The sequence below is a fragment of the Streptomyces sp. NPDC003035 genome (genome assembly GCF_042888285.1).
In the GTDB taxonomy this organism is placed as follows: domain Bacteria; phylum Actinomycetota; class Actinomycetes; order Streptomycetales; family Streptomycetaceae; genus Streptomyces.
In genome coordinates this window covers 1-110,226 of record NZ_JBIAPJ010000010.1, presented here as the reverse complement: position 1 = coordinate 110,226, position 110,226 = coordinate 1, and the positions used below count along the sequence as shown (strand labels likewise).

The following is a 110,226-nucleotide window of genomic DNA, read 5'->3' as shown; positions in this document are numbered from 1 at the left end:
TCCAGGGCGGCCGTCCGCGCGTCCTCCTCCAGCAGGTCGACGAGCCCCAGCTCGCGCGCCTCCGCGGCCTCCACCCGGCGCGCCGTGAAGACCAGCTCGGCCGCGCGGGCCGCCCCGACCCGACGCGGGAGCAGCTGCGTACCGCCACCACCGGGGATCACGCCCACCGACACCTCGGGCAGCCCGACGACGGCCGTGGCGTCGGCCACGATCACGTCGCAGGCGAGCGCCAGCTCGAAGCCGCCGCCGAGCGCGAAGCCGTGCACCGCGGCGACGGTCGGCATCGGGAGCTCCAGAACGCCGGTGTAGGCGCCCCGGGCGGTGGGCCGCTGGCGGACCAGCTCGGCGTCCGTGAAGGAGTTGCGCTCCTTGAGGTCGGCGCCGACGCAGAAGGCGCGGTCGTTGGAGGAGGTCAGCACCGTCACCCGTACCGACGCGTCCTCGGCGAGCGCGGCGCAGGCCGCGCCGATGGAGCGGGCCATCTCGGAGGAGACCGCGTTCATCGCCTTGGGCCGGTCGAGGACGAGCTCGGCGACGTACCCGTCCTTCCGAACCACGACGAACTCACCAAAACGCTGCTCCGACTGGTCCGACATGACCGCACACCCTCCCGGTTAACGACTGTTCACGGGGGATCTTAGGGGGTGCCGGGTGGATCAGGCCGGATCAGGGAGCGGACTCTGGTGCGTGCGATCGCAAGGCGGAGGAGGGAGTCCCCGCGGAGCGTCGACGACTGACGACAACGCGGCGTGGGGGCACCTCCCGTGCCCGAAGGGCTACGGGGGAGTGCGTGCCAGAGCCCGCGAGCCCGGCCTGATCCACCCGGCACCCCCTAAGTCGGGCGGCGGCTCAGCTGCCAGGGTTCCACGACGCCGAGGCCGCGCACCGGGCGCTGCCACATCGGCTGGAGCGCGAAGCGGTACGTCGGCGGCTGCTCGCCCTCCTTCTCGGCGCGGGCCGCCTCCTCGGCCGCCTGCGTCTCCGAGACCGGCGCGTCGCCGGTGCGGGTCAGCTCCTCGGCGAGCGCCCCGTCGACCAGGACGGTGTCCTTGGGCGCTATCGAGGTGAGCCGGCTCGCCAGGTTCACCGTCGTGCCGAAGACGTCGCCCATGCGGGTCGTCACCGTGCCGAAGGCGATGCCGACGCGCAGGGCCGGCATGGTCTCGTCGTGGCTGAGCGTCTCGATCAGCCGCAGGGCGATCTCGGCGGCCGTACCGGCGTCGTCGGCGGCGTACAGGACCTCGTCGCCGAGCGTCTTGATGAGCCGGCCGCCGTGCGCGGCGACCAGGTCGGCGCAGGTGGTCTCGAAGGCCTCGACCAGTTCGCCGAGCTCCTCCTCCTCCAGGCGGCGGGTCAGGCGGGTGAAGCCGACCAGGTCGGCGAAGCCGACGGCCAGCCGACGGTCGACCATCTCCTCGTCGTCGGCCGCCTGCACGACCCGTCCGGTGGCGGCGGCGAGCTGGCGGCGCCAGACGTAGATCAGGAACTCCTCCAGCTCGGGCAGGAGCAGCTCGACGAGGGGGTACGTGACCTCGGTACGGGTCATGCCGGGCTCGGGCGGCTCGGTCAGCCCCTCCAGGAACGAGTCGATCTGCCACTCGGCCAGCCGGGCGGTCGTCTGCCCCGTGGACCGGGCGACCTGCACGGCCATCGGCTCGCTGAGCAGCCCGGCCTCCACGAGACCGGCGAGCCGGCGCAGGGCGAGCACGTCGGCCTCGGTGAGCGCCTTGGCCTGACCGATGTCGGCGAAGCCCATGGCGCGCCAGAAACGGGAGGCCAGCTCCATGGAGACGCCCGCGGTGCGGGCGGCCTGGAAGGGGGTGTAGCGGCGGTCGGCGCCGAGGATGAGCTGTTCGAGGCGGATGGCGAGCGGGTCGTCGGTCGGCTCGGCCGTGTGGTCGACCACATGGTGGGGGGTGGGGTACGCCGGTGGCTCGGCCTCGCCGCCGTTGTGCGCGTCGTCGACGGTCACCGGCCGCCTCCTGCCCGTTCCCTGCCCACTGCCCTGCCGATCTGTCGCCTGGATCGCGCTCCACGATACGACAGGTGTGTGCCAGCTCACGCCCGAACCGTGCCCGGGGAGGGGCATCTGTTCCGCCGGGGCGGCGTGGATGCCCCTCACGCGCTCTACGCCGGCGCGCGCATGTGGACGATGTCCCCCGCCGAGACGGCCTCCGTGCCGCCGCCCTCGGTCGCCACCACCAGGCGGCCGTCGCCGTCCACCGCCACCGCCTCGCCCTCCAGCATCCGCTCGCCCGGGAGGTCCGCCCGGACATGGCGGCCCAGGGTCGCGCAGCCCGCGGCGTACGCCTCCTGGAGGCCGGAGGCCGCGGGGTCGCCGTCGGCCCGCACCCACTCCCCGTACCAGTGCTCCAGGGACCGCAGGACCGACCGCAGCAGGGTGTCCCGGTCGGTCGAGACCGCGTTCGCGAGGAGCAGCGAGCCCGCCGCCGGGACGGGCAGCTCCTCCTCGCGCAGGGTGACGTTGATGCCGAGCCCGACGACGATCGCGTCCTCGCCCGCCCGCTCGGCGAGGATGCCGCCGGTCTTCCGTTCCTCGCCCCCGACCGAAACCAGCAGGTCGTTCGGCCACTTGAGGGAGAGGTCGGCCCCGGCGGACTTCGCGAGCCCGGTCGCCGCCGCGACGCCGGTGAGCAGCGGCAGCCACCCCCACCGGTGCACCGGCACCGCGGGCTTGAACAGGACGGAGACGAAGAGCCCGGACCGGGCGGGCGCGACCCAGCTGCGGTCGAGGCGGCCGCGGCCCGAGGTCTGCTCCTCGGCGACGAGCACCGCGCCCTCGGGCAGTTCGTCGGCGCGGGCGGCCAGGTCGGAGTTGGTGGAACCGGTGGTGCCGACCACGTCGACCGAGGTCCACAGACCGTCGGGGAGCACGAGAGCGCGGCGCAGTGCGGTGGCGTTGAGCGGGGGCCGGTCCAGGTCGGACCAGGGGCCTCCTGAGCCATGAGAGGACGTCATGCAAGCCAGACTAGGTGTGGCAAAGACCGCAGTGCCGAACCGTATCGGCGTCGATACCCTACGGATCAGTAGCCCAGCAGTAGCCCATTCGTAGCCAACGAACCCCCGTGACCAGGCAGGGAGCCGCATCCCGATGTCCGAGTCGGTACAGCCACACGAAATCGACATTCACACGACCGCGGGCAAGATCGCGGATCTGCAGCGCCGTATTGACGAGGCCACCCACGCCGGTTCCGAGCGTGCCGTGGAGAAGCAGCACGCCAAGGGCAAGCTGACCGCGCGCGAGCGGATCGAGCTGCTGCTCGACGAGGGCTCCTTCGTGGAGCTCGACGAGCTGGCCCGGCACCGGTCGACCAACTTCGGGCTGGAGAAGAACCGGCCGTACGGAGACGGTGTCGTCACCGGCTACGGCACGGTCGACGGCCGCCCGGTCGCGGTCTTCTCGCAGGATTTCACGGTGTTCGGCGGCGCGCTGGGCGAGACCTTCGGTCAGAAGATCATCAAGGTGATGGACTTCGCCCTGAAGACGGGCTGCCCGGTGATCGGCATCAACGACTCCGGCGGCGCCCGCATCCAGGAGGGTGTCAACGCGCTGGGCATGTACGGCGAGATCTTCCGCCGCAACACCCACGCCTCGGGTGTCATCCCGCAGATCTCCCTGGTCGTCGGCCCGTGCGCGGGCGGCGCCGTGTACTCCCCCGCGATCACCGACTTCACGGTGATGGTGGACCAGACCTCGCACATGTTCATCACCGGCCCGGACGTCATCAAGACGGTCACCGGTGAGGACGTCGGCTTCGAGGAGCTGGGTGGCGCCCGGACGCACAACACCACCTCCGGTGTCGCGCACCACATGGCGGGCGACGAGAAGGACGCGATCGAGTACGTCAAGTCCCTGCTGTCGTACCTGCCGTCGAACAACCTCTCCGAGCCGCCGGCCTTCCCCGAGGTCGCCGAGACCGAGGTGAACGACGAGGACCGTGAGCTGGACGTCCTGATCCCGGACTCCGCGAACCAGCCGTACGACATGCACCGGGTCATCGAGCACGTGCTGGACGACGGCGAGTTCCTGGAGACGCAGGCGCTGTTCGCGCCGAACATCGTGACCGGCTTCGGCAGGGTCGAGGGCTTCCCGGTCGGTATCGTCGCCAACCAGCCGATGCAGTTCGCCGGCTGTCTGGACATCAACGCGAGCGAGAAGGCGGCGCGCTTCGTCCGCACCTGCGACGCCTTCAACATCCCGGTGATCACCTTCGTCGACGTGCCGGGCTTCCTGCCGGGCGTGGACCAGGAGTACGGCGGCATCATCCGCCGGGGCGCGAAGCTGATCTACGCGTACGCCGAGGCGACCGTCCCGCTGATCACGGTCATCACCCGCAAGGCGTTCGGCGGCGCGTACGACGTCATGGGCTCCAAGCACCTGGGCGCGGACCTGAACCTGGCCTGGCCGACGGCGCAGATCGCGGTCATGGGCGCGCAGGGCGCGGTGAACATCCTGCACCGCCGCACCATCGCGGCGGCGGAGGACCAGGAGGCGGAGCGGGCGCGGCTGATCCAGGAGTACGAGGACACGCTGCTCAACCCGTACACGGCGGCCGAGCGCGGCTACATCGACGGCGTGATCATGCCGTCGGACACGCGCCCGCAGATCGTGAAGGGCCTGCGCCAGCTGCGGACGAAGCGGGAATCCCTGCCTCCGAAGAAGCACGGCAACATCCCCCTCTAGACCTGACAAGGAGTCGCTGTGATCAAGGTCGTACGAGGAAACCCGACCCCGGAGGAGCTGGCCGCCGCACTGGCGGTGGTCCAGGCCCGGGCCGCTGCGACGGCGGCGGCGTCCGCGGCCGGCGGTGGCCCGGCGGTTCCCGAGAGCTGGTCGGACCCGTCACGGATCGCCCGCGAGGTACGGCACCGCCCGGGGCCGCGCTCCTGGGCGCGCTCCTACTGGCCGGCGTAGGCGTTCACCGGCAGTGCACCAGGTGCACCACGGCGAAGGCCGGACCTCTTGTGCGGGAGGTCCGGCCTTCGTGCGTCCGGGTGTACGGGCATCCCGGGCTCACGTCCTGCGGAGGAAGAGGCCCGAGAGGACCGCGCCCGCCAGGACGATCGCGGCGTTGACGAGGACCGCGAGGCCGATGCCGTCGAGGACCGTGGTGGAGGTGACCACGACGGCGCTCATGATCGGCGTACCCATGGTGATGCCGATCTGCTGGGTCATGGTGGCGAGCCCGGTGGCCATCCCCTGCTCGGAGTCGGGCAGTCCGGAGGTCGCGGTGACCATGAAGCCGACGATGGCGAGCATGTTGCCGACGCCGCCGGCGAAGGTGCCGGCGAGCAGCAGCCAGAGCCAGCTCCGGTCGTCGCCGAGGGCGTAGAGGGAGAGTGTGGCGGCCGCCTGGAGGAGCCCGCCGGCGACGAGGGCGGTGCGGGCGCCGTAGCGGCCGATGAACCGGGACGCGTACACCCCGCCGAGGACCGTGCCCGCGCCCAGGACGCCGAAGGACAGCCCGGCGGCGAGCGGCGAGAAGCCGAGGACGTCCTGGAGGTAGAGCGTCATCAGGAAGACCAGCGAGGTCTCGGTGACGAAGGCGACGAGCCCGGCGAGGTTGCCCAGGACGACGGTGCGGCGCGTGAGGATCCGTACGGGTACGAGGGGTGAGGCGGCCCGCCGCTCGACGAACCAGAAGGCGACGAGCAGGGCGGCGCCGAGGGGGAGCGCCAGGGGTTCGGTGGTGAGGCCGTAGACGAGGGCGAGGAGCCCGCCGGTGACGGTGATCGCGCCGGGGACGTCGAGGCGGGGGCGGACGGCGGGGCGGCTCTCCTTCAGGACGACGGGCGCGACGAGGAGCACGGCGAGGGCGACCGGCACGTTGACGAAGAAGGCCCAGCGCCAGGAGAGCACGTCGGTCAGGACGCCGCCGAGGACGGCTCCGGTGGTGAAGCCGGCCGACATGAGGGCGCCGTTGAGGCCGAGCGCCTTGGCGCGCAGGGGTCCTTCCGGGAAGGAGGAGGTGAGGAGGGAGAGCCCGGCGGGGGTGACGGCGGCGGTGGCGAGGCCCTGGGCGACGCGGGCGGCCATCAGCATTTCCGGACTGGTGGCGAGTCCGCCGACGAGGGAGGAGATCCCGAGGAGCGCCATGCCGGCCAGGAAGAGGCGGCGGCGTCCGACGATGTCGGCGACGCGCCCGAGGAGGAGGGTGAATCCGGCGGCGGCGAGCGCGAAGGCGGTGGCGATCCACTGGAGGTTGCCCAGGGTGAAGCCGAGTCCTTCGCCGATGACGGGGAGTGCGACGTTCAGGATCGAGAAGTCGACGGCCAGCATGAACTGGGCGACGAGGAGGACGAGGAGGACGAGCCGCATCCGCCCGTCCATGCGGGCGGGCGAGTCGTCTGTACGGGTGGACAGCTCGGTGGCGACCATGAGTGGACCCCTTAATGGGCTTCTGGTTCCATTAGGATGTCCAGGACCGTAGCAGAGTCGGAGCCGTTAATGGAACAGGAGACCCGTTTGAATGAGAGTCAGCCGGCCGCCGCCGGCACCGTGCGCCCCGGGGGCCGTACCGCGAAGGTGCGCCGGGCCGTCCTCGAAGCGACCGAGGACGCCCTGGCCACAGCGGGCTTCCACGCGCTGAACATGGACCATGTCGCCGCGAACGCCGGCGTCGGCAAGACGACCGTCTACCGCCGCTGGGGCTCCCCGGTCGGCCTCGTCGCCGACCTCCTGCGGGACATGGCGGAGCAGTCCCTCCCGGCCTCCGACACCGGCAGCCTGGCGGGCGACCTGCGGGCCAACGCCGCGCTCGTCGTCAAGACCCTCACCGACCGGCGGATGGGCGCCGTCTTCCGCGCGGTCATCGCCGCCGCGGCCTGCGACGAGGAGTGCGCCGAGGCGCTGAACGGCTTCTACCGGGCCCGACTGGAGGAGTGGGCCCCGGTGGTGAAGCGGGGCACCGCCCGCGGCGAGATCCCACCGGACACGGACGGCCTCGAACTGCTGCGCGCCGTCTCGGCGCCGCTCTACTACCGCTTCATGATCACGCGCGAGCCGCTGGGGCCCGAGGACGCGGAGCGAGCGGTCCGGGCGGCACTGACGGCGGCGGGCGGTGGAGTGTTCACCCTCCCGTCATGAGGCCGTTGAACCGCGGCGCCTGAGTACGGGTACTCAGGCGCCGCGGCCTTCGTGGCCGGAGGATCGGGACATGCTCTGGTCCGACCCGAAGAACGAGCCGCCGAAGGAGATGCGCGACATGCAGGCCATGCTGCGCCGCGCGTCGATCCTGCTGGCCCTGGCGATGGTGGTGGCGATGTTCGTGGTCGGCGTCCACTGAGAGCGCCCGAGAGCGCCTGAGAGCTCTGAGAGCACCTGAGGGCTCGCGAAGGCTCCCGAGGGCGCCCGCACTGGCTACGCTTTCCCCATGACTGCTGATCGCCGCCGTGTCGTGCTCGCCTCCGCCTCACCCGCCCGTCTCGGACTGCTGCGGCAGGCCGGACTCGCCCCCGAGGTCATCGTCAGCGGCGTCGACGAGGACAAGATGCACGCCCCCACCCCGGCCGAACTCGCCCTCGCGCTCGCCGAGGCCAAGGCCGCGCACGTGGCCGCCCGCCCCGAGGCGTTCGGTGCACTGGTGATCGGCTGCGACTCGGTCCTGGAGCTGGACAAGCAGGCGCTCGGCAAGCCCGCCGACGCCGAGGAGGCCACCGCGCGCTGGAAGGCGATGCGCGGGCGGGTGGGCATCCTCCAGACGGGTCACTGCGTGTACGACACGGCGGCCAAGCGGTACGAGTCGGCGACCGCCTCGACCGTCGTCCGCTTCGGCGAGCCGACGGACGCCGAGATCGCCGCGTACGTGGCGAGCGGCGAACCGCTGCACGTGGCGGGCGCGTTCACGCTCGACGGCCGCTCGGCGCCGTTCATCGACGGCATCGACGGGGACCCGGGCAATGTGATCGGCCTGTCGCTGCCCCTGCTGCGCACCCTGCTCGGCAAGCTGGGGGTCTCGATCACCGATCTGTGGGAGTGAACCTCATCCGGTGCTCCGGGCCTACGCGGGCGCCGGCGCCTCTTCCAGGGCGTCGGTGCCCTTTCCGTACGCCACCAGGGTCAGCACGATCAGACCCAGCACCACGGTCATGAACGCGAAGGCCCCCCAGCCGATCAGACCGACCGTCACCGCGCCGAGCACCCCGTGCACGACGGCGCAGCCGACGAGCAGGGCCCGCCCGGCGCGCCCGGGGCGCCGGTCCTGGACGCCGGCGAGGAGAGCGACGGTGGCGCACAGCGCGAGCAGCAGGCCGGAGACGATGCCGAGCACCCATGTGCCGGTCACCATGTGGTCCGGGTCGAGGCCGTCGAGGGACATCGACTGGACCTCGACGAACCGGGCCATGACGGCGTTGAGCGCGACGATGCCCGGCGCCTCCAGGAACAGCACCGCCGCCGTCACGAGAGCTATCGGTCTGCGGGCCACCTGGGCCACCCCCTGTGTATGGCTGTTACCTGCAGTACGGATGACAGCGCGAAGGCTACTGCCGGGTAAACCTCCGGACAAGGGTCCGCACGTACGGATGACAAGGCAAAGAATCATTGCGCCATTCGTAGGGACTCCACAAAGAAACCTCGTCGGCGACTGGTCCCCCGAACAGAGACCTGTGCCACACCTCGGAGCTACTGTGCCGTAGAGGAACCCTGCGTACCGTGGTACGACAAGGGATTTCACGACCCGAGCAAGCCTCGTATCACGCTCCGTGTGGGCAAGCTCACCACTGGGGACGGGTCGAAGTGCCGTGTCGGCAGTCCCTAAACTCAGCTTGTTTCAAGGAGGGAGCCATCGTGCGCAAGGTGCTCATCGCCAACCGTGGCGAAATCGCTGTCCGTGTCGCCCGTGCTTGCCGGGATGCCGGGATCGCCAGCGTAGCCGTCTACGCCGATCCGGACCGGGACGCTCTGCACGTCCGCGCGGCCGACGAGGCGTTCGCTCTGGGCGGTGACACCCCGGCCGCCAGCTATCTGGACATGGCCAAGGTGCTGCAGGCGGCGAAGGACTCGGGCGCGGACGCGATCCACCCCGGCTACGGGTTCCTTTCCGAGAACGCCGAGTTCGCCCAGGCCGTGCTCGACGCCGGTCTGACCTGGATCGGCCCGCCGCCGCAGGCCATCCGTGACCTCGGCGACAAGGTGGCGGCCCGTCACATCGCCCAGCGCGCGGGCGCCCCGCTCGTCGCCGGCACGCCCGACCCGGTCTCCGGCGCCGACGAGGTCGTCGCCTTCGCCGAGGAGCACGGGCTGCCGATCGCGATCAAGGCCGCCTTCGGTGGTGGCGGTCGCGGTCTGAAGGTCGCCCGCACCCTCGAAGAGGTGCCGGAGCTCTACGACTCCGCCGTCCGCGAGGCCGTCGCCGCCTTCGGCCGCGGCGAGTGCTTCGTCGAGCGCTACCTGGACAAGCCGCGGCACGTCGAGACCCAGTGCCTCGCCGACTCCCACGGCAACGTGGTCGTCGTCTCCACCCGTGACTGCTCGCTCCAGCGCCGCCACCAGAAGCTCGTCGAGGAGGCCCCCGCGCCGTTCCTCTCCGAGGAGCAGAACGCCCAGCTGTACGCCGCCTCGAAGGCGATCCTGAAGGAGGCCGGCTACGTCGGCGCCGGCACGGTCGAGTTCCTGGTCGGCGTGGACGGCACGATCTCCTTCCTGGAGGTCAACACCCGCCTCCAGGTGGAACACCCGGTCACCGAAGAGGTCACCGGCATCGACCTGGTCCGCGAGATGTTCCGGATCGCCGACGGCGAGGAGCTGGGTTACGGCGACCCGGCCGTGCGGGGTCACTCCTTCGAGTTCCGTATCAACGGCGAGGACCCGGGCCGCAACTTCCTGCCCGCGCCCGGCACCGTCACCACCTTCGCCGCGCCGTCCGGCCCCGGTGTCCGCCTGGACGCGGGCGTCGAGTCCGGCTCGGTCATCGGCCCGGCCTGGGACTCGCTCCTGGCCAAGCTGATCGTCACCGGCGCCACCCGCGAGCAGGCGCTCCAGCGCGCCGCCCGCGCCCTGGCCGAGTTCAAGGTGGAGGGCATGGCCACGGCCATCCCGTTCCACCAGGCCGTGGTCGTCGACCCCGCCTTCACGGCGGACCCGTTCCGCGTCCACACCCGGTGGATCGAGACCGAGTTCGTCAACGAGATCAAGCCGTTCGCCCCGGCGGGCTCCGAGGCCGAGGAGGACGAGTCCGGCCGCGAGACGATCGTCGTCGAGGTCGGCGGCAAGCGCCTGGAGGTCTCGCTCCCGTCCTCGCTCGGCATGTCCCTGGCCCGTACGGGTCTGGCCGCCGGCGCCAAGCCGAAGCGCCGTGCCGCGAAGAAGTCCGGCCCGACGGCCTCCGGCGACACCCTCGCCTCCCCGATGCAGGGCACCATCGTGAAGGTGGCCGTCGAGGAGGGCCAGGAGGTCAAGGAGGGCGACCTGATCGTCGTCCTGGAGGCCATGAAGATGGAGCAGCCGCTCAACGCGCACCGCTCCGGCACCGTCAAGGGCCTGGCGGCCGAGATCGGCGCGTCGATCACCTCCGGCGCCGCGATCTGCGAGATCAAGGACTGACGACCGACGGCATCCGCCGTTTGTACGCTGGGAAGGGCCCGCAGGCACACCGCCTGCGGGCCCTTCGCCGAACCGAGGAGCCCCCATGCGCGCCGACGCGCGCCGCAATCACGAGCGGCTGCTGACCGAGGCCCGGGCCGCCTTCGCCGAGCACGGTACGGACGCCTCGCTGGAGGATGTAGCCCGCCGGGCGGGAGTCGGCATCGGCACGCTGTACCGGCACTTCCCCACCCGCGACGCGCTGGTGAGCGCCGTCTTCCAGGAGGCCCTGGCCGCGCTGCTCCAACGGGGCCGTGAGCTCGCGGCGGCCGAGGAGCCGTGCCCGGCGCTCGTGGAGTGGCTGCGCGCCCTGATCACCCACGCGGGTGAGTACCGGGGCTTCGCGCGGGCACTCATGTCGGCCTCGCGGGACGCGAGTTCGGCGCTCGCGCAGTGCGACGTGCCGCTGCGTGCGACCGGCGAGATCCTGCTGTCCCGCGCCCGGGAGGCGGGCACGGTGCGCGCCGACGTGTCCATCGGCGATCTGATGCAGCTCACCCACGCCATCGTGCTCGCCGCCGAACAGAGCCCGCAGGACGCGGGGTTGCCGGACCGGCTGCTCGAACTGACCCTACGGGGCCTCAGGGCCTGACGCTCCGCAGGAGACGGGGATGACGTCGAGCGCATGACGTCGAGCCCGTGACGTCGAGCCCGTGACGTCGCCCTGACGTTCAGCGCCTGAGCTCGGCGCCTGTCGCTCGTCGCCTGACGCTCGGTGCGCGCCGGTCGCTCAGCGGCGGCGCATGTCCGCGACCCGTGCCGTGCGCTCCGGCGCCATCGCCTCGGCGGTCAGGGCGGAGGTCGGACCACCACGGAACTGGCCGGCCGGGTGGCGCCCACGCTGGCCGGGAAGCGGCAGGTCGCGGCGCTGGCGGCTGCCCGGGGGCGCCGGGTCACCCGTCGGCCCCGCGCTCGCACCCGTCCCCGCCACGGCGATCTGGACACCCTGGTCGGCCAGCGCCTGGAGTTCCGTGGCGGCCCGGTCGTCGTGCGCCGGCGGCTCGTCGGTGACGAGCCGGGTGATCACGTCGGTCGGCACCGTCTGGAACATGGTGTCGGTGCCGAGCTTGGTGTGATCGGCAAGCACCACGACCTCCGCCGCCGCCTGCACCAGCGCCCGGTCCACGCTCGCGGAGAGCATGTTGGACGTCGACAGACCCCGCTCGGCGGTCAGACCGCTGCCGGAGAGGAAGGCGCGGGAGACCCGCAGCCCCTGGAGGGACTGCTCGGCCCCGCTGCCCACCAGCGCGTAGTTCGAGCCCCGCAGCGTGCCGCCGGTCATCACGACCTCGACCCGGTTGGCGTGGGCGAGCGCCTGGGCGACGAGCAGGGAGTTGGTGACCACGGTCAGGCCGGGCACGCGGGCGAGCCGGCGGGCCAGCTCCTGCGTGGTCGTCCCGGCGCCGACGACGATGGCCTCGCCCTCTTCGACGAGGCTCGCGGCGACATCGGCGATGGCCGTCTTCTCGGCGGTCGCGAGATGGGATTTCTGCGGGAAGCCGGATTCTCGCGTGAAGCCGCCCGGCAGTACCGCACCGCCGTGCCGGCGGTCGAGGAGTCCTTCTGCCTCCAGTGCCCGCACGTCTCGCCGTACGGTCACTTCTGAGGTCTGGACGACGCGGGCGAGCTCACGGAGCGACACGGCTCCGTTGGCGCGCACCATTTCGAGGATCAACTGACGACGTTCTGCAGCGAACACGAAACTGACAGTAACCTGCGCGGCCGGAACTTTTCAGCAGTATGCGCCGAATTGCAGAAGATACGCACAGACGGGGCCTCCAAGTGGTATGGGAGGCCCCGTGGTTGATCGTTCTATGCCCCGCCTTGCCGGGGGTTGTCCAGATCTTCCCAGGCGGGAGGGCGGGTCAGCCCTCGCCCGCCGTCTTTCGGGTGTGCAACTGCCGTGCCACTTCGGCGATCGAGCCCGACAGGGAGGGGTACACGGTGAAAGCGTTTGCGATCTGTTCGACCGTCAGATTGTTGTCGACCGCGATCGAGATCGGGTGGATCAGCTCGCTCGCCTTCGGGGCGACGACGCAGCCGCCGACCACGATCCCGGTGCCGGGACGGCAGAAGATCTTGACGAAACCGTCCCGGATGCCCTGCATCTTGGCGCGCGGATTGCGCAGCAGCGGCAGCTTGACGACCCGGGCCTCGATCTTGCCCGCGTCGACGTCCGCCTGGGTGAAGCCGACGGTCGCGATCTCGGGGTCGGTGAAGACGTTCGAGGAGACGGTCTTCAGGTTCAGCGGGGCCACCGCGTCGCCGAGGAAGTGGTACATCGCGATCCGGCCCTGCATCGCCGCCACCGAGGCCAGCGCGAACACGCCGGTGACGTCACCGGCGGCGTACACGCCCGGCGCGGAGGTGCGGGAGACCCGGTCGGTCCAGATGTGGCCCGAGTCCTTGAGCCGGACCCCGGCCTCCTCCAGACCCATTCCGGCCGAGTTCGGAACGGCGCCGACCGCCATGAGGCAGTGGGTGCCGGAGATGACCCGGCCGTCGGCGAGGGTGACCTCGACGCGGTCGCCGACCCGCTTGGCGGACTCGGCGCGCGAGCGGGCCATGACGTTCATGCCGCGGCGGCGGAAGACGTCCTCGAGGACGGCGGCGGCGTCCGGGTCCTCGCCCGGCAGCACGCGGTCGCGGCTCGACACCAGGGTCACCCGCGAGCCGAGCGCCTGGTAGGCGCCGGCGAACTCGGCACCCGTCACACCCGAGCCGACCACGATGAGCTCCTCGGGGAGCTCCTTGAGGTCGTAGACCTGGGTCCAGTTCAGGATGCGCTCGCCGTCGGGCTGCGCGTCGGGCAGCTCGCGCGGGTGGCCACCGGTCGCGATCAGCACGGCGTCCGCGGTCAGCGACTCCTCCGAGCCGTCGGCGGAGGTCACGATCACCTGGCGGGAGCCGTCCACGGCCTGGCGGCCCGAGAGCCGGCCGCGACCGCGCAGGACGCGGGCGCCGGCCCGGGTGACCGAGGCGGTGATGTCGTGGGACTGGGCGAGCGCGAGGCGCTTCACCCGGCGGTTGACCTTGCCGAGGTCGACACCGACGACGCGGGCGGCCTGCTCCACGTGCGGGGTGTCGTCCGCGACGATGATGCCCAGCTCCTCGTACGAGGAGTCGAAGGTCGTCATCACCTCGGCCGTCGCGATGAGGGTCTTCGAGGGGACGCAGTCGGTCAGGACGGATGCGCCGCCGAGGCCGTCGCAGTCGACGACGGTCACCTCCGCGCCGAGTTGGGCGCCCACCAGGGCCGCCTCGTATCCGCCGGGTCCGCCGCCGATGATCACGATCCGGGTCACTGGGATCTACGCCTCGCGCTCTCGTTCTGCCGGGGGGTCCCCCCGCCGGGGCTGCAGTGCGTACGCCATTGTCCCGCACGCTTCAAGTGCGTACCCCATTGTCCCGTACGCCGGGGCCCGCCTCTCGCCGGGGCCTCCATACGGCCCCCACCATGGACTTCCGCGTGCACCCTCTCCCCTCCCGTACCCTCGATCCCATGTCGCTCTACGCCGCGTACGCCGGCAACCTCGACGCGCGGCTCATGACCCGCCGCGCCCCGCACTCCCCGCTGCGCGGCACCGGCTGGCTCAACGGCTGGCGGCTGACCTTCGGCGGGGAGCAGATGGGCTGGGAGGGAGCGCTGGCCACGATCGTGGAGGCCCCGCGCTCCCAGGTCTTCGTCGCGCTGTACGACATCGCACCGATGGACGAGGACTCGATGGACCGGTGGGAGGGCGTCGGCCTCGACATCTACCGCCGGATGCGGGTCCGGGTGCACACCCTGGACGGCGAGGAGCCGACCTGGCTGTACGTCCTGAACGCCTACGAGGGCGGCCTGCCCTCCGCGCGCTACCTCGGCGAGATCGCGGACGCGGCCGAGTCGGCGGGCGCCCCGCACGACTACGTGATGGAGCTGCGCAAGCGCCCCTGCTAGCCGGTCGCGCCGCCCCTCGCGGGCAGCCGGTCGCGCAAGGGCCCCGGCAGCCGGTTGCGCCCCCCGCGGGCGACCGGCCCCGGTTCGCGGCGGTATCGGCCTGGTGGAACCTGGGGCGCCGTCCGCTACGCCATTCGTCGGAAACGACAAGACAACGATCGCATGTCCGTCAGCATCGTCATCTACGCGCGTAGGAATTCTCGGGCTACGCTTCTGCGCGTAGGAAATCCGTCCGGGGCTCCCCCCTCGGACCCCCCTCCCCGAGGCGAGAGAGTCAGTGAACGCAACTGCCACCCCGTACGAGGCCGCCGAGGCCGCTGCCGCGCGTCTTCGCGAGCTGACCGGAGTCGAGACCCACGACGTCGCCCTCGTCATGGGCTCCGGCTGGGCACCGGCCGTCGACGCGCTCGGCGCTCCGGAGGCCGAGTTCCCCGTGACCGAGCTTCCCGGCTTCCCGCCGCCGGCCGTCGAGGGACACGGCGGCAAGGTCCGCTCGTACAAGATCGGCGCGAAGCACGTGCTGGTCTTCCTGGGCCGTACGCACTTCTACGAGGGCCGGGGCGTCGCCTCCGTCGCCCACGGAGTGCGCACCGCCGTCGCCGCCGGCTGCGAGACCGTCGTGCTGACCAACGGCTGCGGTGGCCTGCGCGAGGGCATGCGCCCCGGCCAGCCGGTCCTGATCAGCGACCACATCAACCTGACGGCCGCCTCCCCGATCGTCGGCGCGAACTTCGTGGACCTCACCGACCTCTACTCGCCGCGCCTGCGCGCGCTGTGCAAGGAGGTCGACGAGACCCTCGAAGAGGGCGTCTACGTGCAGTTCCCCGGGCCGCACTACGAGACCCCGGCCGAGATCAACATGGTCCGCGTCATGGGCGGCGACCTGGTCGGCATGTCCACCGTCCTGGAGGCCATCGCGGCCCGCGAGGCGGGCGCCGAGGTCCTGGGCATCTCCCTGGTCACCAACCTGGCGGCGGGCCTGTCGGGCGAGCCGCTGAACCACGAGGAGGTCCTCCAGGCCGGCCGCGACTCGGCGGCGCGGATGGGCGAGCTCCTGACGCGGGTCCTCGACCGCATCTGACAAGCATCTGACACGTGCGGCGCTCCGCCCCCACCCCCGAACACGGCCGGAGCCGTACGGGGGTCCGGGGGCGTGCCCTCCGTTTCGGGAAGGGGCGGGGTGGGGGAAGGCTTCGCGCAGCGGCACCGACCCCCGCCCCAGGGAGTGTCCGGAAAGTATCGCCGTCCGCCCGGAGGGCGGGGTCTGCGGCGTCCGGTGCGTGCGATCGCAAGGCGGAGGAGGTCGACAATGGCGGAGCCATGGCGGCCGACGACAACGCGGCGAGCGTGCGTGCAGGGCGCCGCAGACCAGGCGAGACTTTCCGGACACGAACTAGCCCTCCCCTTCCCCCCCGTACCTCCGAAAGGCACCCACCGTGACGCAGGACGACCTCCTCGCCCGGGCCAAGGCCTGGCTCGCCGAGGACCCCGACCGTGAGACCCGCGAGGAGCTCGCCAAGCTCATCGAGACCGGTGAGACCGACGAGCTCGCCGCCCGGTTCGCCGGCACGCTGCAGTTCGGTACGGCCGGGCTGCGCGGCGAGCTGGGCGCGGGACCCATGCGGATGAACCGCTCGGTCGTCATCCGGGCCGCCGCCGGCCTCGCCGCGTACCTGAAGGCGAAGGGTCGGACCGACGGTCTGGTCGTGATCGGCTACGACGCCCGCTACAAGTCGGCCGACTTCGCCCGTGACACCGCCGCCGTGATGATCGGCGCCGGACTGCGGGCGGCCCTGCTCCCCCGCCCGCTGCCGACGCCCGTCCTGGCGTACGCCATAAGGCACCTGGGCGCCGTCGCCGGTGTCGAGGTCACCGCGAGCCACAACCCGCCGCGCGACAACGGCTACAAGGTCTACCTCGGCGACGGCTCGCAGATCGTGCCGCCCGCGGACGCGGAGATCGCCGCCGAGATCGACGCGGTGCGCTCGCTGAACGACGTCCCCCGGCCGTCGGAAGGCTGGGAGACCCTCGGCGACGAGGTCCTGGACGCCTACCTGGCGCGTACGGACGCCGTCCTGACCCCCGGCACCCCCCGTACCGCCCGGACCGTCTACACGGCCATGCACGGCGTCGGCAAGGACGTCCTGACGGCCGCCTTCGCGCGCGCCGGCTTCCCGCCGCCCGCGCTCGTCGCCGAGCAGGCCGAGCCCGACCCGGCGTTCCCGACCGTCGCCTTCCCGAACCCGGAGGAGCCGGGCGCGATGGACCTCGCCTTCGAGGCGGCCCGCGCCGTGGCCCCCGACATCGTGATCGCCAACGACCCGGACGCCGACCGCTGCGCGGTGGCCGTGCCGGACCCGACGGTCGAGGGCGGCTGGCGGATGCTGCGCGGTGACGAGGTGGGCTCGCTGCTCGCCGCGCACCTGGTGCACAAGGGCGCGCGGGGCGTGTTCGCCGAGTCGATCGTGTCGTCCTCGCTGCTCGGCCGGATCGCCGAGGCGGCGGGCGTCGGATACGAGGAGACGCTGACCGGCTTCAAGTGGATCGCCCGCGTGGACGGCCTGCGGTACGGCTACGAGGAGGCGCTGGGCTACTGCGTCGACCCGGAGGGCGTCCGCGACAAGGACGGCATCACGGCCGCGCTGCTCGTCGCCGAGCTGGCCTCGGAGCTCAAGGAGCAGGACCGTACGCTCACCGACCTCCTCGACGACCTGGCGGTGGCCCACGGGCTGCACGCCACGGACCAGCTGTCGGTGCGGGTCGAGGACCTGAGCATCATCGCGAACGCGATGAGCGCGCTGCGCGAGCGGCCTCCGGTCCGGCTCGCGGGCCTGACGGTGACGACGGCGGAGGACCTGACGAAGGGCACGGAGTCGCTGCCCCCGACGGACGGTCTGCGCTACTACCTGGAGGGCGACTACAAGGCCCGGGTCATCGTCCGCCCGTCCGGCACGGAGCCCAAGCTGAAGTGCTACCTGGAGGTCGTGGTCCCGGTCGCTGACGCGAGCGAGCTCGCGGCGGCCCGGGCGAAGGGTGCCGAGGTGCTGTCCGCGATCAAGCGGGACCTGTCGGAGGCGGCCGGTCTGTAGCAGTCGCGTCAGGGCGGTGCGGCCCGTGAGGCCCGTGCGGAATCGGTTCCGTACGGGCCTCACGCCGTTCCCGTACGGGTGAATTCGGTACGGCAGTCGCCCTAACGCGCGTCCCGCCGCCAGGTGGGCCGGGCCAGGGTGACCCGGTGTCCCGCCGAGCCTCCCTGGAGCCGCCGCAGTGCCCCCGGTCCTGACCGCCCGCCCGACCGTTCCCGCCTCCCGGCGGCCTCCGTCCCCCCGCGGCGAGCGTCTTCCGGAGCGGGTGCGCGGCACACTGCGCCACGCCGCGCCCGCGTTGGCCGCCTATCTGGCCGTACGACTCCTGGGCCTGCTGGTGCTCGCCCGCTGGGCGCATCTCAAGGGCCACGGCGTCTGGCCGACGCTGGCCGCGTCATGGGACTCCGAGTGGTACGTGGGGATCGCCGACCACGGGTACGAGCGGGAGCTCGGCACACGGGTGTACGAGAACAACCTGGCGTTCTTCCCGCTCTTCCCGGCCCTGATCAAGGCGTTCGCGGCCGTGACCCCGGGCTCGCGCGCCTCCGTCGGCCTGGTGATCGCGGGGGTGTGCTCGCTGATCGCCGCCTGGGGCGTCTTCGCCGTCGGCGACCGGCTGTACGGCCGGCGGGCCGGCACGGTCCTCGCGGTGCTGTGGGGCGCGACGCCGGTCGCCGCCGTGCAGTGGATGGGCTACACCGAATCGCTGTTCACCGCGCTCGCCGCCTGGGCGCTGTACGCCGTCCTCGACGGGCGCTGGGCGTGGGCCGCCGGTCTCGCGGTGGCCGCGGGGCTCACCCGGCCGACCGGGATCGCGGTCGCGGCGGCGGTGACGGCGGCGGGCCTGCTGGCCGCCCGGCGCGGCAGCCGGACGGCCCTGGCGGCCGCCCTCGTGGCGCCGCTGGGCTGGCTCGGCTTCGTGGGCTGGGTGGGCCTGCGGCTGGGCCGCTGGGACGGCTACTTCGCCGTCCAGCGGCTGTGGACCAACGAGTGGGACGGCGGGGCCGTGACCGCGCGGACCCTGCGCGAGCTGTTCGTCTACGACCGGACCCCGCAGCTCTTCCTGGTCGTGGTGTCGCTGGTCCTGATCGGCTCCGCGCTCCTGTTCCTGCTCTGCCTGGCCGACCGCCAGCCGCTCCCGCTGCTCGTCTTCACGGGGGTGCTGCTGCTCGTGGTCCTGGGCAGCGGAGGCGTGTACTTCCCCCGCGCCCGGTTCCTGCTGCCCGCCTTCCCCCTGCTGCTGCCGCTCGCGCTGGCGGTGTGCCGGGCCCGCCGCCATGTGGCCGCTCTGGTGCTCGCGGCGGCTGTGCTGTCCTCGACCTGGCTGGGCGGCTACATGCTCCTGGTGTGGTCGGGCGCGCCCTGAGCGGGCCATAGGGCCGCCGGTCCGAGGCCGCCGGGGCCGGGACCGCCGGGCTCGGACCGCGGGCTTGGGCCGCCGCCTCGGACTGCGGGCTCGGACCGCGGGCTTGGGCTACGGGCTTGGGCCACGGTCTCGGGCCCGATTCCCGGGCCCTTCCCCGGCGCCCAGCTGCCGGCCGCCGGCCCCCGGCTCAGCCGATGGCGAGGAGGACGATCAGCAGCACGAGGCCCGCCGCCGTCGGCGCGAGGATCTCGTACGCCCAGCGCACCTGCGGGTCCCCTTGCGCACCCGGGCGCGTGGCGCAGCGCTCGGCGAGATCGCGCAGGTCGGCGACCGTCTGGTCGGCCGGTGCGAGGCGGTCCTGGTCGTCCACGCGCGCGTGGACGGAGGTGCGGCCGTGCGGGTCGTCCTGGGCGGCGCGCGCCTGGCGGCGGGCCACCCGCTTGCGCTGCCGCAGCGAGACCGGCACGGCCCAGAGCTGGTACTTCGCCCCGGCCCGGGTCAGCACCTCGCTGGAGTACCCGGCGCGGACGTCCGCGACCGCGGCCCAGGGCAGGAGGACGGAGCGGAACGGGTTGCGGATCCGGAGCCTGTCGTCGTTCGCGAACACCGCGGGCCGGATCGTGAACGCGACGACGAGCGGCACGACGAACAGCAGTCCCGCCAGGGCGACCCACGGGGTGCGCCCCTCCCCGCGGATCATCGCGTCACCGCAGAACCACCCGGCCAGTCCGAGCAGCAGGACACCGCCCGCGATGCCCATGGTCGACCGGAAGACCCGGTCGGCGTAGGTCGGCTCGGCGGGCTGCTGCGGCGGCGGGGGCGGGGTCGGGGTCGACATGGTCTCGATTCTGCCTCACGGGGTGCGGGCGGGCTCGGGCGGAGGTCTCGCCCACCCCGGGCGGAGCCCGTCGGAAACCCCGGGGCTGTACAGGTCGCTACGCGCGTAGATATGCTCGACTGGTGACCATGCCCACCACTGCATCCGCAGCACCTGCATTCGCCGACGTGACCGCGTCCGAGAATGCGCTGCGCCGCTTCCTCCACGGGCTGCCCGGCGTCGACGCCGTGGGCCTGGAAGCACGCGCCGCGTCCCTCGGCACCCGCTCGATCAAGACGACGGCCAAGGCCTACGCCATCGACCTGGCCATCTCCATGATCGACCTGACGACGCTGGAAGGCGCGGACACCCCGGGCAAGGTCCGGGCGCTCGCCGCCAAGGCCGTCAACCCCGATCCCACCGACCGTACGACCCCGACGACCGCCGCCGTCTGCGTCTACCCCGACATGGTGGCCACGGCGAAGGAGGTCCTGAGGGGCTCCGCCGTCAAGGTCGCCTCCGTCGCCACCGCCTTCCCGGCCGGCCGCGCCGCGCTCCCCGTGAAGCTCGCGGACACCCGGGACGCCGTCGCCGCCGGGGCCGACGAGATCGACATGGTGATCGACCGCGGGGCCTTCCTCGCGGGGAACTACATGAAGGTCTACGAGGAGATCCGGGCCGTGAAGGAGGCCTCCGGCGAGGCCCGCCTCAAGGTCATCTTCGAGACCGGCGAGCTGTCCACGTACGACAACATCCGGCGCGCCTCGTGGCTCGGCATGATGGCGGGCGCGGACTTCATCAAGACCTCGACCGGCAAGGTCGCGGTCAACGCCACCCCCGCCAACACGCTCCTGATGCTGGAGGCGGTGCGCGACTTCCGCGCGCAGACCGGTGTCCAGATCGGCGTGAAGCCGGCGGGCGGTATCCGGACCACCAAGGACGCCGTCAAGTTCCTGGTCCTGGTCAACGAGACCGTCGGCGAGGACTGGCTGGACAACCACTGGTTCCGCTTCGGCGCCTCCAGCCTGCTCAACGACCTGCTCATGCAGCGTCAGAAGCTGGCGACCGGCCGCTACTCCGGCCCCGATTACGTGACGGTGGACTGATCAACATGGCATCTGCATTCGAGTACGCACCCGCGCCCGAGTCGCGGTCCGTCGTCGACATCGCCCCCTCGTACGGCCTGTTCATCGACGGCGAGTTCGTCGAGGCGGCCGACGGCAAGGTCTTCAAGACGGTCTCCCCCTCCACGGAGGAGGTCCTCTCCGAGGTCGCCCAGGCGGGCGCGGAGGACGTCGACCGCGCGGTGAAGGCGGCACGCAAGGCGTTCGAGAAGTGGTCGGCGCTGCCCGGCTCCGAGCGCGCCAAGTACCTCTTCCGTATCGCCCGGATCATCCAGGAGCGCAGCCGCGAGCTGGCCGTCCTGGAGACCCTGGACAACGGCAAGCCGATCAAGGAGACCCGCGACGCGGACCTCCCGCTGGTCGCCGCGCACTTCTTCTACTACGCGGGCTGGGCCGACAAGCTCGACCACGCCGGCTACGGCGCGAACCCGCGTCCGCTGGGCGTCGCCGGCCAGGTCATCCCGTGGAACTTCCCGCTGCTGATGCTGGCCTGGAAGATCGCCCCGGCGCTCGCGACCGGCAACACGGTCGTCCTGAAGCCCGCCGAGACGACCCCGCTCTCCGCGCTGTTCTTCGCGGACATCTGCCGCCAGGCGGGGCTCCCGAAGGGTGTCGTCAACATCCTTCCCGGTTACGGGGAGACGGGCGCCGCGCTGGTCGGGCACCCGGACGTGAACAAGGTCGCCTTCACCGGCTCGACCGCGGTCGGCAAGTCCATCGCGCGCTCGGTGGCCGGCACGGACAAGAAGCTCACCCTCGAACTGGGCGGCAAGGGCGCGAACATCGTCTTCGACGACGCCCCCATCGACCAGGCCGTCGAGGGCATCGTCACCGGCATCTTCTTCAACCAGGGCCAGGTCTGCTGCGCGGGCTCGCGCCTGCTGGTCCAGGAGTCGATCCAGGACGAGCTGCTCGACAGCCTGAAGCGGCGGCTCTCCACCCTCCGGCTCGGTGACCCGCTGGACAAGAACACGGACATCGGCGCCATCAACTCGGCCGAGCAGCTGTCCCGTATCAACGCGCTGGTGGAGAAGGGCGAGGCGGAGGGCGCCGAGCGCTGGTCCCCGGCCTGCGAGATCCCGTCCGCCGGTTACTGGTTCGCGCCGACGCTCTTCACGAACGTCACGCAGGCGCACACGGTCGCCCGCGACGAGATCTTCGGCCCGGTGCTGTCCGTGCTGACGTTCCGTACGCCGGACGAGGCGGTGGCCAAGGCCAACAACAGCCAGTACGGCCTGTCGGCCGGCATCTGGACGGAGAAGGGCTCGCGGATCCTCGCCGTGGCCGGCAAGCTCCGGGCCGGTGTCGTCTGGGCCAACACGTTCAACAAGTTCGACCCGACCTCGCCCTTCGGCGGCTACAAGGAGTCGGGCTTCGGCCGCGAGGGCGGTCGCCACGGTCTGGAGGCCTACCTCGATGTCTGATGTGCGACTCAGTGTCCTCAAGACCTACAAGCTGTACGTCGGGGGCAAGTTCCCCCGCTCCGAAAGCGGCCGGGTGTACGACGTGACCGACCCCAAGGGCAAGTGGCTGGCGAACGCGCCGCTCTCCTCCCGCAAGGACGCCCGTGACGCGGTCGTCGCCGCGCGCAAGGCGTTCGGCGGCTGGTCGGGCGCCACGGCGTACAACCGCGGCCAGATCCTCTACCGCGTCGCCGAGATGCTGGAGGGCCGCAAGAGCCAGTTCGTGCACGAGGTGGCGCACGCGGAGGGCCTGTCGAAGTCCAAGGCGGCCGAGGTCGTCGAGGCGGCCGTCGACCGCTGGGTCTGGTACGCGGGCTGGACGGACAAGATCGGCCAGATCGTGGGCGGTGCGAACCCGGTCGCGGGCCCGTTCTTCAACCTGTCGACGCCCGAGCCGACGGGCGTGGTGGCGGTCGTCGCCCCGCAGGAGTCCTCCTTCCTCGGCCTGGTGTCGGTGATCGCCCCGGTGATCGCGACGGGCAACACGGTCGTGGTGATCGCCTCGGAGAAGGCACCGCTGCCGGCCCTGTCCCTGGGCGAGGTGCTGGCCACCTCCGACCTGCCGGGCGGCGTCGTCAACATCCTCTCCGGCAGGGCCGCGGAGATGGGCCCGCACCTGGCGGCCCACCAGGACGTCAACGCGATCGACCTGACGGGAGCGGACGCGGACCTGGCGCGCGAGCTGGAGATCGCGGCGGCGGACAACCTCAAGCGCGTCCTGCGCCCCCGCGCCGTGGACTTCACCGAGTCCCCGGGCACGGACCGGATGACGGCCTTCCTGGAGACGAAGACGGTCTGGCACCCGACGGGTTCGCTCGGCGCGTCCGGCTCGGCGTACTAGCAGAGCCTGACGAACGGCCCCCGGTATGCGCCCGGGGGCCGTTCGCCGTGCGCTCGACGGCGTCGGCGGCACCGGCGGCGCGGTGCCGCTACTTCGGAAGCGCCCCGGTCGCCTCGCCCACCAGCGGGTCGAGCTGGAGGCTGGTCAGCGGGCCCACGGCGTGCGTGGTGGCGCCGAGCATCGAGGCCGCGTCGCTGCCGACGAGCGTGGTCACCGGGGCGGGCAGCGGCGCCGGTTCCGCCTGGGCCGCGGTGCCCAGGCCGAGTACCGCCGCTCCGCCCGCCGCCATGATCAGCCCTGCCTTCAGCAGGGCGCCGCCGCGGGATTTCCTGGAGCCTGTGCGACTGTGACGCGCCATGAGTGGTCCTTCGACGTGGGGTGACCGCATGGGCACCGAGCGTAGTCGCAGTGTGACGCTCGATACCAACCCCCTCCCTCGGGGGTCCCCTTCCCGAGGGAATGGTTCACACTGGTGTCCCGTGAGTTCCCTACCGATCCCGACCCGTGTCGTCCTGCTCGCGGGCCCCTCAGGCTCCGGCAAGTCGTCCCTCGCCGCCGCCACCGGCCTTCCGGTGCTGCGCCTCGACGACTTCTACAAGGAGGCCGACGACCCGACGCTCCCGCTGGTCGCGGGCAGCGCCGACATCGACTGGGACTCCCCGCGTTCCTGGGACGCGGACGCCGCCGTCGCGGCGATCGTCGAGCTGTGCCGTACGGGACGCACGGACGTCCCCGTGTACGACCTGGCCACCAGCGCACGCGTGGGCCATGACGCCCTGGACATCGGACGCACACCGCTGTTCGTGGCGGAGGGGATCTTCGCGGCGGAGATCGTGGAGCGCTGCCAGGAGCTCGACGTGCTCGCCGACGCGCTGTGTCTGCGGGGCCGCCCCTCGACGACGTTCCGCCGCCGGCTCCTGCGTGACCTCAAGGAGGGCCGCAAGTCGGTGCCGTTCCTGCTCCGTCGCGGCTGGCGCCTGATGCGCACCGAGCGCTCCATCGTGGCCCGCCAGACGGAGCTGGGCGCGCACCCCTGCGCCCGGCAGGAGGCGCTGGGCCGCCTCGCGGCGGCCGCCGCGGGCCGCCACCGGGCGCCGGTGGGCCGCTGACCCAACGGGAAACGCGACGCGGGCCGTACAAGCCCCCCCGGCTTGTCCGACCCGCGCCTTTTCCCCCGTACCCCCGTACGGTCCCCCGTGTTTCCCCCGTTGCCCCCCGACCTTCAGGCCACCAGCTCGCCGAAGGACTCCTCCTCGTCACGGCCGAAGCTCAGGACCTCGTCCTCGCGCAGCCGGCGCAGGGAGCGCCAGATGCTCGACTTCACCGTGCCGACACTGATGTCCAGGATCTCCGCGATCTCGGGATCCGTACGGCCCTCGTAGTAGCGCAGCACCAGCATCGTGCGCTGGAGCTCGGGCAGACGGGCCAGCGCCTGCCAGAGGACCGCTCGCAGCTCGGTCCCGCGCATCGCGTCCGTGTCGCCGGCCGTCTCCGGCAGCTCCTCGGTGGGGTACTCGTTGAGCTTGCGCCGGCGCCAGGCGCTGATGTGCAGGTTCGTCATGGTGCGGCGCAGGTAGCCACCCACCGCCGCCTTGTCGCTGATCCGGTCCCAGGCGCGGTACGTCGAGAACAGCGCGCTCTGGAGCAGGTCCTCCGCCTCGAAGCGGTCACCGGTCAGGTGGTAGGCGGTGGCGTACAGGGAGGCACGGCGCTCCGTCACGTAGGCGGTGAACTCCGCTTCCGAGACCGACGGCTGCCGCTCCCCCTTGACCTCCCCGTACGCCGCTCCCCCGTCAGCCACGGCGACCATGTACGGCGCCTTGTGCTGACGCCCGACGCTGCGAACGCACCCCCGCCCGTTCACCGCGCCGGACTTCTCCGGGCTCCGCACGACGACATCGTGGAGACGCGTGACAACTGCGCTCGAGGTGGTGCTGTGCAGTGCGTTCATCTCGCGCCCCCCGTCGGTTGGAGTGGGTTTCTGTCCGTGTGCCAAGAAGCTTGCCCGGCCCACTTCATCGCGGTGTCCGCCGACTGTCACAGCCGTGTCACAGGGGCCGGTCCCCCCGCACAGTCGAACTCCGATGACTCATGGGACAGAATGGCGTCCGTGCCTTTCCTGTTGCTGATCGAGGACGACGACGCCATCCGCACGGCCCTCGAGCTCTCCCTGTCTCGCCAGGGCCACCGAGTGGCCACCGCGGCGACGGGCGAGGACGGCCTGAAACTGCTCCGTGAGCAGCGTCCGGACCTGGTCGTCCTGGACGTCATGCTGCCCGGGATCGACGGTTTCGAGGTGTGCCGGCGCATCCGGCGCACCGACCAGCTGCCGATCATCCTGCTGACCGCGCGCAGCGACGACATCGATGTGGTCGTCGGCCTGGAGTCGGGAGCCGACGACTACGTCGTGAAGCCGGTCCAGGGGCGGGTGCTGGACGCCCGGATCCGGGCCGTACTGCGGCGCGGGGAGCGGGAGTCCACCGACTCGGCGACCTTCGGCTCGCTGGTCATCGACCGTTCGGCGATGACGGTGACGAAGAACGGGGAGGATCTGCAGCTCACGCCGACCGAGCTGCGGCTGCTCCTGGAGCTGAGCCGGCGGCCCGGCCAGGCCCTGTCCCGGCAGCAGTTGCTGCGGCTGGTGTGGGAGCACGACTACCTGGGCGACTCGCGGCTGGTCGACGCCTGCGTCCAGCGGCTGCGCGCCAAGGTGGAGGACGTGCCGTCCTCGCCGACCCTGATCCGTACCGTCCGCGGCGTCGGCTACCGGCTGGACGTCCCTGCGTGAGACGAGGGATGTTCTCGGGGCTGCGCTTCACCAGCCTGCGGCTGCGGCTGGTCGTCGTCTTCGCCCTGGTCGCGCTCACGGCCGCCGTGTCCGCCTCGGGGATCGCGTACTGGCTGAACCGTGAGGCGGTCCTGACCCGTACCCAGGACGGTGCGCTGAACGACTTCCGGCAGGAGATGCAGAACCGGGCCGCGACGCTGCCGCTGCACCCCACCGAGGAGGAGCTGCGGCGTACGGCCGAGCAGATGGCGGGCGGCAGCTCCGGCTACAGCGTGCTGCTGCTCGGGGAACGGGCCGCGGGCAAGCCGATCATCGGGGCCTCCGACCCGGACACCTTCACGCTGGCGGACGTACCGGCCGCGCTGCGGGTGGCCGTGGACACCGAGCGGCCGGTCACGGAGGGCAACGACCATCCGTACCACCTGTTCTGGCAGCGCACGGAGCGCGGTCGCACGCCGTTCCTGGTCGGCGGGACGAAGATCGACGGCGGCGGGCCCACCGGCTACATGTTCAAGTCGCTGGACGCCGAGCGGGCGGATCTGAACTCGCTCGCCTGGTCGCTGGGGATCGCGACCGCGCTGGCGCTGGTGGGCTCCGCGCTGCTCGCGCAGGCCGCCGCCACGACCGTCCTGCGGCCGGTGCACCGGCTCGGTGAGGCGGCCCGGCAGCTGGGCGAGGGAAAACTCGACACCCGGCTGCGGGTCTCCGGCACGGACGAACTGGCCGATCTCTCCCGGACGTTCAACAGCGCGGCGGAGTCCTTGCAGAAGAAGGTCGACGACATGAGCGCGCGGGAGGAGTCCAGCCGGCGCTTCGTCGCGGACATGTCCCACGAGCTGCGCACTCCGCTGACCGCGCTGACGGCCGTCACGGAGGTCCTGGAGGACGAGCAGGACTCCCTCGACCCGATGATCGCGCCGGCCGTGGCGCTCGTGGTGAGCGAGACGCGGCGGCTGAACGACCTGGTGGAGAACCTGATGGAGGTGACCCGCTTCGACGCGGGCACCGCGCGGCTCGTCCTCGACGACGTGGACGTGGCCGACCAGGTCACCGCCTGCATCGACGCCCGGGCCTGGCTGGACGCCGTTGAGCTGGACGCGGAGCGCGGGATCGTGGCGCGGCTCGATCCGCGCCGGCTCGACGTGATCCTGGCGAACCTCATCGGCAACGCGCTCAAGCACGGCGGGTCGCCGGTGCGGGTGGCGATCCGTACGGAGGGCAAGGAGCTGGTGATCGAGGTACGGGACCACGGTCCGGGCATCCCGGAGGAGGTCCTGCCGCACGTCTTCGACCGGTTCTACAAGGCGAGCGCGTCCCGGCCCCGCTCGGAGGGCAGTGGTCTGGGGCTGTCGATCGCGATGGAGAACGCGCTGATCCACGGCGGTTCGATCACCGCCGCGAACTCGCCGGACGGCGACGGCGCGGTGTTCGTCCTGCGTCTTCCGCAGGACCCCGATGCTGTCGATGCCGATCCCGATGCCGGTCCCGACGCGACGGACGGCGGCGAGCAGGGCGAGGTGGAGGAGCGTTGAGAGGGCTTCGCCGTACGGGAACGCGTACGGGAGTACGTACGGGGGTGCTGGCGGCGGCCGTCGTGGTGGCCGCGCTCGCCTCCGGATGCGGGATCAGGACGACGTCCGTCCCCGTGGACGCGGGCCCGGCGCCTTCACGGGTGCCGTGCAGCGTGTCGGGCGACGAGGTCGCCACGCAGACCACGGGCATGCCGGTCCAGGTGTTCCTGGTGTGCGGTTCGCAGCTGGAGGCGGTGGACCGCAGGTCGCCGCTGCCCGAGGAGAAGGTCGGCGGGGACCCGGTGCGGACCGCGTCGGTCCTGCTCGCGCAGTTGCAGAGCGAGCCGTCGGACAGCGAGCGGGAGGCCGGGTTCTCCACGGCCGTGAAGGGGCCGCTGGTCGTCACCCGCGGCCACAAGGGCGATCCCTCGGACACGCTCCGGCTGAGCAGGCAGCCGGAGGATCTGACGCCGACCGCCCTCGCGCAGATCGTCTGCACCTTCGCGCGGAGCGCGGCCGGTGCGGGCGGCGACACGGTGGTGCTCGGCGGTCCCGGCGCCTACCCGCCGCACCGCTACCGGTGCACGGACGAGTTGCGGGAGCGGCCCGAATCGGTGGCCCCGACCGTGGCTCCGACCGTGTCCGGGCCGGAACCGTCCGCCTCCTGAGCCGAGCCGTCGCGGGAGCGGCGGAACCGATTCCGGCACGGGGCGCGTCTTGGGGGGCGTGCAGCGTCAAGGTTCGGGCGGCAGTGCCGCCGTGGTCGTACGCGTGGCGGGGTTCGTCCTCCTCCTCGCGCATCTGCTCCTCGTCGCCTGGGTGACGCTCCGCCCACGCGACGTGGCCTGGGTGACGGCGCCGAACCTGACCCCACTGGCCGGGATCAAGGCGGATCTCGTGCTCGGCCCGGCCGAGGCGGTCCGGCGGATCGGCGAGGGGCTGCTGCTCCTGGCCCCGCTCGGGGTCCTGCTCCCGATGGCCGACGGCCGGCTCCATGTGTCGCCGTGGGCGTCCCTGGCCCGTACCGCTGCCGCCGGGGCGCTGGTGTCCCTCGCCGTCGAACTGCTGCAGACCGCCGTGCCCGGGCAGGTGGTGGACGTGGACTCACTGCTCCTGAACACCGCCGGGGTCACCCTGGCTCATCTCCTCGTCGTGCCCGCGGGCCGGGCGCGGCTGCGGCGCGGGAGGGACCCGCGACCGGGCCGGTCCTCCTCGGGGACCAGTCGGGGCCGGGGCTCGACCCTGCTGCGGGACGAGGGTTCTCAGGGGGCTACCCCGACGATTCCCAGGGTCGGGATCGCCCCGTAGACCGACGCTTTGTCCCACCGCCCGGGGCGAGTATGGAGTCGGAGAGCCCGACGAGCGGCTCTCGGACAACGCTTCGAAGGAGCCCACCATGGCCGCACTTGTCCGCCCCCGTGACGGCCGCATGATCGGCGGAGTGTGCGCAGCGCTGGCACGGCGCTTCGGCACCTCGGCCACCACCATGCGGGTCATCTTCCTCGTCTCCTGCCTGCTGCCCGGCCCGCAGTTCGTGCTGTACCTGGCGCTGTGGATGCTGCTGCCCTCGGAGAAGGCGGCCGGCCCGGCCTGGTAGGGACACAGGGCGTACGAATGCCGAATGGGGCGCGCACCCGGATCCGGGTGCGCGCCCCATCGGCGTGTGCGGCGTGATCAGCCGATCGGCAGACCGTCGAGCGGGAGGCCGCCGAGCAGGTTGCCGACCTGGGTGTTGCCGAGGACGTCGGTGGCGCCGTCGAGCGGGGCGTGCTCCACGGCCTGGCCGGCCGTGGCGGGCAGGGTCTTGACGCCCTGGTCGACGGCGGTCTCGCCGCCCACGAGGGACTCGGCGGTGCCGTCGGGGAGCTCGGTGAGCCCGTCGCCCAGCGGCACGGTCTGGGTGACCAGGCCGAGCGCGGCGGGGGTGGGGGCGGCCGGGGCGGCGGCGGCCGTGCCGGCGGCGGCAGCGGCGAAAGCGGCACCGAGAGCGGCGACACCGAGCGTCTTGGCGGCAGACTGCTTCATCAGAAAATCATCCTTGAGGATCTTGGGGATCATGGAGCTTCGGGGAAAGCAGGAATTCGGGGATGCAAAGCAGCTCTGCAAGCTAGCCACCCACGGACGCTCCCGCAAACACCGAAAGGCGGCCGGAATCGTGTCTCCCGACCGCCTCACCCCTCGTCCCGGCTCCTGTCCTCAGTCCGTCCGGCGGGAAGACTCGCTGGTCGCGGCCGTCTGCTGGAACAGCCATGCGGACTTCAGCTCGGCATATCCGGGCTTGATGACGTCATTGATCATGGCGAGGCGTTCATCGAAAGGAATGAACGCTGATTTCATCGCATTGACGGTGAACCACGCCATGTCGTCGAGCGTGTAGTCGAAGGCCTCGACCAGCAGCTCGAATTCCCGGCTCATGCTCGTCCCGCTCATGAGGCGGTTGTCGGTGTTGACCGTGGTCCGGAAGTGCAGCTTGCGGAGCAGCCCGATGGGGTGCTCGGCGATGGAGGCCGCCGCGCCGGTCTGGAGGTTGGAGGTCGGGCACATCTCCAGCGGGATGCGCTTGTCCCGGACGTACGCGGCGAGCCGGCCCAGCACCACCGAGCCGTCCTCGGCGACCTCGATGTCGTCGATGATGCGGACGCCGTGCCCGAGCCGGTCGGCGCCGCACCACTGCAGGGCCTGCCAGATGGACGGCAGGCCGAAGGCCTCGCCGGCGTGGATGGTGAAGTGGTTGTTCTCCCGCTTGAGGTACTCGAAGGCGTCGAGGTGGCGGGTGGGCGGGTAACCGGCCTCGGCGCCCGCGATGTCGAAGCCGACGACACCGGAGTCGCGGTAGCGGTTGGCGAGTTCGGCGATCTCCAGGGCGCGGGCGGCATGCCGCATGGCGGTCAGCAGCGCGCCGACCCGGATGCGGAGACCCTTGGCCATGGCCTGCCGCTCGCCCTCGCGGAAGCCCTCGTTGACGGCCTCCACGACCTCCTCCAGGGTCAGCCCGGCCTCCAGATGCTGCTCGGGGGCGTACCGCACCTCCGCGTAGACCACGCCGTCCTCGGCGAGGTCGACCGCGCACTCGGCGGCGACCCGGACCAGGGCCTCGCGGGTCTGCATGACGGCGCAGGTGTGCGCGAAGGTCTCCAGATAGCGCTCCAGCGAGCCGGAGTCGGCGGCCTCGCGGAACCAGATGCCGAGCTTGTCGGGCTCGGTCTCGGGAAGGTTGTCGTAGCCCTGGGCGCGGGCGAGGTCGATGATCGTGCCGGGGCGCAGTCCGCCGTCGAGGTGGTCGTGGAGGAGCACCTTCGGGGCGCGGCGGATCTGTTCCGCGGTGGGGACGTTGGGGATCTGGCTCGTCATCTCGGCACTCTAACGCCTACGCGCGTAGAGCGTCCCTCCTCAACGCGCTTGTCGATACGTAACAGTGACCGCGCGTACGGATGGCGTACACCTCGGCTTCTGAGACTGTTCTGCCATGGCGCACTCCGCACTCGTAGGGACCGCAGGCGGCCGGACACCCCGGCTCGGACGGTCCGTCGGCGCATCGCACCCCGGTACGGCGGTGGGCGGTGTGGTCCTGCTCCTCCCGAACGGGGAGGCGACCTCCGCGCGGGGCGCCTCCGTCCGGGCCCACGCGGCGCTGCTGCCGCTGGGGCGGCGGCTGGCCGCGGCCGGGCGGGGCGAGGGCCTCGTGGTGCACGCGGTGCGCTACCGGGGGCGCGGCTGGAACGGCGCGGACGCCCAGCTGGCCGCGGACGCGTCCTGGGCGGCGGCGGAGGCGGTACGGCGCTACGGCGACGTCCCGGTCTGTCTGGTCGGCCACGGGATGGGCGGACGGGCCGCGCTGCGGGCCGCCGGGCACACGGCGGTCGACGCGGTGCTCGCGCTGGCACCCTGGCTGCCGGAGGACGACGTGGCGGCGGAACCGGAGCCGGTGCGCCAGCTGGTGGGGCGCCGGGTCCTGATCTTGCACGGCACCAACGACGCCCGGACGGATCCGGAGCTGTCGTACCGGCTCGCGGAGCGGGCGAAGAAGTCGAACCGCGACACGTGCCGCTTCGAGGTCCACTCCGACGGCCACGCGCTGCGCCAGTACCGGGAGGAAGTCCAGGCCCTGGCGGCGGACTTCGTCCTCGGCTCGCTCTTCACCCACCCCTACGCCCGCCCGGTCGCCGACGCCCTCGCGGCCCCGCCGCCCCTGGGCCTGCGGATGCCCCTGGCGGCGGGCTTCGGCCGCCCACCCCGGCGCCGGTAGCGCGTCAACACCGCGACCTCCTGCCACGACTTCGTGTGTATGCGCGGATCCGCCTCGGAGGCCTCCGGGAGGTCCGCTCATAGCGTGACGCCATCCAGCCGTCGCGCCGAGCAATCGAGGACGCCCCATGTCCCACTCCCCCAGGACTCTCGTTTCCCTGGAGCCGGGAACCCGGTTCGACATGCCGCGGATCCCCACGCGGCTGCCGCTGCTCGCACATCCGGAACATGCGCGCATCGAGAAGGAATGCTCCCGCTGGGCCCGCCCGTATCTGGTCGAGTACTTCGACGGTGCGGAGCTCGCCGACCGGTATCTCCGGCAGCGCATGACGTACTGGGCCTGCCTGTGCTACCCGCACATGCTGGACGACCGGCGCTTCACCCTGCCGAACATCATGATCCCGGCCGGCATCTGTGACGACTCCTTCTCCCGCCCCGGCGTCCAGGAGAGCCTCGAGCAGGCCGAGGCTCTGCGACAGCTCTGGCTCGCGATGTTCGACGGCGGACCGGTCGCCCCCGAGTTCCCCGCCGGCCGGATGCTGAGGGACGCCCTGGCCCCCGCCTGGCCTCAGATGTTCCCGGATCTCGCCGGGCGTTACCGGGACGCCTACCGGGACATCGTCGCCTCGGCCGTGACGGAGGCCGACGCCCGCCTCGACGACGACCTGCTCCCTTTCGACGACTACATGGAGCTGCGTCTGACCAACCTCTTCGGCTACTGGTCCACCTGCCAGACCGAGTACGCCCTGGGCTGCGACCTCACGGGCGAGCTGGCGACCGACCCGGCTCTGGCGAAGGCCCGGGACCTCGCCATCAACCACATGACGCTGGTCAACGACCTCTACTCCTTCCCCAAGGAGTACGAGGCCGGAGAAGCGATGAACTGCATGTGGATCCTCCTGCGCGGCGAGTCGCTCTCCTTGCAGCAGGCCGTCGACAGGGTCGGCGAGTTGATCGGGCTGACCGAGGAGTCGTTCTCCCGCACGTGCGCCGAGATCACGAGCGGGGGAAGGCCCCTCCATCCGGCGGTGCCGACCTACCTGACGGAGCTTGGCCACCTCATCAGCGGCAACCTCCACTACCACGGCCTGACCACCCGCTACCACGGCGACGCCACGTTCGGGACCTCCGGTCAGCGGGCCGGAACCGTCACTATCCAGCGCCTGGGAACCGTGCACTCGCCGGCCCGCGTCAACGTGTGATCATGTGTGGCCTTTTTGAAGGATCCCCGGGGAATCGCTCGCGCTCCGCCGGATCCGCCGGGGGGAATTCCTGAAGCATGGGAGCACCACTTTCCTCCCACGCCCATCGAGGTCATTCATGCGCACGAACGCCCAAGAAGCAGATTTTCCGCTGATCTACTGCCCGTTGGAATCGGCCATCCATCCTCGTTCCCGTCGGATCGAGGCCCAGGCGGAGGAATGGGTGCGCGACAGCGGGATGTGCGCGTCCGAGCGGGAAACGGCCTGGGTCGTCGCCACGCACAGTACGGATTTCTATGCGCGTTTCGCGCCGGTCGCCGACGACGAGCGGCTGCTGGCGACCTCGTTGTGGGTCTACTTCGGTTTCGCCTTCGACGACGCGCGGTGCGACAACGGACCACTGAGCAGCCGGCCGGCCGAGTTCAACGTCCTGGCCGGGCTCGTCCAGCGGGCCGTCGAGGCGCCGTCGGCGGACGATCGCGGGGAGCGTTACGTCCGGCCCCTGCAGGACATCGTCGGCCGCTTCCGTTCCTTCGGTACGCCGGCGCAGGTCCGCCGCTTCGTCGCGGCCCACCGGGCCTGGCTGTCCGGAGTCGCCTGGCAGATCGGCAACCAGGCGAGCGGCAGGATGCCGGATCTCGACGAGTTTCTGGCCATGCGGCTGCTGGCGGCCGGCGGGGAGCCGACGTTCGCGATGCTGGAGCTGGCCACGGGGCTCGAGGTGCCGGGCAACGAGCTGCACCGGCCCGCCGTACGCGCCCTGACGGAGATGGCGATCCTCGTGGCCGCCCTGGACAACGACCGGCACTCCCTGCGCAAGGAGATGAGCCGGGGGCACACCGACCAGAACATCTACAGCGTGCTCATGCACCATCGGGGGATGGCGGTCGCCGAGGCGGTGGAGGAGGCGAACCGGATCAGGGACCGGGTCCTGGTCCGCTTCATGGCGCTGCACGACCGGGTGCGACCCACGGCCGGTGTCGAGCTGGCGAGTTATCTGCAGGGCCTGCGTCACGGCATCCGCGGCAACGCCGAGTGGGGGCTCCAGGTTCCGCGTTACGTCAGCCTGGGCCGCGTACCGGATCCGATGGAGGCGGCGCCGCTCGCCTGGGCGGAGGAGCCCTCGGACGCCGCGCCGGAGCCGGTGCCCGGGGCGCCGACGGTGGCCTGGTGGTGGGACAGGGACCTGGCGTAGGAAAAGACAGGCTTTTCCCACAGACATAAAACCGCGAAATCCGCGTGCGGACCCTTTTGAGGGAACCACGGCATTTTCCACCGGGCCGCACAACGGGTTATCGATACGCTGATCCCGGTCCTTTCTCCCCTGATTTCAAGGAGTTCTCATGTCGTTCCTTCGCCGTGCCGCCGCGGTGTCCGTCCTGTCCGTCGCGGTCGTCGTGGCGGGTGTCGGGCCCTCGGCGTACGCCGCCGCCGCGCCGTCCGTGACCGCCGACGGTCCCTACGGCTTCGGCGGACGGGGTGAGCGGCCGCTGCAGTTCGGCCCCTTCGAGATCCCGCGCAACGGACACGTCGGCTTCACCTGGGGCACGTCGAACCGGGGCTAACGACCGCCTGGCACGGAGAACGACCCGATGGGGTGCGGCGTCGCCGCACCCCATCGGGCTGTCCGGGACGGGCCCGCGGCCCGTCCACGGTCATCTCTTGAGCGTGGCGGCGCTGGCGACGAGGACCACGACGACACAGAGCAGGATGAGGGCGGCGTCGCGTACGAAGACGCCGGTGACGCCGTCGTGGGAGGCAGCCTCCGTGGCGGCCTGTACCGCGTAGGTCATGGGCATGATCTGCGCGAGGCCGTCGAGGAACCCGTGCATCTCCGCCCGCGGCACGAACAGCCCGCACACGAGGAACTGCGGCAGGACGCCTGCGGGCAGGAACTGCACGGCCTGGAACTCGTTGCGGGCGAAGGCGCTCACGAGGAGACCGAGGGCCAGGCCGAGCAGCGCCCCGAGCATCGCGATGATCATGAGGAGATAGGCCGGACCCTTGATGTCCAGGCCGAGCGGGCCCACGGACAGCAAGGTCGACAGGACCGCCTGGATGAGCGCGAGGAAGGCGAACGCCAGGCTGTAACCGAAGACGATGTCGAGCCGCTGCACCGGGAGGGTCAGCAGCCGCTCGGCCGTTCCGGAGGTGCGTTCCCGCAGGGTGGAGACCGACGCCACCAGGTACATGACGATGACGGGAAAGATCCCGAAGACCTGGGGCCCGATGCGCTCGAAGGACTCCTCCGCGTCATGGAACATCAGCTTCAGCAGGACCATGAGCATGCACGGGATGACGAGCATCAGCGCGGTGCTGCCGCGGTCGCGGGAGATCTGCTGGAGAACCCGCTGGGCCGTGGCGGCGGTGATGCTGGGGGTGAACGGCAGCGTGCGGCCGAAGCAGCGCGCTTCCGAGGTCGGTTCGCCGGCGAAGGTCATGAGCGCATGTCCGTCGCGAAGTACGGCAGGTCCGGGTCCGGCAGCGGGTCGTCGGTGAGCAGGGGCCCCGGCACCCTGCCGGGCAGGAGGTGTTCCGCTTCCTCCTCCAGGGTCTGGGACGACCGGACCAGATGCATGAAGGCCTCCTCCACGCTGTCGCACCCGGTGTGCGCGAGCAGTTCCGCGCGTCCGGCCGACGCGAGCAGCCGGCCCGCCCTCATCAGCAGCAGCCGGTCGCAGCGGTCGGCCTCGTCCATGACATGGCTGGAGACGAGCAACGTGGTGCCCTCCTGCGCGAGGCGCTTGAAGACCAGCCACAACTCGCGCCGCACCATGGGGTCCAGTCCGACGGTGGGTTCGTCCATGACCAGGAGAGCGGGGGTGCCCAGCAGGGCGACGGCGAGGGAGACGCGGGAGTACTGCCCGCCCGAGAGACGGGCGACGGGCTTGTCCGCGTACTCGGCCAGGTCGACCTCCTTGACCACCCGCACGACCGCGTTCTCCCGGCGCCAGCCCCGCAGTCCCAGGGCGGCCGAGAAGTAGCGCAGGTTCTCCAGCACGGTCAGGTCCGGATAGACCGACGGCGCCTGGGTGACGTAACCCACCCGTGAGCTGAGGGCACGGACTCCGGCGGGCATTCCAAGGACCTGCACATGCCCGGCGGTGCAGGGCTGGATCCCCACGACCGACCGCAGGAGCGTCGTCTTCCCGCAGCCGCTCGGCCCCAGAAGCCCCACGATCGAGCCCCGCGGAACCGTGAAACTGATGTCCTGCAGAATGGCGTGCCTGCCGCGCACGACGTGCAGGCCGTACACACTCACCGCCGACGGGCCGGGAATGCGCCGACTCCTCATGTGAATATCGCTCTGCCTCACAAAACCACTGTCTTCAGATAGTCGGCCCGGGAGCGGCAATCACAGCCCGCCGGAATGCAGAACCCGCCGGGACTGCCGCAGGTTACGGCGCGGCGCCGCCGCGTTGACACCGCCCGGAACGGGCCGTCCGCCCGCGAGACACACGTGCTCCTTCCGGGGTCGCGGCCAGTGGTCGCCCTCGGTGGTCGCTGTCGGTGGTCGCCGTCAGTGGTCGCCGTCAGTGGTCGCGCCGGGTCAGCAGCAGCGCCAGCTCCTGGAGCTGCCGGTACACCTCCGGGGTCGGCCGGGCGCGTGACAGCGCGCGGAAGGCCGCGGTCAGTTGGCGCTTCGCCTCCAGTTCGGTCCGCTCGCGCCCGCCCGCCTCCTCGATGAGGGTCACCGCGAGCGCGACGTCCGTCGCGTCCAGGGGCCGTGTACCGCCGTACAGGGCGGCGAGTCGTCTCCCCGCCTCCCCGGTGGTCGACAGGGCCGCCACCACGGGCAGGGACTTCTTGCGCGCCGCGAGATCCGCACCCACCGGCTTGCCGCTGCGCTCACTGGCGCCCCAGATGCCCAGGAGGTCGTCCACGCACTGGAACGCGACGCCCAGACACCGCCCGAAGTCCCGTAGACCCGCGACCCGCTCCTCGTCGGCCCCGGCCAGCAGGCCGCCCAGAGCGCAGGCCCCGCCCATGAGGGCTCCCGTCTTCCCCTCCGCCATCGCCAGGTAGTCCGCCGTCTCCACCGCCTCGGCCTTCTCGAAGGCGACGTCCTGGCTCTGTCCCCGCATCAGGTCCGCGAGGACCGCGACCAGCTCCCGGACCGCCGCCCCGCCCTGGGCCCCCGGCACGTCGAGAAGCGTCCGCAACGCGACGACCAGCAGGGCGTCACCGGCCAGCACCGCGGGGCCGGTGCCGAAGACGGCCCACACGGCGGGGCGGTGCCTGCGCAGACAGTCCTTGTCGATCACATCGTCGTGCAGGAGCGAGAAGTCGTGCACCAGCTCCACGGCCACGGCGGCCGGCACCGCGCAGTCCGCGGAGCCGCCGACGGCCCGTGCCGCCAGCAGCGCCAGCGCCGGGCGGACCGCCTTGCCCCCCTCCGCCGCCTCGCCGGGCGACCCGTTCCCGTCGGCCTCGTGCCAGCCCCGGTGGTACCCCGTCATCCGACGCTCCGGCTCCGGCAGCCCGGCGACCGCCGCGCGCAGGGCCGGAGTCACCAGATCGCGGGCCCAGCCGAACAACGAGGACGGCGAGACAGCCGACTCCCACCCCACCGCGGTCAACCCCGACACAGCACCTCCCGGACGAACCGCTCGCCTCCCTCACGGCGACGAGCGAGCAATTGCTGGCAATTCCACGCTCCAGCTAAGTACCACCGAGAATGCAGAAACGTTGCCTTCACCGGGTCCCTCGGAAAAGACCACCTCACCGGACCAAATGCATGATCTTCGCCCTCGTTCGCACAAACCGGCCGAAGGGCATACCGGAAATTCACATGCGTTCACTCCGGCAGCAGATTTCCCCGTTTGCTGAGCAGGAACTTCTTGAAGGCGGCCACCGGCGCCGTGTCAGGGTGGCCGTCCAGCCAGGCGACGCCGATCTCGCGCACAGCGCGGGGGGCCGTCACATTGAGCTCGACGACGCCGGGGCGCGGGACGGCCGGCGGAGGCAGCAGGGCGACGCCCAGACCGGCCGCGACCAGGCCGCGCAGGGTCTCGGCCTCCTCGCCCTCGAAGGCGACCCGGGGCTTGAACCCGGCCTCGGCGCACAGGTCGTCGGTGATGCGCCGCAGCCCGTAGCCGGGCTCCAGCGTCACGAAGGTCTCGTCCGCCGCCTCCGCGAGGCGGACCCGCTTGCGCGAGGCGAGCCGGTGGTCGTCGGGCACCACCAGACGCAGACGCTGCTCGTCGATGCGGCGGGCGACCAGGTCGGGCGCGTCGGGCACGGGCGAGGTCAGGCACAGGTCCAGGTCCCCGGCCCGCAGCCGCTCGATCATCGCCTCGCCGTAGTTCTGGACCAGGGTGAAGCGAACGCGGGGGTGGTCCACGCGGAAGGCGCGGATCAGCCCCGGCACGGTCTCGGAGCCCATGGTGTGCAGGAACCCGAAGGCGACCCGCCCCGCCGTCGGGTCGGCGTCCGCCCGTACGGAGTCCGCCGCCCGCTCCACCTCCGCGAGCGCCCGCTCGGCGGAGGCGTAGAACGTGCGGCCCGCCGGGGTGAGCGAGACCGTCCGTCCCCGGCGGGCGAACAGGGCGACGCCGAGGTCCTGTTCGAGCCGGACCATCGCCCGGGACAGCGTCGACTGCGGTACGCCCATCTCGGCCGCCGCCCTCGTCACATGCTCGTGCCGGGCGACCGCCGCGAAGTACGCGAGCCGGGGCGCAAGCAGCAGCCCCATGTCTTCTTCGTAACTACCCGGTGACAGCCGACCCTGTGACCTGTACTCATGCACCATGGGAACGATTACAGCAGTTCCGTGCATTGGACGCATGAAACGGATCGGCCTACGTTCGTGACATGCCTTCCGCCAGTACCAAGGCGGCCGCCACCAGCACGGCCGCCGACACCCGCCTGACCCCCGGTGCCCCCGGCTACCGCCGCATGAGCTTCGCCCTCTTCGCCGCCGGGCTCGCCACCTTCGCTCTCCTCTACTCCACGCAGGCCCTCCTCCCCGCGATCTCGGCGGAGTTCGGCGCCACCGCCTCCGCGGCCTCCTGGACGGTCTCCGCCGCGACCGGCGCCCTCGCCCTCCTCGTCCTCCCGCTGAGCGCCCTCTCCGAGCGCTTCGGCCGGCGCGCGATGATGACCGCCTCGCTCGCCGTCGCGGTCGTCGTCGGACTGCTCGTCCCCTTCGCCCCGAACCTGGAGTGGCTGATCGCCCTGCGGGCGGTCCAGGGCGCGGCGCTCGCGGGCCTGCCCGCCTCGGCCATGGCGTTCCTCGCCGAGGAGGTGCGACCGAGGGCGCTGATCGCCGCGATCGGCCTGTTCGTCGCGGGCAACTCGATCGGCGGCATGAGCGGCCGGCTCGTCACCGGCTGGGCGGCCCAGGTGTGGGGCTGGCGCGCCGGGCTCCTCGCGGTCGGCCTCATGGCGGTGGCCTGCGCGGTCGTCTTCCGTCTCCTCCTCCCCAAGGCCCGTCACTTCACCCCCGGCTCGCTGAACCCGAAGGCAGTGGCGACGGCGGTCCGCACCCACCTCGCCGACCCGCTGCTGATGCGCCTGTACGCGATCGGCGCGCTGTTCATGACGGTGTTCGGCGCGGTCTACACCGTGATCGGCTACCGCCTGGCCGAGGCCCCGTTCTCGCTCCCGCAGGGCGTGATCGGCTCGATCTTCCTGGTCTACCTCGTCGGTACGGTCTCCTCGGCGGCGGCCGGGAAGCTGGTCGGACGGCTCGGCCGGCGCGGGGCGCTCTACCTGGCCGTCGGCACGACCGCGGCCGGTCTGCTGCTCTCCCTGGCCGACGCGCTCGCCGCCGTGCTGCTGGGCCTGGTCCTGATCACGGCCGGTTTCTTCGCCGGGCACGCGGTCGCCTCCTCCTCGGTGAGCCGTACCGCGAAGACCGGCCGCGCGCAGGCGTCGGCGCTCTACCAGTCGGCGTACTACCTGGGCAGCAGCGCGGGCGGCACGGTCGGCGCGATCGCCTTCCACTCGGGCGGCTGGGCGGGCACGGTCCTGCTGGGCCTGATCGCGGTCCTCGGCGTCGTGTCGATCACGCTGTACGGCAGCCACAGCGCACGGGTGGCGGCGCGGGCCGAGGCGGGTCGTCTGCGGGTCCGCGCGGCGCTCTGAATCCGTACCGCGCAATCCGTACCGCGTCCGTTACAACCGGTGCGCCCTCCCGGTCGTCTCAACTCGTAAGAGTCGACGGGGAGTTGATGATCATGGGAGTCATACGGAAGCGGGCCGGGATCGTCCTCGGCATCACCTCGACGGTGGTGCCGTTGACGGTCGCGCTCGGTGCGGCGCCGGCGCAGGCGGCCTCGTGCAACGTGACGACGGGGCCGTACCAGAAGCAGGTGGAGAAGTTCCTGGGGCGGGCGGTGGACGGGCGGCAGTCGCTCGCCGACTGCCGGGCGATCCAGTCGTTCCAGCGCACGCACGGCATCGCCCCGACGCAGGGCTACGCCGGTCCGCTGACCTGGCGGACGATGTCCACGATGCTGGCCCAGCGGGCGGCCGGCACGAACCCCAACAGGGCCGGGGCGTGCCCGACGAACAAGGGGCGGATCGCCTGTGTCGACCTGACCCGCCAGCTGAGCTGGATCCAGGACGGCTCGCGGCTGACGTACGGCCCCGTGCCCGTCCGCACGGGCAAGGACGGGACGGAGACCCGGACCGGCGCCAAGAGGATCTACTGGCGGAACATCAACCACTGGTCGACGATCTACCACGTGTCGATGCCGTACGCGCAGTTCTTCGACGGCGGGCAGGCCTTCCACTCCACCACCAAGTCCATGTGGAACCCGCCGGGTTCGGGCGGCTGCGTCAACATGCGTCCGGCCGACGCCAAGGCGTACTGGAACCTGCTCAGGAACGGCGACGACGTGTACGTCTACGGACGGAAGCCGGGAACCTGACCCCGGTTGTCAGTGGGCTGCGGTAACTTCCCCTCATCGGCACAGAACCGGTGCCGGTGAGGGGCGAGTGGGGTGGACCTGCATGAGTGACCTGGCGACCGCTACCGATGACCGGAACTCTCAACTGGAGAAGTACCGCACCGAGTTGACCGGCTACTGCTATCGGATGCTGGGCTCCTCGTTCGAGGCCGAGGACGCCGTCCAGGACACGATGGTGCGCGCCTGGCGCTCCATGGACTCCTTCGAGGGTCGCTCGTCGCTGCGCTCCTGGCTGTACCGCATCGCGACCAATGTCTGCCTCGACTCGCTCAACGCGGGCAACAAGCGGGCCCGGCCGATGGATCTGACCGCCGCGACGCCGGTCGCGCAGGCGCAGCTGAACGCCCGGCCGGAGATCACCTGGCTGGAGCCGGTGCCGGACGGGCGGGTGCTGCCGTCGGTGGCCGACCCGGCGGAGACCGCGGTCTCCCGCGAGACCGTGCGCCTGGCGTTCGTCGCCGCGCTGCAGCACCTGCCGCCCAAGCAGCGGGCCGTGCTGATCCTGCGCGAGGTGCTGGCCTGGAAGGCGAGCGAGGTCGCCGAGCTGCTCGACACCACGGTCGCCTCGGTCAACAGCGCGCTCCAGCGGGCGCGCGCCACGATCGCCGAGAACGAGCCGGCGGCCTCGGACGCCGCGGACCCGCTCGACGAGGAGCAGAAGGAGCTCCTGGAGCGCTATGTCGCCGCCTTCGAGGGGTACGACATGAAGGCGCTGACGGCGCTCCTGCACGAGGACGCGACGATGTCCATGCCGCCGTACGACCTCTGGCTGCGGGGGCACGACGACATCGTGGGCTGGATGCTCGGGGTCGGCGACGTCTGCCGCGGTTCGAAGCTGGTGCCGACGGTGGCGAACGGCTCTCCGGCGTTCGCGCACTACCACCCGGACCCGGAGGGCGGTTACAGCCCGTGGGCGCTGATCGTCCTGGAGCTGAGGGACGGCAAGGTCGGCGGCATGGACTTCTTCCTGGACACGAAGCGGTGGTTCCCGCTCTTCGATCTGCCGGAGCGGCTCGAGGCGTAGTCACCGGCGCGGTCATACGACGTCGGCGAGGCCGACGAGATCCAGGAGGGCCCGCAGCTCGGCTCCGGCGCCCCGGAGCCGCAGCCGGTGTCCGAGGCGCCGGGCCGTGAGTTTCAGCCGGGCCAGGGCGTCCACGGCCGCCAGATCGGCATGGGCGAGCCCGCCGACGTCACAGATCACGTCGGTGGGCGGCACCCCTTCGAGCACGGCGCACAGGCGGGCGATCTCGTCCGGGGTGGCCCGGGCGGCAAGGGTCAGAACGAGCGGTCGACTGGTCTCCACACCAAGGAGACCTGCGCCACGGCCGGAACTCATCGCAGCCTCTAGGCTTCGCGCATGATTCTCGACCCTGTCGAACTGGTGATCTTCGACTGTGACGGCGTCCTGGTGGACAGCGAGCGGATCTACTGCCGGGTCGACCGGGAGGTCTTCGCGGCGCTCGGCGCCGAGTTCACCGAGGCCGAGGTCGTCGAGCAGTTCGTCGGTTCGTCGAACGAGGTGCTCACGGCCATCCTGGAGGAGCGGCTCGGGCGGCCCCTGGAGCCCGACTGGCACGTGCCCTACCGGCCGCTGTACGACCGGGCGCTGGACGCGGAGCTGACGGTGGTCGAGGGCATCACGGACGCCCTCGACGCGCTGGACGTGCCGTTCTGCCTGGCGTCGAACGGCAGCCACACCTCGATCCGCCGGAATCTGACGCGGGTGGGCCTGCTGGACCGTTTCGAGGGCCGGATCTTCAGCGCTCGCGACGTCGCGCAGGGCAAGCCCGCCCCCGATCTCTTCCTCCACGCCGCGGCCACCACGGGCGTCCCGCCCGAGCGGTGCGCGGTGGTCGAGGACAGCCCGTACGGCGTCCGGGCGGCACGCGCGGCCGGGATGCGGGCCTTCGGCTACTGCGGGGGCCTGACGCGGGCGGACCGGCTGATGGGTCCGCGGACGCTGGTCTTCGACGACATGCGGCAGCTGCCGAGGCTGCTCGGGGAACCGCTGGCCTGAGCGGCGGGGTGCTCAGCCGAAGGGGAAGGCGCTGGTGTCGAGCGTGAGGTCGAAGGGGGCGGGAAGGTGGACCTTCTCCCCGAACGGCACAGCGCTCAGGACGCGGTAGACGTCACCCTTCGGCTCGCCATAGAGGGTGACGGTGGGGCCACCCGGGGCGAAGCCATCGATCAACAGGTAGAGCGGCACACCCGCCTGGGCATAGCCTGCCGCCTTCTTGATGCGGTCGTGAACCGCGTTCGACTTGGACGTGACCTCCACGACCAGCTCCGCATCCGCGGCGGGGACGAAGTGGCCCGGCCTGTGTAGCGCGGCCTCCGGCATCACCGCCAAGTCCGGGATGAACAGGCCGTCTCGCGAAGGAACCGACGCCCCCAGAGTCTGGTAGATCCCCCAGTCCTCCGGAATCACGCTGTACAGCCGCCGATGGACCTTCTCGGCGATCAGATTGTGACTGTTGGACGGCGGCGGTGACACGGTGATGATCCCCTCGATGATCTCCACCTTGCAGCCCTCAGGGGCGTCCGTCTCCTCCCAGATCCGGACGAGGTCGTCCCAGTCGCGGCTGTTGGCCGAAGCGGGGTCGACGGTGAGTGCGCTCATGGCGGTCTCCAATCAGTGCGTCACCGATCCCAGCATGCCGAACGGGACCGGTGGAGGTCCACCGGTCCCGTTCACCCGAAAGGGTCACTGGCACATGCCAAGAATGATCAGGCGATGCGGTCGAGGACGATCGGCTTCGGGGTGAACGCCGTGCCCTCCGCCGCGATGTCCCAGGAGCCGTCCAGGGACTTCAGGGCGTAGTCGAACTTCTCCGGGGTGTCCGTGTGGAGGGTCAGCAGCGGCTGGCCCGCCGTCACCGTGTCACCCGGCTTGGCGTGGAGTTCGACGCCCGCGCCGGCCTGGACCGGGTCCTCCTTGCGGGCGCGGCCCGCGCCGAGGCGCCAGGCGGCGATGCCGATGTCGTACGCGTCGAGGCGGGTGAGGACGCCGGAGGACGGGGCGGTGAGGACGTGCTGCTCGCGGGCGACCGGGAGGGTCGCGTCGGGGTCGCCGCCCTGGGCCGCGATCATGCGGCGCCAGACGTCCATCGCCGAGCCGTCCGCGAGCGCCTTCGCCGGGTCCGCGTCCTTGATGCCGGCCGCGTCGAGCATCTCGCGGGCCAGGGCGATCGTCAGCTCGACGACGTCCGCCGGGCCGCCGCCCGCCAGGACCTCGACGGACTCGCGGACCTCGAGGGCGTTGCCGGCCGTGAGGCCGAGCGGGGTCGACATGTCGGTGAGCAGCGCGACCGTCTTCACACCGCTGTCCGTGCCGAGTCCGACCATCGTGTGGGCCAGCTCCTGCGCGTCCGCGAGGTTCTTCATGAAGGCGCCGGTGCCGACCTTGACGTCCAGGACGAGCGAGCCGGTGCCCTCGGCGATCTTCTTCGACATGATCGAGGAGGCGATGAGCGGGATCGCCTCGACCGTGCCGGTGACGTCCCGGAGGGCGTAGAGCTTCTTGTCGGCGGGGGCGAGCCCGTCGCCCGCCGCGCAGATCACCGCGCCGGTCGTGTCGAGGACGTGCAGCATCTCCTCGTTGGAGAGCAGCGCGCGCCAGCCCGGGATGGACTCCAGCTTGTCGAGCGTGCCGCCGGTGTGGCCGAGTCCCCGGCCCGACAGCTGCGGCACGGCCGCGCCGCACGCGGCGACGAGGGGCGCGAGCGGGAGGGTGATCTTGTCGCCGACGCCGCCGGTGGAGTGCTTGTCGGAGGTGGGCCGCGAGAGGGACGAGAAGTCCATGCGCTCGCCGCTGGCGATCATCGCGGCCGTCCAGCGGGCGATCTCACCGCGGTTCATGCCGTTGAGCAGGATGGCCATGGCCAGGGCCGACATCTGCTCGTCGGCGACCTCACCCCGGGTGTAGGCGTCGATGACCCAGTCGATCTGCTCGGGGCTCAGCTCGCCCTTGTCCCGCTTGGTGCGGATGACGGAGATGACGTCCATGTGGTGCCTCTTTCTACGCGCATAGAGGGGAAAAGGGAGAGCGGCCCTTCCATCGTGCCGGAAGGGCCGCTTCGAGGTACTACTTCGCGAGGTGGTCCGGGCCGAACGCCTGCGGAAGCATCTCCGCGAGCGTCAGCAGCCCGGCCGGGGTCTCCAGGACGAGTTCGTCGCCGCCGAACTCGTACAGCAGCTGCCTGCACCGCCCGCACGGCACCAGGGGCTCGCCCCGGCCGTCCACGCAGACGAAGTGGGTCAGCCTGCCGCCGCCGGTCGCCTGCAGCTGGGAGACGAGCCCGCACTCGGCGCACAGGCCGATGCCGTACGAGGCGTTCTCCACGTTGCAGCCGGCGACGACCCGCCCGTCGTCGACGAGCGCCGCCGCGCCGACCGCGAAGCCCGAGTACGGGGCGTACGCGCGGGACATGGCGTCCCGGGCGGCCTTCCGCAGGGCCTCCCAGTCGGGGCCGGCGGGGGTCGTCACTTGCCTTCGCCCTTGCGGTACCGCATGCCGTCCGCCTTGGGCATCCGCAGGCGCTGCGCGGAGAGCGACAGCACCAGCAGGGTGACCACGTACGGCGTGGCGCTGACGAACTCGACCGGGACGGTGTCCGTGCCGAGGTACCAGATCAGCACGCCGGCGGCGATGACGGCGCTGATCGCGGCCGTGATCCAGCGCTTCTTGTACGCCTTCCACGCGGCGATGACGACGAGGATCGCGAAGAGCAGCAGGAGCAGCGCGTGGACGGACTGACCGCCGCTGCGCAGCTGGAGGGCGTCGGCGAAGCCGAAGAGCCCCGCGCCCATGGCGAGACCGCCCGGCCGCCAGTTGCCGAAGATCATCGCGGCGAGGCCGATGTAGCCGCGGCCACCGGTCTGGCCCTCGTTGTAGATGTGCGAGGTGACCAGCGACAGGAACGCGCCGCCGAGACCGGCGAGACCGCCGGAGACGACCACGGCGATGTACTTGTACTTGTAGACGTTGACGCCCAGGGACTCGGCGGCGATCGGGTTCTCGCCGCAGGAGCGCAGGCGCAGACCGAACGGGGTCTTCCACAGCACGAAGTACGTGCCGATCACGAGCAGCACGGCGAGGATCGTCACCAGCGAGAGGTTGGTGACCAGGCCGCCGAGGATGCCCGCGATGTCCGAGACCAGGAACCAGTGGTGCTTCTCGATGTCGGCCAGCCAGTCGGACAGGCCGGGGACGGTGATCGACGTGATGTCCTCGGCCGGCGGGGACTGCTTGGGGCTGCCGCCCTTGGCCGCGGCCTCGCCGGTGTTGAACCACAGCTTGGCGAAGTAGGTGGTGACACCGAGCGCCAGGATGTTGATCGCGATACCGGAGATGATGTGGTCGACGCCGAAGGTGACGGTGGCGACCGCGTGCAGCAGGCCGCCGAGCATGCCGCCCACGATGCCGGCGAGGACGCCGAGCCAGGGGTCGGTCTGCCAGCCGGCCCAGGCACCGAAGAAGGTGCCGAGGATCATCATGCCTTCGAGGCCGATGTTGACCACGCCCGCGCGTTCGGCCCACAGACCGCCGAGACCGGCGAGGCCGATCGGCACGGCGAGGGAGAGCGCGGCGCTGATCTGGCCCGCGGAGGTGAGGTCCTGCGCGCCGGTGATGGCGCGGACGGCGGAGAGGGCGATGAGCCCGCCCGCCACGATCAGCAGGATCACCGGGAGGGAGAGGCGGCGGGTGCGGCCGCCCTTGCCGCCGGCCACCTTGGGGGCCGCGGGCGGCGGGGTGGAAGTCGCCGTGGCGCTCACGCCGACACCTCCGTCTTGTCGTTGGTACGGGCCTGGGCCGCCAGCTTCTCGCCGACCTGCCGCTGCTGACGCTTGATGCCGTAGCGACGCACGACCTCGTAGGCGATGACGACGCACAGAACGATGACGCCCTGCATGACGCCGACGATCTCGCGGTCGTACTCCTCGAACTCCAGCTGCTGGCCGCCGCGCTCCAGGAAGGCCCAGAGGATGGCGGAGAGCGCGATGCCGACCGGGTGGTTACGGCCGAGCAGCGCGATGGCGATACCCGTGAAGCCGATGCCCAGCGGGAAGCCGCTGCCGTACGCGTACGACTCGTTGAGCAGCGTCGGCATGCCGATCAGACCGGCCATGGCGCCGGAGAGCAGCATCGAGGTGACGACCATCTTCTTGACGTTGACACCGCTGGCCGCGGCGGCCGTGTCGGACCGGCCGACCGTGCGCAGGTCGAAGCCGAAGCGGGTGCGGGCGAGCGTGAACCAGTACGCGACGCCCGCGACGGCCGCGATCACGACGAAACCGATGATCGGGGTCGGCGTGGTCGGGAACTCGAAGAAGTGCGAGGACTCCGGCAGCGGGGTCGTGGCGACCTCCGTGCCGGCCGCGTCCAGGTGGCCGAGGCGGCCGGGCTGGAGGAGGTAGCCGATGATCGCGGTCGCGATGAAGTTCAGCATGATCGTGGAGACGACCTCGCTGACACCCCGGGTGGTCTTGAGGACGCCCGCGATGCCCGCCCACATCGCGCCGACGATCATCGCGGTGATGATGATCAGCGGGATCTGGACGATGCCCGGCAGGGTCAGCGCTCCGCCGACGGCGGCGGCGAAGAAGGCGGCGAGACGGTATTGGCCGTCGACACCGATGTTGAACAGGTTCATGCGGAAGCCGATGGCCACCGCGAGACCCGCCAGGTAGTACGTCGTCGCCTTGTTGATGATGTAGACCTGGCTGTCCGACTTGATGCCGTAGTCGAACATGATCCCGAAGGCGCTGAACGGCTCCTTGCCGGTCGCGGTCAGGACCAGGGCGGTGATCAGGAAGGCGGCGACGATCGCCAGAAGCGGCGCCGCGATGCCCAGGAGCAAGCGCTCCTTGTCGAACTTCTTCATCGGGCCTCGTCCTCCGGGCCGTCGGTGCCCTCAGGGCTGTCTTCGTGCGCAAGGTGACCGGCGGCGGCGCCGGTCATGGCCGAGCCCAGCTCTTCCGGTGTGATGGTCGCCGGGTCGGCGTCCGCGACGAGCCGGCCGCGGTACATCACGCGCAGGGTGTCGGAGAGGCCGATCAGCTCGTCCAGGTCGGCGGAGATCAGCAGGACCGCCAGGCCTTCGCGGCGGGCGTCGCGGATCTGGTCCCAGATCTGCGCCTGCGCGCCGACGTCCACGCCCCGGGTGGGGTGCGCGGCGATGAGCAGCTTGGGGTCGTGGCTCATCTCGCGGCCGACGATCAGCTTCTGCTGGTTGCCACCGGAGAGGGAGGCCGCGGTGACGTCGATGCCGGGGGTACGGACGTCGTAGTCGCGGACGATCCGCTCGGTGTCGCGGCGGGCGGCCTTCAGGTCGAGGATGGCGCCCTTGGAGTTGGGCTTCTCGGTGACGTGACCGAGGATGCGGTTCTCCCAGAGGGGGGCCTCCAGGAGCAGCCCGTGCCGGTGGCGGTCCTCGGGGATGCAGCCGATGCCGTCCTCGCGCCGCTTGCGGGTCGGCGCGGTGGTGATGTCGGCGCCGTCCAGGGTCACCACGCCCGCGTCCGCGGTGCGCATGCCCATGATCGTGTCGACGAGCTCGGACTGGCCGTTGCCCTCGACGCCGGCGATGCCGAGCACCTCACCCTTGTGGATGGTGAAGGTGATGCCGCCCAGGACCGCGCGGACGACGCCGTCGGGGTCGACGGCGCTGAGCGACAGGTCCTCGACCGTCAGCATGGGTACGTCCGTCACCGTCGACTCGCGGGTCTCCGGGGAGGGCAGCTCGCTGCCGACCATCAGCTCGGCGAGCTGCTTGGTGGTGGTGTGCTTCGGGTCCGCGGTGCCGACCGTGGTGCCGCGGCGGATGACGGTGATGTCGTCCGCGACGGACAGGACCTCGCCGAGCTTGTGCGAGATGAAGATGACCGTGAGGCCCTCGGCCTTGAGCTCGCGCAGGTTGTCGAAGAGCGCGTCGACCTCCTGCGGGACGAGCACGGCGGTCGGCTCGTCGAGGATCAGGGTGCGGGCGCCGCGGTAGAGGACCTTGAGGATCTCCACGCGCTGACGGTCGGCCACACCGAGGTCCTCGACGAGGACGTCGGGACGGACGCCGAGGCCGTACGCGTCCGAGATCTCCTTGATCTTGGCGCGGGCCTTGTCGCCGATGCCGTGCAGCTTCTCGGAGCCGAGGACGACGTTCTCGAGGACGGTGAGGTTGTCCGCGAGCATGAAGTGCTGGTGCACCATGCCGACGCCGCGGGTGATGGCGTCGGCGGGGCTGTGGAACGTCACCTGCTCGCCGTCGACCGTGATGGTGCCCTCGTCCGGCTTCTGCATGCCGTAGAGGATCTTCATCAGGGTCGACTTGCCCGCGCCGTTCTCGCCCACGAGGGCGTGCACGGTGCCGCGGCGCACGGTGATGTCGATGTCGTGGTTGGCCACGACTCCGGGGAAACGCTTGGTGATGCCGCGGAGTTCTACGGCGTTCGGACTGCTGGGGCTGGAGGCTTTGATGACGCACTCTCCTAGGCAGGGAGCGTGAGGAGGACGAGGCGGGGACGCAGGCGGTGTCGGTGGCGAAAAATACCCTGTACGCGGCGCGCTACGCGCGTAGCTTCAGGGAAATCGTTCAACTGCCCACGGGCATACGTGTGAAGGGGGCCCGGAGTGTCGGCCGAAGCCGCTCTCCGGGCCCCCTGTCCCACGTGGGTCAGAGGGTCGTGGCGACCTTGATCTGGCCGTCGACGATCTTCTTCTTGGCCTCGTCGATCTTGGCCTGGATGTCCTTGAGGTGGTCACCCGTGGTGGTCAGCGAGACGCCGTTCTCGGCCAGCGAGTAGGCGTGCGTGCCGGACAGCGGCTTGCCGTCCTTGACCGACTTGATGAGCTCGAAGACACCGGTGTCGACGTTCTTGACGACCGAGGTGAGGATCGAGCCGGCGTACTTCGACAGGGCCGGGTCCTTGGCCTGGTCCGAGTCGACGCCGATCGCCCAGGTGCCCGGCTTGGCCGCGACGGCCTCGATGGCGCCGGCGCCGGAGCCGCCCGCGGCGGCGAAGATGACGTCGGTGCCCTTGTCGAGCATGCCCTTGGCAGCGGCCTTGCCCTTGTCCGGAGCGCCGAACCCGGAGAGGTCCGTACCGGTGGACAGGTACTGGATCTGCACCGTGGCGTCCGGCTTGGTGTCCTTGACACCCTGCTGGAAGCCGGCGGCGAACTTCTTGATCAGCGGAAGGTCGACACCACCGATGAAGCCGATGTTGCCGTCCTTCGACTTCAGCGCGGCGGCGACGCCGGCGAGGTACGAGCCCTGCTCCTCGGTGAAGACGATCGAGTCGACGTTCTTCTTGTCGGAGACCGAGTCGATGAGGCCGAAGGTGGTCTTCGGGTACTTGGCCGCGACCTTGTCGATCGCGTCCTTGTAGGCGAAGCCGACACCGATGACGGGGTTGAAGCCGCCCTCGGCCAGCGAGGCGAGGCGCTGCTCACGGTCGGCCGGGGTCTCACCGGTCCTGGCGGTGAGCTCCTTGGTCTCGACGCCGAGCTCGGCCTTGGCCTTGTCGAGGCCACGGGCGGCGGAGTCGTTGAACGAGTTGTCGCCACGGCCGCCGACGTCGTAGGCCATGCCGACCTTGATGGTGCCCTTGCCGGAACCGGTGTCCTCGGTGGAGGACTCGCCGCAGGCGGTGGCGGTGAGAGCGAGGGCCGCGGTCGCGACGGACGCGGAGACGATCTTGGATACCCGGCGCAAGAGGAGGGTCCCTTCGAGACTGACCGAAAGCGCCTCTTCCGGCGCTGGTTTCGCGTGGATCGTAACGCGCGTAGATGTCAGTTAAAGACCCGTTCATGAGTCGTTATCGGATCGTCGCGAACGGGCCTGGGCGGCGATCCGGGGGCACCCGCCCCGGCACGACCGGTTATACACGCCGGCCTGTGCTCGGGAACGATGCTTTTGCGACACTTCGCGCCGTGTTGGCCCGAACGGGTGACGGGGCCGCGGCCCTCGCCCGTCAGCGCGTCGTCGTGGCGTCGATCAGGGCCGCGGCCGTGAAGAGCTCGACTCCCGCCTCGATGGACCGCTCGTCCACGTCGAAATCACCCGCGTGCAGGTCCCGGCGTGTCGTGTCGCCCGGGGTACGGGTGCCCAGCCGGGCCATGGCGCCAGGGACGTGCTCCAGGTACCAGGAGAAGTCCTCGCCGCCGAGGCTCTGCTCGGTGTCCTCGATCGCATACGGTCCGCGGCGCGCGGCCATCGCCTCGGTGAGGAGATCGGCGACGGCCGGGTCGTTGACGACGGGCGGGACGCCGCGGAGGTAGGTGATCGTCGACTTGGCGCGGTGCAGGGTCGCGATCTCGTCGACCGCCGCGTGCACCAGGTCCGGCGCCTCGCGCCAGGTCTCCAGGTCGAGGCAGCGGACGGTCCCGGAGAGCACGGCGTGCTGCGGGATGACATTGCAGGCGTGGCCCGACTCGATACGGCCCCAGGTGAGGGAGAGGCCGGAGCGGGCGTCCACGCGGCGGGCGAGGACGGCCGGGACGTCGACGGCGATACGGGCGGCGGCGGTGACCATGTCCGTGGTCAGGTGCGGACGGGCCGTGTGGCCGCCGGGCCCGTCGAGGGTGATTTCCAGCCGGTCGCAGGCGGAGGTGATGGCACCGTGCCGCATGCCGATCCGGCCCGCGTCCACCTTGGGGTCGCAGTGGACGGCGATGATCCGGCCGACCCCGTCGAGGACACCGGCCTCGACGGCGTCCGCGGCGCCGCCGGGCAGCACCTCCTCGGCGGGCTGGAAGATCAGCCGCACGGCGTTGGGGAGGAGCCCCTGCCGGTCGAGGTCGGCGAGGACGAGCCCGGCGCCCAGGACCGTGGTGGTGTGGACGTCGTGGCCGCAGGCGTGCGCGCGATGGGGCACGGTGGAGCGGTACGCGACGGTCTTGACGTCCGGGATGGGCAGCGCGTCGAGATCGGCGCGGATCGCCAGCATGGGCCGCTCCCGGTCCCAGGTGCCCACGTCACAGACGAGGCCGGTGCCCGCCGGAAGCACTCTGGGCGCGAGTCCGGCCGCCTCCAGGCGGGCCTTGACGGCCGCGGTGGTACGGAACTCCTGGTTGCCGAGCTCGGGGTGCATGTGCAAGTCGCGGCGGAAGGCGATCAGTTCGGCGCGCAGCGACGCGGGCAGCCTTCCGGGCAGGGCGACGGAGCCGGGCTCACGGGACTTCAACTGGTTCACCTTTTGAAGGGTAGGCCCCTTCGGCGGTCAACTGCCCGTTGATCACGAAAAGTTCAGCCCGTTAGGGGAAAGAAACTCGGTTCACGAGGCATGACGACCATTCCTTGTGGGTAAGCTCACCCGAATTCGAGCCGCTGCGAGGACTGCGTGCTGAGGCGGTCGACCTCGAAGCCGGCCGAGCCCGCGACCCCCGCCAGGAAGCCCTGGGCGCGCGGGGAGGCGTTCGCCGTGAGCCACTCCGGTGCGATCTCGCAGACCGCGACCTTCACCTCGGTGCCGGCGAGCGCCAGCGGCAGGGTGTGCACGACCGTCGAGGGGAAACTGACCACCGTACGGCCGATCGGGCCGCGCCGGGCGATCAGCTCCAGGGGCAGATCGGGCCGGACGATCTCCAGACCGGTCTCCACCGCGATCCGGTGCAGCTTCTCGGTGCTCTCCCGGCGGTGCGCGAAGTAGCGGGTGGCTCCGTGGGTGCGGGCGAGGTCGGCGACGGCTCGCGCGTACCGGTCGGGATCGACCACGCCGGTCTCGACCAGCGAGGTCCCGACCAGGTCCGCGCCACGGGTGAGGCGGGGCGGGCCGAAGCGGGCCCGGGTCCAGGCGAAGGTGTTCGCGGTGACGACGGTGCCCGGCGGCGGTTCCACCGGGAGCGAGGTGAAGATCTCGACCGTACGGCGGCGGGTGGGGGCCAGCTTGCGCCGGGCGGCGGCGGTGACCGGGGCGAGGACGAGTTCGCGGGGCCCGCCGGTGCCGCGCCGGTGCCAGCGGACGAGGCGTTCGCCGCGGGCCAGTTGGGCGGCGTACTCCATGGTGGCGGTGCCGTCGTCGACGACGGTCAGCTGCTTCGGGGCGAAGAGGGTGAGCAGCAGCTGGACGTAGCGGGAGAAGGGGTCGCCGACGATCACCCGCTCCGCGGACCGCAGCAGCGGGGCGAGGTCCCGCAGCGTGCGGCCGAGGGAGCCGCGGCCGTCCCGGGCCTCCTGCCAGCGGACGGTGAACCCCTCGTCGCGGGCGAGCCCGCCCATCCGGCGCAGCTGGCCGCGCGACATGGGGTCGGTCGGCGAGAGGACGACGAGCGTGAGGTCGTCGGCCGCGCCGCCGGTCCCGCCGGCGGGGGCCGTGGGGCCCCCGGCGGCGGGTGACTGGGCATGTGCCCACTCCAGGACGTTCAGGAGCTGGACCGGGCTCTCGACGAACGCCAGCCGGCCGGTCATGCGGCGACGAGTCCCTGGACCCGGCGGAGCTTCTTCATCGGGCCGAGCTCCGACTCGTACACCTTCTTGATCCCGTCGCCGAGCGCGGTCTCGATGGTGCGGATGTCGCGGACCAGGCGCTGCAGGCCCTGCGGCTCGACGGAGGCGGCCTGGTCGGAGCCCCACATGGCGCGGTCGAGGGTGATGTGGCGCTCGACGAAGGTGGCGCCCAGGGCGACGGCGGCGAGCGTGGTCTGCAGGCCCGTCTCGTGGCCGGAGTAGCCGATCGGGACGTTCGGGTACTCCTCCGTGAGGGTGTTGATCACGCGGAGGTTGAGCTCCTCGGCCTTGGCCGGGTAGGTCGAGGTGGCGTGGCAGAGCAGGATGTTGTCCGAGCCGAGGACCTCGACGGCGTGGCGGATCTGCTTCGGCGTCGACATGCCGGTGGAGAGGATGACCGTACGGCCCGTGGCGCGCAGGGCGCGCAGCAGCTCGTCGTCCGTGAGGGAGGCGGAGGCGACCTTGTGGGCGGGGACGTCGAACTTCTCCAGGAAGGCGACGGCCTCGGTGTCCCACGGGGAGGCGAACCAGTCGATGCCGCGCTTCTTGCAGTGCTCGTCGATGGCGCGGTACTCGTCCTCGCCGAACTCCACGCGGTGGCGGTAGTCGATGTACGTCATCCGGCCCCAGGGGGTGTCGCGCTCGATGTCCCACTGGTCGCGCGGGGTGCAGATCTCCGGGGTGCGCTTCTGGAACTTCACGGCGTCGCAGCCGGCGTCGGCGGCGACGTCGATGAGGGCGAGGGCGTTCTCGAGCTCACCGTTGTGGTTGATGCCGATCTCGCCGGTGACGTAGACGGGCCGGCCCGGGCCGGCGACCTTGCTGCCGAACGTACGCGTGCGGGTGGTCATGATCGTGACGTTCCTTAGGTGTTGGGGGTGTCGAGCTCGGGTCCGAGAAGCCAGGCCGCGATCTCGCGTACGGCTCCGGAGCCACCGGGGGTGAGGGTCACCGCACGGGCGGCGGCCCGTACGGAGTCGTGGGCGCTCGCCACCGCGACGGGCCAGCCGACGAGGTGGAAGCACGGGAGGTCGTTGACGTCGTTGCCTGCGTAGAGCACGCGCTGCGGGTCGATGCCCTGCTCCTCGCACCACTGCTTGAGGGCGAGGTCCTTGCGGTCGATGCCGTGCAGGACGGGGATCCGGAGCTTGCGGGCGCGGGCGGCGACGACGGCGTTCTGCTCGGTGGAGAGGATCAGGACCGGCAGGCCGGCGCGGCGCAGGGCGGCGATGCCGAGGCCGTCGCCGCGGTGGGCGGAGACGAACTCGTGGCCCGCCGCGTCGAGGTGGACCCGGTCGTCGGTCTGGGTGCCGTCGAAGTCGAGGACGACGGCGTCGATCTCGCCGAAGCGAGGGGTGACGGGGGTGTCGAGCAGGGGCGCGAGCGCGCGGGCGCGGGCGAGGTCGTGCGGGTCGTCGATCTCCAGGACCCGGGCGGGGTCGGTGACGACGAGGGCGGTGTGGCCGAAGAAGCGGTGGCCGTGGGTACGGAAGCCGTCGGCGGCCATCGCGTAGACGGCGCCGGTCTCCAGGTACTCGGCCTCCCGGTCCTGCCGGCGCGGGCGATGCGCCTTGTCGTGGTTGACGCCGTACGCCCCGACGGGGCGCCGCGCACAGTTGTGCGGGGTGCCGGCTTGGGCGCCGGACGCGCCGCTGGTCGCGTCACCCGAGGCCGCCGCGGCGGGGCGCCGCGCACCGTTCTGCGGAGTGCCGGCTTCGGCGCCGGACGCGCCGCTGGTCGCGTCACCCGAGGCCGCCGCGGCGGAGCCCTCGGCCGAGGAGCCGGGCGCGGCCGACGGGCCCGCGCCCGCGCGCCAGAGGAAGCCGTGGGTCGGGGCCGCCGTGAAGGCCGTGTCGGCGCCACCGATGGTGATCTTCTCGACGGTGCCGTTCACCTCCTCGGAGGTGAGGAAGGGGCTCGTGCACTGGACCAGGAGGACCACGTCGACCCGGCGCCCGCTCGTGGCCTCGAAGGCGTCCATCGCGTGCAGGACCGCCGACTCGCTGGTCGCCGTGTCGCCCGCGATCGCCGCCGGGCGGTGGATCGCCTCCGCGCCGGCGGCGCGGGCCGCGGCCGCGATCCCTGCGTCGTCCGTGGAGACGACGACGTCGGTGACCAGGCGGGCGCCGAGGCAGGCGCGGACCGCGCGGGAGACCAGCGGGAGGCCCGCCACCAGGGCGAGGTTCTTGGCGGGGACGCCTTTGGAGCCGCCCCGCGCGGGGATGACGGCCAGTACGGTCGCGGTCATCAGAGTTCTCCGAGGCGGCGGATGACGGGGGCCACGCGCTGCACGCCGTGGCGGTACGCGCCGCGCGCCGCCTCCCGGACGATCCGGCGCAGCCCGCTGTCGCGGGTCGCCGGCGCGGTCACGTCCAGGCGGTGGCGGGCGAGGATCCCGGGCAGATAGCCGGGGGCCGTCTCCGCTGTGTAGTAGGGGGTGATGGGGGGCAACGCCGGGCCGGCGAGCAGCTCGGCGACCCGTTCACGGGCCGCGTCGAAGGCCTTCTCGTACGAGCGGTCCGCGGCGACGCCCTGCCGGGCCAGCCATGTCTCGTCCGGCTCGGGTCGCACGTCCGCGTCGAGCCGGTCGAAGGAGGTCAGCAGCCCCGAGCCGATGAAGTGGTGGTTGCCGAGGACCTCGCGCACGCCCAGGTCGGTGAGGATCGCCGTGGGGATGCGCCGGTGCAGCGCCTCCAGCGCGGCCGTCGAGGAGACCGTGACCAGCAGGTCGGTGCGGTCCAGGACCTCGCCCATGTGCCCGTACACCAGACGGAAGTTGGGCGGTGGGGCCAGATCGCGCACCAGCCTCTGGTACGGCAGTTCCTCCAGGTGCGTGGTGTGCTCGCCCGGCTTGGAGCGGAGCTTGAGCAGGACCTCCCGCCGCGGGTGGAGCCGTGCGTGCTCGACGAGCCTGCGGAGCAGGTACGTACGGTCGGCGCGGGTCACGGGCACGGAGGGCTGGGCGGCGAGGACGAGGGTGTCCCGGCCGGCCTCGGGGGCGTAGGGCGCGCCACCGAGGAACGGCAGCGCGGCCTCCACCACCGAGGAGGCGTCGGCGCCCACCCCTTCGTACACGGCCCGGAAACGCTCGGCGTCGTGGCGGGAGTTGGCGAGGACGACGTCCGCGCCGTGGCGCAGCAGCAGCCCGTCGGCGAGCTTCTCGTAGACCACTCCGACATACCCGGTGACGATGACCGGCCGTCGTTCGAGGGCCAGTTCGGCGATTCCCTGGAGGACCGCCCGGACGGTGCCGCCGACGAGGGAGAGGACAACGAGGTCGTACCCCCCGTCCCGTACCTCTCTGAGGAACTCCGCGCCCGTCACCTCGCGCGGCGGCGTCGTGGACACCCCGGTCTCGGCGAGCTGGCGCGCGGTGGGCGTGGCCCGGCCACGCAGGACGAAACCGGTGGGCTCGGCGGCCGCGATGCGGCGCGCGGTGAGCGCGCCCCATTTCCACCGGGTGTCGGAGTCGGCGAGTACGGCGACGCGTACCGCTTCTTTGGTACTTGCTGGCACGTCGAGGACGCTAGAGAGGCATTCCGTTTCCCGGCCCAACTGGGCCACAACAAACGGTGAACAGAGCCCCTTCCCTTTCTGAAAAGGGCCGGGATCGGAGGCGGTTAAGGCGCCCGCCGCTTCGTGTTCACCGAACATCTCTCTGTCGGCCAGAACGAATGCCGGGGCGGCGCCTAGCGTCGGCCGGGTGGTCAAGCTCTCCGTCGTCGTGCCGTTCTACAACGTGCAGACATACGCCCCCGACACCCTCACCAGCCTGCGCGCGAACGCCCGCGAGGACTTCGAGTTCCTGCTCGTCGACGACTGCTCGACGGACGGGACGCCGGAGCTCCTCGAACGGGCCGTGCGCGAGGTACCGGGGGCCGTCCTCATCAGACACGCGCAGAACGAGGGGCTCGCCACCGCGCGCAACACCGGACTCGACGCGGCCCGCGGCCGGTACCTCGCCTTCCTCGACGGGGACGACTGGCTCGCGCCGGGCCACTTCGCCCGGCTGGTCACCGCCATGGACGAGCTGGACTGCGACTTCCTCCGTACCGACCATGTGGTGTGCAAGGGGCGGAACCGGTCGGTGCGCCGGTCCCCGGTCGGGCGGCGCGGCGAGGTGCTGCGCCCCCGCGACGCGATCCTGCCCGCCGACCGGACGACCTCGGTGGACTATCCGTACGCCTGGGCCGGGATGTACCACCGGCGGCTGCTCGACCGCGGGTTGCTGCACTTCACGCCCGGGCTGCGGACGGCGGAGGACCGGCCGTGGATCTGGCGGCTGCACCGGGAAGCGGATTCCTTCGCCGCCGTGAGCACGCTCGGAATCTTCTACCGGCGCGGGGTCTCCACCTCGCTCACCCAGATCGGCGATGTACGGCAGTTGGATTTCCTTCGCGCATTCGACCAGGTGATCGAGGAAACGGCGAAGGACGTGGACGCGGACCGGCTTCTCCCGAAAGCGGTCCGCACCTATTGTGCTCTCATTTCGCACCACATTTCGTCCGCCGAACGATATGAACCGGCGGTGGCGAAGACCTTGCGGTCGATGAGCGCCGCCGCCCTGCGGCGCATGCCGCAGGACGTGCTGAGCGACGCGCTGGGCACGATGGACGAGCGGCGGGCGGCCGTGCTGCGCAGACTGCGGCGCCGCCGGGCCGGCGTGGGCTCCCTGCCCGCCGTCACCACCTCGGGGGCCGCCGCGTGAACACCACCCGGACCACCCAGATCTTCTACGCCTCCACGCTCTACGGCGCGACCACGCTGGCCGCCGCCCTGGACAGCGGCTGCTTCGGACCGGCCGACCGGCGTCTGCTGCTGGTCGGCAACAACGCGCCGGTCCCGGAGACGACACCGGCGCTGGACGAGATGCCCGGCTTCGAACGGCTGCGCGGCCGGTTCGACGCCGTGCTGTCGTGGAACGAGGCGATCTCCCCGCTCCACCCCTCGGGCTGGACACCGCGGGCGGACGACCTGCCGCTGCTCGAACGTCATCTGCGGCTGCTGTGGGAGCTCGGCGACGACCGGATCGAACTCGCCGTGGAGTCCGTGCAGGTGGCCCCGGCCCTGACGATCGCCCGGCTGTTCTCCGAGGCACCGCTGGACGTGTACGCCGACGGGCTGATGAGCTACGGCCCGACCCGCAACAAGATCGACCCCCTGGTCGGTGAGCGGGTGCGCCGGCTGCTCCACCTCGACCTGGTGCCCGGGCTCGCGCCGCTGCTGCTCGGGGAGTTCGGGGCCGCGGCGGAGGTTGTGCCGACGGAGGCGTTCACGAAGGTGGTCGCGGAGCTGGCGGAGCCGGTCTCCTCCGGGGGCTCCGACGGGGAGGGTCCGGCGCTGCTGCTCGGCCAGTATCTGGCGGCGCTCTCGCTCCTCACCCCGGCCGAGGAGGAGGAGCTGCACGTACGGATGGTCCGCGGCGCGATCGCGCGCGGGCACCGCCGGCTCGTCTTCAAGCCGCACCCGACGGCGCCGGACGCGTGGACGCGGAGGCTGGCGCGGGAGGCCGAGGCGCTCGGCGCCGAACTGACCGTGCTGGACCGGCCGGTGCTCGCGGAGGTGGTGTACCGGGAGCTGCGGCCGGCGCTGGTGGTCGGCTGCTTCTCGACGGCGCTGATGACGGCGCACGCCTTCTACGGGATCCCGGTCGCCCGGGTCGGCACGCGGACCGTCCTGGGCCGGCTGACCCCGTACCAGAACAGCAACCGCGTCCCGCTCACGCTCGTCGACGCGCTCGTCCCGGACCTGGAGGGCGGCACGCCGGACCGGGCGCCGGACCCGGCGCAAGAGGCGGCGGCGCTGGCGGACCTGGTCGCGGCGGTCGGCTTCGCGATGCAGTCCAGGATCCGGCCGGATCTGCGGGAGGCGGCGGTACGTCACCTCTCGGGACCGCTCGCCGAGCGGACCCGCCCGTACTTCACGCGCCGCCGCCTCACCGTCCTGGGCCTCCCGGGCGGCCTCCCGGTCCCGCGCCACCCGCGGGTCCGCCGCCTGGCCCGCCGCGCGCTGCGCCTGAAGCGGGCCCTCGCCAAGTGACGGAGGGGACGGGACCTGGGTCCCGCCCCTCCGTACCCGGCCTGACCCAAGAGACAGGCCCTAGACGCGGACGACCGGCTCCTGGAGCTCCGTGACCCACGTCGCCCGGTCGTCCGGGCACTCCAGGTACAGCTCCCGGGCATAGCCGGCCGAGCGGTAGCCGTTGGCGTCGATCCAGGTGGCCAGGGTCTGGGCGGTCGGCAGGATGTCGTCCATCGGACCCCGGTGGACGACCGTGGCCGCCTCCTCCAGGCCCGGCAGCACGACGATGTCGACGCCGTCCGGTTCCGCACCGGCCGGGACCGTCATCCCCGCGTGCACGACGACCGAGCCGTCGCCCCGGCCCGCGTCCTCGTAGTACGCGACCCCCGGACCGAAGCCGGTGACGCCCGCGCCCTCCAGGCGGGCGCACAGCTCGTCGTACAGCGGCTGGATGACCGGACCGATCTCGCCGGGGCCGAACCCGGCCGCCACCCCGCTCAGCTCGGCGAGCCGTACCGGCGGAACCTTCTTGATCACGACGTCCTGTGTGGACATGTGTCCCTCGCTCTCGATGGCCCGGAGCCGCGCGCCGACCTGTGCCAGCCGTCCCGCCGCCTCCGCCAGGACCGTCTCCAGCTCGGCCTGACGGAGCCGCAGCATGCCGCGCAACTCCTCCGCGCCGATCTGCTCGTCGAGGATCGAGCCCACCTGGTCGAGGGTGAAGCCGAGCTCCTTGAGCGCGATGACGCGGTTGAGGCGGGCCAGCTGGTCCGCCTCGTAGAAGCGGTAGCCGCTGTGCGGGTCGACATGGGCCGGGCGCAGCAGTCCGATGGCGTCGTAGTGGCGCAGCATCCGGACCGACACCCGCCCGTGCCGGGCGAAGTCTCCGATGGTGAACATGACGACCCCTACGTCACGGCCTCACACGGTGTGAGGGTCAAGCGGCGCTGCTGAGGGACAGCTTGACCGCGAAGCCGAGGAAGAGGGCGCCTGCCGCGGAGGTGGCCCCCGCCGAGAGCCGGCGACGGCTCCGGAAAGCGGCCGCGAGGCGGGTCCCGCCGAATATCAGGGCCGTCAGGTAGAGGAAGCTGCCGAGCTGGAGCAGGGTGCCGAGCACCAGGAAGGACAGGGCCGGGTAGGCGTATCCGGGGTCCACGAACTGCACGAAGAAGGAGATCAGGAAGAGGATCGCCTTCGGGTTGAACAGGCTGATGATCAGCGCACGGCGGTACGGGCGCTCACCCGGGCCGGCCGGTGCCTGCTCCGTCTCCTCGGCCGCCGTCGCCTCGCCACGGGAGCGCCACATCGACCAGGCCGCCCGCAGCATCCCGTACGCCATCCAGGCCAGATATCCCGCGCCCGCGTACTTCACGATCATGAAGAGCAGCGGGGTGGTCTGGAGCAGCGAGGCCGCGCCGAGCGCGGCAAGCGTCATCAGGACCGCGTCGCCGGTGAAGACTCCGGCGGCGGCCCTGTATCCGGTCCGTGCGCCCTTGCGGGCGGCGACGGACAGCACGTACAGCGAGTTCGGCCCCGGCAGAAGGATGATGAGGACGAGACCCACGAGATAGGTCGGAAGATCGGTGACACCCAGCATGAAGCGGAGTGTCGCACGAGGGTACGACACTCCGCCTCGGGATTTCGTATGCCGGAAGACCGCGAAGGATCAGAACGCGTCGGTCGGGACGTACGTGCCCCAGACCTCCCGCAGCGCGTTGCAGACCTCGCCGACCGTGGCCCGGGCCTTGAGCGCGTCCTTCATCGGGTAGAGCACGTTGTCCGTACCCTCCGCCGCCTTCTTCAGCTCGGCGAGCGCCGCGTCCACCGCCGCCTGGTCCCGCTCGGCGCGCAGCTTGGCGAGCCGGTCGGCCTGCTGGGCCTCGATCGCCGGGTCGACGCGCAGCGGCTCGTAGGGCTCCTCGACGTCGATCGTGTAGCGGTTGACGCCGACGACGACCCGCTCGCCGCTGTCGGTCTCCTGCGCGATGCGGTAGGCGGAGCGCTCGATCTCGTTCTTCTGGAAGCCGCGCTCGATCGCGTTGACCGCGCCGCCGAGGTCCTCGACCTTCTGCATCAGCTCCAGGGCCGCGGCCTCGACGTCGTCGGTCATCTTCTCGACGACGTACGAGCCGGCGAAGGGGTCGACGGTGGCGGTGACGTCGGTCTCGTAGGCGAGGACCTGCTGCGTGCGCAGGGCCAGGCGGGCGGACTTGTCCGTCGGCAGGGCGATGGCCTCGTCGAAGGAGTTGGTGTGCAGCGACTGCGTACCGCCGAGGACCGCCGCGAGTCCCTGGACGGCGACGCGCACCAGGTTGACCTCGGGCTGCTGGGCGGTGAGCTGCACACCGGCGGTCTGGGTGTGGAAGCGGAGCATCAGCGACTTGGGGTTCTTGGCGCCGAACTCCTCCTTCATCACCTTGGCCCAGATCCGGCGGGCGGCCCGGAACTTGGCGACCTCTTCGAGGATGGTGGTGCGGGCCACGAAGAAGAAGGAGAGGCGGGGCGCGAAGTCGTCCACGTCCATGCCGGCGGCGACGGCGGTACGGACGTACTCGATGCCGTCGGCGAGGGTGAACGCGATCTCCTGCGCGGGCGAGGCACCGGCCTCGGCCATGTGGTAGCCGGAGATCGAGATGGTGTTCCACTTCGGGATCTCGGCCTTGCAGTACTTGAAGATGTCCGCGATCAGCCGCAGCGACGGCTTGGGCGGGAAGATGTACGTGCCGCGCGCGATGTACTCCTTGAGCACATCGTTCTGGATCGTGCCGGTCAGCTGGTCCGCCGGGACGCCCTGCTCCTCACCCACGAGTTGGTAGAGGAGCAGCAGGAGGGAGGCGGGGGCGTTGATGGTCATCGAGGTGGAGACCTTGTCCAGCGGGATCCCGCCGAACAGGATGCGCATGTCGTCGATCGAGTCGATGGCGACACCGACCTTGCCGACCTCGCCCGAGGAGATCGCCGCGTCCGAGTCGTGACCCATCTGGGTCGGCAGGTCGAAGGCGACGGAGAGGCCCATCGTGCCGTTGGCGATCAGCTGCTTGTAGCGGGCGTTGGACTCCACCGCGGTGCCGAAGCCCGCGTACTGCCGCATGGTCCAGGGGCGGCCGGTGTACATCGACGGATACACGCCGCGCGTGAAGGGGTACGAGCCCGGCTCGCCCAGCTTCTCGGCGGGATCCCACCCGTCCAGGGCATCCGGTCCGTAGACCGGCTCAATGGGCAGCCCCGACTCCGACTCGCGCGCCATCTGTTGTGCCTCCCGATAGACCTACTCAGCGGTACCGACCCTCGCGACGGACTGTATCGGCGGCCGTGCGGCGGGTGGAGAGCAGCACGCTGGGACCTTCCTCACAGCATGCTCCGTACTTCCGTCGGGCGCGCAACCAAGCGGGCGTGGGAAGCATCCAATAGGTACACAGTCTGATTCCGGGGGGCCTTCCGATGCACTGTTCGTCCGTCATGCGCAGATCCTTCGTCATACGCAGAGCACTCATGGCCGCGGCCGCCGTGGCACTCGCCACCGGCTGCACGGCCCAGGCCGCCGGCGGCGGGGGCGCGTCGCCCTCGACGACCGGCGCGCCGTCCAGCTCGTCCTCGGCCCCGGCCACGGCCAGGCCGACGACCGAACCGGCCGGCACGCCGACGACGGACGACAAGCCGTCCTCCACGCCCAGCTCCTCCCCCTCCTCCCCCACCTCCACGCAGCCGGCCGCCAAGGCACTGATGAAGGACGGGGACGAGAGCGGGCAGGTGCGCGAGCTGCAGGCGCGGCTGCGCCAGATCGGGTACTTCGACCGTGCGCCCACCGGCTTCTACGGCTCGATCACGGGGAACGCGGTCAAGGCCTTCCAGAAGAAGCGGGAGCTGCCGCAGACCGGCTCGGTCGACGAGACGACCTGGCAGCGGCTACTCGCGATGACCCGCAAGCCGACGGCCGCCGAGCTCAAGCCGTCCACGACGAACCAGCTGGACACGCCGGACCCGCGGTGCATGACCGGCCGGGTGCTGTGCATCAGCAAGGAGACGCGCACGCTGGCCTGGATGATCGACGGCAAGGTCGTCTCGTCGATGGACGTGCGCTTCGGCTCCGAGAACACCCCGACCCGCGAGGGCACGTTCAAGGTGGACAGCAAGCGGCGGGACTGGGTGTCGACGCTCTACCACACGCCCATGCCGTACTCGATGTTCTTCAGCCGCGGCCAGGCCGTGCACTACTCGTCGGACTTCGCGGCCCGCGGCTACAACGGGGCCTCGCACGGCTGTGTCAACGTCCGGGACAAGGCGAAGCTCGCGACGGTCTTCGACCAGGTGAAGGTCGGCGACAAGGTCGTCGTCCACTGGTAGGGCGGACGCGGGGGTGAGGAAGGGGGCGCGGGTGGGACCGGGGGAACGTGTCCCACCCGCGCCGGGTGCGCGGAGCCGAAGGTACGGGGGGAACCCCGGCTCTCTGCGCGGCCGATGACCAGTCGGCTCACTGAGTACTGCGCCGACGGGCCGAAAAGTGTTACACCCGGTTCTTCGCCGGGTCTTTCGCCTGTTCTTCGGCCTGGTCCTTGGCCTGTTCTTCGGCCTGGCCATGGGCGCGGCCCTGAACCTGGCCGGAAGCCTTGTCGCGACCGGTGGTGCGGCTGTCGCCGCGCTGCTCGCCGCCGCGGTCGCCGGTGCGTGTGTCGCCGCGCTGCTGGCCGGTCCGCGTATCGCCGCGGTTCTTGCCCCCGGAGGCGGCGCCGGACGAGGTTCCCGCTCGTTCGCCCTCTCCGGCGGAGCCGTCGTCACCCTTGCCGTCGCCGCCCTTGCCACCCGAGGCGTCGCCGGAGGAGCCGCCCGACGGCTCCCTGGTGGCGCCGCTCGTCGCACTGTCGGCCAGGACACGGTCGCAGAAGCGCATCACGCTCTCACCGGTGCGCGCCGACTCCATGAGCCGGCGCCGGGAGCTCTCGTCGAGGCGTCCGGCGCGGAAGTCCTGGCACGCTTTGACCTCCGCGGCGAGGGCGTTCTTGCCGTCCCGGTCCGAGGGGTCCGCGGTCCTGCCCGGCGAGGGGGTGGCGTCGCGCTCCCCGCCCGTACCGCCGGAGCCGGCCGTGGCCGGAGGCGTGGTGAGCGAGGGGGACGCGCCGGGGGCGGTGCCCTCGCCAGGGGGCGGCACCGACGGCGTACGCGAACCGAACCCGTCGTCGGGGGATCCCGACACGGCGGGTTCCGGAACGTCGACGGCCGAGACCGAGCCGGCCGGCTCCGGGCGTTCGTCGTCGAAGGGCAGCATGCCCGTGCCGGCGGCGACGGCGACCCCGCCGACGGCGACGGCCGCGACCGCCGCGGCCAGTCCGTACCGCAGGGAGCGTCCCCACTGCCGGGCGGCGGCCACCGGCTTGATGCGTACGCCGCCGAGCTCGGCGGCGGTGGACGCGAAGGCTGACGGGGACACGAAGGCGGACGGGGACGCGACGACGCCGCGCTCGGCGGTGGCCTTGCGGAAGGCCACCAGGGCGGCCTCCTCACCAGGGAGTTCGGCGTGCGCCGGTCCGGCGAGGGGCAGGGTCCGGGCCGCTGCGAGGGCCTGGGCGAGGCGCTCGGCCTGCTCGCGGGCGTGATCGTCGACGGCATCGACCGGCTCGCCGCGCAGCAGTCGCTCCGCGGCCTCCTGGTCGAGCCACTGGTACCGCTCGTCGGCCATCACATGTCCTTCTGCGTCCGCGCGCGCGATTGCGTCACACCACGGGGAGACGAGGCCCCCGGCCTGCGACCGCGCTGCGGTGGTACGCCCCCGAGAGGGGTTCCGCTTCCGTCGCCCTCGGCGCCGAGGAGTTCGGCGAGTCGCTTGAGTCCGCGGTGCGCGGCGGTCCGCACCGCGCCGGGGCGCTTCCCCAGCGTTTCGGCGGCGCTCTTGGCGTCCAGGCCGACGACGACCCGCAGGACGACGGCCTCCGCCTGGTCCTGTGGCAGTTGGGCGATCAGATTCATGGTGTGACCGGTGGCCAGTGCTTCCAGGGCCTCGTGCGCGGTGTCGGAGTCGGCGGGCTTGTCGGTGAGTTCGGTCTCGTCGCCGGTCGAGGCGGGGCGTCTGCCCCGCATCCGGATGTGGTCGAGCGCCCGGTTGCGGGCGATACGCGCCGCCCAGCCCCGGAACCGGTCCGCGTCGCCGCTGAACCGGTCGAGGTCTCGCGCTATCTGGAGCCAGGACTCCGAGGCGACATCCTCGGCGTCGGCGTCACCGACCAGCGTGCGTATGTAGCCCAGCAGCCGGGGATGCACGGCGCGGTACACAGTACGGAAGGCGTCTTCGTCCCCGTCCTGCGCAGCGAGCACCGCGGCCGTCAGCTCCGCGTCGTCCCCCAGCACTCCCCACAACCTGTTCGTCATCGCGGCTGGTCATCACCGCCGCACCGGCCGGCGCGCATGAGCACGCTACGTCCTTCCGTGTCGCCGCGTCCATGTTCGTCCTGTCTTTGTACAACCGGCAACCTTCGACGGGGTCAGGACGGTGTGACAGAAAACGCATCCATGGCGCTGTAGGGAGTACGGGGCCGTGCTGCGGCTCCGGCGGACGGCGACCGGGGCCTCTCCTGTGGGGGGTGGCGGCCCCGGTCGTCCTTCCATCCCCCGCTCTGACCAGGCAATACCCAAGGCGCGGGGCATCTCCATGGCCAACCGTGACCAACGGGTCGAGGGGCTCACCCGACCCGAGCGCCGGCGCAGACCTCGGCGGGTGTCACCCCGCGTCCAGATCGTTCGTGACCTTGTGCCATGCCGCCAGTCGTGGATGCGGAACCTCTCGGGCCTCGGCATCCCGGCTGACGGCGTGGTCGCGGGCTGATGGAAGGGATGGCGGCTGAGGAGCCGCCAAGGCCCCCGTCCAGGAACAGGTGCAGGGCCCCGCGGAGGCGGTCGGCGCCCCTCGGGCAATCCGGTGAACTGGTAGCCATGAGGAATCTTGGCAAGTGAACAATGCCCGGCCGTGCACAGTCGCACGGCCGGGCTCCCTCTATGTCTGACAGGACACCCTTCATGGACATGAAGACCTTCTGGAGCATCATCGACAACGCGCAGGGCGATACGGTCCATGACGTCGTCGAAGCCGTAGGAATGGACCTTTCCAAGCGCCCGGTGGAGGAGATCATCGATTTCTCCGAACGCCTCGCGGAAGCCCTGTACGCCCTGGACAGGCGAGAACTCTTCGAGCAGGAGTACACCTTCGCCGGTGATGCGACGGGTGGTGACAACACCGGAGAGGATTTCCTTTACGCGCGCTGCGCGGTGGTTGCCGCCGGTTCCGAGGTGTACGAGCAGGTCAACCAGGATCCGACGCGGGTCGCGACGGAATGGAACTGGCACGCACAGGATCTTCTGTACGCCCCCGAGGAAGCGTACGAAGAGCTGACCGACGAGACGTGGGAGCACGACACGGAGACCGATTACGAGACCGGATCGAACACCGCGGCCTGGTCCTGATTCCCTTTGTGACAGACGGAAGCAGGACACCGTCCTCAGCTTAGCGATGTGAAGTCGATTCGCTATCGCGAGCGGAGAAAAGGGGGGCGGTCTCTTCGGAGACCGCCCCCACGGACGGCACCCGAGACGGTCTGGTGGCCGGGCGCCCACCCGTCGCAACGGAGAAATCGCGTGGCCGGCCGGCGCCGCCCTTCGGCTCGGGGCGCTTCGGCTCGGGGCGCTTCGCCCCGACGACCGTACCCTTGGGCGTGCTGCCCGCGGCGGCCTCGGCTCCGCTCTTCGAGGTGGTGGATCGAACTCCGCCCTTGACCTTGACCTTGATTTTGATCTTGCCCTTGGAAGGGGCCTCGGTCCTGGTCCTGCCGGTCTCCGCGCCCCTGACCGCTCGCGGCGCCCCGCCCACCTCGGTGGGGGCGGCCGACGTGGGTGGGCTCGCCTCGGGGGTGTCGGGGTTCCCCCGAACGGGCGCCTGTGCGGGCGCTCCGGGGTCGAGGGTCCCGGACGCCGCCACCGCGACGCCGCCGAGCAGGACCGTCGCGGCGACACCCAGCGCGGTGGTCCGCAGGGAGCCACGGAACCGGCCGCGTACCGGCACGGGCCGCCAGTCGTCCCGCCGTCTGGTGCGGCGCGCCGCGTAGCCCGCCGTGTTCCGCGCCGCCCGGAAGGCCGCGCGGGCCCGGGCCTCGCCCGTGTCGGCGCCGTCCTGTGCGCGCCGTATCGCCGCTCCGAGCGGGTCCGGTTCCCGTGTCATGTCCCATCCTTCCGCCGTCGCGGTGGCTCCGCGGCGGCGAGCAGTCCCGCCAGTCTCCTCAGTCCCCGGTAGCCCGCCGTACGGACCGCGCCGGGGCGCTTGCCCAGGACGCGGGCCGTCGCCGGCCCGTCCAGGCCCACGACGACCCGCAGCAGCACGGCCTCGGCCTGGTCCCGCGGCAGACCGCGGACGAGGGCGAGCGCGTGTTCCGTGGACAGCCTCTCCAGGGCCGCGGCCGCCGTGTCGTGGCCGCCGGGCAGTTCCAGTACGTCCTGCTCCAGTAAGGACGTGAGGGGCCGTCGCCGCTGCCTCCGCAGATGGTCGAGCGCCCGGTGACGGGCGATCGCCGCGGTCCAGCCGCGGAATCCGGCCCCGTCGCCGCGGAACCGCCTCAGGTCCCGGGCGATCTCCAGCCAGGCCTCGGAGGCGACGTCCTCGGCGTCCTCCCCGACCAAGCCCCGTACATAGCCGAGCAGTCCGGGGTGCACCAGACGGTAGGCCGCCGCGAAGGCCTCTTCGTCCCCGTGCTGCGCGCGCTCGACAAGGATCCCCAGTTCCGCGTCGTACGCGCCCACACTTCCCTCTTCGTGCCGACTCGACACCGCACACCGTGCCCATGCCCCCATGAGGCAGAGCGCGACGCGCCATCCCCCTCCTTCAGCGCACGGACCCCGGGAAACGTCACAGCCTCACAGGCAGCGCACAGGTGTCCGGGCCGGTACATGCCCAACCAAGCGACCGATGGGGCGCACGTGTCACAGGTGACGGGAGTGGCGCTGGTCCTAACGAGCCCACAGGGTGGTCACAGCATCCGGCGGTCGGGCCGGTCCGTCCCGTCCGGCCCCAGCGCCTCCCGCTACTCCCGCTACTCCCGCTGCTCTCGCTGCTCTCGCGTCTCGGCGAACCAGCGCCACGAGGTGAGGCGTTCGCGGCCCGGCAGCTCGCCGCGGCCGGTGGCCCACAGCAGGGTCGGCCAGCGGTCCGTGTCCGTGGGGGCGTCGGGGAAGAGCCGGCCGAGCACGCCGTCGCACAGACCGGCCGGCGGGTGGAACGGGACGCCGAGGCCGGTGGCGACGTCATGGGTGTGGACCAGGGTCTCGACGATGCCCATGGCGGCGAAGCCCTCGGCGTCGGAGATCCCGAAGCAGTGGTACGCGCGCCGGTCCGCGGGGACCGTACGGACCAGGGCGGTCAGCATGGCGCCGCAGGACTCCAGGACCTGGAGCAGCCCGGTCGTCCCTGCGCCGGGATCGGCGTACGTGACGTTGGCGGGGCCGCCCTCACGGCGACGCTCCCAGAGGAAGGGCACTTCGGTGTCGAGGAGCGGGGTGCCGAGGGGCGGGGTGTCGAGTCCGAGCTGGGCCGCGTAGGCGAAGAGGTCGTCGGCGAGGTGCTCGACGGTCTCCCAGCAGCTCCAGTTGAGAGTGCCGGCCGGGCGCTGCCAGTCGGCGGTGGTGGTCGCGGCGGCGGCGGCGCGCAGTGTGGTGAGGGAGAGGCGGACGGCGTGCTGGAGGTCGTCGGCGGTCAGGGTGCCGCGTGCGGCGGGGTCGCTCGTCGTCGTCATGGCGGTCATCATGACGCCCGTCGAACTGTCAACCGAAGGTTGACGCGCCTCAGCTGTCAACCTAGGGTTGCCTCCATGACGAAACCTCTCGGCATGACCCATCCCGTCCGGCTCGACGACCTCATCGAAGCGATCAAGAAGGGCCACCCGGACGCCCTCGACCAGCTCTCCGACGCGGTCATCGCGGCGGACCATCTCGGCGACGTGGCCGATCACCTGATCGGGCACTTCGTCGACCAGGCACGGCGCTCGGGTGCTTCCTGGACGGACATCGGCAGGAGCATGGGCGTCACCCGGCAGGCGGCCCAGAAGCGGTTCGTCCCGAAGGAGCCGGCGGACGCCGAGAAGATGGACCCGAACGCGGGGTTCAGCCGGTTCACCCCCCGGGCCAGGAACGTCGTCATGGCCGCCCACAACGAGGCCACCGCCGCGCGCAACGCGGAGACCGTCCCCGGCCATCTGGCCCTGGGCCTCCTCGCCGAACCCGAGGGGCTCGCGGCGCGCTGGCTGACCGCGCAGGGCGTGACGCCCGAGCGGCTGCGCGAGGCCGTCACCCCGACGCTCCCGCCGGCGGTCGAGGAGGTGCCCGCGCTCATCCCGTACGACGCGTCGGCCAAGAAGGTCCTGGAGCTGACCTTCCGCGAGGCGCTGCGGCTCGGCCACAACTACGTCGGCACCGAGCACATCCTGCTGGCGCTGCTGGAGTTCGAGGACGGCAACGGGGTCCTGACCGGCCTGGGCCTCGACAAGGCGGCGGCGGAGTCGGACATCGCGACGACGATCGAACAACTCACGGACACACCGAAGGAATGACGCCGACGGCCGGGGCCCCACGGGTCCCGGCCACGCATCCCGGCGAGCCCCGCCGGGCGACGGCGGCGGGCCACCCCGGCGGCAAGGGCGCGCGGGCCGGACAGCCGAGCCGCCAGCCGTCCCGCCCCGCCCCGCCCGCGTCAGGCCGGGCGCGCCCGGTGCGAGACAACGCCGCGCCGGGAGGCGGACAGCCGGGCCGCGCAGAGCATCGGCGCGCCGCAGGCAGCCAAGCCGAACAGGACGTCGGTGCCGCAAGCCGTCAGGCGAGGCCGCGGGCCGTCACGCCGTCGGCGCCGCAAGCCGCCCCGCCCCGCCCGCGTCAGGCCGTACGCGCCCGGCGGGAGACGACGGCGCGTAGGACCCGGCCGCCCTCCGTGGAGAGTTCGCGGGCCCGGCGCAGGCCGGTCGGGCCGTGGGCGACCGATTCGAGGACGGTCACCTGACGGCGCAGTTCGCCGGCGAGGAGCGGGCCCGCCCCCGCGCCGTCCCCGGCCCGGCAGCGCGCGATCGACTCGTCGGTGACCTCGGCCGCGTCGTACCGGCCGTGCAGCGCCAGCGCGCTGACGGAACATCCGGAGGCCCATTCCCGCAGCGGCCCCTCGGCCCACTCGCTGGGCGCGGCGTCCAGCATCCCGCGGACGAGCCCGGCCACCGGGCCGTCCCCGGAGTCTCGCTCCAGCTCGACCCGGGCCTTGGCCATCGCCTCGCCCCACGCCCCGCCGTCGCCGCGCGCGACCGCCGCCCAGACGGGCCGCAGCACCTCTCCGCCCTCGGGGGCGAGCAGCGGCAGACACCGGTCCAGACAGGCGAGCCCGGCAGCCGCCAGACTCCGCTCGTCGGCCCGGTCGATCAGTTCCAGCAGGCTCATGGGTGCCTCCCGTTGCGGACGCAGTACTTCCCCTTACTGCGTCGCCTGGCGCGATTACGTCACTGGGCGGCCGGAATCATGCCAGTGGCCTTCGCGTGCTGCATAGAGGTCAGACGACGGACGAAAAGGATCGCGAGGACGGCCGCGACGATGTCCACCACCGCCGCGCCCATGAGGAAACCCGCCCCGGCCGTGAACTCCTCGACCGTGTCCGCGTCCTCGTACACCGCGCCCGCGAAAGACCCGAAGAGCGCCGTCAGAATGAAGAGCGCCCACCACCAGTTCAGTACGGCGAACGACTCACCATCGCCCTTGCCGTCCCCGTACGGGTCCCGGCGGCTCGCCCGCCAGGTGCCGACCGCCACGCTCCGCGGCCACCAGAAGTGGGCGATCGGGACGAACCAGGCGCCGATGGCCCAGCCGGGCCCGCCCCGGTGCAGATCGGGCGCGAAGACCTGGGCGTTCCGCCGGACCCGGAAGAACCAGATGATGAAGACGACCTGGCATGCCAGTCCGACCAGTCCCCCTGCCACCGACGTGACGTCGATGCCCAGGTGCGTGAACCCCGCCGCGTCCGTACGGCCGGCCATCAGGAGCCAGACGTGGAGCGCCGAGAAGAAGAGGAACACATCGGTCACGGCGATCGCCGCGAGCAGCGCCACGACGGCGTACGACAGACCAAGGGGATTGCGGAGCATGACGGGACGGAACCCCCACGAGTGAGCGGCGCCCCTCCCCGAGGCACCGGGCGGCCGGCGGCCTGTGCGGCCGTCGCGGTGGGGAGCGTACTCCCACCGGCGCCCGGTCGATCGGTCGATCGGTCGATCGGTCGATCGGTCGATCGGTCGAGACGCAGCCCTTCCTCCTACCGCGCGGTCGGAATCATGCCCGTGGCCTTCGCGTGCTGCATAGAGGTGAGGCGACGGACGAAAAGGATCGCGAGGACGGCGGCGGTGATGTCGAGGGCGTAGCCGGCGAGCGACCAGGAGGCCGCGGTGACGTACGCGTCGACCGTGTCGGCAGCGGCGTAGAGCCGCGTCGCGATCCAGTCCACCACCGTGCCGGCGGTCCAGAACGCCCACCAGCTGTTCAGCAGCGTCAGCTCCCGCCGCCCGTCGGCGGCGTACGGCTCCCAGCGGCTGGCCCGCCAGATGTCCACGGCGATCCCGCGCGGGATCCACAGGTTGCCGATCGGGATGAACCACCCACCGATGGCCCACCCCGGGCCCCGGCGCTGGAGGTCACCGGCCCATATCTCGGCGTTTTTCCGCAGCCGGTGGAACCAGATGATGAAGACGACGCCGGTCGCCACATACAGCGTGAAACCGATGCTGTAGGCCAGGTTCAGGTCGACGCTGCCGAACACGGCCGGGTCGGAACCCCGAGGCGCCGGGCGGCCGAGCGGAACCGTACGCCACGCGGAAGACCACCGTCCACGGAAAAACCGCTGGTCAGCCACGCACCTTCGTCGCCAGTGCCCGGAACCGGTCCCAGCTCATCGCCGGCTCCCGCGCGTCCCAGAGCTTCTGCGCCGTCGCCGTCAGCGGCATGCGGATCCCGTCGGCCACCTGGGCCTGTGTCTGCGCCCTGGACAGATCGCACCAGACCGCGAAACGGCCGCCCAGGATCTGCGGGCCGTACCGCGCCGGCACGGGGGTCGTGCCGCGCAGGACCAGCGGGGTCCACTGCTCGTAGATCCGGCGTCCGGTGGGGTACGTGAACTGGTTCGGCTCGCCGAGGACGTAGTACAGGAACTCGTCGTTGAGGTTCACGACCTTCCGGCCCTCGGCCAGGTACTCGGCCGGCGGCCGGGCCCCGATCTCCTTGCCGGTCCAGTACTCGACCTCGATGCCCTTGTCGGCGGTGACGAGCCCGCCCCGGAAGAAGCCGTCGTTCCACGCCTTCGCCACCTTGCCCGCGTCGCGGACCACCGCCGCCCGGTCGTTCAGCCAGCCCTCCGCCAGGTCCTGGACGCCCGCCCCGGGGCCGTACTTCTGGCGCGCCGCCGTGGCCAGCTGCGGATAGGAGGCCGCCGGGGAGCTGACGGTCAGCGCCTGGTACTCGTCGGCGCCGACGTGGAACCAGCCGCCGGGGAACAGACCGGCGTACTCACGCAGCAGCTCGTCCACGATCCGCGCCGAGCCGGGCTTGGAGATGTCGATGGCGCCCTGGCGCAGGGTTCCCTGGACATTGCGCAGCTGCAGGTCCGGGTGGGCGCGCAGGACGGCGCCGAGGTGTCCGGGCGAGTCGATCTCGGGCACGACGGTGATGTGCAGGCTCTGCGCGAGCGCGAGGATCCGGCGTACCTCGGCCTTGGTGAGGTGCTGGGCGGAGACGACCTCGGGGTGCGTGTCCGACGCGATCCGGAAGCCCTGGTCGTCGGAGAAGTGCAGCCCGAACTGGTTGAGTTTGAGGTCCGCCATCTCGCGGAGCCGAGCCTCGATCCACTCCGCGGTGAAGTGCTTGCGGGCGATGTCGACGTTCAGCCCGCGCTGGGGCTTCGCGGGCGCGTCGGCGACGACGCCCTCGGGCATCGCGCCCGATCCCCGTACGGACTGCTTGAGGGTCCGGGTGCCGTAGAAGACCCCCGCCTGGTCGGGGCCGGTGATCCGGACCCGGTCGTCGCGGGTGGTGAGCGTGTACGACTCCGGGGCGCCCTTCCCGCCGAGCGCCAGCTCGATGTCGCCGGCTCGGGCGGCGACGGCACCGCGGTAGGCGATCTTGAGCTCCCCCGCGAGCAGCCGTCCCTCGTCGGCGAGCCCCTCGCTGCCCCGGGCGATGACGACCCCGGCCTCGGGCGTGGGACGCCAGCCCGGACCGCGGGCCGCCTCGTGGGAGCGGACGGCGGGGACGGTGAGCGGGGCGGTGGAGAGCGGGAACGTCCGGGTGGGCGTGGGGCTCGGCTCCGGCGCCGCACTCGTCGCCGCGCTCGTCGCCGCACTCGTGACGTTCGACGGCGTGCCGACCCCCGACGTCGCACCGCCCGGACCGGACGAACCGTTGGAGCAGGCCGTCACGGTGACCAGTGCCACCGCGGCCGCGAGAAGAGTGGGGCCCGCGTGGGGCCCTCGTATGGCGTACCGCATCACTCGGAATCCTCCCTCAGGGGACGAGGTGGAGCCATTCGGAGTCGGGTGCCGACGCCGAAACGTCACGCACACGTTCCGAAACTCTCCCTTCCGGGTGAAATTCGCGCATCCGTCGGACAGCTCCCCCTTCCCGTCGATAACGTTGCGTCACACCCACCCCACCTTTCCCGGAGCCCACGCTGACCAGCGACACCCGTGCCTCTTCCCGGAACCCGGGCTCCGCCGCCATCCCCGCGATACCTGCCCAGCAGGGTGACCCCCGGCGCGCCCTCGGTGTCACGCGCTTCAACGCGCTCCCGGCCCCCCTCGCCCAGGAGCTGCTCCTCGCCTGCTGCCACAGCCGCCGCTGGGCCGAACGGGTGACGGCGCACCGTCCGTACCCCACGCTCGACGCGCTGCTCGCCGCCGCCGACGAGGCCGGTTACGACCTGTCGGCCGCCGACCTCGACGAGGCGCTGGCCGCCGAGTGCTCCGCCGCGCCGCACCCCGACGCCCCGCCCGCCGCGCAGACCGCCCTGCGGGCCGCCCACGCCGCGTACGAGAGCCGCTTCGGACACGCCTTCGTGATCAGCCTCGACGGCGTGCGCCCTGGTGAGCGCCTCGACCAGGTCCTCGCCGGCATCCGGTCACGGCTCGGCAACGAACCGGAGGAGGAGCGGGTGATCGCCGCGGACGAGCTGCGTCGACTGGCCCGCACCCGGCTCGCCCACCATGTCGGAGCCCTCACCCTTTCCGTACAGGCGTCCGGAATGCGGTGATTCGCGCTTGTGCGATAGGCCGTCCGTGCCTGTTTGATCACACCTATGGACCCCGCGCGAGGGAACCGACATCTCGTCGCTACGATGACCGGGGCCGGTGGACCGTACCCGGCCGGGTCTGACCGACAGAGAAGCCGGCCGACCCTGATCCCCGCTCCCGGAGGGTTTTTCCGTGCCGGCTGGAACGCTGTACCGCGGCCGGGAAGGAATGTGGTCCTGGGTGGCTCATCGAGTCACCGGCGTCCTCATCTTCTTCTTCCTGTTCGTACACGTGCTGGACACCGCTCTCGTCCGCGTCTCCCCCGAGGCGTACGACGAAGTGGTCGCCACGTACAAGACGCCGATCGTCGCACTCCTCGAGTACGGCCTGGTCGCCGCCATCCTCTTCCACGCGCTGAACGGCCTCCGGGTCATCGCCGTGGACTTCTGGTCCAAGGGCCCGCGCTACCAGAAGCAGATGCTCTGGACCGTCATGGGCATCTGGGTCGTGCTGATGGCGGGCTCGCTGTACCCCATCCTCGGCCACGCCGCACGTGAACTGTTCGGGAGCTGACGCCAGACATGTCTGCTGACACCACTTCCGCGATCGGTCCCGTCGAGGGCGCTGCCCGTTACGACGTGGACAACCCGGCCCCGTACATCGAGGCCCCCCGCATGCGCACCGGCAAGACGCCGAGGGCGACGCGAGGCAACTTCGAGATGGCCGCGTGGCTCTTCATGCGCCTCTCGGGCATCGTCCTCGTCGTCCTCGTCATCGGCCACCTGCTGATCCAGCTCTTCCTCGACGGCGGCGTCTCCAAGATCGGCTTCGCCTTCGTGGCCGGCCGCTGGGCGTCTCCGTTCTGGCAGGTCTGGGACCTGCTGATGCTCTGGCTCGCCATGCTGCACGGCGCCAACGGCCTCCGTACGGTCATCAACGACTACGCGGAGCGGGCCAACACGCGCCTGTGGCTCAAGGGCCTGCTGTACACCGCCACGGTGTTCACCATCCTTCTGGGCACGCTGGTGATCTTCACCTTCGACCCGAACATCCGCTAGGCACGGGGCTGAGGTAATCCACGTCATGAAGATCCACAAGTACGACACCGTCATCGTCGGCGCCGGCGGCGCCGGCATGCGCGCCGCCATCGAGGCGACGAAGCGCAGCCGCACCGCCGTGCTGACGAAGCTCTACCCCACCCGCTCCCACACGGGCGCGGCGCAGGGCGGCATGGCCGCCGCGCTCGCCAACGTGGAGGAGGACAACTGGGAGTGGCACACCTTCGACACGGTCAAGGGCGGTGACTACCTGGTCGACCAGGACGCCGCCGAGATCCTGGCGAAGGAGGCCATCGACGCCGTCCTCGACCTGGAGAAGATGGGTCTGCCGTTCAACCGGACCCCGAACGGCACCATCGACCAGCGCCGCTTCGGCGGTCACTCGCGCAACCACGGCGAGGCCCCGGTCCGCCGGTCCTGCTACGCCGCGGACCGCACCGGTCACATGATCCTCCAGACGCTGTACCAGAACTGCGTCAAGGAGGGCGTGGAGTTCTTCAACGAGTTCTACGTCCTGGACCAGCTGATCACCGAGGTCGACGGCGTCAAGAAGTCCGCCGGTGTGGTCGCGTACGAGCTGGCCACCGGTGAGATCCACATCTTCCAGGCCAAGGCCGTGATCTACGCCTCCGGCGGCACGGGCAAGTTCTTCAAGGTGACCTCCAACGCGCACACGCTGACGGGTGACGGCCAGGCGGCCTGCTACCGGCGCGGTCTGCCGCTGGAGGACATGGAGTTCTTCCAGTTCCACCCGACGGGCATCTGGCGCATGGGCATCCTGCTGACGGAGGGCGCCCGCGGTGAGGGCGGCATCCTCCGCAACAAGGACGGCGAGCGCTTCATGGAGAAGTACGCGCCGGTCATGAAGGACCTCGCGTCCCGTGACGTCGTCTCGCGCTCCATCTACACGGAGATCCGCGAGGGCCGCGGCTGCGGTCCCGAGGGCGACCACGTCTACCTCGACCTGACGCACCTCCCGCCGGAGCAGCTCGACGCCAAGCTCCCGGACATCACCGAGTTCGCGCGTACGTACCTCGGCATCGAGCCGTACACGGACCCGATCCCGATCCAGCCCACCGCGCACTACGCCATGGGCGGCATCCCGACCAACGTCCAGGGTGAGGTCCTCAGCGACAACACCACCGTCGTCCCGGGCCTGTACGCGGCCGGCGAGGTCGCCTGTGTCTCCGTGCACGGCGCCAACCGTCTGGGCACCAACTCGCTGCTCGACATCAACGTCTTCGGCAAGCGCGCCGGCATCGCGGCAGCCGAGTACTCCGCGAAGTCCGACTACGTCGAGCTTCCCGAGAACCCGGCCTCGTTCGTCGAGGAGCAGGTCGAGCGTCTGCGCAACTCCACGGGCAACGAGCGGGTGGCCGACATCCGCCGTGAGCTGCAGGAGACGATGGACGCCAACGTGATGGTGTTCCGCACCGAGCAGACGATCAAGACGGCCGTCGAGAAGATCGCCGAGCTGCGCGAGCGCTACCTGAACGTGTCCGTCCAGGACAAGGGCAAGCGCTTCAACACGGACCTGCTGGAGGCCATCGAGCTGGGCAACCTGCTCGACCTGGCCGAGGTCATGGCCGTCTCGGCCCTGGCGCGCAAGGAGTCCCGCGGCGGTCACTACCGCGAGGACTACCCGAACCGCGACGACGTCAACTTCATGCGCCACACCATGGCGTACCGCGAGGTCGGCGAGGACGGCTCCGAGACCGTCCGTCTCGACTACAAGCCGGTCGTCCAGACCCGCTACCAGCCGATGGAGCGTAAGTACTGATGGCTACTCCCGTACTGGACAAGGTCGAGGCGGAATCCGCCTCCTCCCCGTACATCACGGTCACCCTCCGGATCCGCCGCTTCAACCCCGAGATCTCGGACGCGGCGGTCTGGGAGGACTTCCAGATCGAGATCGACCCCAAGGAGCGCGTGCTCGACGCCCTCCACAAGATCAAGTGGGACGTCGACGGCTCGCTCACCTTCCGTCGCTCGTGCGCGCACGGCATCTGCGGCTCCGACGCGATGCGGATCAACGGCAAGAACAGGCTCGCCTGCAAGACGCTGATCAAGGACATCAACCCGGAGAAGCCGATCACGGTCGAGGCCATAAAGGGCCTCACGGTCCTCAAGGACCTCGTGGTCGACATGGAGCCGTTCTTCCAGGCGTACCGCGACGTCATGCCGTTCCTGGTCACCAAGGGCAACGAGCCGACGCGCGAGCGTCTGCAGTCGGCCGAGGACCGCGAGCGCTTCGACGACACCACCAAGTGCATCCTGTGCGCCGCGTGCACGTCGTCCTGCCCGGTCTTCTGGAACGACGGCCAGTACTTCGGCCCGGCCGCGATCGTCAACGCGCACCGCTTCATCTTCGACTCGCGTGACGAGGCGGGCGAGCAGCGTCTGGAGATCCTGAACGACAAGGACGGCGTGTGGCGTTGCCGCACGACGTTCAACTGCACGGACGCCTGCCCGCGTGGCATCGAGGTCACGAAGGCGATCCAGGAAGTGAAGCGCGCGCTGATCACGCGTCGCTTCTAGTCTTCTGACACCTGGTCACAGCGGGGAAGCCCGCTTCTGTACGCTCGGCGTGCAGAGGCGGGCTTTTTCGTGACGGAGGACGGGGACAGATGAGCGATCCGAACCCTTACAAGGACAGCAGCGGCGACTACCAGTGGGGTCCCGATCAGCAGGCGGGGGCGCCCGGTTACGGGTATCCGCAGCCGGCCGGGTACCAGCCGACCGTCGCCGGCGGAGTGCCTGTGCCGCCGCAGTACCCGCCGGTCGGGCAGGGTGGCGGGGCGCCGCTGCTGAGCCTCGGGGACATCACGATCGTCGGGGACCAGATCATCACCCCGGCCGGTGCGATGCCGCTCAAGGGTGCGGTCTGGAACGCGATGGACATGTCGCGGACCGAGGAGAAGATGCCGACGGTCGCGATCGTGCTGGCGATCATCTTCTTCCTCGTGTGCCTGCTGGGACTGCTGTTCCTGCTGATGAAGGAGAAGAAGACCACCGGCTTCATCCAGGTCACCGTGACCAGCGGCGGTCGGCACCACGCCACGATGATCCCCGCGACCGGTCCGGACACCATCCACTGGGTGATGGGCCAGCTCAACTACGCGCGCTCGCTGAGCATGTAGGGGTCAGCGTGTAGGGGTCAGCGTGTAGGGGGCGGGTCAGGGGTCTGTCGGGGCTGTCCCCGATAGGCCGGACGATCTTCCGGCGGGATGCTTGATCCATGACGAACTCACGGATCACGGCATCTCGTTGGGCCATGACGGCGGCGGCCGGCGCCGCCCTCGCGGGCATCCTCACAGCGGCGGTACCGGCCGCGGCGGCGGTACCGGGCGGGGCGGCGGTGCCGACGGCGGCGGTCGCGGCCCCGGGCTCCGCGTACGGGCACGCGCGCGGGCCGGCGGCGGGGAGCGTCGACCAGGCCGCTCTGCGCGCCGCTCTGGCCGGGCTGCCCGACGCCTCCGTGCGCGGGGCGATGGTCAAGGTCTCGGGGCGCGACGGGCGGTGGAGCGGGACCGCCGGCGACTGGACGGCGCCGGCGGACGCGCCGTTCGCGATCGGCAGCATCACCAAGCTCTTCACCGCCACCGTCACGCTCCAGCTCGTCGGCGAGGGGCGGCTGTCCCTGGACGACACCGTCCAGGAGCTGCTGCCCGGCCTGCTGCCCTCCTCGTACGAGCCGATCACCGTCGGGCAGTTGCTCAGCCACACCAGCGGCTTGCAGAAGCCGGAGTGCGTCCGGAGCGGGGCACCGGTGGAGGTCGTGACCTCGGCGGTCTCCTGCGGGACCCCGACGGCCCCGGGCGGGACCGCGCAGTACAACGGCATCAACTACTTCATCGCCGGGCTCGTCGTCGAGAAGGTGACGGGCCGGACGTACGCCGAGGAGCTCCACGACCGCGTCCTGCGCCCCCTCGGCCTGCGGCACACCTCGCTGCCCGCCGACGACTGGGCCTGGGCGGAGGGCGGAATGGTCTCGCGCGCCTCCGATCTGAACCGCTTCCTGAACACGCTGATACGGGGCGGGCTGCTGCCCCCGGCCGAGCAGAAGCTCCTCTTCACGCTGCCGTCCGTACCGGGCGCGAGTTTCAGCTACGGCGGTCTCTCGCGCACCCGCCTCCCCGACGGCGGCCCCGTCGTGTGGGGCAAGTCGGGATCCAACCGGGGCTACGCGAGCGGGGTGTTCGCGACGGCCGACCTGGACCGGGTGGTGGTGTACTCCACGCTGCCGACCGGCAAGGACGCGGAGCGGGAGCTGGCCCGGATCATGCGGATCGCGAAGGCCGCGTTCAAGGGGTACGAGGAGCGGGGGGTGAACCGTCCTGGCCTTCGGCGAACAGCATGATCCGGCGGAGCATGTCGTTGAGCAGGGTGCGTTCGTCCTCGTCGAGGACGCCGAGCAGGCGGTACTCCTCGTGGCCGAGGACCTCCATCGCACCGAGCCAGGTCTCGCGGCCCGTGGCGGTGAGCTCGACGACGACCCGGCGGCGGTCGGTCGTGGACGGCGTGCGCCGGACGAAGCCGCGCTTCTCCAGGGCGTCGAGTCGGCCGGTGACCGAGGCGGGGGCGAGATCGAGATCCTGGGCCAGGTCGGAGGGCGCGGCGCTGCCGCCGCGGCCGGCGAGCTTGTGGAGCGTGTCGAACTCGTAGCGCTCCAGGTCGAAGTCGACGAGGGACTGTTCGCGCACCCGCCGCAGATGGACGGAGAGCTTCTTCATACGGGTGACCGCGCCCTCGACGACCGGGTCGAGGTCGGGCAGCACGGGCTGCCACTGGGCCACATGCTCGTCGGTCCAGTCCCGCCGCGTCGGCCCCCCGGACTCGGTCGGCTCCATGGATCGATGGTACGTCCGCGGCCGGATTCCTTCGCTGCCGAATATTTCGTCACCGAATCACGGGGGGTGTGGAGGCAATGTCCGAGTGGTCCCCTACCGTCGTACGCATGGTGGGGACCACAAGCCTGGAGAGCGGGCTGAACGCGGTGCTGGAGTCGGGTCGACCGGACAGGTGGGGGCGGGTGCGGGGCTTCCTGGGCACGCTGGACGCGGCAGGGCGGCGGGAGGGCGCGCTGCTGCTCCAGGCACGGATGTGCCGGCGTCCGGATCCGGTCGTCGCGGACGCGCTGGAGCATCTGGCCGGTCAGGAGCTCGGCTGGTCGACGGCGGAGGCCGACGTGCTGCTCGCCCGGCTGCTGGGGAAGGGGGCCGCCGTCGCCCCGCACGAGTTGTGGGAGGGGAAGGGCTGGCGGTCGCTGCTGCCGATCGCCCTGTCCGCGGCGGAACAGGCCGAGGAGTGCGACCGGCCCCGGTTGCGCGCGCTGCGCCGGACCGCGGAGAACCTGCGCGTCTCCGCCAGTGACGAATTCGCGGGGATACGGGACCGGATCGACGCGCTGCTGCGCCGCGAGGTGCCCGTCGTCGAGGGCCGGCTCCCCCGCGATCTGCTCGACGCGCTGGACGAGTACGGCCCGGCGATGCGCGCCGCGCACGGGGAGCTGCTCGCGGGCCGGGGCGCGGCCGGGTTCCTCACGCACTGCGCCCTCGTGGACCGGGCCAGAGCCACCCGGACCTGGCGCAGACGGGCCTCGGCGCTCCTGGCGGAGACCGAGGCCGGTGCGGAGCTGGTGCGGCGGCTGCTGGAGGGGATCGCCGCACAGCCCGAGCACGAGGTGACCGATCTGGGCTCCTGGGCGGCCGCGAGCGGCCCCGGGATCGCGGGCGAGAGCAACACATGCCTGGTGCGCGGGCTGTTGTGGGCGTCGCTCGACCTGGACGTGGACTGGGCCGTCCCGCTGGCCGGCGCCGTCGCGGTCCACGCGGGTACGGGTCTCGGCGGCTCCGGCGGCGAGTGCCGCAGTCAGCCGCTGGCCTCGGCGGCGGTCGCCGTGCTCGGCGAGTTCGAGGGCCCTCGGGGCGAGCAGGCCGTCCAGTGGCTCGGGCGCGTGAGGGGCGCGGTGCGCAACCGTACGGTCCTCAAGGCGGTCGCCAAGGCCCTGGATGCCGTCGCCGGGCGGGCCGGGCTCACGCCGTCGATGCTGCGCGAGCGGGGTACACCGGTGCACGGGCTCGACGGGCGCGGGATGCGGGAGGAGGCGCTCGGGGAGTACACCGCGGTGCTCTCCGTGCAGGAGCCGGGCGTGGCCTCGCTCTCGTTCCGGGGCCCGCAGGGCCGGGTGCTGAAGTCGGCGCCGAAGGCGGTACGGGAGCGGTACGGCGCGCGTCTGGCGTCGCTCCGCGCCGCGTCGAAGGAGCTGCGGGCCCTGCTGGCGCTGGAGCGGAGCCGGCTGGAGGACCACCTGGCGGCGGGTACGACCTGGCCGGTGGAGGACTGGGAGCGGTACTCGATCGACCATCCGGTGACCGGCGTCGTCGCCCGCGCGCTGGTGTGGGAGGCCGCCCCGGAGGACGGCGAGCGCTGGATCGCGGGGCTGCCGGAGCGGACGGGCGGCGGCTGGGCGCTGGCCGGTGCGGACGGCACCGCGACCCCGGTCGGCCCGGGGGCGCGGCTACGGCTGTGGCATCCGGTCCTGGCGGCGGGTGAGGAGGTGTCCGAGTGGCGGACGGAGCTGACGGAGCGGGAGCTGCGGCAGCCGTTCAAGCAGGTCTTCCGCGAGGTGTACCCGCTCTCCCCGGCCGAGGTGGCGACCGGTGCGCACACGAGCCGCTTCGCCGGGCGCGTCCTGCGCTACGGCCGTGCCAGGGCGCTCATGGCCGAGCGCGGCTGGACCGGCGACCACCTGGGCTATTTCGGCGACGGCGCCTCCTCCGAGGTGGTCCGGGAGCTGCCCCGGCCGGGTGATCTCCCGGTCGCGCAGGGCGTGTTCTGGCGGGCGCGGTTCCTCGTCGAGCTGGTCGACGCGGGGAGCCCGGTCGGCGGGGTCGCCGCCCTCTGCTCCACCGGCCGGGTCCGCTTCGAGCGCCGTTCGGCCTCGGCGGGGGCGCGCGGACCCTGGGAGCGGGCCGCGCTGACCGACGTACCGGCTCCGTTGTTGTCGGAGGCGCTGCGGGACGTCGACCTGTTCGTGGTGGTGGCGTGCCTCGGCGCGGACGACGGGGACGAGGAGAGCTGGTCGTTCGGCGAGCCGACCGAACCGACCCGGTCGGCTCTGCCTGAGCGCATGAAGCCGACCCGGCCCGAGCGCGCGGAGCCGACCGAGTCGGCGCGGATCCGGCGCGAGACGCTGGCCCGGCTGCTGCCGCGGACCAGGATCGGCGACCGGGTGGAGCTGACGGACCACTTCCTGCGCGTGCGGGGCCGGCTGCGGGCCTACCGGATCCACCTGGGATCCGGCAGTGTCCTGATGGAGCCGACGGACGAGGTCCTGCCCCTCGTGGTGGACCGGGAGGCCTCGGACGGAGGCCGGGGCGAGAAGGTCTTCCTGCCGTTCGAGGAGGACGGCGGCCTGCTGTCGGTGATCCTGTCGAAGGCGTTCCTGCTCGCCTCCGACGCGGGGATCACCGACCGCACGATCACCGACCTGATACGGAAGGGGCTGTAGCGGCCCCGTCGCCGCCGACCCCGGTCAGGAACTCCGCGAGCAGCTTCGCCGTCTCGTCCGGGCGCTCCAAGGCGGGGAGATGACCCGCCCACTCCAGGTCGAGGTACTGGGCGTCCGGCAGCAGGTCCGCGAGCCGGGTGGCCATCTCCCGGAAGTCGGGCACGTCGTGAGCGCCCGAGACGACCAGGCACGGCACGTCGATCCCGGCCAGGTCGGCGGACGCCACACCGGCGTCGACCGGGCGGAACTCCGCCGGGGCGGCGAGCTGGATGTCGAAGGCGCGGCGCTGCATCACCCGTACGCGTGCACGCGCCTCGTCGTCGGCGTCGGGACCGAGCCAGGTGTCGACGTTGAGCGCGACCGCGCCGTCGATGTCGCCCGCCTCGAGCAGTTCGTCCTCGCGCCTGCCCCAGGCGCGCAGTTCGTCGCTCGCCGCGAAGCCGGGCATGCCGGCGCAGAGCAGCGCGAGCGCGGAGACGCGCCCGGGGTGGCGGACGGCCGTCTCCAGGGCGACCTCGCCACCGAAGGAGGAGCCGACGAGGGCGGCCCGTTCGACGCCGAGGGCGTCGAGGAGTTCCACGACGTCGTCGCAGTGGGTGTGCGGGCGGTCGACCGGGGTCTCGCCGAAGCCGCGGAGGTCGCAGCGCACCACGCGGTACCCGGCGGCGGTCAGGGCCGCGAACTGCGTGTCCCACATCCTCCGGTCGCAGACGCCGGAGTGGAGCAGGACGATCGTCAGGTGGCCTTGACCGGCCAGGTCATGAGAGAGCATCACGCGCCACCCTATGCGCCCGGCGCGACGACCGCCTCCCTTATTTCACACCACCCCGAACCCGTCTTGAACATGTTCAAACGAAGGCCTACAGTCATGACCGCCAGCTTTTGAACGCGTTCAAGGGAGGGTGGGGCATGGACCTCACTGTCGTCGCGTACATCGTCTACCTGCTGATCAGCGTGGCTCTGACCGTCTGGGTCGCCCGCACGCTCAGCCGCAACGGAAGGATCTTCCTCGCCGACGTCCTGCACGGGAACGAGAAGCTCGCCGAAGCCGTGAACCACCTCCTGGTGGTCGGGTTCTACCTCGTCAACTTCGGCTTCGTCGCGCTCTATCTCAGCCAGGACGAGGCGGTGGCCGACGCCCGTTCCCTCTTCGAGGCGCTCTCGGTCAAGCTCGGCGTGGTCCTCCTCGTCCTCGGCGTGATGCACCTCGGCAACGTCTACGTCCTCAACAGGATCCGGCGGCGGGGCGTGATGGAGCGCGAGCAGGTCCCGCCGGTGCCCCCGCAGGGCTGGACTCCGCAGGCGGGCCGCGGCGGCCCCTGGGCACCGCCCGCCCCCGGCGCCGGCGCCGGCGCCGGCGCCGGGGCGTGAGCCGGCCATGACGACGCCGGCCGGACGACCGGCCACTCCCGTACACCGCCTGACCGTGCTGTACGACGCCGACTGCTCGCTCTGTGTCCATCTGCGGCACTGGCTCCTGCGGCAGCGGCAGCTCGTCCCGCTCGACCTCGTCCCGGCCGCCTCCCAGGAGGCCCGGCGCCGCTTCCCCGGCCTCGACCACGAGTCCACCCTGAAGGAGATCACCGTGATCGGGGACCGGGGACAGATCTACCGCGCCGCCTCCGCCTGGATCGTCTGCCTCTGGGCCCTGGCCGACCACCGGCCCAAGGCCCACTGGCTGGCCACCCCGGCGGGGCAGCCGTTCGCCCGGGCGACCGTCCTCGCCGCCGCGAAGTGGCGGGAGGCGATCAAGGGGCCGTCCTGCGAGGGCGGGACGTGTGAGCCGCCCGGCGCACCCGGTTAGGCTCGGGCACTGTGAAGGACGTGAAGGAAGTACAGCCCGCCGAGCCCGCCGACCCCGCCGCCGAGGGACGGAAGGCCCCGGCCAAGGCCGCGAAGAGCGAACAGACCCGCACGCTCATCCTCGAAACCGCCCTCCGGCTCTTCAAGGAGCGCGGTTACGACAAGACGACGATGCGGGCCATCGCCCAGGAGGCCGGGGTCTCCGTCGGCAACGCGTACTACTACTTCGCCTCCAAGGAACACCTCGTCCAGGGCTTCTACGACCGGATCGCCGAGGAGCACCAGGCGGCCGTCGAAGGAATCCTCGACAGCGACGAGAAGGACCTCACGGCCCGCATCCGCGGGGTCCTCCTCGGCTGGCTCGACATCGCCGAGCCGTACCACGAGTTCGCCGCCCAGTTCTTCAAGAACGCCGCGGACCCGGACAGCCCGCTCAGCCCCTTCTCCCCCGAGTCGGAGGGCCCGCGCGAGGCGGCGATCGAGGTCCACCGGAGGGTCATCTCCGGCGCCTCGGTGAAGATCGACCCCGAACTGGCCGAACCGCTGCCGCAGTTGCTGTGGCTCCAGCAGATGGGCCTGGTGCTGTTCTGGGTCTACGACCGCTCCGAGGGATGCGCCAACAGCCGCCGCCTGGTCGAGCGGCTCGCACCGGTCACCGCCCGGGCGATCTCGCTCTCACGCTTCCGGCTGCTGCGCCCCCTGGTCCGTGAGACCCACGACCTCCTCGCCGACTTCATGCCGACGGCGGCGAGCATGGCGGCCTCGGGCAAGCCCAAGCGGACGGCACCGAAGACGTCCGGGGCGAAGGACTGACACCCCGGACACGGACGGGCACTGGCGAGACAGGCCCTCCGGGCACGGCCTAGATCCAGCCGAGCTCCCACAGCCGCCAGATGCCGGTGCCGTCGGTCAGGTACTGCGAACCGGCGACGTCGTCCGTCGCCAGCACGTAGTCCTTCTTCTGCCACAGCGGAACCAGCGGAACGTCGTCCGCCACCTCGGACTGGATCGCCTCGAAGTCGTTGGCGGCCGCACCACGGTCGCTGTACTGCTGCGTGGCGGCGATCAGCGAGTCGATCCTGCTGCTCTTGAAGCCGTTGTGCATGGCGTTGTCCGACCCCACGAGCGGGGCGGTGAAGCTGTCGGAGTCCGGGAAGTCCGGGAGCCAGCCGACGGGGTACGCGTCGTAGTCGCCCCGTACGTACGCCTTCTGGAAGTCCTTCCACTCCGCCTCGGCGAGCTTGACCTTGAAGAGGCCGCTCGCCTCCAGCTGCCGCTTCAGCTCGGCCGCCTCGGCGCCGTAGGTGGCGTCCTTGCGGTAGCCGAGGGTGAAGGACACCGGCGTCTCCACGTCCGCGGCCCGCAGCAGGCTCTTCGCCGTCTTCGCGGACGGCTCCGGGTATGTGTCGTAGAAGGCCGTGCTGTGACCGTTGAAGCCCTGCGGGATCAGGGAGTACAGCGGCTGGACCGTGCCGTGGTAGGCGCCGGTGACGATCGCCGGGCGGTCGATGACGGCGGCGACCGCCTGCCGGACCGCCTTCTCCGCCATCGGCGAACCGGCCTTCACGTTGAAGTAGAGATTGCGGATCTCGGCGGTCTGCGCCTCGGTGATCCGGGCCGAGTCCTTGCCGGCGTCCCCCAGCGTGGAGAGGAACTCCGGCGGCATCTGCCGGTGCGTGACGTCGACCTGCTTGGTCTTCCAGGCGGAGGCGAGCTGCTCGGACTCGGTGAAGTACCTGACGACGACCGGGCCACCGGTCTTGGTGAGCGCGCCCCGGTAGTTCGGGTTGGGCTCCAGACGGGCGCTCTCGCCGGCCTTGTACTCCTTGAGGACGTACGGCCCCGAACCCTCGACCGTGGTGCCCTCGCGCAGCTTCTTGGCCGGGTACTGGGTGCGGTCGACGATCGAGCCGGCACCCGTCGCCAGCTTCAGCGGGAAGGTCGCGTCCCGGCCGCTCAGATGGAAGGTGACCGTCCGGCCGTCGGCCACGACGTTCTTCAGGGTCGGGAAGAGCGAGGCCGGACCGACGTCCGCCTTGATGCTCAGCATCCGCTCGAAGGAGTACGCGACGTCCTCGGCCGTGACCTTGCGGCCGCCGGCGAAGGTGAGGTCGTCACGGAGCCTGCACTGGTACGTGGTGAGCTTCGCCCCGACGAACTTGCAGCTCTCGGCGGCGTCCGGGACAGGCGTGGTGAAGCCCGGCTTGAAGGTCAGCAGCGACTGGAAGACGTTGCTGTACATCGCCCAGGAACCGGCGTCGTACGCCCCCGCCGGATCGAGCGAGGTCACCTCGTCCGTGGTGCCGACCTTGATGGGATCGGTCCGCACCTCGTCCGAGGGCAGAAGCTGCCAGCCCCCCACCCCGGCGGCCACCAGAACTCCACAAGTGATGAGGATCCGCAGACGGATCGTCGACCGCATCGCCGTGATTCCTTTGATTTCGTGCCCACCCCTGGCGCGGCGGCGCCCAGCCGTGCCGCGATGGCGCCACCCAATCACACGGATTTCACAAGCGGAAGAGGAAACCTTCACAGTGCAGGCATATGTCCGGGATAGGGCGACTTCCCGTGACTCAGCAGTACGTATCCACCGCTGCGCATGGAGTGACTTCGTCCGCTACGCCTGCTTCGAGGCCAGCTCCACGAGGGTGATGTCGGAGGGCGCTCCGACGCGGACGGGCGGCCCCCAGGCGCCCGCGCCCCGGGAGACGTAGAGCTGGGTGTCGCCGTACCGCTCCAGGCCGGCGACGGTCGGGTTGGCGAGCTCGGCGAGGTAGTTGCCGGGCCAGAGCTGGCCGCCGTGGGTGTGGCCGGAGAGCTGGAGGTCGACGCCGTGCCGCACGGCGTCGTGGACGACGATCGGCTGGTGCGCGAGCAGGACGGCGGCCTTGGCGCGGTCGCGGTCGCCCAGCGCGGCGGCGAAGTCCGGGCCCTGGCCCTCGCTCTCGCCGGCGATGTCGTCGACCCCGGCGAGGTCGAAACCGGCCGCGATCTCCAGGCGCTCGTTGCGCAGCGGGCGCAGACCGAGCTCGCGGACGTGGTCGACCCAGGCGTCGGCACCGGAGAAGTACTCGTGGTTGCCGGTCACGAAGAACGAACCGTGCCGGGCCCGGAGCCGGGCCAGCGGCTCGGCGGCGGGCCCGAGGTTCTCGACGGTGCCGTCCACGAGGTCGCCCACGACGGCGATCAGGTCGGGCTGGGTGGCGTTGATGGCGTCGACGATGCGCTGGGTGTGGGCGCGGCCCAGGATGGGCCCGAGGTGGATGTCGGACACGACGGCGATCCGGTACCCGTGCGCTGCGCGCGGCACCTTGGCGAGCGGCACCGTGACCCGCTTGACGCGCGGCCCGCGCAGCACCCCGTAGGTCCCGTACCCGACGGTCCCCACGGCCGCCGCTGCGGCGGCCCCACCGACGACCCGCGACACGAACAGCCGCCGCGACACGGCGGTGGCACCGGGGGTACGGGAGGCCTCGGCCCCGGCCTCCGTAACGGCGGGCGCCGGTCCGTTCCCGCGTGCCGGCCCGTCCTGGAGTGCCGGCCCGTCCTGGAGTGCCGGCTCCGCCTCGGGCTCGGTCAGCGTGTCGCCGACCGGCACAGCGGCGCCGCCGCCGGCCGCCACCACCGGACCACCGGCCCGCACCGCGGTACGCGCGGACTCCTCGGACTCCTCAGCTTGCGTGGCCTTCCCGGCCTCCTCGGCCTCGGTGACGGTCGCCGTACCCCGGCGAGCCGGCCAGCGCCGCAGAAGCGGCCGGACCGCCTCGCCGACCACGAGGGCGAGGGTCACGTAGAGCAGCGACGCCAGCCAGAGGAACCCCGGCCAGGCCACCACCTGCTGCAACCAGAACGGTGCCCCCGCCCGCCCGGAGACGAGCGCGGCGACCGACAGCACGGGCAGCACGAACGCGGCCACCGTCCCCAGCCGCCGCCCCAGGCCCCCCGCGACGGTCACGTCACGGACCAGCCGCTTCCACACGTACCAGTGGACCCCGCCCAGCAGAGCGAGGACCCCGACGATCACCAGCAGGAAGACGAGCACGCGCCCCAACCCCTATCCGCGCTCGCGCCGCAACGCGCGCACGCCACGCAACCCGATCACGCCGACCACCGTCCCCAGGACAAAGGACGTGATGGCGAGCAGTAGATGAACCCAGAAGTAGGCCGTCGGGTCGCCCGCGTCGTCGAAGGCGAGACCGCTCGCGTCATTCCACAGGTTCTTGACGAAAGTGATCCAGATGAACCAGCTCCACACCCCGAACGCGAGCAGGAACCAGGAGACGGGCCGGCTGAGCTTCATGGCCCCAGTATCACCATCGGTCCGACGCTCCCCGCGCTCGGGGCGCTCAGGGCACTCGGGTGGACGCTCCGGGACGAACCGCCTGGCGGGGTTCGGTTCACGGAAGGGTGCCTGTACGTTTTCGATCGTGTCTGCATCGAAGAAGACCGCTTGGGCGGTCGCCGCCGCCGCGTTGCTCCCCCTCGTCGCCGCCTCGCCGGCCCACGCGGACAAGAAGGAGGACCAGCAGCCCAAGCCGCCCGCCCTCATGTCCTCCGTCGGCGGCAGCCTGCTCAGCGTGCCCGGGACGCAGGTACGGCTCGGGCCGGGGGCGCCCGTGCTGCCCAAGGAGCTGAGCGCGCGGTCGTGGATCGTCGCGGACGCGGAGACCGGGGACGTGCTCGCCGCGCACAACTCCCACTGGCCCCTCGCCCCCGCCTCCACGCTGAAGATGCTCTTCGCGGACACCGTCCTGCCGAAGTTCCCGAAGACCGCGACCCACACGGTCGACCCCAAGGACCTCGTCGGGATCGGCTCGGGCTCCAGCCTCGTCGGCGTGAAGGAGAAGCAGACCTACACCGCGCACGACCTCTGGCTCGGCGTCTTCCTTCGCTCCGGCAACGACGCCGTGCGGGTGCTCGCCGCGATGAACGGCGGCATGGCGAAGACCGTCGCGGACATGAACGCGCACGCCGTCGAGCTCCAGGCCCTCGACACCCACGTCTCGTCTCCGGACGGCTACGACGCCCCGGGCCAGGTCTCCTCCGCGTACGACCTCACCCTCATCGCCCGCAGCGGGATGCAGAAGGCGGACTTCCGGGAGTACGCCGCGACCTCCCGCGCCCAGTTCCCCGGCGAGCAGAAGCCGGGCAAGAAGCGGGAGACCTTCGAGATCCAGAACACCAACCGGCTGCTGACCGGCGCGCTCGGCGTCGCGCCGTACCAGGGCATGGCGGGGGTAAAGAACGGCAACACCACGCATGCCGGCTCCACCTTCACCGGCGTTGCGGAGCGCAACGGCAAAGTGCTGCTCGTGACGGTGCTGAACCCGTCCTCCAAGGAGCAGCACGCGGTGTACAAGGAGACCGCCCGGCTCCTCGACTGGGGCTTCGCGGCGTCCGGGAAGGTGAAGCCGGTCGGTCAGCTGGTCCCGCCGAAGTCCGCCCGTACGAATCCGGGGACCGAGACCCAAGGTTCCACGCCCGCCCCCGGGGAGAACGCTCCTGCCACGACGACAGGTGCCGCCGGGGTCGCCGCGGCCGAGGACAAGTCCGGTGGGGTCGGGATCGCCCTCGCGGTGGTCGGCGGGGTTCTGATCATGCTCGCGGGCGGGGTCTTCCTGGTCAACCGTCGCTGGCCGCTGCCGGGGATGGTCGGCCGGCGCCCCCGGCCTTAGCCCCGCCCTTGGTCCCGCCCTTCACCCCGCCCTTAGCCCCGTTCTCGGTCCCCTCCTCGGTCCCGTCCTCGGCCCCGTCCTCGGTCCCGTCCTCGGCCCCGTCCTCGGCCCCGGGCGAATCCGTCGAGTCCGCCTCGCTCTTCGAGCCCGTCGACGTCCAAGCCGCGCAGAAGAGCAGCAGCTTCGCGGTGAAGTTGATCCACAGCATCAGCGCGACGGGCACGCCGAACGCGCCGTACATCGACTTGCCCGCGACTCCCTTCATATAGCCGCCGAGCAGCAGTTTCAGCAGCTCGAAGCCGATCGCGCCGATCACCGCCGCCACCACCAGGCGCCGGCGCGGCGGCTGTACGCCGGGAAGCAGCGTCAGCACGTACAGCAGGATGAGGAAGTCGGCGGCGGCGGCGATGGCGACCGCGGCGGCCTGCAGCAGGACGCCGCCGGCTCCGCGGTCGGAGATCCCGACCTGGTCGGCGCTCCAGCCCACGGCCGTGGAACCGAGCCAGGACGCGGCGAGCGAGCAGAGCCCGACCCCGCCGAGCCCGAGCAGCACGATCGCGTCCTTGCCCTTGCGCAGGAGGGGGTTGCCCTCGTCCTCGTCGTCGATCCCCCACACCGCGCGCAGGCAGTCCCGCAGGGAGCCGATCCAGCCGATGCCGGTGAAGAGCAGCAGCGCGCCGGCGACGAGGCCGATGGTGCCCGCGTTGTCCACGAGGCCCCCGATGTTGAGCTGTTCGGAGATGCCGGGGACCTGTTCGGAGATCTTCGCCTCGATCGTGTCCAGTTGCTCCTTGCTGAGCAGCGCGGCACCGGCGGCCGCGGCGACGGTGATCAGGGGGAAGAGCGCCAGGAAGCTGATGAAGGTGATGGCGGCGGCGAGCCGGGTCCAGTGGACGGCGTCGAGGGTTTCGTACGAGCGCCAGGCATGGGTCCGCATGAGCCGGGCGGCCCAGGGGCCGATGACGGGGAGCTTGGTCAGCCAGTCCATGTCGTACGCGTACCCCTTGCTCCGGCAGCCGAACGGAACACCATCGTCCGGGTTCCCCAGAATCGCAGACAGGTCGCCAGAACCATGCCCACGCCGAGTCCTGACACCGTGTCGGCCCGTGCGGACGTGAGTCCGAGGCCGTAGTGGGAGACGCCGAGGCAGAGCAGCTGGACGGCGGCGCCCGCGAGGTTCACCGCGAGGAAGACGGTGTACTCGCGGAGCCCGACCGTCCGCCGGCGATAGGTGCCGAGGGCGTTGCCCAGGTACGCGACGGTGCAGCCGGCGAGGAAGGAGATCGCCTTGGCGGCGATCGGGTCGAGACCGGCGGGGCCGCGCAGCCAGAGGAAGAGGGCGAGGTCGGCACCGTAGGCGACGAGTCCGGTGGTGGCGAAGCCGACGAGTTCGCGCCTCACAGATCCGCGACCGCCATGCCGTACATCGCGGCCCAGGCGAGGCCGATGACCGCGAGGGGCCGGTCGCGCAGGACGACGTCCTCCGGCTCCCCGGCGGTGCCGCGGTCGGCGAAGACGGCGTAGCGCAGCACGGCGAGGATGAAGGCGATCATGGAGAGCTGGCGCCAGGGCAGCAGGCTCGCGTCGGCGACGCCGCCGCTCTCCAGCGCCCAGAGGCAGTAGCCGAGGACGGCGACGCCGGCGGCCAGCTGCCAGACGAAGCGGAGGTATCCGGTCGTGTACCGGGTGAGCAGCGCGCGGGTCGCGCCCTGCGCGTCCTCCATCTGCACGGCTTCGGAGTACCGCTTGGCGGCGACCATGAAGAGCGCGCCGAAGCCGGTGGTGATGAGGAACCAGCGGGAGAGCGGGATGGTGAGCGCGACGCCGCCGATCATCGCCCGCATCAGGAACCCGGTGGTGACCACGGCGAGGTCGACGACGAGGACGTGCTTGAGCCGCACGCAGTACGCGATCTGCATGACGAGGTACGCGATGAGCAGCGCGGCGGTCATGGCGTTGCACAGGACCGCGCCGGCGACGGCGGCTCCGAGGCCGAGGAGGGTGCCGGTGGCGTAGGCGACGGGCACAGGGACGAGCCCGGCGGCGACGGGGCGGCGGCGCTTGACGGGGTGGGCGCGGTCGGCGGCGGCGTCACGGGCGTCGTTGACGAGGTAGACGGCGGAGGCGGCGGCCGTGAACAGGGCGAAGACGAGGGCGAGTCGGGCCGCCGCGTGCCAGGAGACGAGCTGCCCGGCGGCGACGGGCGCGGCGATGACGAGGACGTTCTTGACCCACTGGCGGGGCCGCGCGGTCCGCAGGAGCCCCAGCCAGACGGCGAAGACCCCTCGCCCACCGGACTGCCGCCTCCCCGACGCGAGGGCGGGTTTCTCGAGTACCGCGACTCCGCTGCCACGCTCAGCCACGACGACCGCCGGGAGGGACGGGGCCGAGACCCGGGGAGCGGAGTGCCGGCGCGGGCGTGGGACGCGGTGCGGGTGCCACGCGCGCGTGGCGGGGTACGGGCCCCCCGCTCACGGGACGCGCTGCGGGCCCCAGGCGCACGGCGCGGGCAGCGGATGTCACGTGTGCGGTCCACGGTCCGGGTGCCACGCGCGCGTGGGGCGGTGCGGGTGCCACGCGCGCGTGGCGGGGTACGGGCGTCACGTGCAGCCAGCCGCGGCCCAGGGACGCCGTGGCCGCGCCGAGGAGGGCGCCGGCTGCCACGTCCGTCGGGTAGTGGACGCCGACGATCAGGCGGGAGACGCACATCGCGGTCGCGGCCGGGCCGGCCAGGCGGCGGAGGCCCGGGTGCAGGGCGCCGAAGGCGACGGCCGCCGCCACCGCGGAGGTCGCGTGGGAGCTGGGGAACGAGTGCCGGCCGGCCGTGCGGACCAGGGGCTCGTACTCTGCCGTCCCCGGCCGCGGCCGCCGCACCACGCGCTTGACGCCCATGCTCGCCAGGTGCGCCGCGGCGATCAGCGCCGTGCCGCGCAGCCAGCCGGTCCGTCGCTCCGGATCCACCGCCGCGCCGGTGAGCCCGGCCGCGAGCCACAGCGCGCCGTGTTCACCGCTGAAGGACAGGGCGCGGGCGGCGGTCGCCACCGGCGCCCGCCGCCCGCAGCGGCGCAGGGCGGCGAGGAGTCTTCGCTCGGCCCCGGCCCAGTCCCCGGCCCAGTCCGCGTATCGCATCTGGCTCCGCCTCCCCGGTGTTCGGTCAACCAGGGGTGACTCTGGCCCGGCGGGTCGGCGACCGCACGGCAATCTTTCCTGACACTCGTTTAATCACCCATTTCGACGAACCAGGCGCAAAGCAGGCATACAGCACATGGCGGGCGATACGGTCGCCTCCATGGCTGCCGAGACCCACTCCCCCCTCGCACCCCTCACCGGCTGGGGCCGCACCGCGCCCACCCTCGCGCGCGTGCACCGCCCCCGTACGTACGAGGAGGCGTCCGAAGCGGTCCGCGCGTGCGGTGCGCGCGGATCCATCGCCCGCGGTCTCGGCCGTGCCTACGGCGACGCCGCCCAGAACGCCGGCGGCTCGGTCCTCGACATGACCGGACTCGACCGCGTCCGCTCGATCGACGCCACCGCGGGCGTCGTCGTCTGCGACGCCGGGGTGAGCCTGCACCGGCTGATGGAGGTGCTGCTCCCGCTGGGCTGGTTCGTCCCCGTCACCCCCGGGACCCGTTACGTCACCGTCGGCGGAGCGATCGGCGCCGACATCCACGGGAAGAACCACCATGTCTCCGGCTCCTTCACCCGCCATGTGACCTCCCTCGAACTCCTCACCGCCGACGGGGAGATCCGTACCGTCGCCGCCGGCACCGACCTCTTCGACGCCACCGCCGGCGGCATGGGCCTGACCGGTGTGATCCTCTCCGCGACCCTCCGGCTCCTGCCCGTCGAGACCTCGCTGATGTCCGTGGACACCGAACGCGCCACCGACCTCGACGACCTGATGGCCCGTCTCACCGCCACCGACCACCGCTACCGCTACTCGGTCGCCTGGATCGACCTCCTCGCCCGCGGCGCGGCCACCGGCCGGTCCGTCCTCACGCGCGGCGACCACGCCCCGTACGACGCGATCCCCGTCCGGGACCGCCGCGCCCGCCGCGCGCCCCTCGCCTTCCGCCCCGGGCGGCTGCCGGCCGCACCCGCGCTCGTTCCCGAGGGGCTGCTCGGGCGCACCACGGTCGGCCTGTTCAACGAGATCTGGTACCGCAGGGCGCCCCGCCGCCGCACCGGCGAACTCCAGCGGATCTCCACCTTCTTCCACCCCTTGGACGGTGTCCCGCACTGGAACCGGATCTACGGGCGCGGTGGCTTCGTCCAGTACCAGTTCGTCGTCGGATACGGGCAGGAGGAGACCCTGCGCAGGGTCGTGAAGCGGATCGCGCGGCGCGGCTGCCCGTCGTTCCTCGCCGTACTGAAGCGCTTCGGCGAGGAAGACCCGGGCTGGCTCTCCTTCCCCGTGCCCGGCTGGACGCTCGCGCTCGACATTCCGGCCGGTCTCTCCGGACTCGGCGCGTTCCTCGACGAGCTGGACGAGGAGGTGGTGGGCGCGGGCGGCCGGGTCTACCTCGCGAAGGACTCCCGGCTACGGCCCGAACTGCTGCACGCCATGTATCCGCGGCTCGCCGACTTCCAGGCGCTGCGCGCCGTGCTCGACCCGCGGTCCGTCTTCACCTCCGACCTCTCCCGTCGTCTCGCCCTCTGATTGCTCGCTCGATTGCTCGCTGAGGAGTTTGATCGTCATGAAGGACGCCTTCGGAACCCCGCAGTCCCTGCTTCTGCTCGGCGGCACCTCCGAGATCGGGCTCGCCACCGCCCGCCGGCTGATCGCCCGCCGCACCCGTACGGTCTGGCTCGCCGGGCGGCCCTCCCCCGCCCTGACCGCCGCCGCCGACTCGCTGCGGGCGCTGGGAGCGGAGGTGCACACCGTCCCGTTCGACGCCCTCGACACCGAGTCGCACACGGAGCACCTCGGGAAGATCTTCACCGAGGGCGACATCGACATGGTGCTGCTCGCCTTCGGGATCCTCGGCGACCAGGCGCACGACGAGGCCGCTCCGCTCGCCGCCGTCCGGGTCGCGCAGACCAACTACACGGGGGCCGTCTCCGCCGGGCTCGTCTGCGCGGCGGCGCTGCAGGCGCAGGGGCACGGCTCGCTGGTGGTGCTCTCCTCCGTGGCCGGAGAGCGCGCCCGCCGCGCCAACTTCATCTACGGCTCCTCAAAGGCCGGTCTCGACGCATTCGCGCAGGGGCTCGGGGACGCGCTGCACGGGACGGGGGTGCACGTGATGGTCGTGCGGCCCGGGTTCGTACGGTCGCGGATGACGGCCGGTCTCGAGGAGGCCCCGCTGGCGACCACGCCGGAGGACGTCGCGCGGGCGATCGAACTGGGACTGCGGCGCCGCTCGGAGACGGTGTGGGTGCCGGGGGCGCTGCGCATGGTGATGTCGGCGCTCCGACACGTACCGAGGCCGGTGTTCCGACGCCTTCCGCTGTGATCCCGGGCCGGCGGATCCCCGGCCGGCCGGGCCGAGACCCGGAGGGCGGTCAGCCGGTGGTCGGGGTGGGCGTGTCGACCGGGGCGCCCTGGGACGGGACCGTGGAGACGGGGCGGCCGTCGCCGAACTCGTACGTGTGCAGCTTGCGCCACACCCCGTCCGGTCCCTGCTCGTAGAGCGCGAAGGACGAGCAGGTCCAGGCCGCCTCGAAGTCGGCCAGCTCCTCGTACGCCCGGTCCATCGCCTCCTCGGAGATGCCGTGCGCCACCGTGACGTGCGGGTGGTACGGGAACTGCAGCTCGCGCACGAGCGGCCCGGACTCGTCCCGCACCCGCTCCTGGAGCCAGGCGCAGGCGGAGACGCCCTCGGCGAGGCGGACGTACACGACCGGCGACAGCGGGCGGAACGTTCCGGTTCCGCTCAGACGGACCGGGAAGGGGCGGACGCCGGCCGCGACCTCGGCGAGATGCGCCCGGATCGCGGGCAGCCGCTCCTCGTCGACCTCCGTCGGCGGGACGAGGGTGACGTGCGTGGGGATGCCGTGCGCGGCGGGATCCCCGAAGCCCGCGCGCCGCTCCTGGAGCAGGCTGCCGTAGGGCTCCGGGACCGCGATCGAAACGCCGAGCGTTACGGTCCCCACGTCGTTCTCCTCCGTCGTTGTCTTCAGGATGGTTCTCGGGATTTTGGGTGGTGCAGCCGCCAGTGTGCGGCCTGCACCGCCCTTGAGGCCAGGGTCCTCGGACTCAGTGCTTGGCGGGCAGGAAGCCCACCCTCTCGTACGTCTGCGCCAGGGTCTCCGCGGCGACCGCGCGGGCCTTCTCCGCTCCCTTGGCCAGGAGGGAGTCCAGCGTCTCCGGGTCGTCCAGGTATTCCTGCGTACGGGTCCGGAACGGCGTGACGAAGTCCACCATGACCTCGGCCAGGTCGGTCTTCAGCGCGCCGTACATCTTGCCCTCGTAGCTCTTCTCCAGGTCGGCGACGGCCGTCCCGGTGAGCGTGGACATGATGGTGAGCAGGTTGGAGACGCCCGCCTTGTTCACGGGGTCGAAGCGGATGACCGTGTCCGTGTCGGTGACCGCGCTCTTGACCTTCTTCGCCGTCGCCTTCGGCTCGTCGAGCAGGTTGATCAGACCCTTGGGCGTGGACGCCGACTTGCTCATCTTGATCGTCGGGTCCTGGAGGTCGTAGATCTTCCCGGTCTCCTTGACGATGTACGGCTCCGGGACGGTGAACGTCTCGCCGAAGCGGCCGTTGAACCGCTCCGCGAGGTCGCGGGTCAGCTCGATGTGCTGGCGCTGGTCCTCACCGACCGGAACGTGGTTCGCCTGGTAGAGCAGGATGTCGGCGACCTGGAGGATCGGGTACGTGAAGAGGCCGACGGTGGCGCGGTCGGCGCCCTGCTTCGCGGACTTGTCCTTGAACTGGGTCATGCGGGAGGCCTCGCCGAAGCCGGTCAGGCAGTTCATGACCCAGCCGAGCTGCGCGTGCTCGGGGACGTGGCTCTGGACGAAGAGGGTGCAGCGGTCCGGGTGGAGGCCGGAGGCGAGCAGCTGGGCGACGGCGAGCCGGGTGTTGGCGCGCAGCTCGGCGGGGTCCTGGGGAACCGTGATGGCGTGCAGGTCCACGACCATGTAGAAGGCGTCGTGGGTCTCCTGCAGCGCGACGTACTGACGGATCGCACCGAGGTAGTTGCCGAGGTGGAACGAGCCCGCGGTGGGCTGGATGCCGGAGAGTGCGCGAGGACGATCAGAGGCCATGTTCCTCATTCTCTCAGGTGTGGGAACCGATCCCGGACTGCCGGTGTATCAAGAGTGTGAGGACGCGGGAGGGGGGCCTGATCGTCGACGAAGGGGCCGTGATCGCACGGGTGCGCGCCGGGGAGGCGGAGGCGTACGCGGCGCTGGTCCGCGCGCACACGGCGGTCGCGCTGCGGGCGGCGGTGGCGTGCGGAGCGGGTGCGGAGGCCGAGGACGTGGTGCAGCAGGCCTTCTTCAAGGCGTACCGGTCGCTGGGGCGGTTCCAGGAGGGCGCCGCGTTCCGGCCGTGGCTGCTGCGGATCGTGGTCAATGAGACGAGGAACACAGTGCGCTCGGCGGGTCGGCAGCGGGCCGTCGCGGGGCGGGAGGCGGAGCTGCTGGGGAGCGAGCCGCTGATACCGGACGGGGCCGATCCGGCGGTGGCGGTGGAGGAGGACGAGCGGCGGCGCCGGCTGCTGGCGGCGCTGGACGGGCTCGGTGAGGACCATCGGCAGGTGGTGATCCACCGCTATCTGCTGGAGCTGGACGAGACGGAGACGGCCGAGGCGCTCGGCTGGCCGCGGGGGACGGTGAAGTCCCGGCTGAGCCGGGCGCTGAAGAAGCTCGGTCTGGCGCTGACAGGGGAAGGAGGTGACGAGCATGACGGACGACGGGCTCCCGGATGAGCTGCGTGACCTCGGACGGCATCTGCGGGTGCCGGACGTGGACGGCGAGACCATGGCCGAGCGGGTGCTCGCTCAGCTCCTGGCGGAGCGTGTGCCGGTGCCGGTCCCCCGGCGACGGCGCTGGGCGTGGGTGCGCGAGCGATGGCGGGCGCTGGTGGCGAGCCTGACCGGGGTGCTGATCGTCCTGGTGCTCACGCCTCCCGTGCGGGCGACGGTGGCGGACTGGTTCGGCTTCGGTGGGGTGGAGGTGCGGTACGACCCCGGGGCGCATCCCGTCCCAGGTGCGGCGGTGCCGGGGTGCCCGGACCCGGTGCCCCTGGAGGAGGCCGCTCGGAGGGCCGGCTTCGCGCCGCTGATACCGAGCGCGCTCGGCCCGCCGGACGCGGTCTCGGTGACCGGCTCGGCCGAGCGGGGGCGGGCGGTGATCGCCCTGTGCTGGCGCGACGGGGCGAACACGGTCCGGCTGGACGAGTTCCCGGCCCGCCTGGACATCGGCTTCGCCAAGCAGGTCACGACGCACCCGGAGTGGGTCGATCTGCCGGACGGCGCGCAGGGCTACTGGTTCGCCGCCCCGCATCTGCTGACGTTTCCGATGACGGACGCGACCGGCTCGGTGTGGACCCATGAGGTCCGCACGGCGGGCCCGACGCTCCTCTGGACGAGGAGCGGGGGCGCGCTCACCTTCCGGCTGGAAGGCATACCGGACCGGGAGCGGGCCCGCCGGACGGCCGAGTCGGTCGGCTGACCGACCTGGCTCGGCCGGACCCGTCGGACGGGTCCGGCCGAGCCGGGCCGAGCCGGGCCGAGCCGGGCCGGGCCGAGTGGGGCGAGCCGAGTCGGGCCGGGTCGGGCCTGGCCGAGTGGGGCGAGCCGAGTCGGGCCGGGTCGGGCCTGGTCGAGTCGAGTCGAGTCGGCCGAGCCTGCGGGGACCTGCCCGGGATCGGACGGGCTGGGCCTGCCCGGGACCGGGACTGTGCCCGGTCCTGCCGGGACCTGCCCGGGACCTGGAGTGTGGCGGTCCCGGCCGGTACCGGGACTGTGCCGGTCCTGGCCGGTCCCGGCCGGTACCGGGACTGTGCCGGTCTTAGCCGGGCCTGGCCGCGACCGGGCCCGGGCGAAGCGGGTCGGTCGGATCAGGCCGGGAGGCCCGGTGCCGGGAAGGCCGCCATCAGGTCCGCGACCTCCGCGCGGATCGTGAGAAGCGCGTCCTCGTCGCCCGAGCCCGCCGCCGCGACACCGCGGTCGATCCATTCGGCGACCTGCGCCATCTGTTCCGTACCGAGACCGCGGGAGGTGAGGGAGGGGGTGCCGATGCGGACGCCGGACGGATCGAAGGGCTTCCGGGGGTCGTAGGGGACGGTGTTGTAGTTGACGACGATCCCGGCCCGGTCGAGGGCCTTCGCGGCCACCTTGCCCGGGACTTCCTTCGGGGTGAGGTCCATCAGGATCAGGTGGTTGTCGGTGCCGCCGGAGACCAGATCGAAGCCGCGGGCGATCAGCGCTTCGGCGAGGGCCTTGGCGTTGGCGACGACCGCGTGGGCGTAGTCGCGGAAGGAGGGCTGGGCCGCCTCGCGGAGGGCGACGGCGATGGCGGCGGTGGTCTGGTTGTGCGGGCCGCCTTGGAGGCCGGGGAAGACGGCCTTGTCGAGGGCCTTGGCGTGTTCCTCGCGGGACATCAGCATCGCGCCGCGGGGGCCGCGCAGGGTCTTGTGGGTGGTGGTCGAGATGACGTCGACGTGCGGGACCGGGGAGGGGTGGGCGCCGCCGGCGATCAGGCCGGCGATGTGGGCGACGTCGGCGACGAGCACGGCCCCGCACTCGCGGGCGATCTCGCCGAAGGCGGCGAAGTCGATCGTGCGGGGCAGCGCGGTGCCGCCGCAGAAGATCACCTTGGGCCGCTCCTTGAGCGCCAGGTCGCGGACCTGGTCGAAGTCGATGAGCCCGCCGCCCTCGGAGACCGCGCCCTGACGTACGCCGTACTGCACGCCCCGGAACCACTTGCCGGTCGCGGAGACGCCCCAGCCGTGCGTGAGGTGGCCGCCCATCGGCAGGGCCATGCCCATCACGGTGTCACCGGGTTCGGCGAAGGCGAGGTAGACCGCGAGGTTGGCCGGGGAGCCGGAGTAGGGCTGCACATTGGCGTGGTCGACGCCGAAGAGGGCCTTGGCGCGCTCGATGGCGAGGGTCTCGACCTGGTCGATGTTCTGCTGGCCCTCGTAGTACCGACGGCCGGGGTAGCCCTCGCTGTACTTGTTCTGCAGGACGGTGCCGGAGGCTTCGAGGACGGCGTGGGACACGTAGTTCTCACTGGGAATCAGCCGCAGGGTCTCGGCCTGCAGCCGCTCCTCGGCGACGACGAGCGCGGCGAGTTCGGGGTCCGTGGCGGTGAGAGCGGGATGGGGAGTTTCGTTCATGGCGTTCCTCCGGGCGTTGCGGCGGATCGTCCCGGGGCAGGTGCGCACGGGATCTGTCGTGGTTCCCTGGTGCCCAGGCGGGCGGCACCGCGTGTGTCTGCCGCGCGCGGCTCCCCCGGGGTCACTTCCCCGTACGCCAGTCGCCGCGCGTGTTTCCAGCCTAGCGGGCGCGCCGTCACCCAGGTTTCTTCGTGCGGCATCCGAGCGACGATAGAAAAAGGGGCCACACCCGCCCCTGGCCGCAGGACGAACGGAGACCCCGTGTCGAGAACGCAAGACGCGATCGCTTCCGCGGAGGCGCACAGCGCTCACAACTACCACCCCCTGCCCCTCGTCGTCGCCTCGGCGGACGGGGCATGGATGACCGATGTCGAGGGCCGCCGCTACCTCGACATGCTCGCCGGGTACTCGGCCCTCAACTTCGGGCACGGCAACCGACGGCTGATCGACGCTGCTCGGGCGCAGCTGGAGCGGGTGACGCTCACGTCGAGGGCGTTCCACCACGACCGGTTCGCGGAGTTCTGCACGCAGCTCGCGGAGCTGTGCGGCAAGGAGATGGTCCTGCCGATGAACACGGGCGCGGAGGCGGTCGAGACGGCCGTGAAGACCGCGCGGAAGTGGGGGTACGAGGTCAAGGGCGTGCCGGACGGACACGCGAAGATCGTGGTCGCGGCGAACAACTTCCACGGCCGGACGACGACGATCGTCAGCTTCTCCACGGACCACGAGGCGCGGGACCATTACGGCCCGTACACCCCGGGGTTCGAGATCGTCCCGTACGGGGATCTGACGGCGTTGGACGCCGCGGTCACCGCGCACACCGTGGCGGTGCTCCTGGAGCCGATCCAGGGCGAGGCGGGGGTCCTGGTGCCTCCCGCCGGATATCTGCGCGGAGTGCGGGAGTTGACCCGCGAGCGGAACGTGCTGTTCATGGCGGACGAGATCCAGTCGGGCCTCGGCCGGACCGGGCGGACGTTCGCGTGCGAGCACGAGGGCGTGGTGCCGGACGTGTACGTCCTGGGCAAGGCGCTGGGCGGTGGTGTCGTCCCCGTCTCGGCGGTGGTCGCCGACCGTGACGTGCTCGGTGTGTTCCGGCCCGGTGAGCACGGGTCGACGTTCGGCGGGAACCCGCTGGCGTGCGCGGTGGCGCTGGAGGTGATCGCGATGCTGCGGACCGGGGAGTACCAGCAGCGGGCGACCGAGTTGGGCGAGCATCTGCACGCCGAGCTGGGGCTGCTGGTGGGCGCGGGCGCCGTCGAGGCGGTGCGCGGGCGCGGGCTGTGGGCCGGGGTGGACATCGTCCCGTCCCGGGGTACGGGCCGGGAGATCTCGGAGAAGCTGATGGACCGGGGGGTGCTGGTGAAGGACACGCACGGCTCGACGATCCGGATCGCGCCGCCGCTGGTGATCAGCAAGGAGGATCTGGACTGGGGTCTGGAGCAGCTGCGGGCGGTCCTGTCGGACTGAGTTCCACGTCGGACAGAGTTCCGCCGGACTGAGTTCCACGTCGGACTGGCCGGGTCCGCCGGAGAGGACGGTGAGCGAGGGGAGGGAGGCGCGGGCGGAGGTAACTCGGGGCATTGACACGGCAGTTGGTCTAGGCCAATGATGCCGCCATGTCGAGACCCCGTCCGCGCCGCGCCCTGCGTGGCGCACTCGCCGCCCTCGTCCCGTTCGCGCTGCTCGGGGCGTTCGGTGGACCCGCGCACGCCGCTCCCGGGGCGGCCTGGCCCGAGCCCGTGCCCGTCGTCTCCCACATCCGGACCGACGATCCGGTCGTCTTCGTCACCATCGACGACGGCTGGTTCCACGACCCCGCCGCCGCCGAGCTCCTGCTCGACCGGCGGGTGCCCGCCTCGCTCTTCCTGCTCCCGGGCGCCTACGCGTACGACTCCGGCTACTTCCACACCCTGCTCGACCAGGGCCGTTCCCGCGTCGAGAACCACACCGTCGGCCACCCCGACCTGACCACCCTCGACGCGGCCGGCCAGAAGGCGGAGGTCTGCGGGGCGCGCGAGCGGCACCTCGCGGAGTTCGGTGACGGGCCACGGCTGCTGCGCCCGCCCTACGGGACGTACGACGAGACCACCCGGACCACCGCCCGCGCCTGCGGGGCGAAGGCCCTGGTGACCTGGACGTACGACTTCACCACCTGGGGGCAGTGGACTCCGCCGACCCCGCGGCTCAAGGCGGGCGACATCATCCTGCTGCACTTCAACGAGACCCTGGAGCAGGACCTCACCCGCGCCCTGGCCGCCGCCGAGGCCGCCGGCCTGAAGCCCGCGCCCCTCCGGGAGTACGTACCGGAGTAGCGGTCAGAGGATGACGTGCGGCAGGAAGCGGGCGTACTCGTCCGTGATCAGGCCCGCCGACTCCCGGATGCCGAGCCCCGCCGCCTCGTCCTCGACGACCCACGCGCCGAGCACCACCCGGTTGCCCTCGAAGTCCGGCAGCGGGGCCAGCTCCTGATAGCAGCAGGGCTCCTCCCGGACGACGGCCGGGGCGCCCGGTTCGTGGACCGTGACGCCCGCGCCCTCGCGGCCGAGGAGCGGCTTGGCGACGTAACCACCGCTCGCGGCCAGCTCGCGCGGGCCGTCGAGGTACGCCGGCAGCAGGTTCGGGTGGCCGGGGTAGAGCTCCCAGAGGATCGCGAGGAGCGCCTTGTTGGAGAGCAGCATCTTCCAGGCGGGCTCGATCCAGCAGGTCGTGCCCGTACCGCCGCCGTTGTCGAGGGTGTCCAGGACGTACGGGCCGAAGCGGTCGGTGGCCAGCCACTCCCACGGGTAGAGCTTGAAGCAGCTGCGGATGAACCGCAGCCGGTCGTCCACGAACCGCCCCGAAAGGCGGTCCCAGCCGATCTGTTCGACCGACAGCGCCTCCGTGTCGAGCCCGGCCTGCTGGGCCGTCTCGCGCAGATACGCGACCGTCATCAGGTCCTCGCCGAGCTCGTCGCCGTCGGAGTGGACGAAGTGCACGGGGCCGGGCGGCAGCAGCGCGGCCTGCCGCTTCCAGGCGTCGACGAGCCGCTCGTGCAGCGAGTTCCACTGGTCGGCGCCGGGGAAGCGCTCCTCCATCCAGAACCACTGCGGGCTGGCGGCCTCGACCAGGGAGGTGGGGGTGTCGGCGTTGTACTCCAGCATCTTGGCCGGGCCCGTACCGTCGTAACGCAGGTCGAAGCGGCCGTAGAGGGAGGGTAGTTCGGCCCGGCGGCGCCAGGACTCGGCGACGCGGGCGACGAGCCGGGGATCGGTCAGGCCGAGATCGGCGAAGCGGTCCTGGTCGACGATGTGCGCGGCCGCCGCCAGACACATGGCGTGCAGTTCCTCGACGACCTCTTCCAGGGCCTCGACCTCGGGCAGGGTGAAGGAGTAGTACGCGCTCTCGTCCCAGTACGGGCGCAGGGAGCCGTCGGGATAGCGGGTGAGGGGGTAGACGAGCCCCTGCTCCTCCACCGTCCGCTGCCAGTCGGGCCGGGGTTCGATCGTGTGCCGCCGCATGTCGTACGGTCCGTCCGCTCAGCCGCCGCCGGAACCGGAGCAGCCGAAACCGCCGGTGTCGACGGCCGTCTTGTCGAAGCTGCCGCCGCTGACCTTGTTGTCGGCCACCCGGCCGCCGTAGTAGTACGAACCGCGGGTCGAGCTGCCGCTGCCGCTCTCGCATTCGTAGCTCGGCAGCTTCTCGCGGGTCAGCGGGTCGACACACCGCCTGTCCGGCTCGGAGCCGCAGGACGTGATCGTCGCCGCGAGCACCCCCATACCGCCGAGCACGACCGTGCTCGACCTCAGCCTGCGCATGTCAGTCCTCCCCATCCCGTGGTCGCGACCGCACAGTTTAGGCCGGTGGCCGAGCACCCCCGCACTAGAGTCACTTTGTGCTCTTCGGTTTGATTTGTGCGCTGGGATCCTCGCTCTGCTTCGGTACGGCGTCGGTGTTGCAGGCGCTCGGTGCGCGGGCGGCGAGGCCCGGGACGGGCGGCGGGGTCGATGTGGCCCTGCTCTGGGGCGCGCTGCGGCAGTGGCGGTACCTCGCCGGACTCTCCCTGGACGGGATCGGTTTCGGGCTGCAGGTCGTCGCCCTGCTCACCCTGCCGATCTACACGGTCGGCGCGGCGCTCGCCGCCAGTCTGGCGGTCACCGCCGTGGTCTGCTCGTGGCTGCTGAAGGTCCGGCTCACCCGGATGGAGTGGGCGGCGGTGGCCGTGGTCTGCGGCGGTCTTGCGATGCTGGCCTTCGCCTCGGGGACGGAGGGGGAGGGCCATGGCTCGCCGGCCCTGCGCTGGGCGATGCTGGCGACCGCCTTCGGGGTCCTCGGGATCGGGGTGGTGGCGGGGCGGCTGCCGAACCGGCCCCGGGCGCTGGTGCTGGGACTCGGGGCCGGGTTCGGCTTCGGGGTGGTGGAGGTGGCGGTCCGGCTGATCGACGGCCCCGACCTGGCCAATCCCGCCTGGTACGCGCTGCTCGTCGGCGGCGCCGCGGCGTACCTGCTGCTGACCTCGGCGCTCCAGCGGGGTTCGGTGACGACGGCGACGGCCGGCGCGGTCCTCGGCGAGACGATCGGCCCGGCGCTCGTCGGCGTGGTCTGGCTCGGCGACCGTACGCGCGAGGGCCTGGCGTGGGCGGCGATCCTCGGCTTCACGATCGCGGTGGCCGGTGCGTTGGTCCTGGCCCGCTTCGGGGAGCCGCCGGCACCGGCGGTGGGCGCCCTGGAGGAAGCGGAGGCCGAAGCGCGGGGCCGTAGGGAGCCGGGGACGTAGGAGGCCGGGGGCGCAGGGAGTCGGGGACGTAAGAGGCCGGGGACGTAGGGAGCCGGGGGCGTAGGCCGGCCGCATGGCCGTGCGCACGGGGCCGCCATCACCGCCGCACGCACGGCGTCTACGGCAGCACCCGGCACAGCGCGGCCAGCGCGCCCGCCCAACCGCTGTCCGAAGGTGTCGCGTAGCCGACCACCAGGCCGTCCTGGGTCGTCGGTACGTCGGGGTGGCGGAAGCGGTTGAGGCCGAGGAGCGCCAGGCCCTGCCAGGCGGCGGAGCGCAGGACCGCGGGCTCGAGGCCCGGCGGGAGTTCCAGGACCGCGTGGAGGCCGGCCGCGATGCCGCTCACCCGGGTCTCCGGGGAGTGCGCGGCCACCGCCGCCACCAGTGCGTCACGGCGCCGCCGGTAGCGCAGCCGCATCGCCCGGACATGCCGGTCGTACGCGCCCGAGGCGAGGAACTCCGCGAAGGTCAGCTGCTCCAGCGAGCTGGACACCCAGTCCACCCGGCCCTTCGCCGCCACCACCTCGTCGACCAGGCCGTCCGGCAGCACCATCCATGCCAGCCGCAGCCCGGGCGCAAGGGACTTGCTGGAGGTGCCCATGTAGACGACCCGCTCGGGATCGAGGCCCTGGAGCGCGCCCACGGGCTGGCGGTCGTAACGGAACTCGCCGTCGTAGTCGTCCTCCAGGATCAGGCCGCCCGAGGCCCGCGCCCAGTCGATCGCCGCGACCCGCCGGTCCGGATGGAGCGCGCCGCCGAGCGGGAACTGGTGGGCCGCCGTCATCAGCGCGGCGCCGACGCCCTTCATGGCGGTCAGCTCCTCGGTCCTGGTGCCGAGTTCGTCGTACGGAAGGGCGGGCAGCCGCAGTCCCGCGCGGGTCAGCAGGTCCCAGTGGGCGTCGAGCCCGTACGACTCGACCGCCACCTCCCGCACGCGGCGGGCACGCAGGACCTGGCCCATCAGCATCAGCCCGTGCACGAACCCGGAGCAGATCACGATCCGCTCCGGCCGGGCGTGGACGCCCCGGGCCCGGGCGAGGTACTCGGCGAGCACGGTGCGCAGTTCTATCCGGCCACGCGGATCGCCGTAGCCGAACGCCTCGTGGGGCGCGGCCGTCAGCGCGCGCCGGGACGCCTTGAGCCATTCGGCGCGCGGGAAGGACGCGAGGTCCGGCACACCCGGCTTCAGGTCGTACGTCGGCCGGGCGGTGTCCCGCCGCGCCGTCACCGGGGGCCGCGTCCCCGCCGCCCCGGCCGCCCCCGCCGTCCCGCCCGTCCGGCGCGGCACGGCGCGCTGGGCGACCCGCGTCCCGGAACCCTGCCGAGCGGTCAGCCAGCCCTCGGCGACCAGCTCGGCGTACGCGTCGGCGACGGTGTTGCGGGCCACGCCCAGGTCCGCCGCGAGCGAGCGGGAGGACGGCAGCCGTACGCCCGCCTCCAGACGCCCGCTGCGCACGGCCTCCCGCAGGGCGTCCATCAGCCCGGTACGCAGGCCGGTTCCCCGTAGCTCCAGATGGAGGTCGGCCCCGAAAGTGGCCCAGTCATTCGCCATGCGAATGGACCATACTCCTGCGCCATCGCGCCCGGTACGGTGACGACCATGACGACCACGACCACGATCACGACGACGACGCCGGCGACCGACGCCAAGACCGCGTACGCCCACGAGCACGGCCCCCGCCTCGCCTTCGCCGAGCAGGTCCCGGAGTTCTACAAGGCGATGATCCGCCTGGAGCAGGCCGCGGCGAAGGACGTCGACCCCACCCTCTACGAGCTGATCAAGATCCGCGCCTCCCAGCTCAACAAGTGCGCCTTCTGCCTCGACATGCACACCAAGGACGCGCTGGCGGCCGGTGAGTCGGTCGAGCGGATCGTCCAGTTGTCGGCCTGGGAGGAGTCGCGGCACTTCTACACCGAGCGCGAGCTGGCCGCGCTCGCCCTGACCGAGGCCGTCACCGTCCTCACCGACGGCTTCGTCCCGGACGAGGTGTACGCGAAGGCGGCGGCCCACTTCGACGAGACCGAACTCGCCCGGATCATCGGCGCGATCACGGTCATCAACGCCTGGAACCGGATCGCCGTCTCCACCCGGATGACGCCCGGCCACTACACCCCCGGGATGTACAAGAAGTGAGCCCCGCCGCCACCGCGGAGGCCCTTCGCGCCCTGCATTCCGGCCGCGCCGCGGGCGATCCGCTGGTCGTGCCGGGACCGTGGGACGCGGCGAGCGCCCGCGTCTTCGAGGAGGCGGGCTTCCCGACGCTCGCGACACCGAGCGCGGGGATCGCCGCCTCGCTGGGGTACGAGGACGGCTCGACCCCGCCCGAGGAGATGTTCGCGGCCGTGGCGAGGATCGTGCGGACCGTCGCCGTACCCGTCACGGCCGATCTGGAGGACGGCTACGGCCTGGCTCCGAAGGAGCTCGTGGAGCGCGTCCTGGAGACCGGGGCGGTCGGCGTGAACCTGGAGGACTCCGACCGGTCCCGTGGGCTCAAGGACCCGCGGGAGCAGGCCGCCCGGCTCGCGGAGGTACGGGCGGAGGCCGGGCCGCGGCTGTTCGTGAACGCGCGCGTGGACACGTATCTGCGCGGCGTGGACGATCCGGCCGCGGCGATCGAGCGGGCGAGGCTCTACGCGGCGGCCGGCGCGGACTGCGTCTATCCGATCAAGGCGCCCGCATCGCATCTTCCGCGGCTGCGCGCCGCGGTCGACGCCCCGCTCAACACCCTCGCCCTGCCCGGCGGGCCGTCGCTCGCCGAGCTCGGACGGCTGGGCGCGACCCGGATCACCTTCGGCCACGGGCTGTTGCTGCGTTCGCTGAAGGGTGTCGCGGAGGTGGCGGACGAACTGGCCCGGGAGTCGGGCCGGTTCAGTGGGCGCCGGGCTTGAAGAAGTCGAGCGCACTGATGGGCACGAATGACCAGGGGCTCCGTCCCCGACCGTGGACGGCCGGGGACGGAGCCCTTGTTCAGCTGCTCAGCTGCTCAGGTGTTCAGGTGTTCAGGTGCGTGGGACTCAGATGAGGCCCAGCTCGCGCACGGCGTCGCGCTCTTCGGCCAGCTCCTGGACCGAGGCGTCGATACGGGCGCGGGAGAACTCGTTGATGTCCAGGCCCTGGACGATCTCGTACGTGCCGTCCTTGCAGGTGACGGGGAACGAGGAGATCAGGCCCTGCGGGACGCCGTAGGAGCCGTCCGACGGGATGCCCATGGAGGTCCAGTCGCCCGCGGCGGTGCCGTTGACCCAGGTGTGGACGTGGTCGATGGCGGCGTTGGCGGCGGAGGCGGCCGAGGACGCGCCACGGGCCTCGATGATCGCGGCGCCGCGCTTGGCGACGGTCGGGATGAAGGTGTCGGCCAGCCACTGCTCGTCGGCGACGACCTCGGCGGCGTTCTTGCCGGCGATCTCCGCGTGGAAGATGTCCGGGTACTGGGTCGCCGAGTGGTTGCCCCAGATGGTGAGGCGCTTGATGTCCTCGACGGACGCGCCCGTCTTGGCCGCCAGCTGCGAGAGCGCGCGGTTGTGGTCGAGGCGGGTCATCGCGGTGAAGCGCTCGGCCGGCACGTCCGGGGCGGCGGCCTGGGCGATCAGGGCGTTGGTGTTGGCCGGGTTGCCGACGACGAGGACCTTGATGTCGTCCGCGGCGTGGTCGTTGATGGCCTTGCCCTGCGGCTTGAAGATGCCACCGTTGGCGGCGAGCAGGTCGCCGCGCTCCATTCCCTTGGTGCGCGGGCGGGCGCCGACGAGCAGGGCCACGTTCGCGCCCTCGAAGCCCTGGTTCGGGTCGTCGAAGATGTCGATGCCCTTGAGCAGCGGGAAGGCGCAGTCGTCGAGCTCCATGGCGGTGCCCTCGGCGGCCTTGACGCCCTGCGGGATCTCGAGGAGGCGCAGCTTGACCGGCACGTCCGCGCCGAGCAGGTGGCCGGAGGCGATGCGGAAGAGCAGCGCGTAGCCGATCTGGCCGGCCGCGCCGGTGACGGTGACATTCACGGGAGTGCGGGTCATGGCGATCTCCGTAAGACAGCTGGCGGTGGGGGTCCCTGCCCCTGAGGCTGGATACCCCTCCTGATCGATCGGTGTCTCGACGTGAAGAGATATCCAGCGGTCAGGCTATCCGACCCGGGCCCGACTCAACCCCCACCCCCTTGTGGTCCGGCTCACTGCCACCCGACTGCCTCCCCACCGGACCCTGGCGCGGACACCCCTCCCCAGTGCGCCCGTTACCGCCGCACCTGGGTAGCGGAATGGTCACTTCCGTGCCACAAGCCGCTGACGGCCCTTGAACCACATTGGCGCGTACATGACGCTCACAGAGAGGCGGGGGCCCCCCCCCCCCCGGGGGGGGGGGGGGGGCGGGCCCCGGGGGGGGGGGGGGGGCCCGGGGGGGGGGGGGGGGGGGGGGGGGCGGGGGGGGGGGGCCGGGGGGCGGGGGGGGGGGGGGCCTGCGCCTGGGCCGGGGCCTCGGGGCCGTTCGGGCCGAAACCGGCGGGCAGC

General features: G+C 71.7%; 110 protein-coding genes, 2 pseudogenes and 1 riboswitch (1 of these 113 only partly in view). Of the genes and pseudogenes, 55 read left to right on the top strand and 57 right to left on the bottom strand.

Annotation, left to right across the window (positions count from 1 at the left end; translation table 11 throughout):
* The 3 genes from ACFYV5_RS29410 to ACFYV5_RS29400 all read right to left on the bottom strand — a co-directional run.
* Positions 1 to 596, bottom strand: partial view of an enoyl-CoA hydratase/isomerase family protein gene (locus ACFYV5_RS29410; protein ID WP_389173347.1) — the 5' portion only. It extends 202 nt beyond the left edge of the window; only the first 596 of its 798 coding nucleotides appear in the window; it begins with the start codon at positions 594 to 596; the stop codon falls past the left edge of the window.
* Positions 597 to 832: 236 nt separating this feature from the next.
* Positions 833 to 1,972 carry an adenylate/guanylate cyclase domain-containing protein gene (locus ACFYV5_RS29405; RefSeq protein ID WP_355105520.1) on the bottom strand — a complete coding sequence of 380 codons (1,140 nt, stop codon included), beginning with the start codon at positions 1,970 to 1,972 and terminating at the stop codon, positions 833 to 835.
* 155 nt (positions 1,973 to 2,127) lie between these two features.
* A complete protein-coding gene (locus ACFYV5_RS29400; protein ID WP_355105518.1) occupies positions 2,128 to 2,979 on the bottom strand; it encodes a biotin--[acetyl-CoA-carboxylase] ligase in 852 nt (283 codons plus the stop codon).
* Positions 2,980 to 3,112: 133 nt separating this feature from the next.
* Here ACFYV5_RS29400 and ACFYV5_RS29395 point away from each other — a divergent pair, with 133 nt between their 5' ends.
* A complete protein-coding gene (locus ACFYV5_RS29395) occupies positions 3,113 to 4,705 on the top strand; it encodes an acyl-CoA carboxylase subunit beta (RefSeq protein ID WP_355105516.1) in 1,593 nt (530 codons plus the stop codon).
* A gap of 18 nt (positions 4,706 to 4,723) precedes the next feature.
* The gene (locus tag ACFYV5_RS29390; protein WP_389173344.1) at positions 4,724 to 4,936 is read left to right on the top strand and encodes an acyl-CoA carboxylase epsilon subunit; all 213 of its coding nucleotides are present in this window, start codon (positions 4,724 to 4,726) and stop codon (positions 4,934 to 4,936) included.
* Positions 4,937 to 5,035: 99 nt separating this feature from the next.
* Here the strand turns inward: ACFYV5_RS29390 and ACFYV5_RS29385 are convergent, their stop codons facing one another.
* Positions 5,036 to 6,400, bottom strand: a complete 1,365-nt coding sequence (locus tag ACFYV5_RS29385; protein ID WP_389173342.1) for an MFS transporter — start codon at positions 6,398 to 6,400, stop codon at positions 5,036 to 5,038.
* Between the two features lie 69 nt (positions 6,401 to 6,469).
* On the opposite strand from ACFYV5_RS29385, the gene ACFYV5_RS29380 reads away from it, so the two are divergent.
* The 3 genes from ACFYV5_RS29380 (at position 6,470) to ACFYV5_RS29370 (ending at position 8,000) form a co-directional block, all read left to right on the top strand.
* Positions 6,470 to 7,108: a TetR/AcrR family transcriptional regulator gene (locus ACFYV5_RS29380; RefSeq protein ID WP_389173340.1), complete on the top strand. Its 639-nt coding sequence runs from the start codon at positions 6,470 to 6,472 to the stop codon at positions 7,106 to 7,108.
* Between the two features lie 70 nt (positions 7,109 to 7,178).
* Positions 7,179 to 7,307 (top strand): morphogenic membrane protein MmpB, encoded by a 129-nt coding sequence (gene mmpB / locus ACFYV5_RS29375; protein ID WP_355105510.1) that lies wholly within the window; start codon positions 7,179 to 7,181, stop codon positions 7,305 to 7,307.
* Between the two features lie 87 nt (positions 7,308 to 7,394).
* Positions 7,395 to 8,000 (top strand): nucleoside triphosphate pyrophosphatase, encoded by a 606-nt coding sequence (locus ACFYV5_RS29370; protein ID WP_389173338.1) that lies wholly within the window; start codon positions 7,395 to 7,397, stop codon positions 7,998 to 8,000.
* Positions 8,001 to 8,021: 21 nt separating this feature from the next.
* Here ACFYV5_RS29370 and ACFYV5_RS29365 read toward each other — a convergent pair whose 3' ends face one another.
* The gene (locus ACFYV5_RS29365; RefSeq protein ID WP_389173336.1) at positions 8,022 to 8,456 is read right to left on the bottom strand and encodes a hypothetical protein; all 435 of its coding nucleotides are present in this window, start codon (positions 8,454 to 8,456) and stop codon (positions 8,022 to 8,024) included.
* A gap of 353 nt (positions 8,457 to 8,809) precedes the next feature.
* Between ACFYV5_RS29365 and ACFYV5_RS29360 the strand changes: the two genes are divergently transcribed.
* Both ACFYV5_RS29360 and ACFYV5_RS29355 read left to right on the top strand, forming a co-directional pair.
* On the top strand, positions 8,810 to 10,564 hold the full coding sequence (locus tag ACFYV5_RS29360; protein ID WP_389173334.1) for an acetyl/propionyl/methylcrotonyl-CoA carboxylase subunit alpha: 1,755 nt from the start codon (positions 8,810 to 8,812) through the stop codon (positions 10,562 to 10,564).
* An 85-nt stretch (positions 10,565 to 10,649) separates the two neighbouring features.
* Complete coding sequence (locus ACFYV5_RS29355) at positions 10,650 to 11,195, top strand: TetR/AcrR family transcriptional regulator (RefSeq protein ID WP_389173332.1); 546 nt, start codon at positions 10,650 to 10,652, stop codon at positions 11,193 to 11,195.
* A gap of 138 nt (positions 11,196 to 11,333) precedes the next feature.
* Here ACFYV5_RS29355 and ACFYV5_RS29350 read toward each other — a convergent pair whose 3' ends face one another.
* Entirely contained in the window at positions 11,334 to 12,266 is a 933-nt protein-coding gene (locus ACFYV5_RS29350; RefSeq protein WP_389173573.1) for a DeoR/GlpR family DNA-binding transcription regulator, read from the bottom strand.
* A gap of 202 nt (positions 12,267 to 12,468) precedes the next feature.
* Positions 12,469 to 13,908, bottom strand: a complete 1,440-nt coding sequence (locus ACFYV5_RS29345) for an NAD(P)H-quinone dehydrogenase (protein WP_355105497.1) — start codon at positions 13,906 to 13,908, stop codon at positions 12,469 to 12,471.
* Between the two features lie 197 nt (positions 13,909 to 14,105).
* Between ACFYV5_RS29345 and ACFYV5_RS29340 the strand changes: the two genes are divergently transcribed.
* The 4 genes from ACFYV5_RS29340 (at position 14,106) to ACFYV5_RS29325 (ending at position 18,995) form a co-directional block, all read left to right on the top strand.
* Positions 14,106 to 14,543, top strand: coding sequence for a gamma-glutamylcyclotransferase (locus ACFYV5_RS29340; protein WP_329116791.1), 438 nt, complete (start codon positions 14,106 to 14,108; stop codon positions 14,541 to 14,543).
* Between the two features lie 277 nt (positions 14,544 to 14,820).
* On the top strand, positions 14,821 to 15,624 hold the full coding sequence (locus tag ACFYV5_RS29335; RefSeq protein WP_355105494.1) for a purine-nucleoside phosphorylase: 804 nt from the start codon (positions 14,821 to 14,823) through the stop codon (positions 15,622 to 15,624).
* A gap of 355 nt (positions 15,625 to 15,979) precedes the next feature.
* Positions 15,980 to 17,632: a phospho-sugar mutase gene (locus tag ACFYV5_RS29330; protein WP_389173329.1), complete on the top strand. Its 1,653-nt coding sequence runs from the start codon at positions 15,980 to 15,982 to the stop codon at positions 17,630 to 17,632.
* 178 nt (positions 17,633 to 17,810) lie between these two features.
* On the top strand, positions 17,811 to 18,995 hold the full coding sequence (locus tag ACFYV5_RS29325; protein ID WP_389173327.1) for a mannosyltransferase family protein: 1,185 nt from the start codon (positions 17,811 to 17,813) through the stop codon (positions 18,993 to 18,995).
* A gap of 187 nt (positions 18,996 to 19,182) precedes the next feature.
* Here ACFYV5_RS29325 and ACFYV5_RS29320 read toward each other — a convergent pair whose 3' ends face one another.
* The gene (locus tag ACFYV5_RS29320; protein ID WP_389173325.1) at positions 19,183 to 19,833 is read right to left on the bottom strand and encodes a PH domain-containing protein; all 651 of its coding nucleotides are present in this window, start codon (positions 19,831 to 19,833) and stop codon (positions 19,183 to 19,185) included.
* Between the two features lie 128 nt (positions 19,834 to 19,961).
* Here ACFYV5_RS29320 and deoC point away from each other — a divergent pair, with 128 nt between their 5' ends.
* From deoC to ACFYV5_RS29305, 3 genes are read left to right on the top strand one after another with little or no spacing between them, the layout of a single operon-like run.
* Positions 19,962 to 20,918 carry a deoxyribose-phosphate aldolase gene (gene deoC / locus ACFYV5_RS29315; RefSeq protein WP_389173323.1) on the top strand — a complete coding sequence of 319 codons (957 nt, stop codon included), beginning with the start codon at positions 19,962 to 19,964 and terminating at the stop codon, positions 20,916 to 20,918.
* 5 nt (positions 20,919 to 20,923) lie between these two features.
* Entirely contained in the window at positions 20,924 to 22,360 is a 1,437-nt protein-coding gene (locus ACFYV5_RS29310; protein WP_389173321.1) for an aldehyde dehydrogenase family protein, read from the top strand.
* The gene (locus ACFYV5_RS29305) at positions 22,353 to 23,240 is read left to right on the top strand and encodes an aldehyde dehydrogenase family protein (RefSeq protein ID WP_389173319.1); all 888 of its coding nucleotides are present in this window, start codon (positions 22,353 to 22,355) and stop codon (positions 23,238 to 23,240) included. The genes ACFYV5_RS29310 and ACFYV5_RS29305 overlap by 8 nt, the downstream gene beginning before the upstream one ends.
* 88 nt (positions 23,241 to 23,328) lie before the next feature.
* Here the strand turns inward: ACFYV5_RS29305 and ACFYV5_RS29300 are convergent, their stop codons facing one another.
* Complete coding sequence (locus ACFYV5_RS29300) at positions 23,329 to 23,598, bottom strand: hypothetical protein (RefSeq protein WP_389173317.1); 270 nt, start codon at positions 23,596 to 23,598, stop codon at positions 23,329 to 23,331.
* A gap of 121 nt (positions 23,599 to 23,719) precedes the next feature.
* On the opposite strand from ACFYV5_RS29300, the gene ACFYV5_RS29295 reads away from it, so the two are divergent.
* Entirely contained in the window at positions 23,720 to 24,349 is a 630-nt protein-coding gene (locus ACFYV5_RS29295) for an ATP-binding protein (protein WP_355105478.1), read from the top strand.
* A gap of 113 nt (positions 24,350 to 24,462) precedes the next feature.
* Here ACFYV5_RS29295 and ACFYV5_RS29290 read toward each other — a convergent pair whose 3' ends face one another.
* Positions 24,463 to 25,191: a SigE family RNA polymerase sigma factor gene (locus tag ACFYV5_RS29290; protein WP_389173315.1), complete on the bottom strand. Its 729-nt coding sequence runs from the start codon at positions 25,189 to 25,191 to the stop codon at positions 24,463 to 24,465.
* Positions 25,192 to 25,350: 159 nt separating this feature from the next.
* Here ACFYV5_RS29290 and afsQ1 point away from each other — a divergent pair, with 159 nt between their 5' ends.
* The 5 genes from afsQ1 (at position 25,351) to ACFYV5_RS29265 (ending at position 29,136) form a co-directional block, all read left to right on the top strand.
* Positions 25,351 to 26,028, top strand: coding sequence for a two-component system response regulator AfsQ1 (gene afsQ1, locus ACFYV5_RS29285; RefSeq protein ID WP_175439295.1), 678 nt, complete (start codon positions 25,351 to 25,353; stop codon positions 26,026 to 26,028).
* A gap of 8 nt (positions 26,029 to 26,036) precedes the next feature.
* Positions 26,037 to 27,560, top strand: coding sequence for an ATP-binding protein (locus ACFYV5_RS29280; RefSeq protein WP_389173571.1), 1,524 nt, complete (start codon positions 26,037 to 26,039; stop codon positions 27,558 to 27,560).
* Positions 27,557 to 28,207 carry a hypothetical protein gene (locus ACFYV5_RS29275; RefSeq protein ID WP_389173312.1) on the top strand — a complete coding sequence of 217 codons (651 nt, stop codon included), beginning with the start codon at positions 27,557 to 27,559 and terminating at the stop codon, positions 28,205 to 28,207. Before ACFYV5_RS29280 ends, ACFYV5_RS29275 begins: the two co-directional genes overlap by 4 nt.
* Positions 28,208 to 28,265: 58 nt before the next feature.
* Complete coding sequence (locus ACFYV5_RS29270) at positions 28,266 to 28,847, top strand: VanZ family protein (RefSeq protein ID WP_389173310.1); 582 nt, start codon at positions 28,266 to 28,268, stop codon at positions 28,845 to 28,847.
* Positions 28,848 to 28,935: 88 nt separating this feature from the next.
* Positions 28,936 to 29,136, top strand: coding sequence for a PspC domain-containing protein (locus ACFYV5_RS29265; RefSeq protein WP_389173308.1), 201 nt, complete (start codon positions 28,936 to 28,938; stop codon positions 29,134 to 29,136).
* 77 nt (positions 29,137 to 29,213) lie between these two features.
* On the opposite strand, the gene ACFYV5_RS29260 is transcribed toward ACFYV5_RS29265, so the two are convergent.
* Both ACFYV5_RS29260 and ACFYV5_RS29255 read right to left on the bottom strand, forming a co-directional pair.
* The gene (locus tag ACFYV5_RS29260) at positions 29,214 to 29,564 is read right to left on the bottom strand and encodes a hypothetical protein (protein ID WP_389173306.1); all 351 of its coding nucleotides are present in this window, start codon (positions 29,562 to 29,564) and stop codon (positions 29,214 to 29,216) included.
* 171 nt (positions 29,565 to 29,735) lie between these two features.
* Entirely contained in the window at positions 29,736 to 30,890 is a 1,155-nt protein-coding gene (locus ACFYV5_RS29255) for an adenosine deaminase (protein WP_389173304.1), read from the bottom strand.
* Between the two features lie 115 nt (positions 30,891 to 31,005).
* Between ACFYV5_RS29255 and ACFYV5_RS29250 the strand changes: the two genes are divergently transcribed.
* The 4 genes from ACFYV5_RS29250 (at position 31,006) to ACFYV5_RS29235 (ending at position 34,551) form a co-directional block, all read left to right on the top strand.
* Entirely contained in the window at positions 31,006 to 31,785 is a 780-nt protein-coding gene (locus tag ACFYV5_RS29250) for an alpha/beta hydrolase (RefSeq protein WP_389173302.1), read from the top strand.
* A 127-nt stretch (positions 31,786 to 31,912) separates the two neighbouring features.
* The gene (locus tag ACFYV5_RS29245) at positions 31,913 to 32,986 is read left to right on the top strand and encodes a terpene synthase family protein (protein ID WP_389173300.1); all 1,074 of its coding nucleotides are present in this window, start codon (positions 31,913 to 31,915) and stop codon (positions 32,984 to 32,986) included.
* 118 nt (positions 32,987 to 33,104) lie between these two features.
* Positions 33,105 to 34,181: a hypothetical protein gene (locus ACFYV5_RS29240; protein WP_389173298.1), complete on the top strand. Its 1,077-nt coding sequence runs from the start codon at positions 33,105 to 33,107 to the stop codon at positions 34,179 to 34,181.
* 148 nt (positions 34,182 to 34,329) lie between these two features.
* Positions 34,330 to 34,551 (top strand): hypothetical protein, encoded by a 222-nt coding sequence (locus ACFYV5_RS29235; RefSeq protein WP_355105456.1) that lies wholly within the window; start codon positions 34,330 to 34,332, stop codon positions 34,549 to 34,551.
* Between the two features lie 90 nt (positions 34,552 to 34,641).
* On the opposite strand, the gene ACFYV5_RS29230 is transcribed toward ACFYV5_RS29235, so the two are convergent.
* The 4 genes from ACFYV5_RS29230 to ACFYV5_RS29215 all read right to left on the bottom strand — a co-directional run bounded on the left by ACFYV5_RS29230 (position 34,642) and on the right by ACFYV5_RS29215 (position 38,738).
* Complete coding sequence (locus ACFYV5_RS29230; protein ID WP_355105454.1) at positions 34,642 to 35,427, bottom strand: ABC transporter permease; 786 nt, start codon at positions 35,425 to 35,427, stop codon at positions 34,642 to 34,644.
* Complete coding sequence (locus ACFYV5_RS29225; RefSeq protein WP_355105452.1) at positions 35,424 to 36,281, bottom strand: ABC transporter ATP-binding protein; 858 nt, start codon at positions 36,279 to 36,281, stop codon at positions 35,424 to 35,426. The genes ACFYV5_RS29230 and ACFYV5_RS29225 overlap by 4 nt, the downstream gene beginning before the upstream one ends.
* Before the next feature lie 238 nt (positions 36,282 to 36,519).
* Positions 36,520 to 37,575, bottom strand: a complete 1,056-nt coding sequence (locus tag ACFYV5_RS29220; RefSeq protein WP_355105450.1) for a polyprenyl synthetase family protein — start codon at positions 37,573 to 37,575, stop codon at positions 36,520 to 36,522.
* A gap of 209 nt (positions 37,576 to 37,784) precedes the next feature.
* Entirely contained in the window at positions 37,785 to 38,738 is a 954-nt protein-coding gene (locus tag ACFYV5_RS29215) for a LysR family transcriptional regulator (RefSeq protein WP_389173294.1), read from the bottom strand.
* Between the two features lie 62 nt (positions 38,739 to 38,800).
* Here ACFYV5_RS29215 and ACFYV5_RS29210 point away from each other — a divergent pair, with 62 nt between their 5' ends.
* The 3 genes from ACFYV5_RS29210 (at position 38,801) to ACFYV5_RS29200 (ending at position 41,926) form a co-directional block, all read left to right on the top strand.
* Complete coding sequence (locus tag ACFYV5_RS29210) at positions 38,801 to 40,075, top strand: MFS transporter (protein WP_389173292.1); 1,275 nt, start codon at positions 38,801 to 38,803, stop codon at positions 40,073 to 40,075.
* Between the two features lie 92 nt (positions 40,076 to 40,167).
* The gene (locus ACFYV5_RS29205; protein WP_389173290.1) at positions 40,168 to 40,863 is read left to right on the top strand and encodes a L,D-transpeptidase family protein; all 696 of its coding nucleotides are present in this window, start codon (positions 40,168 to 40,170) and stop codon (positions 40,861 to 40,863) included.
* Between the two features lie 82 nt (positions 40,864 to 40,945).
* Positions 40,946 to 41,926: a sigma-70 family RNA polymerase sigma factor gene (locus ACFYV5_RS29200; protein ID WP_389173288.1), complete on the top strand. Its 981-nt coding sequence runs from the start codon at positions 40,946 to 40,948 to the stop codon at positions 41,924 to 41,926.
* A 12-nt stretch (positions 41,927 to 41,938) separates the two neighbouring features.
* On the opposite strand, the gene ACFYV5_RS29195 is transcribed toward ACFYV5_RS29200, so the two are convergent.
* Complete coding sequence (locus ACFYV5_RS29195) at positions 41,939 to 42,208, bottom strand: STAS domain-containing protein (protein ID WP_389173286.1); 270 nt, start codon at positions 42,206 to 42,208, stop codon at positions 41,939 to 41,941.
* Between the two features lie 54 nt (positions 42,209 to 42,262).
* Here ACFYV5_RS29195 and ACFYV5_RS29190 point away from each other — a divergent pair, with 54 nt between their 5' ends.
* Positions 42,263 to 42,922: an HAD family hydrolase gene (locus ACFYV5_RS29190; RefSeq protein WP_389173285.1), complete on the top strand. Its 660-nt coding sequence runs from the start codon at positions 42,263 to 42,265 to the stop codon at positions 42,920 to 42,922.
* A 12-nt stretch (positions 42,923 to 42,934) separates the two neighbouring features.
* Here ACFYV5_RS29190 and ACFYV5_RS29185 read toward each other — a convergent pair whose 3' ends face one another.
* The 12 genes from ACFYV5_RS29185 to ACFYV5_RS29130 all read right to left on the bottom strand — a co-directional run bounded on the left by ACFYV5_RS29185 (position 42,935) and on the right by ACFYV5_RS29130 (position 56,864).
* A complete protein-coding gene (locus tag ACFYV5_RS29185; RefSeq protein WP_389173284.1) occupies positions 42,935 to 43,525 on the bottom strand; it encodes a Uma2 family endonuclease in 591 nt (196 codons plus the stop codon).
* A gap of 107 nt (positions 43,526 to 43,632) precedes the next feature.
* Positions 43,633 to 44,910, bottom strand: a complete 1,278-nt coding sequence (locus ACFYV5_RS29180; RefSeq protein ID WP_355105434.1) for a thymidine phosphorylase — start codon at positions 44,908 to 44,910, stop codon at positions 43,633 to 43,635.
* A gap of 79 nt (positions 44,911 to 44,989) precedes the next feature.
* The gene (locus tag ACFYV5_RS29175) at positions 44,990 to 45,391 is read right to left on the bottom strand and encodes a cytidine deaminase (RefSeq protein WP_355105432.1); all 402 of its coding nucleotides are present in this window, start codon (positions 45,389 to 45,391) and stop codon (positions 44,990 to 44,992) included.
* On the bottom strand, positions 45,388 to 46,680 hold the full coding sequence (locus tag ACFYV5_RS29170) for an ABC transporter permease (protein WP_355105430.1): 1,293 nt from the start codon (positions 46,678 to 46,680) through the stop codon (positions 45,388 to 45,390). Before ACFYV5_RS29170 ends, ACFYV5_RS29175 begins: the two co-directional genes overlap by 4 nt.
* On the bottom strand, positions 46,677 to 47,789 hold the full coding sequence (locus ACFYV5_RS29165; RefSeq protein WP_355105428.1) for an ABC transporter permease: 1,113 nt from the start codon (positions 47,787 to 47,789) through the stop codon (positions 46,677 to 46,679). The genes ACFYV5_RS29170 and ACFYV5_RS29165 overlap by 4 nt, the downstream gene beginning before the upstream one ends.
* Positions 47,786 to 49,378 (bottom strand): ABC transporter ATP-binding protein, encoded by a 1,593-nt coding sequence (locus ACFYV5_RS29160; RefSeq protein ID WP_389173569.1) that lies wholly within the window; start codon positions 49,376 to 49,378, stop codon positions 47,786 to 47,788. The genes ACFYV5_RS29165 and ACFYV5_RS29160 overlap by 4 nt, the downstream gene beginning before the upstream one ends.
* A gap of 196 nt (positions 49,379 to 49,574) precedes the next feature.
* Positions 49,575 to 50,615 (bottom strand): BMP family ABC transporter substrate-binding protein, encoded by a 1,041-nt coding sequence (locus ACFYV5_RS29155; RefSeq protein WP_355105426.1) that lies wholly within the window; start codon positions 50,613 to 50,615, stop codon positions 49,575 to 49,577.
* 259 nt (positions 50,616 to 50,874) lie between these two features.
* Positions 50,875 to 52,095, bottom strand: coding sequence for an amidohydrolase (locus ACFYV5_RS29150; protein ID WP_355105424.1), 1,221 nt, complete (start codon positions 52,093 to 52,095; stop codon positions 50,875 to 50,877).
* Positions 52,096 to 52,211: 116 nt separating this feature from the next.
* Positions 52,212 to 53,309, bottom strand: coding sequence for a hypothetical protein (locus tag ACFYV5_RS29145; protein ID WP_389173280.1), 1,098 nt, complete (start codon positions 53,307 to 53,309; stop codon positions 52,212 to 52,214).
* Positions 53,306 to 54,199 (bottom strand): N-acetylneuraminate synthase family protein, encoded by an 894-nt coding sequence (locus ACFYV5_RS29140; RefSeq protein WP_355105420.1) that lies wholly within the window; start codon positions 54,197 to 54,199, stop codon positions 53,306 to 53,308. The genes ACFYV5_RS29145 and ACFYV5_RS29140 overlap by 4 nt, the downstream gene beginning before the upstream one ends.
* A 14-nt stretch (positions 54,200 to 54,213) precedes the next feature.
* Positions 54,214 to 55,596, bottom strand: coding sequence for a cytidylyltransferase domain-containing protein (locus ACFYV5_RS29135; protein WP_389173278.1), 1,383 nt, complete (start codon positions 55,594 to 55,596; stop codon positions 54,214 to 54,216).
* Entirely contained in the window at positions 55,596 to 56,864 is a 1,269-nt protein-coding gene (locus ACFYV5_RS29130; protein ID WP_355105416.1) for a DUF6716 putative glycosyltransferase, read from the bottom strand. Before ACFYV5_RS29130 ends, ACFYV5_RS29135 begins: the two co-directional genes overlap by 1 nt.
* 187 nt (positions 56,865 to 57,051) lie before the next feature.
* On the opposite strand from ACFYV5_RS29130, the gene ACFYV5_RS29125 reads away from it, so the two are divergent.
* Positions 57,052 to 58,056: a glycosyltransferase family 2 protein gene (locus tag ACFYV5_RS29125; protein WP_355105414.1), complete on the top strand. Its 1,005-nt coding sequence runs from the start codon at positions 57,052 to 57,054 to the stop codon at positions 58,054 to 58,056.
* Positions 58,053 to 59,387, top strand: a complete 1,335-nt coding sequence (locus ACFYV5_RS29120) for an alpha-2,8-polysialyltransferase family protein (protein ID WP_389173275.1) — start codon at positions 58,053 to 58,055, stop codon at positions 59,385 to 59,387. The genes ACFYV5_RS29125 and ACFYV5_RS29120 overlap by 4 nt, the downstream gene beginning before the upstream one ends.
* 60 nt (positions 59,388 to 59,447) lie before the next feature.
* On the opposite strand, the gene ACFYV5_RS29115 is transcribed toward ACFYV5_RS29120, so the two are convergent.
* The 3 genes from ACFYV5_RS29115 to ACFYV5_RS29105 form a co-directional block, all read right to left on the bottom strand.
* Complete coding sequence (locus ACFYV5_RS29115; protein ID WP_389173273.1) at positions 59,448 to 60,269, bottom strand: MerR family transcriptional regulator; 822 nt, start codon at positions 60,267 to 60,269, stop codon at positions 59,448 to 59,450.
* A 37-nt stretch (positions 60,270 to 60,306) separates the two neighbouring features.
* Complete coding sequence (leuE, locus tag ACFYV5_RS29110; protein WP_389173271.1) at positions 60,307 to 60,966, bottom strand: leucine efflux protein LeuE; 660 nt, start codon at positions 60,964 to 60,966, stop codon at positions 60,307 to 60,309.
* Positions 60,967 to 61,035: 69 nt separating this feature from the next.
* Positions 61,036 to 62,616, bottom strand: coding sequence for a methylmalonyl-CoA mutase family protein (locus ACFYV5_RS29105; RefSeq protein ID WP_355105406.1), 1,581 nt, complete (start codon positions 62,614 to 62,616; stop codon positions 61,036 to 61,038).
* Between the two features lie 245 nt (positions 62,617 to 62,861).
* On the opposite strand from ACFYV5_RS29105, the gene ACFYV5_RS29100 reads away from it, so the two are divergent.
* Entirely contained in the window at positions 62,862 to 63,713 is an 852-nt protein-coding gene (locus ACFYV5_RS29100; protein ID WP_389173268.1) for a L,D-transpeptidase family protein, read from the top strand.
* Positions 63,714 to 63,873: 160 nt separating this feature from the next.
* Here the strand turns inward: ACFYV5_RS29100 and ACFYV5_RS29095 are convergent, their stop codons facing one another.
* Positions 63,874 to 65,043: a hypothetical protein gene (locus ACFYV5_RS29095; protein ID WP_389173266.1), complete on the bottom strand. Its 1,170-nt coding sequence runs from the start codon at positions 65,041 to 65,043 to the stop codon at positions 63,874 to 63,876.
* A complete protein-coding gene (locus ACFYV5_RS29090; RefSeq protein WP_355105971.1) occupies positions 65,043 to 65,708 on the bottom strand; it encodes an RNA polymerase sigma factor in 666 nt (221 codons plus the stop codon). Before ACFYV5_RS29090 ends, ACFYV5_RS29095 begins: the two co-directional genes overlap by 1 nt.
* 666 nt (positions 65,709 to 66,374) lie before the next feature.
* Here ACFYV5_RS29090 and ACFYV5_RS29085 point away from each other — a divergent pair.
* Positions 66,375 to 66,818: a DUF4240 domain-containing protein gene (locus tag ACFYV5_RS29085; RefSeq protein ID WP_389173264.1), complete on the top strand. Its 444-nt coding sequence runs from the start codon at positions 66,375 to 66,377 to the stop codon at positions 66,816 to 66,818.
* A 40-nt stretch (positions 66,819 to 66,858) separates the two neighbouring features.
* On the opposite strand, the gene ACFYV5_RS29080 is transcribed toward ACFYV5_RS29085, so the two are convergent.
* The 3 genes from ACFYV5_RS29080 to ACFYV5_RS29070 form a co-directional block, all read right to left on the bottom strand.
* Positions 66,859 to 67,569, bottom strand: a complete 711-nt coding sequence (locus ACFYV5_RS29080) for a hypothetical protein (RefSeq protein ID WP_389173262.1) — start codon at positions 67,567 to 67,569, stop codon at positions 66,859 to 66,861.
* Positions 67,566 to 68,144 carry an RNA polymerase sigma factor gene (locus tag ACFYV5_RS29075; RefSeq protein WP_355105396.1) on the bottom strand — a complete coding sequence of 193 codons (579 nt, stop codon included), beginning with the start codon at positions 68,142 to 68,144 and terminating at the stop codon, positions 67,566 to 67,568. The genes ACFYV5_RS29080 and ACFYV5_RS29075 overlap by 4 nt, the downstream gene beginning before the upstream one ends.
* Before the next feature lie 290 nt (positions 68,145 to 68,434).
* The gene (locus tag ACFYV5_RS29070; RefSeq protein ID WP_389173260.1) at positions 68,435 to 69,133 is read right to left on the bottom strand and encodes a DinB family protein; all 699 of its coding nucleotides are present in this window, start codon (positions 69,131 to 69,133) and stop codon (positions 68,435 to 68,437) included.
* Between the two features lie 75 nt (positions 69,134 to 69,208).
* On the opposite strand from ACFYV5_RS29070, the gene ACFYV5_RS29065 reads away from it, so the two are divergent.
* Positions 69,209 to 69,946, top strand: a complete 738-nt coding sequence (locus ACFYV5_RS29065) for a Clp protease N-terminal domain-containing protein (RefSeq protein WP_355105392.1) — start codon at positions 69,209 to 69,211, stop codon at positions 69,944 to 69,946.
* Between the two features lie 319 nt (positions 69,947 to 70,265).
* Here the strand turns inward: ACFYV5_RS29065 and ACFYV5_RS29060 are convergent, their stop codons facing one another.
* From ACFYV5_RS29060 to ACFYV5_RS29045, 4 genes are all read right to left on the bottom strand, one after another.
* Entirely contained in the window at positions 70,266 to 70,814 is a 549-nt protein-coding gene (locus ACFYV5_RS29060) for a hypothetical protein (RefSeq protein WP_389173257.1), read from the bottom strand.
* 59 nt (positions 70,815 to 70,873) lie between these two features.
* A complete protein-coding gene (locus ACFYV5_RS29055; protein ID WP_389173255.1) occupies positions 70,874 to 71,512 on the bottom strand; it encodes a DUF4328 domain-containing protein in 639 nt (212 codons plus the stop codon).
* 167 nt (positions 71,513 to 71,679) lie between these two features.
* The gene (locus ACFYV5_RS29050) at positions 71,680 to 72,180 is read right to left on the bottom strand and encodes a DUF4328 domain-containing protein (RefSeq protein WP_389173253.1); all 501 of its coding nucleotides are present in this window, start codon (positions 72,178 to 72,180) and stop codon (positions 71,680 to 71,682) included.
* Positions 72,181 to 72,265: 85 nt separating this feature from the next.
* Complete coding sequence (locus ACFYV5_RS29045) at positions 72,266 to 73,831, bottom strand: glycoside hydrolase family 20 protein (RefSeq protein ID WP_389173251.1); 1,566 nt, start codon at positions 73,829 to 73,831, stop codon at positions 72,266 to 72,268.
* Here ACFYV5_RS29045 and ACFYV5_RS29040 point away from each other — a divergent pair.
* The 8 genes and pseudogenes from ACFYV5_RS29040 to ACFYV5_RS29005 form a co-directional block, all read left to right on the top strand.
* Positions 73,728 to 74,159 (top strand): annotated as a pseudogene (locus ACFYV5_RS29040) (hypothetical protein); the annotation flags it as partial. The gene ACFYV5_RS29045 and the pseudogene ACFYV5_RS29040 sit on opposite strands and share 104 nt — an antisense overlap.
* Positions 74,083 to 74,661, top strand: a complete 579-nt coding sequence (locus ACFYV5_RS29035) for a 2-oxo-4-hydroxy-4-carboxy-5-ureidoimidazoline decarboxylase (protein WP_389173567.1) — start codon at positions 74,083 to 74,085, stop codon at positions 74,659 to 74,661. The pseudogene ACFYV5_RS29040 and the gene ACFYV5_RS29035, both read left to right, overlap by 77 nt.
* Before the next feature lie 172 nt (positions 74,662 to 74,833).
* On the top strand, positions 74,834 to 75,214 hold the full coding sequence (sdhC, locus tag ACFYV5_RS29030; RefSeq protein WP_355105384.1) for a succinate dehydrogenase, cytochrome b556 subunit: 381 nt from the start codon (positions 74,834 to 74,836) through the stop codon (positions 75,212 to 75,214).
* Between the two features lie 8 nt (positions 75,215 to 75,222).
* Complete coding sequence (locus ACFYV5_RS29025; protein WP_355105382.1) at positions 75,223 to 75,699, top strand: succinate dehydrogenase hydrophobic membrane anchor subunit; 477 nt, start codon at positions 75,223 to 75,225, stop codon at positions 75,697 to 75,699.
* 25 nt (positions 75,700 to 75,724) lie between these two features.
* Positions 75,725 to 77,479, top strand: a complete 1,755-nt coding sequence (gene sdhA, locus ACFYV5_RS29020; RefSeq protein WP_355105380.1) for a succinate dehydrogenase flavoprotein subunit — start codon at positions 75,725 to 75,727, stop codon at positions 77,477 to 77,479.
* On the top strand, positions 77,479 to 78,237 hold the full coding sequence (locus ACFYV5_RS29015; protein WP_355105378.1) for a succinate dehydrogenase iron-sulfur subunit: 759 nt from the start codon (positions 77,479 to 77,481) through the stop codon (positions 78,235 to 78,237). The genes sdhA and ACFYV5_RS29015 overlap by 1 nt, the downstream gene beginning before the upstream one ends.
* 89 nt (positions 78,238 to 78,326) lie before the next feature.
* On the top strand, positions 78,327 to 78,839 hold the full coding sequence (locus ACFYV5_RS29010; protein WP_389173246.1) for a hypothetical protein: 513 nt from the start codon (positions 78,327 to 78,329) through the stop codon (positions 78,837 to 78,839).
* A gap of 98 nt (positions 78,840 to 78,937) precedes the next feature.
* Positions 78,938 to 80,059, top strand: coding sequence for a serine hydrolase domain-containing protein (locus ACFYV5_RS29005; RefSeq protein WP_389173244.1), 1,122 nt, complete (start codon positions 78,938 to 78,940; stop codon positions 80,057 to 80,059).
* On the opposite strand, the gene ACFYV5_RS29000 is transcribed toward ACFYV5_RS29005, so the two are convergent.
* A complete protein-coding gene (locus tag ACFYV5_RS29000; RefSeq protein ID WP_355105373.1) occupies positions 80,004 to 80,549 on the bottom strand; it encodes a MarR family transcriptional regulator in 546 nt (181 codons plus the stop codon). The genes ACFYV5_RS29005 and ACFYV5_RS29000 overlap by 56 nt on opposite strands.
* Before the next feature lie 107 nt (positions 80,550 to 80,656).
* On the opposite strand from ACFYV5_RS29000, the gene ACFYV5_RS28995 reads away from it, so the two are divergent.
* Positions 80,657 to 83,212, top strand: a complete 2,556-nt coding sequence (locus ACFYV5_RS28995) for a DUF4132 domain-containing protein (RefSeq protein WP_389173241.1) — start codon at positions 80,657 to 80,659, stop codon at positions 83,210 to 83,212.
* On the opposite strand, the gene ACFYV5_RS28990 is transcribed toward ACFYV5_RS28995, so the two are convergent.
* Entirely contained in the window at positions 83,184 to 83,987 is an 804-nt protein-coding gene (locus ACFYV5_RS28990) for an alpha/beta fold hydrolase (protein ID WP_389173239.1), read from the bottom strand. The two genes, ACFYV5_RS28995 and ACFYV5_RS28990, sit on opposite strands and share 29 nt — an antisense overlap.
* A gap of 134 nt (positions 83,988 to 84,121) precedes the next feature.
* Here ACFYV5_RS28990 and ACFYV5_RS28985 point away from each other — a divergent pair, with 134 nt between their 5' ends.
* Genes ACFYV5_RS28985 through ACFYV5_RS28975 form a run of 3 tightly spaced genes read left to right on the top strand, consistent with a single transcriptional unit; the run spans position 84,122 to position 85,828 of the window.
* Complete coding sequence (locus ACFYV5_RS28985; protein WP_389173237.1) at positions 84,122 to 84,583, top strand: hypothetical protein; 462 nt, start codon at positions 84,122 to 84,124, stop codon at positions 84,581 to 84,583.
* 7 nt (positions 84,584 to 84,590) lie between these two features.
* A complete protein-coding gene (locus tag ACFYV5_RS28980; RefSeq protein WP_389173235.1) occupies positions 84,591 to 85,016 on the top strand; it encodes a thiol-disulfide oxidoreductase DCC family protein in 426 nt (141 codons plus the stop codon).
* A 20-nt stretch (positions 85,017 to 85,036) separates the two neighbouring features.
* A complete protein-coding gene (locus ACFYV5_RS28975; RefSeq protein ID WP_355105363.1) occupies positions 85,037 to 85,828 on the top strand; it encodes a TetR family transcriptional regulator in 792 nt (263 codons plus the stop codon).
* 49 nt (positions 85,829 to 85,877) lie between these two features.
* Here the strand turns inward: ACFYV5_RS28975 and ACFYV5_RS28970 are convergent, their stop codons facing one another.
* From ACFYV5_RS28970 to ACFYV5_RS28960, 3 genes are all read right to left on the bottom strand, one after another.
* Positions 85,878 to 87,437, bottom strand: coding sequence for an ABC transporter substrate-binding protein (locus tag ACFYV5_RS28970; RefSeq protein WP_355105361.1), 1,560 nt, complete (start codon positions 87,435 to 87,437; stop codon positions 85,878 to 85,880).
* Between the two features lie 195 nt (positions 87,438 to 87,632).
* Complete coding sequence (locus ACFYV5_RS28965; RefSeq protein ID WP_389173232.1) at positions 87,633 to 89,057, bottom strand: metallophosphoesterase; 1,425 nt, start codon at positions 89,055 to 89,057, stop codon at positions 87,633 to 87,635.
* 12 nt (positions 89,058 to 89,069) lie between these two features.
* Positions 89,070 to 89,315, bottom strand: a complete 246-nt coding sequence (locus ACFYV5_RS28960; protein WP_355105357.1) for an SCO4848 family membrane protein — start codon at positions 89,313 to 89,315, stop codon at positions 89,070 to 89,072.
* A gap of 127 nt (positions 89,316 to 89,442) precedes the next feature.
* On the opposite strand from ACFYV5_RS28960, the gene ACFYV5_RS28955 reads away from it, so the two are divergent.
* Entirely contained in the window at positions 89,443 to 90,690 is a 1,248-nt protein-coding gene (locus ACFYV5_RS28955) for a D-alanyl-D-alanine carboxypeptidase (protein ID WP_355105355.1), read from the top strand.
* On the opposite strand, the gene ACFYV5_RS28950 is transcribed toward ACFYV5_RS28955, so the two are convergent.
* The 4 genes and pseudogenes from ACFYV5_RS28950 to ACFYV5_RS28935 form a co-directional block, all read right to left on the bottom strand.
* A complete protein-coding gene (locus ACFYV5_RS28950) occupies positions 90,638 to 91,678 on the bottom strand; it encodes a YihY/virulence factor BrkB family protein (protein WP_389173229.1) in 1,041 nt (346 codons plus the stop codon). The genes ACFYV5_RS28955 and ACFYV5_RS28950 overlap by 53 nt on opposite strands.
* Entirely contained in the window at positions 91,666 to 92,091 is a 426-nt protein-coding gene (locus tag ACFYV5_RS28945; protein WP_389173227.1) for a GtrA family protein, read from the bottom strand. Before ACFYV5_RS28945 ends, ACFYV5_RS28950 begins: the two co-directional genes overlap by 13 nt.
* Positions 92,088 to 93,053, bottom strand: coding sequence for a decaprenyl-phosphate phosphoribosyltransferase (locus ACFYV5_RS28940; RefSeq protein WP_389173225.1), 966 nt, complete (start codon positions 93,051 to 93,053; stop codon positions 92,088 to 92,090). Before ACFYV5_RS28940 ends, ACFYV5_RS28945 begins: the two co-directional genes overlap by 4 nt.
* Before the next feature lie 244 nt (positions 93,054 to 93,297).
* Positions 93,298 to 93,819, bottom strand: a pseudogene (locus ACFYV5_RS28935) (phosphatase PAP2 family protein); the annotation flags it as partial.
* 160 nt (positions 93,820 to 93,979) lie between these two features.
* On the opposite strand from ACFYV5_RS28935, the gene ACFYV5_RS28930 reads away from it, so the two are divergent.
* Both ACFYV5_RS28930 and ACFYV5_RS28925 read left to right on the top strand, forming a co-directional pair.
* Positions 93,980 to 95,350 carry an FAD-binding protein gene (locus ACFYV5_RS28930; RefSeq protein WP_389173223.1) on the top strand — a complete coding sequence of 457 codons (1,371 nt, stop codon included), beginning with the start codon at positions 93,980 to 93,982 and terminating at the stop codon, positions 95,348 to 95,350.
* A 37-nt stretch (positions 95,351 to 95,387) separates the two neighbouring features.
* Positions 95,388 to 96,143, top strand: coding sequence for a decaprenylphospho-beta-D-erythro-pentofuranosid-2-ulose 2-reductase (locus tag ACFYV5_RS28925; RefSeq protein WP_389173221.1), 756 nt, complete (start codon positions 95,388 to 95,390; stop codon positions 96,141 to 96,143).
* Positions 96,144 to 96,192: 49 nt separating this feature from the next.
* Here the strand turns inward: ACFYV5_RS28925 and ACFYV5_RS28920 are convergent, their stop codons facing one another.
* Together ACFYV5_RS28920 and trpS are read right to left on the bottom strand one after the other, a co-directional pair.
* Positions 96,193 to 96,783, bottom strand: coding sequence for a 2'-5' RNA ligase family protein (locus ACFYV5_RS28920; protein WP_389173219.1), 591 nt, complete (start codon positions 96,781 to 96,783; stop codon positions 96,193 to 96,195).
* Between the two features lie 103 nt (positions 96,784 to 96,886).
* A complete protein-coding gene (trpS, locus tag ACFYV5_RS28915; RefSeq protein ID WP_389173217.1) occupies positions 96,887 to 97,900 on the bottom strand; it encodes a tryptophan--tRNA ligase in 1,014 nt (337 codons plus the stop codon).
* Between the two features lie 56 nt (positions 97,901 to 97,956).
* Between trpS and ACFYV5_RS28910 the strand changes: the two genes are divergently transcribed.
* Together ACFYV5_RS28910 and ACFYV5_RS28905 are read left to right on the top strand one after the other, a co-directional pair.
* On the top strand, positions 97,957 to 98,565 hold the full coding sequence (locus tag ACFYV5_RS28910; RefSeq protein ID WP_389173215.1) for an RNA polymerase sigma factor: 609 nt from the start codon (positions 97,957 to 97,959) through the stop codon (positions 98,563 to 98,565).
* Positions 98,540 to 99,310, top strand: a complete 771-nt coding sequence (locus tag ACFYV5_RS28905; protein WP_389173213.1) for a hypothetical protein — start codon at positions 98,540 to 98,542, stop codon at positions 99,308 to 99,310. The genes ACFYV5_RS28910 and ACFYV5_RS28905 overlap by 26 nt, the downstream gene beginning before the upstream one ends.
* Positions 99,311 to 99,698: 388 nt before the next feature.
* Here the strand turns inward: ACFYV5_RS28905 and glyA are convergent, their stop codons facing one another.
* A complete protein-coding gene (glyA, locus tag ACFYV5_RS28900) occupies positions 99,699 to 100,979 on the bottom strand; it encodes a serine hydroxymethyltransferase (RefSeq protein WP_389173211.1) in 1,281 nt (426 codons plus the stop codon).
* Positions 100,980 to 101,043: 64 nt separating this feature from the next.
* Positions 101,044 to 101,133, bottom strand: a riboswitch (ZMP/ZTP riboswitch).
* A 107-nt stretch (positions 101,134 to 101,240) separates the two neighbouring features.
* On the opposite strand from glyA, the gene rocD reads away from it, so the two are divergent.
* Both rocD and ACFYV5_RS28890 read left to right on the top strand, forming a co-directional pair.
* Complete coding sequence (gene rocD / locus ACFYV5_RS28895) at positions 101,241 to 102,446, top strand: ornithine--oxo-acid transaminase (protein ID WP_355105333.1); 1,206 nt, start codon at positions 101,241 to 101,243, stop codon at positions 102,444 to 102,446.
* A gap of 149 nt (positions 102,447 to 102,595) precedes the next feature.
* On the top strand, positions 102,596 to 103,291 hold the full coding sequence (locus ACFYV5_RS28890) for a polysaccharide deacetylase family protein (RefSeq protein ID WP_389173208.1): 696 nt from the start codon (positions 102,596 to 102,598) through the stop codon (positions 103,289 to 103,291).
* 3 nt (positions 103,292 to 103,294) lie between these two features.
* Here ACFYV5_RS28890 and ACFYV5_RS28885 read toward each other — a convergent pair whose 3' ends face one another.
* Together ACFYV5_RS28885 and ACFYV5_RS28880 are read right to left on the bottom strand one after the other, a co-directional pair.
* On the bottom strand, positions 103,295 to 104,476 hold the full coding sequence (locus ACFYV5_RS28885; protein WP_355105328.1) for a glutathionylspermidine synthase family protein: 1,182 nt from the start codon (positions 104,474 to 104,476) through the stop codon (positions 103,295 to 103,297).
* A gap of 18 nt (positions 104,477 to 104,494) precedes the next feature.
* On the bottom strand, positions 104,495 to 104,773 hold the full coding sequence (locus ACFYV5_RS28880) for a hypothetical protein (RefSeq protein WP_355105326.1): 279 nt from the start codon (positions 104,771 to 104,773) through the stop codon (positions 104,495 to 104,497).
* A gap of 89 nt (positions 104,774 to 104,862) precedes the next feature.
* Between ACFYV5_RS28880 and ACFYV5_RS28875 the strand changes: the two genes are divergently transcribed.
* Positions 104,863 to 105,732 carry a hypothetical protein gene (locus ACFYV5_RS28875; RefSeq protein ID WP_389173205.1) on the top strand — a complete coding sequence of 290 codons (870 nt, stop codon included), beginning with the start codon at positions 104,863 to 104,865 and terminating at the stop codon, positions 105,730 to 105,732.
* Positions 105,733 to 105,850: 118 nt separating this feature from the next.
* On the opposite strand, the gene ACFYV5_RS28870 is transcribed toward ACFYV5_RS28875, so the two are convergent.
* Complete coding sequence (locus tag ACFYV5_RS28870; protein ID WP_389173203.1) at positions 105,851 to 107,284, bottom strand: PLP-dependent aminotransferase family protein; 1,434 nt, start codon at positions 107,282 to 107,284, stop codon at positions 105,851 to 105,853.
* A gap of 48 nt (positions 107,285 to 107,332) precedes the next feature.
* On the opposite strand from ACFYV5_RS28870, the gene ACFYV5_RS28865 reads away from it, so the two are divergent.
* The gene (locus ACFYV5_RS28865; protein WP_389173201.1) at positions 107,333 to 107,866 is read left to right on the top strand and encodes a carboxymuconolactone decarboxylase family protein; all 534 of its coding nucleotides are present in this window, start codon (positions 107,333 to 107,335) and stop codon (positions 107,864 to 107,866) included.
* Positions 107,863 to 108,621: an isocitrate lyase/phosphoenolpyruvate mutase family protein gene (locus tag ACFYV5_RS28860; protein ID WP_389173199.1), complete on the top strand. Its 759-nt coding sequence runs from the start codon at positions 107,863 to 107,865 to the stop codon at positions 108,619 to 108,621. The genes ACFYV5_RS28865 and ACFYV5_RS28860 overlap by 4 nt, the downstream gene beginning before the upstream one ends.
* Before the next feature lie 126 nt (positions 108,622 to 108,747).
* Here ACFYV5_RS28860 and ACFYV5_RS28855 read toward each other — a convergent pair whose 3' ends face one another.
* Positions 108,748 to 109,737, bottom strand: coding sequence for a malate dehydrogenase (locus ACFYV5_RS28855; protein WP_389173197.1), 990 nt, complete (start codon positions 109,735 to 109,737; stop codon positions 108,748 to 108,750).
* Between the last annotated feature and the right edge of the window lie 489 nt (positions 109,738 to 110,226).

What these genes read in the sequence shown, in the direction of transcription:
- ACFYV5_RS29400 (WP_355105518.1), bottom strand. Translation starts at nt 2,979, where the DNA reads ATGACGTCCTCTCATGGCTCAGGAGGCCCCTGGTCCGACCTGGACCGG.
- ACFYV5_RS29395 (WP_355105516.1), top strand. Translation starts at nt 3,113, where the DNA reads ATGTCCGAGTCGGTACAGCCACACGAAATCGACATTCACACGACCGCG.
- ACFYV5_RS29385 (WP_389173342.1), bottom strand. Translation starts at nt 6,400, where the DNA reads ATGGTCGCCACCGAGCTGTCCACCCGTACAGACGACTCGCCCGCCCGC.
- ACFYV5_RS29380 (WP_389173340.1), top strand. Translation starts at nt 6,470, where the DNA reads ATGGAACAGGAGACCCGTTTGAATGAGAGTCAGCCGGCCGCCGCCGGC.
- mmpB (WP_355105510.1), top strand. Translation starts at nt 7,179, where the DNA reads ATGCTCTGGTCCGACCCGAAGAACGAGCCGCCGAAGGAGATGCGCGAC.
- ACFYV5_RS29370 (WP_389173338.1), top strand. Translation starts at nt 7,395, where the DNA reads ATGACTGCTGATCGCCGCCGTGTCGTGCTCGCCTCCGCCTCACCCGCC.
- ACFYV5_RS29355 (WP_389173332.1), top strand. Translation starts at nt 10,650, where the DNA reads ATGCGCGCCGACGCGCGCCGCAATCACGAGCGGCTGCTGACCGAGGCC.
- ACFYV5_RS29350 (WP_389173573.1), bottom strand. Translation starts at nt 12,266, where the DNA reads ATGGTGCGCGCCAACGGAGCCGTGTCGCTCCGTGAGCTCGCCCGCGTC.
- ACFYV5_RS29340 (WP_329116791.1), top strand. Translation starts at nt 14,106, where the DNA reads ATGTCGCTCTACGCCGCGTACGCCGGCAACCTCGACGCGCGGCTCATG.
- ACFYV5_RS29320 (WP_389173325.1), bottom strand. Translation starts at nt 19,833, where the DNA reads ATGTCGACCCCGACCCCGCCCCCGCCGCCGCAGCAGCCCGCCGAGCCG.
- deoC (WP_389173323.1), top strand. Translation starts at nt 19,962, where the DNA reads ATGCCCACCACTGCATCCGCAGCACCTGCATTCGCCGACGTGACCGCG.
- ACFYV5_RS29310 (WP_389173321.1), top strand. Translation starts at nt 20,924, where the DNA reads ATGGCATCTGCATTCGAGTACGCACCCGCGCCCGAGTCGCGGTCCGTC.
- ACFYV5_RS29305 (WP_389173319.1), top strand. Translation starts at nt 22,353, where the DNA reads ATGTCTGATGTGCGACTCAGTGTCCTCAAGACCTACAAGCTGTACGTC.
- ACFYV5_RS29300 (WP_389173317.1), bottom strand. Translation starts at nt 23,598, where the DNA reads ATGGCGCGTCACAGTCGCACAGGCTCCAGGAAATCCCGCGGCGGCGCC.
- ACFYV5_RS29290 (WP_389173315.1), bottom strand. Translation starts at nt 25,191, where the DNA reads ATGAACGCACTGCACAGCACCACCTCGAGCGCAGTTGTCACGCGTCTC.
- ACFYV5_RS29280 (WP_389173571.1), top strand. Translation starts at nt 26,037, where the DNA reads ATGTTCTCGGGGCTGCGCTTCACCAGCCTGCGGCTGCGGCTGGTCGTC.
- ACFYV5_RS29265 (WP_389173308.1), top strand. Translation starts at nt 28,936, where the DNA reads ATGGCCGCACTTGTCCGCCCCCGTGACGGCCGCATGATCGGCGGAGTG.
- ACFYV5_RS29260 (WP_389173306.1), bottom strand. Translation starts at nt 29,564, where the DNA reads ATGAAGCAGTCTGCCGCCAAGACGCTCGGTGTCGCCGCTCTCGGTGCC.
- ACFYV5_RS29255 (WP_389173304.1), bottom strand. Translation starts at nt 30,890, where the DNA reads ATGACGAGCCAGATCCCCAACGTCCCCACCGCGGAACAGATCCGCCGC.
- ACFYV5_RS29250 (WP_389173302.1), top strand. Translation starts at nt 31,006, where the DNA reads ATGGCGCACTCCGCACTCGTAGGGACCGCAGGCGGCCGGACACCCCGG.
- ACFYV5_RS29245 (WP_389173300.1), top strand. Translation starts at nt 31,913, where the DNA reads ATGTCCCACTCCCCCAGGACTCTCGTTTCCCTGGAGCCGGGAACCCGG.
- ACFYV5_RS29240 (WP_389173298.1), top strand. Translation starts at nt 33,105, where the DNA reads ATGCGCACGAACGCCCAAGAAGCAGATTTTCCGCTGATCTACTGCCCG.
- ACFYV5_RS29235 (WP_355105456.1), top strand. Translation starts at nt 34,330, where the DNA reads ATGTCGTTCCTTCGCCGTGCCGCCGCGGTGTCCGTCCTGTCCGTCGCG.
- ACFYV5_RS29230 (WP_355105454.1), bottom strand. Translation starts at nt 35,427, where the DNA reads ATGACCTTCGCCGGCGAACCGACCTCGGAAGCGCGCTGCTTCGGCCGC.
- ACFYV5_RS29225 (WP_355105452.1), bottom strand. Translation starts at nt 36,281, where the DNA reads ATGAGGAGTCGGCGCATTCCCGGCCCGTCGGCGGTGAGTGTGTACGGC.
- ACFYV5_RS29215 (WP_389173294.1), bottom strand. Translation starts at nt 38,738, where the DNA reads ATGGTGCATGAGTACAGGTCACAGGGTCGGCTGTCACCGGGTAGTTAC.
- ACFYV5_RS29210 (WP_389173292.1), top strand. Translation starts at nt 38,801, where the DNA reads ATGCCTTCCGCCAGTACCAAGGCGGCCGCCACCAGCACGGCCGCCGAC.
- ACFYV5_RS29205 (WP_389173290.1), top strand. Translation starts at nt 40,168, where the DNA reads ATGGGAGTCATACGGAAGCGGGCCGGGATCGTCCTCGGCATCACCTCG.
- ACFYV5_RS29200 (WP_389173288.1), top strand. Translation starts at nt 40,946, where the DNA reads ATGAGTGACCTGGCGACCGCTACCGATGACCGGAACTCTCAACTGGAG.
- ACFYV5_RS29190 (WP_389173285.1), top strand. Translation starts at nt 42,263, where the DNA reads ATGATTCTCGACCCTGTCGAACTGGTGATCTTCGACTGTGACGGCGTC.
- ACFYV5_RS29185 (WP_389173284.1), bottom strand. Translation starts at nt 43,525, where the DNA reads ATGAGCGCACTCACCGTCGACCCCGCTTCGGCCAACAGCCGCGACTGG.
- ACFYV5_RS29180 (WP_355105434.1), bottom strand. Translation starts at nt 44,910, where the DNA reads ATGGACGTCATCTCCGTCATCCGCACCAAGCGGGACAAGGGCGAGCTG.
- ACFYV5_RS29165 (WP_355105428.1), bottom strand. Translation starts at nt 47,789, where the DNA reads ATGAAGAAGTTCGACAAGGAGCGCTTGCTCCTGGGCATCGCGGCGCCG.
- ACFYV5_RS29145 (WP_389173280.1), bottom strand. Translation starts at nt 53,309, where the DNA reads ATGACCGGCCGGCTGGCGTTCGTCGAGAGCCCGGTCCAGCTCCTGAAC.
- ACFYV5_RS29140 (WP_355105420.1), bottom strand. Translation starts at nt 54,199, where the DNA reads ATGACCACCCGCACGCGTACGTTCGGCAGCAAGGTCGCCGGCCCGGGC.
- ACFYV5_RS29135 (WP_389173278.1), bottom strand. Translation starts at nt 55,596, where the DNA reads ATGACCGCGACCGTACTGGCCGTCATCCCCGCGCGGGGCGGCTCCAAA.
- ACFYV5_RS29115 (WP_389173273.1), bottom strand. Translation starts at nt 60,269, where the DNA reads ATGTTCACCATCGGAGACTTCGCCCGGCACGGGCGGGTGTCGGTCCGG.
- leuE (WP_389173271.1), bottom strand. Translation starts at nt 60,966, where the DNA reads ATGCTGGGTGTCACCGATCTTCCGACCTATCTCGTGGGTCTCGTCCTC.
- ACFYV5_RS29105 (WP_355105406.1), bottom strand. Translation starts at nt 62,616, where the DNA reads ATGGCGCGCGAGTCGGAGTCGGGGCTGCCCATTGAGCCGGTCTACGGA.
- ACFYV5_RS29100 (WP_389173268.1), top strand. Translation starts at nt 62,862, where the DNA reads ATGGCCGCGGCCGCCGTGGCACTCGCCACCGGCTGCACGGCCCAGGCC.
- ACFYV5_RS29095 (WP_389173266.1), bottom strand. Translation starts at nt 65,043, where the DNA reads ATGGCCGACGAGCGGTACCAGTGGCTCGACCAGGAGGCCGCGGAGCGA.
- ACFYV5_RS29085 (WP_389173264.1), top strand. Translation starts at nt 66,375, where the DNA reads ATGGACATGAAGACCTTCTGGAGCATCATCGACAACGCGCAGGGCGAT.
- ACFYV5_RS29080 (WP_389173262.1), bottom strand. Translation starts at nt 67,569, where the DNA reads ATGACACGGGAACCGGACCCGCTCGGAGCGGCGATACGGCGCGCACAG.
- ACFYV5_RS29070 (WP_389173260.1), bottom strand. Translation starts at nt 69,133, where the DNA reads ATGACGACGACGAGCGACCCCGCCGCACGCGGCACCCTGACCGCCGAC.
- ACFYV5_RS29065 (WP_355105392.1), top strand. Translation starts at nt 69,209, where the DNA reads ATGACGAAACCTCTCGGCATGACCCATCCCGTCCGGCTCGACGACCTC.
- ACFYV5_RS29060 (WP_389173257.1), bottom strand. Translation starts at nt 70,814, where the DNA reads ATGAGCCTGCTGGAACTGATCGACCGGGCCGACGAGCGGAGTCTGGCG.
- ACFYV5_RS29055 (WP_389173255.1), bottom strand. Translation starts at nt 71,512, where the DNA reads ATGCTCCGCAATCCCCTTGGTCTGTCGTACGCCGTCGTGGCGCTGCTC.
- ACFYV5_RS29025 (WP_355105382.1), top strand. Translation starts at nt 75,223, where the DNA reads ATGTCTGCTGACACCACTTCCGCGATCGGTCCCGTCGAGGGCGCTGCC.
- sdhA (WP_355105380.1), top strand. Translation starts at nt 75,725, where the DNA reads ATGAAGATCCACAAGTACGACACCGTCATCGTCGGCGCCGGCGGCGCC.
- ACFYV5_RS29015 (WP_355105378.1), top strand. Translation starts at nt 77,479, where the DNA reads ATGGCTACTCCCGTACTGGACAAGGTCGAGGCGGAATCCGCCTCCTCC.
- ACFYV5_RS29010 (WP_389173246.1), top strand. Translation starts at nt 78,327, where the DNA reads ATGAGCGATCCGAACCCTTACAAGGACAGCAGCGGCGACTACCAGTGG.
- ACFYV5_RS29005 (WP_389173244.1), top strand. Translation starts at nt 78,938, where the DNA reads ATGACGAACTCACGGATCACGGCATCTCGTTGGGCCATGACGGCGGCG.
- ACFYV5_RS29000 (WP_355105373.1), bottom strand. Translation starts at nt 80,549, where the DNA reads ATGGAGCCGACCGAGTCCGGGGGGCCGACGCGGCGGGACTGGACCGAC.
- ACFYV5_RS28995 (WP_389173241.1), top strand. Translation starts at nt 80,657, where the DNA reads ATGGTGGGGACCACAAGCCTGGAGAGCGGGCTGAACGCGGTGCTGGAG.
- ACFYV5_RS28985 (WP_389173237.1), top strand. Translation starts at nt 84,122, where the DNA reads ATGGACCTCACTGTCGTCGCGTACATCGTCTACCTGCTGATCAGCGTG.
- ACFYV5_RS28980 (WP_389173235.1), top strand. Translation starts at nt 84,591, where the DNA reads ATGACGACGCCGGCCGGACGACCGGCCACTCCCGTACACCGCCTGACC.
- ACFYV5_RS28970 (WP_355105361.1), bottom strand. Translation starts at nt 87,437, where the DNA reads ATGCGGTCGACGATCCGTCTGCGGATCCTCATCACTTGTGGAGTTCTG.
- ACFYV5_RS28960 (WP_355105357.1), bottom strand. Translation starts at nt 89,315, where the DNA reads ATGAAGCTCAGCCGGCCCGTCTCCTGGTTCCTGCTCGCGTTCGGGGTG.
- ACFYV5_RS28950 (WP_389173229.1), bottom strand. Translation starts at nt 91,678, where the DNA reads ATGGACTGGCTGACCAAGCTCCCCGTCATCGGCCCCTGGGCCGCCCGG.
- ACFYV5_RS28930 (WP_389173223.1), top strand. Translation starts at nt 93,980, where the DNA reads ATGGCTGCCGAGACCCACTCCCCCCTCGCACCCCTCACCGGCTGGGGC.
- ACFYV5_RS28925 (WP_389173221.1), top strand. Translation starts at nt 95,388, where the DNA reads ATGAAGGACGCCTTCGGAACCCCGCAGTCCCTGCTTCTGCTCGGCGGC.
- trpS (WP_389173217.1), bottom strand. Translation starts at nt 97,900, where the DNA reads ATGGCCTCTGATCGTCCTCGCGCACTCTCCGGCATCCAGCCCACCGCG.
- ACFYV5_RS28905 (WP_389173213.1), top strand. Translation starts at nt 98,540, where the DNA reads ATGACGGACGACGGGCTCCCGGATGAGCTGCGTGACCTCGGACGGCAT.
- glyA (WP_389173211.1), bottom strand. Translation starts at nt 100,979, where the DNA reads ATGAACGAAACTCCCCATCCCGCTCTCACCGCCACGGACCCCGAACTC.
- ACFYV5_RS28890 (WP_389173208.1), top strand. Translation starts at nt 102,596, where the DNA reads ATGTCGAGACCCCGTCCGCGCCGCGCCCTGCGTGGCGCACTCGCCGCC.
- ACFYV5_RS28885 (WP_355105328.1), bottom strand. Translation starts at nt 104,476, where the DNA reads ATGCGGCGGCACACGATCGAACCCCGGCCCGACTGGCAGCGGACGGTG.
- ACFYV5_RS28880 (WP_355105326.1), bottom strand. Translation starts at nt 104,773, where the DNA reads ATGCGCAGGCTGAGGTCGAGCACGGTCGTGCTCGGCGGTATGGGGGTG.
- ACFYV5_RS28870 (WP_389173203.1), bottom strand. Translation starts at nt 107,284, where the DNA reads ATGGCGAATGACTGGGCCACTTTCGGGGCCGACCTCCATCTGGAGCTA.
- ACFYV5_RS28865 (WP_389173201.1), top strand. Translation starts at nt 107,333, where the DNA reads ATGACGACCACGACCACGATCACGACGACGACGCCGGCGACCGACGCC.
- ACFYV5_RS28855 (WP_389173197.1), bottom strand. Translation starts at nt 109,737, where the DNA reads ATGACCCGCACTCCCGTGAATGTCACCGTCACCGGCGCGGCCGGCCAG.